This is a genomic window from Desulfovibrio sp. JC022 (assembly GCF_010470665.1).
Classification (GTDB): Bacteria; Desulfobacterota; Desulfovibrionia; order Desulfovibrionales; family Desulfovibrionaceae; genus Maridesulfovibrio.
The window spans coordinates 1-115,343 of record NZ_VOPZ01000007.1 but is presented as its reverse complement, the minus strand read 5'-3'; the positions used below and the strand labels follow the sequence as shown (position 1 = coordinate 115,343).

Below are 115,343 nucleotides of genomic sequence, written 5' to 3'. Positions count from 1 at the left end.
GTATCGCTGAAAAAGCGATACCCTTTTTCTTTTTTTGAAAGTCATTCCGCTAAGGAGTTAAGTTTACCGGGTGAGGGGGTATGGGTGTGAAGATTGTTGAGAGAATAGATTCTGATATTCAAGGGCTTATTCCCGGATTTATGGAGATAACCCATAATGAAATTAAAGAGCTCGAAGACGCATTGAATTCCGGGGATATGACTGTTGCGACCCGTATCGGACATAATCTTAAAGGTTCAGCCTTGAACTATGGATTTTTGCAGCTTGGCAGCATTGGACGCAGGATAGAAACCTGCGCAGCATTGAATCAGCCGAAGCAGCTTCTGGCTGAATTGCAAGTCCTTAAGGATTACGTGGAGCGGGTTGAAGTGGAATACGTGTAACTGCGATTACCAGAGAAATCTGTCCAGTTCCAGTTTGAATGTTTTCGGGTGAATACATTCAACAATTTCTAAGTTATTTCCCTGTGTCTGATCAGATCTTTTGGACAGGTCCACGAATTCCGGGTGAATAGCCCTGAATCTGCTGTTGAATACGATCTTTACCTGCGGCAGTAGCGGGGCTTTGGGGGTATTGGTGACTACAACTCCGTAGCGTCCGTCTGAAAGTTTGACAAAGCAGCCCACAGGATAAATTCCCACACATTTGATGAAGCTTTCCAGGTATCTGGGATGAAATGATGAATTGGCCATGGAATAAAGGTGTTTAATGGCCGAATTAGGGGTCATTGCTTCACGGTAGGGACGGTCTGAGGTTAAGGCATCATATGAATCGCAGATGGAAATAATGCGTGCATATTGCGGGATATCGTTCCCGGACAGTCCTTGCGGGTATCCGGTTCCATCATATTTTTCGTGATGGGATTTTACCGAGTTGATAATGCCTTGCGGTGAGTCGTGGTCGGCAAGATATTTATATCCTTTTAAGGTGTGGATCTTAATTTGCTTGAATTCGTCTCTGGAGAGTTTGCCTTTCTTATTCATCAATTGTTTCGGCAGCCAGAGTTGTCCAATATTCATCAGCATTGCCGTGATGGAAAGCTCTTCAACGGCTTCCCTTGAAAGTCCTATGTATCGACCGAGAATGGCACTGAGGATTGCTGTGTTCAGGCTGTGCGTGTGCAGGTATCTGTCTGCACGGGCTAATACGGTCAGGCTTGCCGCTGCGCTGTTGTTTCTGTCTATCGAGTCGATAAGGGGGCTGATGTCTTTTTTGTATTCGGAGATTTCAAGTGATCCTTCCTGCTCAATTGTATGAAATATTTTTTGCACGCAGCTAAGGGCATTATTGTACGCCTCGCGGGCAAAGAGAATCTCTTCTGAATAAGTCGTCTGGGGGAATGAGTTTAGTACGGCACTTTTTTCGGAATCTATCAAAACTTCATTGATATTGAGTTGAAGTATGGCAGAGATGTCTGCTTTGTTGGAAATAGGGGTGTTGGATAATTCCGTGGGCAGACTGCTGAAGCCGTTGGCGGAACAAACAACAAACATCCCTTCCTGAAGATTCGTAGTTTTGATCTTTTCTAACATCGTTGGTGCGTATTCTTCCAGGTCAGGCCTTGACCCTTTTCTCCTTGCTTCTGATTACACTTTATGTACTGCACAGGGCAAGAGAAAAGTGCGCTTGCCACGCTACGTGGCTGTGGGATGTTACTCCGTCACTATACGCACTCAAATTTTTTAAGCAGGCGACTCAATTCGCATAATGTGAGTTTTTTTGATCCTATTTCCACATACCCTCCGTCGATGTTTTTCCCATCTGTTTAAAGAATAAGCACTATTAACTGCTTGTCCACTGGTGAGTAGTTTTAGTTATTGGTTGTTCAATTGAACAAAATGGCGAGTTGTTTGGTCAATATGTTGTTCAATTTGTGTTGACTTGCTCGTTTTAAGGGTTTATTGTTTGTTTAAGTTTGATAATGAACAACAAGTGAGCAGGGGTATGTCGAATCAGTACTTAAGTTTGAGAGAGGTTGGCAGGAGGCTGGATATTCCTCCTTCAACAGTGGTGTACTATAAGGATAAGTACTCAAAATTCCTGCCTTCAGCTGGCGGGAGTGGTCGCAGGCAGAAGTATTCTGTAGAAGTCGTTGAAATTTTCAGGAGGATACGTGAAATGTATGGAATGAATTGGACAACTGAACAAATTGAAACTGAATTGAGTCTTAAGTTCGGTATGTTGGTTAATAGTATTAAAAATGATCAACAGTTGATCAATGGTGCCGGTCTGGAGTCCGGTTCAGATATGGAGACCGTAATCAAAGGGTTGTCTTCGGTCCTAGGCAAGGTTTCCGATATGCTGTCCAGTCAGGCCCTCTTTCAGACTGAATTGCGTGATTTAAGAGAAGAAGTCTCAACGCTCAGAAGCGAAAAACGCAAGCTCTCCGCTGATACCAATGAAAGAATTATGGACATGGCCATGGAGATTGGACGTTTAAAGCGCGACCGGGCAGAGCTTTTCAGGATTTTGAGGGCTGGCGGCGATTCCGGTCCGGATGAGTCCTCTTTTCCTTCTTCCGGGTATCTTGAACGTCCTCTGGTAATCCGTAATTCAGAAGGTGAGTATCTTGGTGTTGCCGGAAAGGGACGCAAGCATTTTTCATTGGAAGATTTTGTCACTCTGCTTGAGAATAGTATAAATTCACATAGAAGTGTTGATCTTGATTGGAAGCAAAAGGGTGGTCAGTGGGTCCTTGTTATTGATGCCAGTGAAGGGCAATCTGCGTCTCAGAAAAAAATTGTACTTGTAACCGAAGAAAATGTTACACCTAACAATAATACTGTAGTGCGTATTGATAGTATGGAAATTAACGGCAAGGCTGTTCCCGGAGCTCTTTTGTTTAGTCTTTTTAAGCAGATACGTGAGAGCTTTGATCGTTAAATAGTTTTGGTGATTTTCTAGAAAAAGTCTTGATATATTTGGTAAATGTGGTTATTAAGTTGATGATATCACTAGAGGAGTAGCCTTAGGAGGAAGACATGCCGCAGGTTGCAGCCAGGATTACGCACGATCACGAACAGTGGCTTAAGAATTATTTCAAGACCAAAAGTGCAGGCGCAGAGTTTATTCTGCCCTGGGCTGTGGATATGTTTTTTAAATCCATGCGTGCTGTTGCACAGGAATTGAATGTTGCTGAGCTGAAGACTGTTTTGGAATCATATCGGGGTGTGAAGATTTTACCCAACCAGTGCAAGGGAGCGTATCTTTTTTTGCAGGTTGAGGAAGCTTGTGAAACAGAGAATGTACACAGTGCTCACGGTGTCAGCTGGCCAAATCTTGAAGCCAAGCTGAAACGTCTTTCTGATGTGCACTCAACTGCACTCATGATCTGGGCATCCGCTTATTGGGTGAGCAAGGTCTGGAACGGTGTCAGTTTTGAAGAATACATCAAACTGACCTGTGGGTAATGGTCCAGATTAAAACTTTACTCTTTCCGGGCAAAGCTATTTTGTGCCGGTGTTTTTGTTGCTGAAAGCTATGAGTCCTCTTTTCCCCAGATCTCTAAGAAATGAAGCTGTTGCCACTTCTGCTTCACGGGGCAGGACCTGATATTTTTTTGCAAATCCCGCAGCTATTGCGCGGACGCTGTTTTTTCCGTCAATCATATCCCAGACAAGGGAGCCCATCTCATCTAGTTCAAGTTCTTTTATGGGTGGGTTACCGTCCTTCCACATGCCGAACCTTTTAGCCACGTCAGCGAAAAGCGGTTTAAGCCGCAATGGATAAGACAGCATTACCAGTCCGTTATCCATGCGGGTTTCTTTTATATCCCTATTTTTCAGAGGGGTGCAGGCCATTGCTTCACCCCTGGTCATTTCCGGGATAACAGGCTTTTTCTTACTGAATAATTTCATATTTTTTGAAGATATTTTTTGCCCTGTCTTCAGGAATTTGCTGGCGTGACTTTACCATCACAGCCAAGATACGGTTGCTTTCCCGTGTGTAGCGGATTTCAATTTGTCCGTAAGGACGACGTTTGGGATTGAATTTAGAAAGAGCAAGTTTTGCAGTGGATGGGCTTTTTACCTGACCGTACATGCAGGTGGAGCCTTTATCGTATTCCAGTTCTGCTATGGAAAGTCCCAGCTTTTTGATTTCATCTTTGAAGAGTTCTTTGGAGAATTCTCTCAGCGTACAGTCTTTGAGAATTACATCCGCAGGGCTGAAACGGTATAGATCTATCATTTCAGTCTGGTCTGCCAGGCATATATTGAATCTTCCCGGTTTGAATTCAAACGATTCCAGAGCCATGGTGGCAGGGAGAGTGGCTTTCATATCATAGATATGCCAGAGCTGGTCCTCATCAGGGGTATTGAATTTCAGGCTGCTAAATAATGTAACCGCTGCATTGTCAATCTGGTTATCACACTTGCCAATGAATTGAACCAGCATGACTTTAGCGGCGTTCTTACAATAAAACATCACTCCGCGTCCGGTGGCGAGGTCGGATTGCCAGTAGAATGCCGTGGTATTGTATTTTTTCAGCGGTGCTTTCCATGAAGCGGGAAGGACAGTTGATTCTATTTTAAGTCCTGAAGAAGATTCAATCTTTTTGGCAAGCTGCCTGAAATAGGTTTTTTCCTTGTAGGTCCTGCCGGCATCATACCAGCGAAGTTCGATACAGGGATGTTCTCCATTATCGAGTTGCAGGAATCTTTTATCGATTCCGCTGACCTCGAAATCAGACGGTACATCAAAACTGATGCCGTCCCACGCTATATTCTTAAGATCCATTCTCTGTTCCTTATGGAAAAGCGGTTTTTTCCTGAATTAAAAGGGAAAACCGAATAATCATATTGATGCAAATACACAACGGATAATCAAACCGAAGCTAGGTTACCTAAAACATTTTCTACTCATCCGCAAAGTATTAATTCTTATCCTGATTTGTTTTAAACATAGTTTTTCGTCAGGATCAGTAGGCCATTTTACCTAATGATTTCAGGATCAGGGTACAACCCATGGCGAACATACCTGTCAAACCCATGCCGCAGGAGAATCCCGCCAGCAGGACCGGGGCATACTGACGCCACATAGCTCCGTATTTTTTCTGGAAAAAATAGCGGCCTATTAGTGCCCCGGCAACTTCCAGAATAAAACCGTGGGGCGTACTTTGTCCGAGCCCTCTAACTACACCGTAAACCAGCAAAATCGGTAGACCCAAGGTGTTGAGTACGGCGTAAAGGACAAGTCCCAGACTGATCCCTCCCATTACGACCGGACCGCTCAGTGCTTGAAAGAACAGCGAGTTACCTTCAAGTGTCGAAGTCTGCATGAGCAGGGTATTTAGAGCCTGCAAATGCCAGAGTTCCTGTGCGTAAGGATAGTTCGAAGATGGAATGGGCGCAAGCTGCCAGATGAACTGTGAGAAGAGCAGGCTGGCAATCATGACTACCGGAAAAACAACCAGCTCCGCTTTGATGATGCCCCGGATGGATGTTCCGGTCAGTTCGATCTCGCGGAAATGGACTGTCGCTTCCCCGTAGTTATGGATCGGGATCGGTGCATACCAGATTTCAATTCCCTGATAACCGAAGAATTTCGCCCCGGCAATAAAGCTTGCCTCTCGCACAAGCGGCAAACTGACAAACTGTCCGGCTATACCTTCCATTCGTGCGGTGATGTAGGAGATCACCGGGGTGTAGATGAAGCCGTAGAGCAGGAAGAAAATCCACGGAAAATTGGGCACCAGCAGTAGACTCATACCCACGTAGGCAAGAGTTGAGAAAACATAAATGGCAATGGATACCCAGAAGTTGATATCTCCGCGTCCTTCCGGTGGTTCGAAAAGTTTACTCCATGATTCACGGCTCTTGGCATGTTCACCGCGGAAAGATTTTACAACGTACCAGATCCCGATCAGCCCGATAGCCAGACCGAGTCCGATAGAAAAACTCATGTAAAAGTCAAAGTTATTGGCAAAAACCGTTTCAACTGTCTCCATGCCCGGATGCCAGCGATGCAGGATGCCGTGTTCATATAGAACCGGGTTGGCGACAAAAGTGATGATGATCCCGATCAGCCCGCCGATAACAGCCCAGAAGGGCAGGACCATACCGATGAAGAACAGCCCGAGGTCAAACTGGATACCCGTGGCAACTGCCGGGAGAATTTTTTCCGTATACGGCGTCAGCTCCACCCATGGAATGGGGATAATCCTGATTGGTTCGGTAAATAGCAGCCCTGAAACCGCTGGAAGCAGCACATAAACCGCTCCGAAGGCAAGTCCGATAACRCCTCCCACCGAGAATACCCGCCATTTCCAGCTAGCCTGTTTTTCTTCGGTAGATTCTGCTAAAGCCATGGTACCCAGCGCGCCGACAGGGGCCATGGGGAAGGGCAGTTTTTCCACATCAGATGTGATGCGGTAAAGAGCGTATCCCAGCCCGAAATGGTCTATTCGCTGGACAATCTGCGCCCCCACCAGCAGCAAAATCGGTATGAGCCAGTCACGGTGGAAGAAGGTTCGTTCAAGGAGCGAGTCCGATCCCGGCTGCGGGGCAACCCACGTGGGAATGAATTCTGTCAGACCCAGCATACGTGCAGCGTCCGATTGCACTAAATATTGTTGCCATAGCAAACCTGAGAACGGCGAGGCCAGTGCTGCCCCGGCCATGTAGTAGAGGAGGAAAATTTCTTGCTGTTTCAGCTCGGTGTACGATCTTTTGGCAATCTCTGCGAAAAGGATAATGGTAACCCAGCGCGCAGCAGGACCAATACCCTGACCGATGACCAATTGCAGGTACATACTTCCCGGCATCATCAGGAAGCCGATGAAGATGGCACCGACTACTGTTTTCCAGTCAAAGCCCTCTTCAAAATGGGTCGGGGTTTTTAGCAGGTCTCGATATTCTTGTAGCTCTTTATCGTTGTGCATATTGTATATCTCAGTATGTAGTTAACTTACTCTTATTAGCCCGGCAGGACCTGATAACTCTGCCCTGCGTACAGTCCATACAAGGCCCACATGCCGCCCATGAGAAAATCTCCCATGATCAGGCCGAAGAACAGATACCGGACACGTTTGAACAGTCCGACTCCGCCGTAGCGCAGGGTGAGCTGGTTGCAAATCCAGCCGAGGAAAAAGCTGAACCAGAGAATTTTCATGGCTGAGCTGTAGGCGGTCAGATATCCGATGGGATGCAGCGGCCACCAAGGTAGTCTGTTGTAGGCCAGTATGAGCATGAACATGACCACTGCGCCTATTGTGGCGAAAGTGGTTACCCAATGCGACGCTGCCGCAGGTTCTTGAATGATGCGCACTACGTTGTCGTAGACGTTCATTGAAGTGCGGGTTGCCCAGTCCAGCTGCAATTCACGGATACCGTATTTATAGCAGACCATAAGCATGGCCCCGAAAGATACAATTACACCCAGCAGTAGAATGCTGGTGATTCCGAACAGGAACAGCCTTTTATTCTTGATCCATTCGTTGATCTTGGAACCGTGTACCAGCGAGGGCATGAGTGATTCCCTGAGATCGACAAAAAGAATTTTTTGGCACATGGCGGTGATGGCAATGCCCATGGATCCGAAGAATTTAGAGCCGAAAATAGTGGTTACGCAATCGATGGGCGCGGCGGTCAGGGTGAAGTAGGCGATACCTCCCTGACAAATCGCCTTGGAAGCCACCAGTGTGAAGACAAAGAATGCGAGCAGGACTACCACGGCCACCAGCAGAGGGATGCCGAAATATACACACCATGCGGTGAGCAGCAGACCGGAAACAGCCAGTCCCCAGAAGGAAAATCTAAGGGACATCCATTCTGCGTCGCCGCGTGTGGATTCTGCGCCGAAAGCTTCTTTAATCACCTGTTTTAGGTGCTGGCGGGCCAGCCAGACAATGAAGCAGAAAAAAACGAGGTATGCCCCGATCATTTGAGTTTCTTCAGGCCGGGTCAGGGTTGGGCCGAAGGTTACGCCAAGTGCAGAGGCGGGGATGTTCAGTCCTGATGCGCTCAGGATTCCGTAGAACAGTCCTCCGAGTAGGAAAAAGAACCAGAAGCTGAAGGAAATCTGCCTTGAAGCCAGAAAGGCGAAACCAACGAAGGCCGGGTAAAAATAGATTTTTAACTTGTGAAACCCGGAAAAAAGTCCGGTTTTGGCAAAGTATTTACCAGCCAGAATGAGGGTCGGCATTTCCGGCACTGAAGGGATGTAAAAATGAAGTCCGTTGATCAAATGCAAACAGACGCAGAAGATCAGCCCGATCAGGAAAAATTTGTTTCCAAGGAATGATCCGTACAAGCCCTGATCCATTGCTTCTTCCATGAAGCGGGGAAGCTGTAACAGTGGGAAGTTCAACCGTTCGTTTTCCACCCATTGCCTGCTGAAAATATTGGTCAGGCAGAGCATCATGAAATAGCAAAGCAGGATGAAAGCTCCCCACCACATGAGCGGGGTCAGCCATGAACCCCATGGGATGGTATTGAATATTTCAAGGTTGTCCATGAAAGGACCGCCTTTGATGCCGTTATAGAGCTGTTCCACTGCTTTGGGGTCAGTGGGGTGCAGAGACTCAGGCAACAGCGGCTGGAGCACTTCCTTCCACCTGTTGCCGATGGTGGCAAAATGAAACGGGGCAGTCAGGTTAATGAAAAAGGTTCGGGCCAGTCCGGTGTAGGAAATACCGGATACAATGACCATAAGAATCCACATGGTCATCAGGTCCAGCCCGGTCAGCAGCGGATGTGAACGCAGGAGCTTACGATGCAGTGCGCAGATTGCGGTCAGCCAGGCCAGTATGAAGAACGGGGCCAGCGGAAAATGTCCCCCGGCCAGCGGAGTCGCATTCAAGTAGGTGTTGTTGAAAGGTGTGAAAGCGCAGATAAGCAGCCCGAAGAGGGTGCCCAGCAGAATCGCTCTTTTCCTTATTTTACCATGCATCTGTGGAATCCTTATCTTTAAAGGTCAGCAAGTTTTTTGCTTGTATTCAGCCCGGTAAAACCAAAGGCCATCATTTCCGGTACTTTTTCGCGGAAGCTCTTCTGTTTTTCCGGTTCGAGTGAACGCCAGACAAGGAATTGCTTCCTGATGGCATTGATAAAGTCTTTATTCAATCGTTTCCAAGCCCCTATTTCGCCGGACTCGCGGGTGATGAACAGGGCAGCTTCGAGGAATTGCGGATGCGCTTTGGCTGGTCTGAAACGGAGTTCGACCATCTGTTTAACCCCGAAATCAAAGGGAGCCAGCCAGACCCGCACATTGAAACGGAAACAGGTGATGTGATCCGGGCAACCATCCAGCAGATCGCAGACAGATTCCGGTAAGGGTTCCTGACTGAAATTTACTTCGATCTCTGAAGTGGAGAACAGTCCGTGGGAAACTTCGGTATGTGATTCAAGGTATTCCAGTAGAAAACCGCCTGCATCCTGCTGCTCGGCATGTTTGAGCAGGAAGGGCAGGGTTGCTTCAATGGTGTTGGTGTCGGTGTCGGGCATCTTCCATGAACGGTTTACATCCGGGATGGCGATGTTTGCCGCTACCTTTGAGGGGTAGATGACAGATATAAGGGTCACGGCAATGACCAGTATCATGGCTGCAACACCTGCCATGGATGAATAGTTGGCAGTCATGCCCGCCCAGAGCGGGGTTCCGGCTAATAGACCGGATGCTGTCTGTGCTATTAAGTAGCCGACCACCACACTGATTACTGCGAAGGCGATAGCTTCGGCAATGAACAGGAAAGATACGTGGGTCGGAGCCATACCGATGGAAGTATAGACTGCAATTTCCTTCTTACGCTCGTAAACACTGGTAATCATGGTGTTAAGAACGATCAGTGCTGAAATAATCAGCGGGATCATTATATTGCCCATACCTGAATAGTTCATGGTGTCCGAGGACTGGCAGATATACGTTCCGCTCTTGTCGCATGAGAAAATGGGCAGGCCGTAACGGTTTATAAGGCTGTTGACTGTTTCTTTGGAGAATTCGCCGGAAACGGGCGCGATTGCCACTGCCTTAAGGTGTCCGCCCATAGCCATGAGGGTATCGTAGGGAATGATGGCGGTAACCTCTCCGGGCACATGGGTGTAGCGTCCCTGAAAAGTGTCAATATCTTCCCCTGATTCAATGGCTTCCGCTTCAACTTCACTGAGTTCTTGCGCTGCGGCAGAAGGGAAGATGACCGGAGTCATGGGTTCACCGTCAAGATCGGTATGCTCACTGAATTTTTTACCGTCGAAGATACCAGTGAGTATGAATTTGCTGCCCCAGACATCAACTTCATCTCCGGCAACAGCACCGAGGCGTGAGGCCATTTCCTGCGAAAGCAGGATCTGGTTTGTCTTACCGGGAGCGAGCCATGTGCCTCCCTCAAGAATATTCTCAATGTTGCTGACTTGAGGCTCTATGGAACTGAGTCCCACGAGACCTTTCACTTCTTCCTGTTTGCCCTCAAAGCTGACCGGGGTGACTGCGGAAGTTGTTTTATCTTTCAGCTCCATCCAGCCGCGCGGGGCAACGATACCGCTTTGGTCAAAGTCGTTGCTGACAATGCCGAGGGTTTCGCGGGGCAGGTCGTGCCAGCCGAGATTCTTCATGAACAGGCCGTAGTAGGGCTTGGCGTCATTGAATTTCACATATGTGTGCTGGCGCAGTGATTTTACTGCGGTAAAGCTCATGATGGTAAAAGTCAGGATCGTCAGGGTCAGGCATGTCAGGAAGGTCCTGAGTTTCCTGCGGCGCAGGTTGCTGACTCCGATAACAAATGCGGAAGTGAATGCCTTCCATTTGCTGATTTCTGAAGTCTGGGTCTTGTGTGCCCGCTGCTGAAGCAGGATCATTTCTTTTTCAAAGCGGAAGAAAATAATCAGCGAAACCATGACCGAAAGTCCGAGAATAAAAAAGGCCAGAATTACAACCATGGGGCTGTAAGTCAGCTTAAAGGCCGGATGCACGGAATAGATGACCGCGATAACCGCCGAAAGAATAGCTAGAAAACCGATGATTCTTTTGTGGATATCCGCGAAAGAAAAAATCAATCGTTCCATGCAATAGGCAAAGGGAATGAACAGGGCGATGTAAAAAAGCACACCGACCAGCACGTCTTTCTGGGTCTGGTCCACATCAAGGTAGACCTTGGAGGCCAGTGCCCATGCGCTGCGGGCATTGGTCATGAAATCGTCGTAGCGTCGTTCTTTCCATGCGGTTTCCGCATCAGCCAGAGCCTTGGTTCCTTTTTGTTCCAGATTTCTGATCTGTTGGTTAACAATGCCGTGCGATTCAAGGTTTTTGATGCGCGGAGCAAGCAGGGTCCACATATCTTGAGCAGCGCGATAGTCCGTTGCCGGAATAATGGGCCATTTCTTGAGGTAATACCCCTTACCCGCCGGATCGTCCGGTTTGGATTGGATGAGAATCATCTTCCGGTTCAGGACTGAATCTGAAAGGGTCATCTTAAGCGGAACGTCCGGCTCAAGGAATATACTGGCAATGGTTGAGGAACGGGTATCAATGCGGCTGTACCAATAATGCATGGGAGTCGCGTCACGGGTTCCGTCCAGTACTTCCACTTTGGTCATGTAGCGGAAGGTACGCGGGGTGAGCAGGTCGAACAGAGTAGTTTGACGGCAACCGAACATGACCAGTTTGGTCTCCATATCCAGCCTGCGCATTTTTACCCTGTACGCGCTTTTTCCGGTTTTCTGTTTGTCGATGGCCCAGACAATACGTCCGTCATCATTATATTTGTAGCCTTCGATGATCAGTTTGGACTGAACCAGCTTTTTAGAGGCTACGCCTTTGTACTTGAAATCCCCTTCGGAATCGGAAAGGGCGTAAAATCTGGTTTTGCCCTGAAAGCCCATGAAGATGGCTCCGGGCGCGGGTTGGTCCGCGAAAAGTTCACCCTGACGGATGAAGCGGGCCTTGCCGTTGACCATGGCGTAACCTTTTCGCGGCAACTTGGTGGTCAGCGGGCCTTCGCTATTGGAAATTTTACGGATCAGACCTTCAGTCAATTCAGCCTGTTTGCCGATATTGTCCCAATTAACATTTTCAACGGTATCAAAAGGGGTTCCCCAAAATTCGCGACCATCATTAACTGTGGCAAATGTGAAACCCAGCTTGCCGGACATGGTGGCGACTTCGCTGCTGAATTGCGGTTTGTCGAGCAGCCAGGTCTGCCATGGGCGCGTGCGGTCCGGGCGCAGGGTGTCCTTGTACATGCCGTCCGTGCCGGTCAGTTTTTCCACCTCAGGCACAGCATCTTCAAGGATATCATTGATGCGTGAAAAAGTTCTAGAAAGGTTTACTCGCGGGCGGAGTTCATAAAACCAGCCTTCACCAAAGGCTCCGACCCCCTCTCCGTGACTGGAAAGATGCAGTGAAACGGCGCAGACCAGCTCTTTTGCCCGTACAATCTTGCGCAGCTTGCGGGCACTTTTGATTGCGGTAAGCTGATGCTTAATGTCTTTCTTGGTTTTTAGTACTTGCTCTTTTACATGCGGGAAGAGGTCTTTTACTGCTGCCATTTCTTCGGAGGGCAGGGTGGAAAAATCTGGTTTCCATGAAATGCGGCGCAGAAGTTTGCGCTTTTCATCCAGCTTGGTGATGGCATCCTGATCAGCGTTTTCCTGCAATCTAAGTTGCATGAGTTTTTTGCTGATAATGTCTACTTCGTCTTTGATCTGGTTTTTCAGGGTCTCGTAAAGCAGGGAAAATAGTCGGGGATTTTCAACAGCGAGTTCTGTTGCCAGCGGATTGTCAAGCTCAAGGCCGTCAAGGATTCTGGATGCGTCATTTTTTTTGTTACGCAGTTCCACCTTGATTTTCTTGAGTGTCTTACTCTTGCCGGAAACAGCGGAAGCAAATTCCCGTATACCGCGCAGGGATTGCCCATGTCCGGTGGTTGCCAGCAGCAGGACCGAACGCTTAGGCGGATTAACAGCCATCTTTTTGCCGATCTCAAGGAGTGATGCAATGGAGAGGGCTTCGTCCGCACCGGGGGAGTTGCCCATTATGTATGCTGAGCTGTCGTAAAAAGCTTCGATTACGATCAGGTCTTCGCTCATTTCCGGGTCGCTGCCCTGAATCATACAATAGACGTTTTCCGCTTCGATACGTTCCCATTTACTTCGGGAATTAAGCTTGCCGGATTCGGCAATAAGTTTACTCCCGATTCCGGCATCCAGCCCCATCTCATTGCGTGCATCTTCGGCACTCATGTAGTAGCGGGGAAAATCCAGTGGTGAAAGTTCAAGTTTTTCTTCGAAAAAGCCTTTCAAGGTCGGGCCGTTGTCTATGTAGATGAGAGCCGAGGCACCCAGACTGGCCGCATTGAGCCAGTTTTTGCCGGAATTCATATCCATGAGTACAATGGAATCTTTAACCGGAAGTCCGTTAAAGTCGTCAAGACTGCCTTTGCCCACGTAAATGACCGGACCGTTTACTCCCCCTATCGGTGTTGCAGGAGGAGAAATGGCGTTGAATTTAGCAGGTTTGATGCTGATTTGTTTTCCGCTGGCGATACTGAAAAAGGTCTCCGAGACGGTCATGGCCGGAGCAAGGAAAAGGTGTTTCCCGGTTTTGAAATCACCAAGTTCCTCGAATTTCATTTCAATATAGTCGGCGGTCCTTTGGGCTCCCTCGGAGCCGAATGAGCGGTCTCCGAAAGACGAAAGATCAGAAATAGTCTGCTTGATGGAGTCCGCTGAACTGTATGCCTTGGCGGGTATTCCTGCGGTCATAACCAGCAGCATAGCTAACAGGATGGTAATAATTCTGTTGCGTTGCTGTGGAAATATGTTCTCAGATGTCATTATGGACATTAAGCTGTGCCTCCGGTGATCAGGCCATGCGAATGCAGCCCACATCGATATTGAGCTGGTCGCGGTGTTCGATTTTTTTGATCAGTCCGTCTTCAATCCAGACAACCCGGTCGGAGGCGTTGAGCATTTTGTAATCGTGGGTAGCGGTGATGATAGTCACCCCGCGTTCCTTGCTCAGTTCGTTCATCAGTTTGATGATTTCCTCCCCGGTGGAGAGGTCAAGGTTTCCGGTGGGTTCGTCCGCGAGAATAATGGCCGGGTCGTTAGCCAGCGATCTTGCGATGGCCACGCGCTGCTGCTGACCGCCGGAAAGTTCCTGCGGCTTATGGTTATAGCGTTTGTTCAGCCCTACAAGGTCGAGCAGTTCGATGCCTTTGGCAACTGCTGCGTCGTTGTGGACCCCGGCGAAGATCATAGGCAGGGTGATGTTTTCCAGCGCGGTCATGACCTGAATCAGGTTGAAGGTCTGGAAAATATAACCGATTTTGCGGTTACGCAGCCACGCAAGTTCAAAGGCATCCAGCTGGGCAATGTCCACTTCATCGATGTAGACCTTACCTTCTGAAGGTTTATCCAGCCCGCCGATCATGTTGAAGAGGGTGGATTTACCGGAACCTGAAGGCCCCATGATGGAAAGGTATTCTCCGGCATAGATTTCAAGGTCCACGCCTTTGAGAGCCTGAACATCAGTGCTGCCGAGTTTGAAATTACGTTTTACCCCGGTTACCCGGACGATGGTGTGCTGGTCGGCCATATCTCTCGCCTTTTATCTTATTAAGTTATTGTTCCGTTTGAAATTTATTCGTCTGTCTTGAAGCTACTCTTCGGTCCGCATGGCCTCAATGGGGCGCATGCGTGCTGCAATGAAAGCCGGGTAAAGTACCCCCAGCAGGCTCAGTCCAAATCCCACCCCGATGGAATAGAGAAGTGACATGCCTACTTCATCAAAGGGCAGCATGGTCAGTGCATCGAATCCAAAGCGGAGCATGCCCACAAGGATGGCGATTATGGCCCCGAAGATTGAACCGAGCAGTGCTCCGGTAGTCCCCTGCATGGATGCTTCCAGCAAGAACAATCGCAATACAAAGCTGTCCAGCGCACCGAGGCATTTCATGGTCCCGATTTCGCGGAAACGCTCGGTAACCGCCATGAGCTGGGCATTGATGATCCCCACTGTGCAGACCAGCAGGGAAAGGATGACAATCCAGCGTTCTTTGGCACTTCCGCCCGGTTCATATCCTGTTTTTTCAAGGGCTTTGATTAGATCAAGGTCGCCTGAATGGTACAGTCCGCTGGAGATATCTGCTCCTACAAGAACATAAGCCAGAAAGGATACCGCCAGAATAAGGCTGGTTACTGTAACCATGTTGCGCAGGAAGCGTGACTTTAAGCTTTTTATACTGATTTCTAAGGATTTTTTAAAGGGCAGGACTACTTGAGCCGCAATGTCCGGCTGTGCGTCCTGATTTTGAAATGGAATTTTATTCTTAGACATGTCTTGCTCGGTAGATATAAATGTATCTGTACCCCGTGGTTCGACCCCGTGAACCATGGGTGAATAATTAGCGATTAGCTATTTATAAGTAACTGAAATGTCCTGAAATGCAAAGGAAAAATGCAAATTTTGGCACTACTTTGCCTGTGTAAGCCCTAATTTTGACGGATATACAGGGAATTGTGATTTTAGTGCATTGCAATCAGGCTAATTTGATTACAAATATGTAATTAAATCATGTCCTGAATGTCTTTCACTCTCAGTCCGGGAGTGTTGCTTATTTTATCGAGCAGGTAGTGGAGGAAAATTTGGGATGTCTTGTTCATCCGTTGATGGTGAAGCATGAATCCGGCATTGCCTGACTGCACTGCTTCTTCAATCTGGGATTGCAGAATTTTAATTCCCTTGGCGGGGCTGGATTCTTTTATGGTATGCAGGTCAATATTGACCGGAATATCCGGTAAATCCTGCGGCGGTTGCGGGGAAACATTGGTGCTGCGCGAAATACCGTTAAAGCCGAGTTCAACAAGGGATTGCATGGTTTCAGCAGAGCAACGGTTCCACGGCGGAGTGAAGATCGGGCAGAAATGTTGCCCTAGCAAATTGCGGAGTTTTTCTTTTCCTCGTCCCAACTCCCCGGTGACTATGGCTTTCTTGCGCGATGAGCCGAATTCAAATTTTTTGCCTTGCTGTTCGTTATTCATGTGCCGGTAGCCGTGCTGGTGCAGACACCATAAATTGAGGTCAGGTCCCAATTTTTCAAGCAGCATATCCCTGCGTTGTTCATTAAGCCATGCCGGAACCACAGCAAGGGCCAGCGGAGTGTTGTTCTTTTGAAAAGCATCAATCATGGCGGAGAACTGTTTACCCGGATAGCCGATATCATCAGCCCTGAAGAAAACATCACACCCGTCCTGCGGAATTATTTTGCTGAAGTCATCCCACCAAAGATCGAAGGATTCGGTGAGAGTGGAAATTTTGTTTTTCCAGATTGCTGATACAGGTCTGGCGGGCATTAAATTATCCTAAGTTTTCTAATCAGTTCAGCTGAATTGCGTGCGCCTTCCAGATCAATGCCGTGATCGGCTGCTGTGCGTTCTCGACTCAGCAGGGTGTGCATTGCTTTGGTCATTGCAGATTGTTCATTCGATTCAAGTATTCCCAGCGGGATGTATTTTGCTATCCGTTCCGCACGCATCCGTTGCTCATGGTTTTGGGCAAAGGGTAATACTGCTGCCGGAATTTGCGAGGTCAGGATATCCATGCAGGTGTTGTATCCGGCCATGGAAATCATTGCGTCCCCGGCTGTAAGCAGGTCCGTGAAGTCTGCGGCGAACCGCTTTATGGTGATGGAATCATGTCCGCTTGCGGTTGAGCGCAGGGTTTCGAATTTGTCATCATCCAGGAAAGGTCCGCTGAGCATGAGCAGTTTGCTGTTTTGCGGGGGCAGCTTAATAAAGGATTCAAGCACGGACTGCATCAGCGGTCCGCCTACTTTTCCGCCCCCGGCACTGGCGATGAGCAGCTTATCGTGATCGCTTACACGCAAGTCTGCACGAATTTTGTCACGCACATTTTTCGCTGGTTTGCGGGCTGCAAATCCTGTGTATTGACAGGGTATTCTGATTTGATCGAAAACCTGAAATGTTTCATCCAGTGCCGCAATTTTAGGATCGGAATGGATGAGCAGCAGGTCGAAATATTTGTTCAGGTATTTTACAACGCGGGCTTCGTGTTTGCCGCCGTCATCGCGTTCCACAAGGATATCCCGCAGGGAACAGATCACCTTCACATCTCCGAATCTGCCTTTTTTAATTGCATCTAGAATTGGTAGCAGTTCAAAACGGAAAGCCTTGCGCCCGAAGGGAAAAAGCTCAATAAGAAATACATCCGGCTTTTCCTCTTCAAATATCTTGAAAAGGGTAGCCGTGCGTTCTTCCTTGACTTCTCCAAGTTCGCGGTCAGCATCAGTGGGCATAATTCCGCCGAAATTCTCATTCATACACAGACCGGGCAACTGGCGGTATTCCACATTGGGCGGCAGAGGTTGATCCGGGCGTTCGCCCCCGGCAACAAAAATGACTTCTTCACGGTCCAGTGCCCGTGCGATTTCAAGGCTGCGGAAAAAATGGCCCATGCCCAGCACGTGCTGGCAGTAATGAATTACTTTCATAACTCTTCGTTCAACCTTTCAATGGACAGTTCGCCGTTCCAGTTCAGCCAGTGCAGTCTCCGTTTTTTGAGCAGTTTTCGTTCTTCAGGCATGAAGTCATGGTCCAGCAACTTGTAGATTACAGATTTTATGACCCCTTCGTGCGCTACGGTCAGAATCTTAATTTCATCTTTATCCACAGTACGGATGATCTCACTGATTCCATCCTCAAGTGCTTTGGTTCCGCGTGTGGCACATTCTATGCGGTTTTCGCCCTTGTTCGGGGTGAATTCCCAGCCCTTGGCAACTTCCTCGTCAAGTTTGCCGGGAAATTTAGCGTGCAATTCATCCATGGTCAGGCCCGACCATTCGCCCCAATCCTGTTCGCGTAATCCCTTAAGTCGTAAAGTCGGGAGTGTTAGCCCTTCGGTGATGATGTCTGCTGTTTCGATTGTCCGGCCCAGATCACTGGTCAGCACAGCGTCGAAGGTTTGCGGTTGAAGTTTTTCTATCCATCCGGCTGCCAGTTCTCGCCCATCTTTTGTCAGCGGGGAATCAAAATGGCCCTGAATGCGTCCTTCCGCATTCCATTCGGTGACCGAGTGGCGGATAAATGCGATTTTTACGGATTTCATTAATATCTCCTACTGCCGATGTTGGTGAGTTTCATCTCAACATCCTGAAGGTTTTTGCTCAGGTCGAATTTATTCATTACGTGTTCTGGAGCGGCTTTTGCCATTTGCTTCCGTTGATTTTCATCTGTCAGAAGGCTGTTCAGGTTGGCGGACAGGGCAGCAATGTTCCCTTCTGGAGAAAGCAAGCCTGTTTCTCCGTTGGCTACAGCTTCTTTAGGGCCATTTGTGGAGTAGGCCACAACCGGAAGTCCGCAGCACTGAGCTTCAAGATAGACCATGCCCAGTGCTTCGTTTTTTCCCGGATAAGCGAAAAAATCAGCTGCGCTGTAGTATTTGTATAGTTCTTCCCGCTTGATCTGACCTAGGAAAATAATTTTGTCTCCAGCTTTTTCAGCAGTGAAGTTTTCCAGACGTGCACGTGCTTCACCATCCCCGGCAATAAGCAGTTTTGCGTCGGGAACTTCTTTAGCTACCGGGGCAAAAGCTTTTATCAGGTCAGTGATGCTTTCGGCTTTCACGTCTTCGCGGAGCATGGCTGCGCTCAGGATTACTTTTTTCCCGTTTAGGTCGAGTTTGTTGCGTATTTCTTTTGCTCCCACCGGGCAGTGTTTGAATTTGTCGGGTTCAATGCCGGGGTAGGTGCGCGAAAGTTTTTCCGGGAGAATGATCCGCGAGAGGTTGTGGAAATCAATATCCTTGTTAGCAAAAACATGATCGGCGTAGAGCAGGGCGTGTTTGTTCGCCATGTAACCTACCCACGTTTTGTGATTGCGGCGGTACTTGGTGGCGAAGACACCCTGATAGATAACGTAGGGAATGCCAAGTTTTGCAGAAATATACGGTCCCAGCAGGTCCGGGGATTTGTAGTAGCTGTGGTAGGTCAGCCATAGGTCGGGTTTGAATTGATGCACTCGCTTCAGAGTACGTTTAAATTCAATGTAGAGAGAGGGCCACTTAAGTGGCTTCTGGGTGATATGACGAAGCCGATAGCGGCTTGCAATCATAAGCTTATGTCCTTGGGAATGTAGAAAGTCATGCAGGGTTCTCCCTATGATCAAATCCCCGGATGGCTGGGGATGATCAATGGGTTTGTGGGGTGCGAAAAAAGCAATTCGCATTTACATGACTCCTATTTTTTATACCGCTCCGATTTGTGATAATTATCAGCGAAGCTTAATAAAAGTTTTAGGAGAGTCCAGAGAACCCTTTTTCAAAAGGGTTCTTTGGTCCCCGAAGGGCCGCCGGAGGCATCAACTATGCCTTAATACCGTACTGTTCGTATACATCCGCCAGCTTGTTGATCCAGTAGCGGTTGTCAAAAATCTCGTGAACCCTTTCTTTTGCTGCCGGGATCAGGGTTTTGCGTAGTTCCTGATCGGTGAGCATGCGCTCCATAGCATCAGCCATTGATTCTGCATCACCCGGTTCAACCAGCAGGCCGGTTTTGCCGTTCTCGATGAGTTCGGGAATACCGGAAACTGTTGTGACAACAACAGGAACAGACATGGCCATGCTTTCTGCAAGTACGTTGGGTATGCCGTCGCGGTCACCGTTTGGTGCTATTTCACAGCCGAGAACGAAGAGATCTGCCGTGCGGTAATGCTCAAGCACTTCTTCGTGAGGCTTGGTGCCCAGCCAGTTGCATCTGCCGTTCAGCTCCAGTTCGTCCAGCAGCTTAAGGGTCTCTTCACGCTCATCGCCGTCCCCGACGATATTGTAATTGAAGTCGATTCCTTTTTCTTCAAGCTTTTTAAGGGCTTTGAAAACTGTGGGCAGACCTTTTTTGGTGGTGAAGCGGGCAACGGTGAAAATTTCGTAGGGACCGGAGCAAGTGAATTCTTTATCGGAGCTGAACAGGTTCAGGTCAATTCCGTGGTAAACCTTGTGGATCGGTTTGCCTTCCGGGGCAATGGATTGCAGGTAATCGCAATTGTATCCGGTGCAGGTTACTGCAAACTTAGCTTCGGAGATCTTGGCGGTGATCTTTTCCGGTTTCTGGGTGTAAATATCCTTGGCGTGCGCGGTAAAGCTGAAGGGCAACCCGGAAAGACGGCTTGCGTTTCTGGCTACAGAGCAGGGTGAATGCGCGAAATGAGCATGGAAATGAAAAATATCTGATCCGGGCAGGATTTTTTCCACAATGTATTCGCCTTGAAGCATATGTTTGAAGGATGCTTCACTTCCGGTCTCGCGATAGACATTCCAGATTTTATCAATGCGTGCCGTGAATTCATCATCCTTGCCGTAACGTTCATCTTTAAGTCCGGCATCCATGTCCGTAGAGCCGAAAAGCTCTTCAAGGCAGCCTTCAACCGTGGATGGCAGGTATGAAACTTCGGCCTTGATTTCAGAGATGGACTTGTGGGTGAAGCTTTCACGCGGCTTGCGCATGGAAATAATATGAATCTTGACGCCTCTCTGTTCGAGGAGTCTGATTTCATTGGAAATAAAAGTCTCGGAAATACGTGGATAGCCCTTGAGAATCATCGCAAGGACAGGCTGGGTAGAATTTGTCATTAGCAGTTATCTTTAAAGTAGCCCACGCGGTCATGCATGACCTCAAGGCCCGTGAAGTTGAAGTTTTTGATGGCTTCCCGGATTGAGCTGGAATTGTTGAGCAGGTGATTGACCTTCTCCATTATTGTGTCAGGTCCAAGATCGTGCCACGGGAGAAAATCAGCAAGGTTCTGTTCTTTCAGGACATTGGCCCGGATAGTCTGCTCAAGGCGCGGAGTCTCGCGGGGAATAATTAAACTTACCTGCTGGTGTGAAAGAATTTCGCAGATGGTATTGTAACCGCCCATGCTGACTACGAGGTCGGCATTGCTGAACAGTTTTTCCATCCTTCTGTAAAAATGGTAAAAGGTCACCGAAAGGTTTTTGGCTCTTCTGGAAAGGTCCAGACGCTGTTCCTTGGACATGAAAGGTCCGGTAACCATTACAGTCCTGAAATCCTGTGGATTGTATTTCTCAAGGGCTTTCAGGTAGGCATCCATCATGAGGTAGCCGTCACCGCCGCCTCCGGCAGTGATCACAACCAGTTTCTTACCGTTCTTTCTTTTTTCCGGGCAGGAGCGGCTGTGGACTTTACGGGGAATATATCCGGTAAAGACCATCTTTTTACTGATTGATTCCGGGATGGCGTATTCCTTGATGGGATCGTAATATTCCTGATGCCCGTAAACCCATATTTCGGAATACAGATTTTCCAGCACATCGTAGATACCTTTATCTGTCCAATCCTTAATGGTGCTTTCCGAGTCATCCATGATGTCGCGCAGTCCGAGGATGGTACGAGTCTGACCGATCTGTTTCATCCACTCAAGGGTAGGCATGATCTCATGCTTCATTCCTTTCGGGGCTTTGTCCACAATGAACAGATCCGGGCGAAAGCTTTTGGCAGTAGCATCAATGATAGACTGACGGATGGACATGGCGTGAACAGGTTCTATCTTGATTGAGTGCGGAACATAGAGGTCATTAGACTTTTTGATCATTCCGGGCACGCGCACAAAATCAATCTGTTCGGGAAATTCAAAGCGTCCCACAATGGGGGAGCCTGTAAGGATGAGTATATTTACCCCTTTGCATTTCAGCTGAGATGCAATCGCCATTGTACGACGGATATGCCCAAGACCGTAGGTGTCGTGGGAGTACATTAAGATGTTGTAAGTCTTGTCCATTTATCGTACCGATTCTCAGGGGTTAAATCGTTTCCGCTAAAGGCGGATTTCTGTTGCATCGCTGTAGCCGTTGGCATATCTAGCGGAAAGGATAATTTATGTAAATCCTTAAACGCGACGAATGCATGCGTGCTAATTTCTATTATTTTTTTTGATCAGAAGCAATCCCTTTTCTGAATTTTTGTTGATATGAGAAATAGTTTTTATTTGCTTGAAATTATTGTGATTAATAAACAATAAGGTTGTTTGATGGATTCAAAGTTGGATGTTTTGATTTATGCTCACGATGGCAGGGGGCTTGGACACGTGAGCCGCAGCGTCGGAATCGGGCTTGCTTTGCGTCGTTTATTTCCGGGGTTATCAGTGCTTCTGGTGACCGGATGCAAAACTACTGCGGAACTTATTGGTGATGGTTCTTTAGACTGGATTAAGTTGCCGTCATATAAAACAAACGTCAGTGGCGGAAAATCTTCCGGCGTGAAGGGTGATTCTAATATTGACGACAAGCTGCTGGGTGGACTTCGCGCACGTAACATTCGTGATATTGTAGATACATACAGGCCGAAAGTTTTTCTTGCCGACCACACACCGCAGGGCAAACATAAAGAATTACTGCCGTCCCATGATGTCTCTCCGGAAACTGTCCGTGTCTTGGGCATCCGTGCTGTTGTCGGCGAAGTGGGCAAGGTCTGGTCGGAATTTTCCGCAGATGTTTTTTCTTCCGCTTATTCCAATATTCTCTGGTACGGTGATTCTTCCGTTGCAGGAATCGGAGAACTTGAGAGGCTGTCCGGTCATTACGGCGTAACTCCTCATGATGCCGGATATGTTTCGCGTTTGTCCGAGTTGCAGTTCTTGGATCAGAATCAAGAAGAACGGGAAAAAGTGGCCGGAGTGATCTCTGTTCCGTGGGCCGGTGAAGGCACGGCAGTGCTGCTGAAAAAATTGGCGCAGACTCTTTCAGGGATTGATGTTTCTTACGGGGATTGGAAAATTTACATGAACCTGCGTGAGCCCGGATCAGGAACGGTCGTTGAAAAGTTTAACGGACTGGGCCATGTCTCTTTTGAACAGGTTGGGCCGCAATTTTTGCGCGATCTACGCAATTCCCGCAGCGCGGTTATTTACGGTGGCTACAACAGTTTGACTGATGTGATGGTTTGCGGAGTGCCGTCGCTGGTTTTATTGCGCGGTATGAAAGATGGCGAACAGGAAGAGCACGCTGCTGTCTTGGCCCGTAAGTCTTCCGCTGTTCAGGAAGTTTTTGCAGATCACTCCGTAACTGTCGGTGAATTACGGGAAGGTCTTGTGAAATGTCTTGAAGTTGAAGTTGATGAGCATTCCATAAATCTGAATGGTGCGGAAAACGCTGCCCGTTATCTGGCTGCACTGGCAGGAGGATCTGATGCTGACCGCTAGTCCTGAGTTGAGAAAGAAATTGCGTGATTTAACTAAAGAATTTTCCCGACATGAAATGATGCAATGGGATAAAATTCTCGCACCCCTTGACCGTAATCTGCGCATCCTTGAGGTCGGTTGCGGCCGGGGCGGTAAAACGGATTTTTTGCGGGCGCAGGGGTTCAATAATATTCTCGGTGTTGAGAAAAATGAATTTCAGGTCCGGGAATGCTGCAAGCGTGGCCTGAATGTGGTTAGCCTTGATGAATTTTCAGAAAAATATGGTGCTGAAAAATTTGATTTTATCATACTCTCTCACATAATTGAGCATTTTGATTTTGAAGCACTGGTGGAGTTTATTGACGGTTATCTGGATCATCTCAAGCCGGGCGGCCTGCTGCTGATAGCCACACCCATGTTGCATCCCCATTTCTGGCTCGATTTGGATCATCAGAAGCCGTATTACCCGCAGGGTATTAAGAATTTTTATAGCGGAGCGGATGAGCAGGTCGGTTTTACATCAAAGTATCGTCTCAAGCTTAAAGATATCCGCTTTCGTAAAAGTCCGTTCAGGGTAAAAAATGATCGTAATCTGCTGTTGAAGAATAATGATCTGCCCATGCTTTTCTTTAATATGTTAAGTGCGGCTCTTTTCAAGGTCAGTTTTTCCATTTTGGGATACAAAAGTGGGTGGGTCGGACTCTACAAAATGCGCTCTTAGTTAGTATTTATAAAAAAAGTACTTGCGTATGAATCTGAGTTAGACTACTTATCTCTGAACGTTTTAAAAATGTTACGGATTTTTTTAGAGAAAAACTGAAATGCTACTATCTACCCTCGATCACATGAATGCAGTCGTTGCAACCGTCACCAACGTGGTGATGGTCGTGATTTCTGTCGTGGTCGTGCGAGGCTTAATCGAGCCGGAGGGAAGGTTGTAAGCAACAGTTTACATTCACAAAATGTAGTTGTAACCCCCCGCCGGCTTAGCCAGCGGGGGGTTTTTTATTATCATCAGGAAATTGTGAGGGTGCGAAAATGGAAATCAGCGGTGCTAAATTGGTTATTAAGCTTTTGGAACAACAGGGGATCGACATTGTCTGCGGTATCCCCGGCGGTTCCAACCTGCCCATCTACGATGCCTTAAGAGACAGCTCTATCAAGCATATCCTTGCCCGCCATGAACAGGGCGCGGGGTTTATGGCGCAGGGCATGGCCCGAACCACCGGGAAAGCTGCCGTCTGTATGGGCACATCCGGTCCCGGCGTAACCAATCTACTCACCGCCATTGCTGATGCACGGCTTGATTCCATTCCTGTTGTTGCCATTACCGGACAGGTCACCAGCACTCTTATCGGCACTGACGCTTTTCAGGAAGTAGATACTTACGGGCTGACCATTCCTATTACCAAACATAATTTTCTGGTTCAGTCCGCAGCCGATCTGCTGGATATAATCCCCGAAGCATTCAGGTTGGCCGAATCCGGCAGACCCGGACCCGTAGTTGTGGATATCCCGAAGGATGTTCAGAAAGAGATTATTGAAATTTCTGAAATCCCTGATTCTTCTCGTCAGATTTCGTCTGTTGAGTGTGATCGTGAACTTCTTGGTAAAGCAGTAAAGATGATCAATACAGCCCGCAGGCCAATCATCTATGCCGGGGGCGGGGTTGTAGCTGCGGATGCTTCAGCGGATCTGCTCAAGTTTGCCCGCAGGAATTCCATTCCGGTGGTAACAACTCTCATGGGCCTCGGCGCATTTCCCCATGGTGATCCCAATTATCTGGGCATGCTCGGCATGCATGGGGCACGTTCCACCAATATGGTCATGGAAGAGGCCGACCTGATTATCGCGCTGGGGGTACGTTTTGATGACCGTGCCGTTGGTAAAGCCTGCGAATTCTGCAAGCATGCCGATATCCTGCACATTGATATCGACCGTTCTGAGATCGGCAAGATCAAACCTTCAAACCTCTCCATTGTTGGTGATGTCGGGCAGGTTTTGCATGAACTGGTTGAAAAGGTTGAAGTTTCCATCAGGATTGGCTGGAGTGCGCGTATTGCATCTATCCGTATGCTGTTCCCTGATGTTCGCCCGGATGAAGAGGATACCTTTCATCCCCTCAACCTGATCCGGGTAATGGGCGAAACATTGCCAGATGATGCCATCATCACCACCGACGTAGGTCAACACCAGATGTGGGTTGCCCAAGGCTATCCTTTCCGCAAGCCCCGGACTCTGCTTACTTCCGGTGGCCTCGGCACTATGGGCTTCGGACTGCCTAATGCCATTGGTGCGGCATTGGCAAAGCCGGATAAAAAGGTTGTATGTGTAAGTGGTGACGGTTCTTTTCTGATGAATATTCAGGAACTTGCCACGCTTGCTGAGCAGCGGTTGAACGTTAAGGTCCTGATTATGAATAACAATAGGCTTGGGCTGGTTCGTCAGCAGCAGGAGCTTTTTTTCGAGGAACGTTTTTTTGCATCAAGCTTTGAAAGCAATCCCGATTTCGCATCCATTGCCAGAGGGTTCGGGCTTCCGTCATTTGACCTTGGTGAGCAGGAGAATCCTGAGTTGTTTCTGCGCAAGGTGCTGGGGCAGGACGGTCCATGTGTAATAAACATTCCCATCAATTTTGAAAATAAGGTTTTTCCCATGGTTCCGCCTGAGTGTGCCAACCGGGAAATGATCGGAGGTTAGCCATGTGTAAGCATAATTTCGTAATTGATCTGCTGGTTCGCAACCATGCCGGGGTGATGAGCCAGATTACCGGGCTTTTTTCCCGTCGCAATTTCAACCTTGAAGGGATTGTCTGTGGTCCTGTGGGGGATGGAGGGCAGAGCCGCATGATTCTTACTGTTGCCGAAGACAGCAAGCTTGAGCAGATCATGTTGCAACTTGAAAAGTTGTACGATGTCTTGGAAGTGAAGCAGGTGGAGGATCTCCAGCTTATTGAAGTTTTTAATCGCCTTTAAAGAGGTAAAAAACGAGGTCGGATTCTATCCGGCCTCGTTTAATTTTTGACTAACGCTTCTTTGCTGTTGAGTATTTTCCAGTCTCTGGTTGTTTTGCAGTAATAGCCGCCTTGAGTCAGCAGCTTTTTTATTAACCCCTTACTGCGCATTTGTTTTATTCCTTCCTGTAGGGCCTTGAAAATTTTCTCACCATCCGGATGGTCTTTTGATACCAGAAAGTGTCTACTTTCATTTAACGTGAATTTGAGTCCCTTTACAGGAACAAGAGTAATTCCGCTACGTTTGACACTAAGATCTTTAGAGTTGTGAAACCCAAACGGAATCCAGTCAGCACGACCGGCTTTGATCATTCTGAAAAGAGAGTCTGTAGTCGGACCTTTTTCAATTTTTTTAATGCCCAGTTCATTTAAAATTTCGCATTCATTGGTCCAATGTATCCCGATAAGTGGTTTGCCTGCTTTTCTGAGTTCTTCAATCGTACGGACATTTCTTATTTTGTGATTGCCGGGCAGACAGAAGATACCTTTCTCAAATTCTCCGTCCTTAATGACCGGATCGCTTACATATATTTTGTCTTTGTACTTAGGCTGGTCGATGGTGCTTTTGCTGAATAGGTGTGAACTTATGACAGCATATCCTTTTACAATTTCATCTTCTTCGCGTCTCACATTTGGTGTTTCCAGAAAATTTAGCTGGGCATTAATTCCACCTAGTTTCAACGCATTTTTTAAAATCATTAGACTGGCAATACATCTGGATTTTATTTCTGAGGGCAGGTTCTTATTACAGAGAGGAACTGTTTTGGCTGATTCGGGCAAATTATCATATTTTTTAATTGCGTTTTTCGTTGTGGCAACAGCAACGATCATCTTTTCTGCGGCCGAAGCAGGAAAAGAGTATATGGATGTAAGTATCAAGACAGCAATGAAGCTGATGATTTGAAGTTGAATGTACATTTATTTTAAGTTGTTATGCGTTGACGGCCTTTGTTTTTGCCGTGTTTAATTTTGAAATAACCTTACTGGCTTTGTTTCTGCACTAAACAGATGGGATAATCAAGTGTTAAATATATAAAAACATACACGAATGTTATTTTATTTAATTAAAACAGGGTTTAGCTTAAACTTGCAAATATGTCCTAATTGACACAATAAGAGTGCCGTTAAATTTCTGAATTACTATTTTGAAATAATTTTTACGTTGTCCAAAGCCCAGTATTCGGTTTTACGCCCGGTCAGGAATCCCTTGAATTTAATTTTAATTGAGCCGTCAGTGATCGTTGAGGCAGGAATTTTTATATTCATAGGTTTGATCCAGAAAGCCCGGTCCTTGGGGCCCACTTTTACAACCCCGTTGTTTCCCACAGGGCGCGAATCATCATTATCTATTAATGTGCATGGGAATTCAGTCATGTTCAGCAGTTCCGGACCATCAACGATAGAAATAGTAAATTTGTCAGCAAGTTTACCTTCATTGTCCCAACTTCCAACGAAAACCATGTCGAAGGTCAATTCAAGGTCCCGTCCAGCTGGCAGGTCTGTGACGGTCAGGGTTGCGGTTGAAGGAAAGCGTTTGTTACGGTCATTGAAAAGCCCTAACCTTCTATTCTCGCCCACAATAAAAGTTTTGCGGGGAGACCAGTCTTTGGATGCTTTTTTCTTTTCAAAAGAATAGTTTTTTATGGTCATTTGCGCAGCAGACACCGGCAGGCAGTATAAAAGGGCGCAACTGAAGATTGTCAGCAGGACAATAGTTTTTTTCATGGAATTATTCCTCAATCCAGCTTTCGAAAGTGGGAGGGGTGCTTACGCAGGCAAAAAGCTGTTTCCATTCACAAATGGCGGTCAGCTCCACTCCCCGTTGAATTATTGATACTGGTTTGTCCGCAGAAACTACGATCACGATCAGGTTGTCATGCTTGGCAGTGAAACGCAGGGCGGAGTTGAAGCGGGCACCACGGGCACGGTTTTCTCCGGAAACTGATTTTCCGTCCAGCAGGCAGGCAAAGCCATGTAGTTTCAGATCCTTACAGATGTGGACTGCTCCGTCCAGTTTAGTCAATGAGCGGGCAAGGCCCCTTATTTCCGGTTCACGCAGGTCGAGCGGTTCTTCTAGGGTCTGTCCGGCAATGGCGACCGGTTCGTCGTTGAAATCGAGTACCAGCGTACAGCCGTGGCTGCGGTGATTGGCAGTGGAGATCATTTGGATAACCAACTGGAAAAGGCTGTGCCGGGTATCCGCGCTGAGATCCAGTTCCAGAAGATATTCTTCAAGATGAACAAGGTTCGGCTTGTAGTTGGTGGAAGAAAATTTGGCATCCGCGAAGCTGCATACCGCTTCCGTGCCGAGATAAACCAATCCCCAGTCCCCTTTGAACTGGACGGAAATGGAATTGTTCGTAGGCTTAATGGAGGCAATCCCGACCACGCATTTGCCATCGGAAACAAGCTTGCGGCTGGAACTTTCCACTGATTGGAGCAGTTTGCGCACATGTTTATGATTTTTCAGGGAAGGTCGTTCATTTTTTGGGAACTTGGCCATATACGTTATGGAGTCCAGCTCTGACGGTTCGATATATATCAGTTCCCCGCGCGCCCATGCTCCTTCCTCGCGGGTTTTGGATATACCCAGTACAGAGTCAAGAATAGGGTAGACCCGCAACTGGGTATCCCAGCCCATAATGCGGTTGCGCTGGTCAACAATGTAATCGCGCACCGCGTGGGTGGAGTATTCGCGCAGGAGGTGACCGGAACTGTCAATGCGCAGGATATTCTGGGTGGCAAAATCCTGTGAAAGCAATAGTGCTGCGTATTCCATCCAGCTTTCAGTGGGACCGATGGAACACATATCCGGGTGCTGTTCTGTGAACCAGCATTGGTAGAAGATACTGCTGGAGCGGGCACTGCAAGTGATTAATCCCGCAAGGGCGAGATCTTTGGAGCGGACAACTTCTATGAGTCTGGTGTTGTCATCGTGATTGCCGCCTTTGCGCCAGTCCTCTGAATCAAGGTAATATTCCTTGAGTTTGGGTTGATGCTCCCGGAGCAGGTCCTGCGGATCGTAAATGCGTAGCGGATCATCAGGCGTTACCGCGTAGATCAGGGCAGTCCGGCTGTTGGACGAAAAGTGGGAAAGCCCATCCCGCAGTCCGTCCATGATGTGAAAGATACACAGGTTGGCAAAGGATTCAGAGCTCATAGAATAATCCGCTGTTGAAGTTCAGGTTAAGGCGTATGTTATATTAATTGCCTTATCTTTCCAACAGGAATTACTTCATTTTTTTCTTCTTTGTGAACCTTTTGGGCTTGTCCTTACGCTTAAAGTTTTTGGCTGCATCAGGGCCTTTAGATCCGTTATTGTCGCGCTCAGGTCTTTTGCCTTTTTTGCCGCCTTTTTTGCCTTTATGTTCAGAAGCAGGACGGCTGTCGGTGGTGGGCTTTCTGCCCGGCCTACCATTTTGCTTCCCGGCCCGCGGATCACGGCCCGGATCAGGGATGAGGATGCGATGCTGTTTTAAGCGCTGAGCATCTGTTTTAGCTACGTAAATATTATTGCCTGAAGGGTCGGTCTCGCAATAAAACATGGCAGTGGCAACAGTTCCCGGTGTGGGGATGAAGCACTGGACCTGTCGTGGTTTCCAGCCTCTTGTTGCCAGCCATGAGGCCAGATGGCGCATGTCGCTATCTGTACAGCCGGGGAAGGCACTCATCAGGTAAGGAATGACATATTGTTCCTTGCCTGCTTTTTTGGATTCAGCAGCAAACATTTCCAGAAAGCTTTCAAATATGGGCAGGTCCGGCTTGCGCATATGTTTAAGTACTGAAGGGGCAATATGCTCCGGGGCCACTTTCAGCTGTCCACCGACAAATTCCTTGAAAATATCTTTCAGGCTGGTCCGGTCCTTCTGGCCTAGGTCATAGCGCACTCCACTGGCAACCCGCACGTGTTTGATGCCGTCCATTTTCTGTGCATCCCTGAAAAGTTTCAGGTTGGCCTTCTGGTCATATTTGAAATTGGGGCAGACCTTGGGTACGAGGCAGCTTTTGCGTTTGCATTTGCCCCGTTCAAGTGAACAGTTGGCATTCCACATGTTTGCGCTGGGGCCGCCTATATCGGAAACAGACCCTCTGAAGTCCGGGTGTTCCTGCATGCGTTTGAGTTCGCCGAGTATGGATTTCCTGCTTCGTGAGCGGATGTGCCTACCCTGATGCATGGCGATGGAACAAAAGGAGCAGCCCCCGCCGCAACCCCGGTGGGAAGTGACGCTGAATTCAATCATATCAGCTGCCGGAATTCGTCCTTTGTTTTTGTAGATAGGATGGGGCAACCGGGCATAAGGCAGGCTGTAAAGCCAGTCCAGTTCCTCGGTGGAAAGGTATGTAGAAGGAGGAGTCAGCACCACATGGCGTTTATCAACCGGCTGGATTGCCCATGAATCTCCAAAATGGACCTGCTCTTCAAGGGCCAATGTTGCTTTCATCAATTGTTTTGAGTCGTCAACAATTTCCTGATGGGATGGGAGTTCGATTCTCTCCGCCTCGGTTTCAATATCATCGGGGCCACCCATGAAAGCTGTGCCGGGAATGCCTTTCAATACAGAAGAAGATTGCTCTTCTGCTTTAGAAAGGCGGAATGCCGCTTCAAGCATGGCCCGTTCACCCATGCCGTAAACCAGCAGGTCGGCCTTGCTGTCCATGAGAATGGGTTTGCGGATCTTATCGGTCCAGAAATCATAATGGGAAATGCGGCGCAGGGATGCTTCAATTCCCCCGATGATAACCGGGAGTCCTTTAAAGGCCTTTTTGATCAGGTTTGTATAGATGATACAGGCCCTGTTGGGACGTGCTCCGGCTTTGCCTCCGGGAGTGTAGGCATCATCGCTTCTTTTTTTGCGGAAAGATGTGTAGTGGGCGACCATGGAATCAAGTGCCCCGGCAGAGACTCCGGCATAAAGGCGGGGTCGTCCCAGCTCTTCAAGCGGTTTGGGGTCGTTCCAGTCCGGCTGGCAGGCTATTGCCACTTTGAATCCGTGTGCGGAAAGGACTCTCCCCAGCAGGGGGATTCCGAAGCTGGGGTGGTCGATATAACTGTCGCCGGAAACAAGAATAATGTCCGGTCTGTCCCAACCTAGTTTATCCATTTCCTTTTTGGTCATGGGCAGGAACTTAGGCTGGGGCCGCTTTTTGGCGATGATGCTTTTTGTCATGGCGCATACATATAGCTGAACCCCGCGGCTGGCAAGGAACTATATGCTTTATTTAAAGGGCAGCTTGATGATGAATTTGGTCCATTCACCCGGAATGGACTTAACATCCATAAAACCATTGTGTTGGTCGCTGACAATGAAATAAGATACAGACAGGCCCAATCCGGTTCCTTTTCCCACTTCCTTGGTTGTAAAGAATGGTTCAAAAATACGTTTGCGCACATCTTCGGGCATGCCTGGACCGTTGTCGGCTATTTCCACTACAGCTCTATTCTCTTCTTTGTACACTTTGCAGGTAAAGCGTGAAGCTTTTTGCATCTCAGCCATGGCTTCAGCTCCATTTCTCAGAATATTCAGAAAAACCTGTTGAATTTCATTTCCTTCGCAGAGCACGGTGGGCAGGTTCTCGTCGTATTCCCGTTCTATTTCAATTTGTTTAAAGTCAAATTCCTTTTTCAGATCGTAATCGCTGGAAGCAAGCTCTATGGTCCTGTCCAGTAGTTGCGGCAAGTTTTGCGGGGTGAAATTCTGTTCACTTTTACGGCTGAAGGCGAGCATGTTGCGGACGATTGTGGCGGCCCGTTCTCCGGCTTCGCTGATTCCGTCAAGCATGCGGGGAATTCCTCTTTCGTTCAGGTAATTGCGCATATTTTCAAGGGAGAGGTCGCAATCTTCAGCTGTGGAGATATTCTTGTTTATATCATGGTAAATACGTTTTCTTATGTTTGTTGCATGCCCCATTATGCCGGAAAGGGGGTTGTTTATTTCATGGGCCATGCCCGCTGCGAGTCCGCCCACTGACATCATTTTTTCAGATTGCAGCATCATACGCTCTAGGTTTACCCGGTCTGTAACATCATCAATACGGATGACCGCCCCGCGCACTCCGTTGGCAATAAGTGGGTAGATCGTAATATCTTCGCAGGCTGTTTTGTTGTCTTCAGGATTTGGTCTGTTGATATATGCCTGTTTACGGCGGGTGGTTATGGCTGTGCGGATACGGTCCATTTCTGACCCAAGAGTGGGCATGGAGTCTTGCAGTTGAGTTCCGATCGCTTTGTCCTGTCCTATGCCGGAAACGGATTCCGCTTCTTTATTCCACTGGGTTATTTGACCGTCCGGGTCAACCCCGATCAGGATTGAAGGCATGGAGTCGATGATATTGGCAAGGTAGTTACGTAGGCTTTTTATTTCAGCTTCAGCCTCACGGCGTTGTTCAATTTCATAAAAATTGCGCATGCTTTTGGATGCGGAGTCCGAAAGGAAAGCCGAAAGAGCTATGTTGTGTTTTAGGATTTGCTCAACACGTTCACGATCAAATCTGGGGACTTCATCAAGAGCGGCAAGATATTCTTTTTGGCCAAAGCCGTATTGTTCGGCCTGATTGATAAAAAAATGGCGGTCAGGTTCTTCGTCTTCATAAAAAAACTGACCCAGGAAAAATGTTGCAATGTGCTGCTCCATGCACATGATGGGCACACCGATATCCCAGATGCCGTTGGAACATTTGTAACCGTGATGATGCCCTGTTTTAATTTTGTCGGTAATGGCAGTGTCATTGGCAACGCATTTTGCACAGGTCTCAGGATGGACCCTATGAAAATTGACACATATCTTCTGCCACCCCGCACCTGCGTATACTTCTCCGGTAAATGCATCGATTATCCCTGAAGGCATTCCAGTGGCAGTATAGCTGGCATCGAGCATGTTTTGCAGTTCATCCAGTTCCACCAGATCTTTGAGCAGCAGACCTGACAGTTTTTCTTTTATGGCTTTGGAAGAACAATCATCTAAAAGCGATATTTTCATAATTTGCCTTGCAGGTATTTAAGAGAGTGAGATCTTTTTAAATTAGTAACATATTAAATAAAGCATAGCCGGAAATTTCTGTCCAGATTGTATGCTGAATTCAATTATAAATATGGCAGATGTTGACCCGGAGCATACCCATGGGTAAAATTCATCAATTAAAAATAAATAATTGCCCAAGGAGGCATGATGAAACCGCTTCCATGCGTTTTGACTATTGCAGGTTCTGATTCCGGTGGAGGGGCTGGAATTCAGGCCGATCTTAAAGCTATTTCCATGGCCGGATGTTATGGGGCCAGTGCCATCACCGCACTTACCGCCCAGAATACAACCGGGGTAGCCGGGATTGAGGCTGTTTCTCCTGAGTTTGTAGCCCTCCAGATAGAAACGGTTTGTAAAGATATTAATGTCCGGGCCGCTAAAACCGGAATGCTTTTTTCTGCCCCTATCATTAGAGCGGTTGGTGAAAGCTTGAAAGACAAGGATATTCCGCTGGTAATTGATCCCGTTTGTGTGGCAACCAGTGGAGCCAAGTTGCTCAAGGATGATGCAGTGCAGGCTATGAAGGAAATTTTTCCGCTGGCAGATTTGCTGACTCCTAACGTGCCGGAAGCCGAGCTTTTTACCGATATGGAGATCAAAAGCCGCGATGATATTTTCAAGGCTATTGAAATTTTGCTGGAGATGGGGCCTAAAGCCGTACTCGTAAAAGGCGGTCATTTTGATTCCGTAGCTGCAACTGATTGGCTGGGCATCAAAGGACAGCAGCCCATTCCGCTTATGCAGCAAAGAGTGAAGACCAAGAATAGCCATGGAACAGGTTGTACTCTGTCCGCCACCATTGCTTCAGGGTTGGCGAAAGGTTATGATATGGTTACGGCTGTGCGCAAGGCGCAGGAGTATTTGAATTTGGCTCTGCGTGCCGGGTTTGACCTCGGTGAGGGCAGCGGGCCTCCCAACCATCTTGCGCCCATGCTTCTTGAACAGATGAAACAGGGTATTTTAGCTGATTTGCATGAGTTCGGGTTGCGTCTTGAATGCATGGCCGGACTGAATGAGTTAATCCCTGAAGTTCGTATGAATGTTGCTGCGGCCCTGCCATATGCCGGAGACATTGATGATGTGGCAGCCTTCAGCGGAAGGGTTTCTTGTACCCGTAAGGGTGAGGTCATGGTTTGCGGACATCCTGAATTCGGAGCTTCCACTCATATTGCCAAGGTGCTGCTCTGCGCTAGAAAATCCAATCCGGAAGTCGGCTGTGCAGCTGGTTTACGGCTTAATGAACGGATAATGGCGTCGGTTGCGGAATGCGGATTTGTAGAAGCGTGGTTTGATCGTGCTGACGAACCGGGCGAGGTTCCGGGTACCGAGGAAAATACCCTTGAGTGGGGCACCTGCAAAGCCATGTCTGAGCATCCCGATCCTGACATGATTGATGTTGTCTGTGATTCCGGGGCAAAAGGGGTAGAGCCGTGTCTGCGCTTGCTGGCAAATGACTTTGAAGATTTGGAAGCAAAGCTTGAAAAGCTGCTTGCTGCAATGTCCGGCTGATCGAAGTTACCGTTTATATAGATTTTTAAACGATTTTTGTTGACAAGCTGTGACACTGCTTATATTAACGCAACGGCTGCACGGGACAGTGCCCTTGTTTGGTTTAATCCATAAGGAGCAATGCCCAATAAATAGCCCATAATATTTGGTTGCGAGAGTGGCGGAATTGGTAGACGCACTAGATTTAGGATCTAGCGGTTAACCCCGTGAGAGTTCGAGTCTCTCCTTTCGCACCAACTGTAATATAAACACCCCCTTACTAGGACTACCGCATGGTCCGTGTAAGGGGGTGTTTTTGTGGGGTTGTGATCGTCTCTTTTTAAGGTTATTGACGCTAGTGCACGCCTCGGCTATATTCTTCAGGATTTGAAATGACTGTTATGATATGTGCTTGTTTTTATTAAATAAACGTGTGTTTTCTCTTTTGTTGAGATCGTCGTGGAATGTTCGCCGCGGGTTTGATGCAATTTTGTTCGGAAAATGTGACACGAAGTTTTTTATATTAAAGTATAGGTTTTTTTCTGTGCTTTTTGTTTAGGTTTACTATTTGGAATCCGGTGATTAATTGCCTTAAAAGACAGGCATTGTACCGTGTGGTTGAGTGAAAAATAAATTAGGATGGTTATATGAAAGTTTTGGGACTTAGCGTAGGGGAACAGTCAACTGTTGCTCTTATGGTAGATGGCGAAATTGTCGCAGCTGTATCTGAAGAAAGATTTTCCCGTCTGAAAAATGATGAGCGTTTTCCCCTGACAGCAATTGACTATTGTTTGAAAAAGGCTGGTATTTCCGGGGCCGAACTCGACCGTGTTGCATTTGCCGGTTCCAGTCTTGCTTTTGGTCCTTGGGTTGTTCGCGCTTATTCTACTTTTTCAATTGCTGACCATATCAAGGCCCAGCGCGAGTATTGGAAACCAAGATTATATGAAAACAAAGATGTTTCCTGGATCGATGTTTTTAAAGAGAAAATTGATACAGACCAGTTTCCTTATAATTTTGAAGAGCTTCTTTCCGAAAAAAATGTTTATTACAGCGAGGAAATCTGGCCTAAGCTGAAAGAGTCCATTGAGACTGAACTGTGCAAATTTTTGGGTATTGAGAAAGAAAAGATTGTTTATGTTGATCATCACACCTGTCATGCTGCATATGCATACTGGGGCAGTCCTTTTAGAGATGAAAAGACTCTCGTCCTGACTGCGGATGCATATGGTGATGGCAATAGCGCAACTATCAGCATTGCTGAAGGTGGGGAAATCAAACGGATTCATAAAGTTGCTGATTCAGAATTCAAGCTTGCCCGTCTGTATCGCTACATTACTTTGCTTCTCGGTATGAAGCCCAATGAGCATGAGTACAAGGTGATGGGAATGGCTCCTTACGCTAAAGATCCTGTCCTCAAGGGGCCCTACGAAGTATTTAAAGAGACTATGTACGTTGATGGTTTGAATTTCGCTTGGAAAGAAGAACCTAAAGACATGTATTACTATTTCAAAGATAAGCTTGAAGGCTACCGTTTTGACGGTATTGCCGGAGGTTTGCAAAAGTACACTGAAGAAATTATCACTGAATGGGTTAGAAACGCGGTTGAGCACACTGGAATCAAGAGAATTGTATTTTCCGGTGGTATTGCCATGAACGTTAAGACCAATATGCTCATGCATGGCATGGACGAAGTTGATGACATGTTTGTCTGCGGTAGTGGCAGTGACGAATCCCTGTCTCTCGGTGTCTGCTATCATGTGATGGAAAAGCACTGCGCAGAGAAAGATCTTTCTGCCGAAACCATTAAGCCTCATTCCATGTATCTGGGACCTGAGTTCAGCAACGAAGAAGTTGAGAAGTGGGTTGCAGCTAACGGTTTGGATAAAGAATACGAAGTTGAATATAATGTTGATGCTGATACCGTAGCTGAATATTTGGCTAACGGTCAGGTTATCGGCAGACTTGCCGGGCGTATGGAGTTCGGACAGCGTTCACTTGGTAACCGTTCTCTCATTGCAGACCCCAGAGGCGGAAGCGTGATGGTTGATAAGATCAATCACAAGATTAAAAACAGGGATTTCTGGATGCCGTTTGCACCTTCTATTTTGAATGAATACGCAGACGAGTACATTGAGAACCCTAAAAAGATCAAAGCCCCCCATATGTCTGTCGGATTTGAATCCACCAAGAAAGGGCAGGATGAGCTTTCCGCAACCATGCACCCCTCTGATAAAACTTTGCGTCCGCAGTTGGTTGAGGAGAGCAAGAACGCAAAATACCATGAACTGCTCAGCGCATTCAGAAGTAAGACCGGTGTTGGCGGTGTGTTGAATACTTCTTTCAACCTGCACGGTTCCCCCATTGTTTGCTCTCCTGATGACGCTCTTTACGTTTTCCGTAATTCAGAGATCGATATGATTCTCTTGGAAGACACTCTTATCAAGAAGAAATAAGTATTCTTATAAATATGAATTGTAAAAGCCAGCCTCATTTGGGGCTGGCTTTCTTATGCGGCACGTTGTCAAGCACTCCGCCAGTTCTAATTCTAAGTTTTCATAGGCCGTAGCACACCCTCACCTAGCGGCGTAAGTTATTGATACTCCTTTTCTTATTCGTGCTCAGCGGCACCAAGTACCGATTCGGTACCAAATCAATTTAGGATCGCCATTTTTTGTCCGTTGTCGATGCAACCAAAGGCAGCCCGCGACCCATTATGCTGTTTCAGCTGGAAGACTTAGTTTCCAGAGCAAAGCAGCAAGTTTTCGAGCAAGCGCAGCAATAGCCTTCTGTGGCACTCCATGCTTACCCAAAATTCTGTTGTAAAATTCACGCGCCCATCCATCTCTTTGTTTCCACATCCACGCAGCTTCGATAAGCAAACTCCGAAGTCTTCGTTGACCAACTGGGCGAAGAGTTGCTCTGCCCTTACTGCCTCCGCTTTGCCTGATTACAGGAGCAAGTCCTAGATAAGATGTGATTTCTTTGCTGTGGTTGAAACGTTTAGGATTATAGATTTCTGCCGCAAAAGTTGTTGCTACGACTCTTCCGACTCCAGGAACGGACCTCATTGCAGCAATGCGTTTTGCTTCGTCTTGTTCCAGAGTTAGTCGTTCAAGTTTAGTATCAACCTCTTTTTGAGCAAGAATGAGATATCTTAATTCTGAAAGAAGGCTGTCGCGAGTTTCGGCTGCTCCTGCCGGAAGCGATTGATGTTCAAGAGCAGAAATTGCTGATTTACTCCAGCTATCTATGCCCGCCGGTTCAGCGATGCCTAATGCCAAAAACAAAGATCTGATGCGCTGCTTAACTCGGCGCAATGAATCTGTGATCTGGTGGCGTCTTCTCGATAAAGCACGGAATGCTTCTTCCTTTTCAGTAGGAATAGCGATTGATCGAACCAATTTTGATGCTGCAAGCTCTGTAAGCTTTATGCAGTCGAGACTGTCAGTTTTGTTGGTAGCAGCAACAGGACGGGGAATACGGCTCGGAGCGGCAACAATGACTTTGATACCTGCAGAACGCAGGCTACGTGCTAGACCAAAACCTGTCGGTCCGGCCTCATAGCACACAGCAGAAATGTATATCGGAAGTGAAGCAAGTCTATTGGTTATGGCTTCCACGTCGGCGGGAGTTGTCCAGCTTTTAACCATTCCGTCTGGTCTAAGCAAAGCCACACTAAAACTGCGCTTATGGACGTCGATACCTACGGAAAAACGTTGCCCCTGAAAGCCTTCCACAAACCTGCCAATTGATGATATTGTTAGCTTAGCCATGTCAGCCCTCCTTGTGAGTTTCACGTTCACTGGTATTCTACCAGATTAAACCCGGGAGTGCTGACATGGTATTTTTTGTACATCTCATACCCTCCGCCGAATCATAACAACCGGCGCAATCAAACTGATCTCGCTGACAAGCTGCTGAATACAAAATTCTGTCTGCGGCTTTTCTCCTTGTTTGTTCAGCCATCCCTGCAAGTATATCCATTTTTCATCCTGGCCGTTGTAGATTTTTACTCCGGCTGATTCTTCCTGCTGGGCGTCCCTCCGCATGACAAAAACAGGTTCTCCGATGGAAGGTTGGAGGCGTGGATCGCAATAGACGATATTTCCGGGCAGTATTCCAGCCGGGACCATGGAGTCCCCAATGGTCAGTGCGGCTATGTAATCCTTGTGGAACTCCGGCACTGAACTGTTGATGGCGATAGGCATGGTCTGGGACCAGCCGTCGATCCCGCATTGGGCAAGGCCGATCAGGTTTATGTTTTCGCCGGTGTTCAGCAGGTTAGGATCAGCAGGACGCGGAGGTGTCGTGGATTCATCCATGAAGACTTCGCCTTCCCCTGTGAGCAGCCAGTGCCCGTTGATGCAGAATTCTTCACAGACTTTACAAAGAAACGGGGCCTTGGGTGTGCCTTTGCCTTTCTGGTAATTATCGTGGGTTGTGGCCGAGACCCCGACCCTTTTGCAGAATTCGTTGCGCTTGATGCCCACCAGATTTTTTATGCTCAGGAATCTTTCAACAATATCGGACATGGGAAGTGTATCACTTTTTTTATAAAATAGTTCTTGAATTAGGTAAAAAGTTTGTCTATAAATCAAAACAAGGCGACAAAGAAAACTTTTTACCTAGTTTTGTGTTTGTAAGTTTGTAAAACAGGGTAAAAGTTATTTTAAAAAACAGATAAGCACAAGTCTTGGTAAGGCTTTGGTGCTGATTGTTTTTCAGGAGAGACTTTTATGACTGATGTATTTGATTTTAGCGGGGCGTTATCCCGGTTGGGTGATGTGCTTGTATATGATGGCAAGGTTACGCAGGTCAAACTCGCTGAGGCTTTGGGGATCAGGCAGTCTTCCATTTCCGATGCAAAGCGCAGGAACTCTATTCCCGCAGACTGGTTCCTCAAGGCCCTTGAGACTGCCGGAGTTGATCCTAATTGGATACGTACCGGGACAGGGCCGAAGTATCGGGTTCTATCCGATGAACCGTCCGGTGCTTTAACTTATGTGGAGATAGAGAAGCGGATCACTTGTGAGCAACAGCGAGAACTGACTGTAAGTGAACTTATGGAAGCGTTGACGGATAAATTGCCGGAGGGTGCTTCATTGAGTATCCAATATGGAGGCTAGTTCGCATTCGGGGGTATATACAGCTTTAGGCTTGAATTTTGCCGTAGCTTATGTATCGATAGGTGTATGAATAATTTAAAAAAATATGCAGATCAGGTGCAATATATTTCAGGTGAAATGAAGGCCGGACAGATGACTCCGACTCAGGGGGCTATTCAATTGCAGGCAGTGGCAACGCTTGCCGAGCAGGACGCTGAAGTTGCAGAAAATGAAGAGTATGGTGCAAAGCTGCGTAAGTTTGCGGAAATGATTTACGATGTGATTGATAAATTGAATCCAGAACAGCGGGTGGTTCAGTAGTCTGGTTTAGTGGTGGAGATATTTCAGGTTATTGAGACAGTGCCAGATGTAAGACGTTCTAAAGGTGCTGTAACGATTTGTAACTGCTGAATTATAGGTGGTTTTTATAGAGATTTCGCAGCGGGTGTTTTGTGTAAAATTAGCCCCTGCCTTGATGATTCAAGGCAGGGGCTTTGATTTATTCTTTGGTCTGGTTCGATTGTTCTATGACGGTCTGGTTGGCTGCGGTCCCATTCTGGTCCGGGGGCGCAATTTTATTTATGTGAATGGAAAGGGATATCCCGAGAATTATGAGGCCGGGCAGGGCGTAGAGAAATTTTTTGGCCCCTTTGGCGTGGGCAATGATTATGCCGATGGAAGTGACCATTACACCGATTTGACCGAGGATATCCACCAGCATGAATGGTTTCCCTTCCGGCAGGGTAACAATATAAACTATGATTGAGATGATGCAGTAAAGCAGAAAGAAGACGCCGAGTCCGCTATGGCCTTTCTTTTTGGCGTAAAATGATATTCCGATGATGGTCAGCAGGGCGATGCCTGCAATTACTAATGTGGGCAAGGGGAACCTCTTTTTTGGGCTGATTTAGTAGTGGGTTCTTTTTGTTTCAACTGGCAGATACTGTCAAGTTGTATGCCTCAAATAGGCGGGGAGGCTTAATAGTGCCTATGAGGAAAACGGTATGGTTTAAATCTTCGTTCATTAATTGCTGCTAATGAAAATAATGAACTTTTTGAATGAAAAACTGAATAATTTAATGCGTAATGATTAGATCGCCGTACAATATGCGCTGAAAAAAAATACCTTGTACATAAGTCTCATGGTGGTTAAATAGTATCCCCTTTTTACGTTTTAGGTTGTTTTTGTTTTCTTTACTTGTTCAAAAAGGATTTATTGTGATTCAAACTGAGACTTTACTTACTTTTGGTGTTTATCTGGTCTTCCTGCTGGCGGTGGGGTGGTATTTTTACAAACGTACTTCTAATATTGAAGGCTATATCCTTGGCGGGCGCGGACTCGGCGGCTGGGTTACCGCTCTTTCCGCACAGGCCAGTGATATGTCCGGTTGGCTGCTTATGGGGCTGCCCGGCGCGGTTTATCTCGGCGGTATGACCGAGGCATGGATCGCAATAGGTCTTTTTCTCGGTACTGCCTTGAACTGGATTTTTGTTTCCGCCCGTCTGCGCGTCTACACCCAGATGACTGACACCCTCACAATTTCATCCTTTTTTGAAAAACGGTTTAAAGATCCGACCAGCCTGCTGCGTGTAGGTTCAGCTGTTATTATCCTGATGTTTTTTACTATTTATTCTTCGTCCGGTCTGGTGGCGGCGGGTAAGCTTTTTGAATCTATGTTCAATATTGATTATTCCGTGGCCGTAATTACCGGGGCGGTGGTTATTGTTTCCTATACTTTCTTGGGTGGATTCATGGCTGTCTGTTGGACTGACTTTTTTCAGGGCGGATTGATGTTCTTCGCCATTGTTCTTGTGCCTATTTTGGGAACAATCGATAATGGCGGAATATCCGTAATCGAGGCGGAGATGGCAGCTAAGCACATTTCCACCAGTCTTTTCCATAACGGGGCCGGAGTTCCTCTTTCCATAGTTGCTATAATTTCTACCATGGCCTGGGGGCTTGGTTATTTCGGTCAGCCGCATATCCTGACCCGTTTTATGGGTATCAGTTCCATTAAAGAACTTCCTAAAGCCACAGCGGTTGCCCTTATCTGGGTAATTATCTCTCTTGCCGGGGCGGTTGTTGTTGGTATGGTTGCAATTCCCATGTTTGACGGTCTTCATGGCGGTGAGCAGGAAAAAGTATTCATTTACATGATTTCCAAGCTATTTAACCCTTGGGTTGGCGGCGTGTTGCTGGCGGCGATTCTTTCTGCGATCATGTCCACCATCGATTCTCAGCTGCTGGTTTCCTCTTCCGCACTGACTGAGGACTTTTATAAAAAGATTCTGCGCCGTGAAGCTTCTGAAAAAGAGCTTATGCTCGTTGGTCGCCTTTGTGTTCTGGTTATTTCCATCATTGCCATGAGCATGGCCCTGACTCCGGGCAACACTGTTCTTGGACTTGTTTCCTATGCTTGGGGCGGATTCGGTGCTGCGTTTGGTCCGGTCATCCTGTTTTCTCTGTTCAGTAGAAAAACAACTTGGATTTCCGCACTTTTCGGTATGGTTGTTGGTACTCTGGTGCTTATTTTCTGGAAAGATGCCGGACTTGGCGCAACCATGTACGAAATCGTCCCTGGTTTTGTGGCTAACTTCCTGACCATTATGGTTGTGAATATGTTTGCCCCTCAGAAAGATGAGCAGATTCTGGCTGATTTTAATGAAATGGAGGCAGCCCTTAAGAAATAGGGTTGTTGTTTATAAATTATATGTATATAAGGCTCTGCCCGCTCTATGGCAGGGCCTTTTTTTATTGAATCAAAGAGTGTAGGCTGAATTCTACTTGTCTGCATAAAATATATTTCGGGGCAGTCGATTGCCCGGTGAGGTTGATATGATGGATTTCGAACGTAAAAGTGTTGTGCTGGTTACTTGTCCCAAGGGCTTCAGCCCATATCTTGCTGAAGAGATGGGGCGGCTGGGATTCAAAATCCGGGCTGAGCTATATGCCGGAGTGGAAACCAAAGCATCCCTTAACGATTGCATGCGCCTCAATCTTTGGGTCCGCTGCGGGCACCGGGTAATGTATCAGCTGAAAAAATTCAAAGCCGACACCCCGGACGAGATGTATAATCAGGTTAAGGATATGGTCTGGGAAAATATTCTTGGACCGGATGACTATTTGACCGTGACTTCATCTGTTCGTACCGAGACAGTTAATGATTCCCGTTTTGCCAATGTGAAGGTTAAGGATGCCATTGTTGACCGTATCCGTGAAAAGTGCGGACGTCGTCCTTCTTCCGGTCCTGAGATGTCCGGCATTGTCGTGTTTCTACATTGGAAAGATGATGAATGTACAGTTTACCTCGATACTTCCGGCGTGCCTCTTTCTCGTCGCGGTTATCGTAAATTCCCGCATAAGGCTCCTTTGCAGGAAACTCTGGCAGCAACGTTGATCAGAGCTGCGCAGTGGTACGGGCGTGGTAATTTTGTTTCCCCCATGTGCGGTAGCGGTACACTTGCCATTGAAGCTGCATTGGTTGCGCTTAATGGTGCGCCGGGACTTATGCGTGAATATTATTCTTTTATGAAGCTTCCCGGATACAATCCTGAATATTGGGATAATCTCTGTATTGATGCAGAGGACAGGGAACGTGATTCTTTTGAAGGAAAGATCATAGCTACAGATCTCGATCCGGAAGCTGTTGAAGCTGCCAAAAAGAACGCCCGTGCTGCCGGGGTTGAGCATCACATTGAATTTGATGTTTGTGATTTCCGGGATACGCAAGTTCCTGACGGGAGCGGGGTGGTCATGATGAACCCTGAATACGGAGAGCGTCTCGGTAGTCGGACTAAGCTGGAAAAAATATACTCTGCAATCGGTGATTTTTTGAAAAATAAATGTCAGGGCTACAAGGGTTTGGTCTTTACCGGAAATCTTGAATTGGCAAAATTTATAGGCCTTAAAGCTTCCAAGCGTTTGATTTTTTATAATGCCAAAATTGAATGCAGGTTGTTGGAATACGAGATTTTTAAGGGCAGCCGCAAATCGCGTTATTAAGTTTTTTTCCTTAAAGGCTTGAAAATATTTTTTTTAGAAGTTAATTCCTAGCGTGACAGTTGCGTATTGAGAATAATGCCAATTGTCGGTCCATTGTCTGAGTAATTATTTTGGGAAGTTAAGGAGATTTTTATGCCCCGGATTCTCGTCGTAGATGATGATCCAATTTCACGTCAGGTTCTTAAAGCAATGCTTGAGAAAGAAGGGCACCTTGTTACGGAAGCCGAGGATGGAGTTAAGGCTGTAAAGGGGTACGACCGTAATCTGATCGATTTGGTTATCACAGATATTTTCATGCCGGAAAAAGAGGGTGTGCAGACTGTCAGGGAATTAATGAAAGAAAACCCGGATGTAAAAATTATCGCAGTGTCCGGCGGCAGTTCCTCTGCAAACTATGATTCGCTTGATTGGATTAAAATGTTCGGAGTTAAATACACTTTTACTAAACCTTTTGATGCCAAGGCTATACTTGCTGCTGTGGATGACCTTCTTGGATCATAATTTTCAATTCGTTTTAATTAGTTGCAACTTCGCTCATCCTGCCGTATTCCATCTTCCAAAAAAGAACGGGAAATAATTAATGGCAGATAAAGAAAAGTTTCGTGTTAAGCTTGAGTTTGATAATGTGGGACTGGCCAGCGTACTGTTCGGTGCCCAGAATGCAAATCTTGATCTTATTTCACGCCAATCCGGTGTCAGGATAGAGAGCAGGGGTAATTCCCTGCAACTTATATCTGAGAATGAAGAGCTTATCGATCCGGTGGCGAAAGCATTTACTCAGCTCTATAAGCTGCTTAAGTCCGGTAAAGAGGTTTTTCCGCAGGATGTGGAGGCCGCTTACCGCATTCTCTGCCGTGATCCGCAGGCCGACCTGATCAAAATTTTCCGGGATGAGCTTTTTGCTGTTTCTCCCAAGAAAACCCTTACTCCACGTACTTTGACCCAGCGGGCTTATTTTTCCGCCATTCGCGAGAATGATATGGTTTTCTCGGTTGGTCCTGCCGGAACCGGTAAGACTTATCTTGCTGTTGCCATGGCGGTTTATGCCTTGCAGCGTAAGGAAGTTAACAGGATTATCCTGACCCGTCCTGCTGTTGAGGCCGGAGAAAAACTCGGTTTTCTGCCCGGTGATCTGGTGGATAAAGTCAATCCTTATATGCGCCCTCTCTACGACGCCCTGTACGATATGCTTGATATGGGCAAGGTGCAGGATATGATTGAGGAAAATATTATTGAGATTGCGCCGCTGGCCTTCATGCGCGGACGGACGCTTTCCAATGCCTTTGTCATTCTCGATGAGGCGCAGAACACTACGCCTGAGCAGATGAAGATGTTCATCACCCGTCTCGGTTTCGGCTCCAAAGCTGTTGTTACCGGGGATATCACCCAGATTGACCTGCCTAACCGTGATCCTTCCGGGCTGGTGGAAGCCGTTAATATTTTGCGTGATGTGCGGGGTATAAGCTTTATAAAATTTGAAGATTCCGATGTTATCCGCCATCCGCTGGTGGCCCGGATTGTCAAGGCTTACGATTCTTATGAGTGCCGGGGCGGTAAGTAGTGGGGGTGAACCTGAGCATAGAATGTACGCCTGATGCGAATTTTCCTCTGACAAAGAGGGAGTTGCTCTGCATGGCTGACATGCTGCTTGAGGTTCTGGGAGCGGCAGGCTTTGACTTTGATCTCAAAATAGTCAATGATGCCGCCATTGCTGAGGTTAATGAAGAATTTCTGGGCTGTGTCGGCCCGACTAATGTGCTCAGCTTTCCTTTTTCTGAGACTCCCGATCTGGAAGAGAACAGCTTTTTAGGAGAGATAGTTTTGTCTGTGGATACCCTTGTCCGTGAAACCCGACTCTACGGCCAGCAGCCGGAAGAGCATACCGTAAGACTGCTTGCGCATGCAATGCTGCACCTTGCCGGGTATGATCACGGTCCTGAAATGTATTCACTTACCGACTCTGCTGTTGAATCTGTTGCGCCTGTTTTCCGACAGCGAATTTTGGGTTGGCAATAGTTAAAAAGCCAACCCGGTTCCTTGCAGCACGGTCCCGTCCGGGGCTGTCCATGTGCTGTTCTAGAGAAAATCCCGTTTTTTGTCCTTTTTTTGAATAAAGACCATGTATTTATGGTTTACAATGGCGGGGCTTATAGGCAATAATTCCCGATTGCTATTTTTTATTGTCAGTTAAGGCTCACCTCAAATATATCTGGAGTTTTACGATGATCAGACATCTCCTTAAAATTAATGATGTTCCCCGTTCAGAACTCGGTCAGCTCCTGCTGCGCGCAAAAGAACTTAAGGATAATAAAATCAGGAATAACGCCCTTGAAGGGAAGACCGTTATTATGGTTTTTGAAAAAGCTTCCACCCGTACACGGGTTTCTTTTGACGTTGCCATTGAGCAGCTCGGCGGTCATTCAATTTTCATGACTCCGGCGGAATCGCAGCTCGGCAGAAGTGAACCGCTGGAAGATACCGCACAGGTTCTTTCCCGCTACGCAGATGCCATTGTTGTCCGTACGTTCGGGCAGCAGAAGGTTCGCACCCTTGCTGAGAACAGTTCTGTGCCGGTCATTAACGCCCTGACAGACAGGTATCATCCCTGTCAGGTCTTAAGCGATATGCTGACCATCTATGAAAGAACTCCTGATCTTGCGAATGTACACGTTGCATGGGTCGGCGACGGCAATAACATGGCCCATTCATGGATCAATGCCGCTATTTATTTTCCCTTCTATCTGACCCTGGCTTTCCCCAAAGGATATGAGCCGGATCATGACATTCTTTCCCGTGCACTTGCCATGGGTGCGAAGATCAACCTCAGCTACGATCCTGCCGAAGCAGTTAAAGGTGCTCATTACGTGAACACTGACGTTTTCGCTTCCATGGGACAGGAAGAAGAGCAGAAGAAGCGTGAAATGGCTTTTGCAGCCTATCAGGTAAATGATAAGCTTCTTGAAAATGCTGATCCTGACTGCAAGGTCATGCATTGCCTGCCCGCACACCGTGGCGAAGAAGTTACTGCTGAAGTTCTGGACGGCCCCAGATCAATCATTTTTGATCAGGCTGAAAACAGACTGCACATGCAGAAAGCCATCCTTGAATGGTCTGTAAACGGTTTCGAAGTGGATTTTGATGCTGTTGAAAAACTGCTCGGACCTGCACAGGCAGTTCCGCACATGCATACTATTGAATAATATTTATTAAATAAAAGACAATTTAGCGCTGACAGCGGCGAAGCCTTAATAAAAGGTTTTGGGATTCTTAAACCCTTTTGCAAAAGGGTTTAAGCCGCCGGAGGCAAAGGATTTATAAGATGAGTAAAATTGAAAAAGTGGTATTGGCATATTCCGGTGGTCTGGATACCTCAATCATCCTTAAATGGATCAAGAAGGAATACAACTGCGAAGTTATCACCCTTACTGCCGACCTCGGACAGGGTGAAGAACTTGACGGTATTGATGAAAAAGCCCTTAAGACCGGCGCAACCAAAGCGTATGTTGAAGACCTGCGTGAAGAGTTCGCCCGTGATTTTATTTTTCCCGCTTTTCGTGCCGGTGTGATCTACGAAGGTCGTTACCTGCTTGGAACTTCCATTGCTCGTCCTCTCATCGCCAAAAGAATGGTTGAGATTGCTGAAATGGAAGGCGCACAGGCTGTTGCCCACGGCGCAACCGGTAAAGGTAACGATCAGGTCCGCTTTGAACTGGGCGCAATGGGCATGAACCCCAAGCTCAAGAATATCGCTCCCTGGCGTGAATGGGATCTAAAGTCCCGTACCGATCTTATGAGATTTGCAGAAGAGAATGATATTGAGATTCCCAACACCCGTAAGAAGCCGTGGTCTATGGATGCCAACCTGCTGCACGTAAGTTTTGAAGGTGCAGAGCTTGAAGATCCCTGGAATGCTCCTTCTCCTGAATCTTACCGTTACTGCCGTCCCATTGAGGAAGCACCGGATGAGCCTGAAATCATCACTATTGATTTTGAAAAAGGTGATCCTATCGCAATTAACGGCACCAAATATTCTCCGGCAGCCCTCATTGAAAAGCTCAATGAACTTGGCGGCAAGCATGGTGTAGGTCGTGTGGATATGGTTGAGAACCGTTTTGTGGGCATGAAGTCCCGCGGTGTGTACGAAACTCCCGGCGGAACCATCATGCACGTTGCTCATCGCGACCTTGAAGGACTTTGCATGGACCGTGAAGTCATGCACCTTCGTGACAGCCTGATTCCCAAGTACGCTGAAATGCTTTACAACGGATTCTGGTATGCTCCCGAACGTGTTGCTCTTCAGGCAATGATCGATGAAACCCAGAAGACCATCACCGGTACTGTTCGTGTGAAACTCTACAAGGGTAACGTCATTCCCGAAGGCCGTAAGTCTCCTTACTCCCTGTATCGCGAAGATCTCGCTACTTTCGAAGAAGACGAAGTATACGACCAGAAAGATGCCGAAGGTTTCATCAAGCTGGTGGGGCTGCGTCTCAAAGGCAAGACTTCTTCAGGCTCCGAATGGATCAAAGAAGGCGACGTCGAAGACGTAGATTAGCAATGTCTTTAATTGCCCGGACGGACAAGAGTTCGTCCGGGATTTCATATTTTAGCCTGTTTCGATCAATCGCTGACGACAGGCTTTTTCTTTGTTAAATTAAATTTCGCAACAACAAATATCTCTAGCGGCGGAGCCCTATCAAAACGTCTTTGAAAGAGAGGGGATGGGGTCTGGGGAAGGGGAGAGAAAATCTTTGGGCGTTAGCAAAGTTTTCTCTCCCCTTCCCCAGCCGCCGGAGGCATTCAAGGATCAAAAAAATGGCAGATAATAAATTATGGGGCGGCAGATTTGCTGCCAAGACCGCACAGTCCGTAGAAGATTACACTGAATCCGTAAGCTACGACCAGAACCTGTACCGCGAAGATATTTCCGGCTCTCAGGCTCACGCCAAAATGCTGGCAGAGCAGGGCGTGCTTACCGTAGAAGAGGCCGAGATTCTGGTCAAAGGTCTTGATCAGGTGCTGGAAGAAATCGAATCCGGTAAATTTGAATGGAAAAAGGAGATGGAAGATCTCCATATGAATATCGAAAGCAGGCTGACCGAGATTGTCGGTGCTGTGGGCGGTAAACTGCATACCGGACGCAGCCGTAACGATCAGGTCGCAACTGATTTTCGTCTGCACGTACTCCGTTCCCTTGAAGCATGGAAGACTGCGCTGGAAAAGTTGATCGCATCTTTTACAGCTAAAGCAGATGAGAACAGGGAGGTGCTGCTGCCCGGTTACACCCATCTTCAGCCTGCGCAGCCTGTCAGTCTTGCCCATCACATGCTGGCTTATGCTTGGATGTTTAAACGCGATCACAGCAGGGTAGTTGATTGCATCAAAAGAGCAAATGTCTGCCCGCTGGGTGCTGCTGCTCTGGCCGGAACCACCTATCCGCTTAAGCCCGCAACTTCCGCAAAACACCTCGGCATGGAAGATACTTTCCGTAACAGCCTTGATGCTGTTTCCGACCGTGATTTCGTTATGGAAGCCATGTTCGCCGGAAGTCTGGTGATGACCCATTTGAGCCGTATCTGTGAAGAACTGATCATCTGGGCCAACCCCTGCTTCGGCTTTATCAAGCTGCCTGATGAATTTTCCACCGGATCATCCATCATGCCTCAAAAGAAAAACCCGGACGTTTGCGAACTCATGCGCGGTAAGACCGGACGTGTCTACGGTGATCTTTTTTCACTGATGACCACCTGCAAAGGACTTCCGCTGGCTTATAACCGCGACATGCAGGAAGACAAAGAGCCTTTCTTTGATTGCGACAAAACTGTGCATGCTTCAGTGGTTATCATGGCTGATATGATGGATGCCATGGGCTTCAATCCTGAAAATATGGAATCCGCTCTCAAGAAGGGCTTTCTCAACGCCACCGAGCTGGCAGATTATCTTGTGGGCAAGGGCATTCCCTTCCGCGAAGCGCACCACATCACCGGATCTGCTGTTGCCAAGGCAGAAGCAGAGAGCAGGGGACTTGAGGATATGACTCTTGAAGAACTCAAGACTTTTTCAGATAAAATTGAAGAAGATGTTTTTGAGGTCCTTTCTTACGAAGCAGCGGTAAGACGCAGGGTTTCCCCCGGCAGCACCGGACCTGAATCCGTGGATGCTCAGATTGCTGAACTTAAGGCTTGGCTGAATAAATAAAAGACATCCACAGCATGATTTAAATATCAGGCCGGGACCTATGGCATAGCTATTCGGGTTCCGGCCTTTATCTTATTGCCATGAAGCCGTCTGAGCGATTATCATTTGAGATATGAGGAAAGAGGGATATATTTTAAAAAAGAAATGGCGGAAGTGTATAGGAGTCGAACCTACCGACGAGGGTTAACCCGTCCACTGGATTTGAAGTCCAGGCGCAACACCGGTTACGATACACTTCCGCTTCGAAGAAAAAAGGGCTAACAATTTTGCAGACAAAGGGCAAGCATTAATAATATTTTTGAATATGCCTTGCCTTTTCCCGAATTAGTCTTATTAATAGCTGATTGATACTGAAGAAAAAATGTAAATACAGTCCGGTGCTTGCCGCATATTGACAGGCTTTGGCAGTCCGGACGCATATCCAAGGAGATAGACTTTGAATAGTTTTGCCAAGAATCTCTTGGTCTGGGTAACCATCATGTTGGTGATGATTGTATTGTTCAATCTGTTTAACCAGCCGCAGACTTCCCAGCTCAAACTTTCCTACACCGACTTTTTAAGCAGGGTCGATGAAGGAGAGGTCCTTCAAGTTAAGATTCAGGGGCAGAAAATCAGCGGGGTAATGGTCGGTGACAAGCGTTTTGTCACTTACAACCCTGAAGATCCGGCCCTTGTTCAGAATCTGATCAAAAACAAAATTGAAGTTGTGGCTGAACCGGAAGAAGAGGCCCCATGGTATATGACATTGTTCATATCATGGTTCCCCATGTTGCTTCTGGTCGGTGTCTGGATCTTTTTCATGCGCCAGATGCAAGGCGGCGGTGGAGGAAAGGGCGGTGCCATGTCCTTCGGTCGTTCCAAAGCGCGAATGATTAATGAAGAGACCGCACGCGTAACGTTTGAGGACGTTGCCGGAGTTGATGAAGCCAAAGATGAACTTGCCGAGGTTGTGCAGTTCCTCAGCGAGCCTAAAAAATTCACCCGCCTCGGCGGACGCATCCCCAAGGGTGTGCTGCTGGTGGGCCCTCCCGGTACCGGTAAAACCCTGCTTGCCCGCGCTGTAGCCGGTGAAGCTGGTGTGCCTTTCTTTTCCATTTCCGGTTCCGACTTTGTTGAAATGTTTGTCGGTGTCGGTGCTTCCCGTGTGCGTGACCTTTTCGCACAGGGTAAGAAAAACGCACCCTGCCTGATTTTTATTGATGAAATTGATGCTGTGGGCCGTCAGCGTGGCGCAGGCCTCGGCGGCGGGCATGATGAGCGTGAACAGACCTTGAACCAGTTGCTGGTTGAAATGGACGGATTCGAGTCCAACGAAGGTGTTATCCTCATTGCCGCAACCAATAGACCTGATGTCCTTGACCCCGCGCTTCTGCGTCCCGGTCGTTTCGACAGACAGGTTGTTGTGCCTACTCCTGACGTTCAGGGCCGTGCGCATATCCTTAAGGTTCATACCCGCAAGACACCTCTTGCCGGTGAAATCGACCTTGATGTTATCGCTCGCGGTACTCCCGGTTTTTCCGGTGCGGACCTTGAAAACCTCGTTAACGAGGCTGCTCTGTACGCTGCAAAGAATAATCAGGACTACGTCAAGATGGTTGATTTCGAAGAAGCCAAAGACAAAGTCCTCATGGGCCGTGAACGCCGCAGCCTGATTCTTACTGATGAAGAGAAAAAGACCACAGCCTATCATGAGGCCGGTCATGCTCTCATCGCCAAGCTGCTTGAGAATTGCGACCCCGTACATAAAGTTACCATTATTCCTCGTGGCCGCGCTTTGGGTGTAACCCAGCAGTTGCCCGTGGATGACCGTCATAACTATAACAAAGGTTATCTTGAAGATACCCTTGTTATGCTGCTCGGCGGACGTGTGGCTGAAGAAATTATCCTTAATCAGGTTACCACCGGGGCCAGTAACGATATTGAGCGTGCTACCAAAATGGCCCGTTCCATGGTCTGCCAGTGGGGCATGAGTGAGAAACTCGGTCCCATGACTTTCGGTGAAAGTCAGGATCAGGTTTTCCTCGGTAAAGAGCTTGTTCAGCATAAGGATTTCAGTGAAGATACCTCCCGCCTTATTGACTCTGAGGTCAGAAGGATCATCGACACTGCTTATGAAACAGCCAACAAACTGCTCAGCGAAAATGAGGACACCCTGCATCTGCTTTCCGATGCTCTTCTGGATCGTGAAACCATTAGTGGTGACGATATAGATACCCTCATGGAAGGCGGCGAGCTTGCTCCGGTTGAGACTGTTACCCAGGTGAAGCCTGCTACGGCTGCAAGGGCTTACGGTTCTACTGCCAAGTCCGGTTACACACCTGTTTCTGAATCTGAAAAAGAAGAGGAAGCAGACAAGGGAGATTTCTCCTTTGAAGAGCAGCCGGAAGAAAAGGATGATGAATTCAAACTCTCAGAAGAATCTAATGAATCTGATGAGGCTGAAGTAAAAGAAGAGAAAGCTGAAGAAGTTAAAGCTTCTGAAGATAAAAAGAGTTCCGAATAAGGATTCAGGATTTATGTCCCGTAATTATTCATGGACCGTCAAGGGGGGCAGGGCGTTAGGCCCTGCCCCCTTTTTTATTGCCGGTATTGTTAATGTCACCCCGGATTCATTTTATGACGGGGGGAAAAATTATGATCCGCAGCAGGCCGTAGAGCATGGCCGTTTGCTCGCAGCTCAAGGGGCCGATATCCTCGATGTGGGCGGTGAGAGTACAAGGCCTTTTGCTGATCCGGTCTCCCTTGAAGATGAGCTTGCCCGCGTAGTTCCGGTCATCAGCGAACTCAGTCGCGATCATGTTGTTTCCATTGATACGGTGAAGAGTGAAGTCGCCCGTGTTTCAGTTGAGGCCGGAGCTGCTATTGTTAATGATGTTTCAGCTTTTACGCAGGACCCGGTTCTTCTTGATGTTGTGGCTGATCTTAAGCCCGGATATGTACTTATGCATAGTCAGGGAACACCGGAAGAGATGCAATTGTCGCCGAGTTATGATAATGTCATAGAAGATATTTTGACATTTTTTGAAAAAAGTCTTGAAAGACTCGTGAAGTCGGGTTTACCTGAAAATCGTATAGTGCTTGATCCCGGCATAGGCTTTGGAAAGACTCTTGAGCATAATCTCGTAATCCTGCGCAGGATTGACCGATTCATGGAACTGGGGTTTCCCATTTATATGGGGCTTTCCAACAAGTCTCTCTGGGGTAAGCTTCTGGGACTGGAAGCCGATGAGCGGCAGAATGCTACTCAGGCCGCAACAGCAGTTCTTGCTGCCCGTGGGGTGCCTATCCACCGGGTGCATGAAGTCGGTCTGACCAGTCAGACATTGAAAATAGTGAAGGAGATCGGCGGAGATTATTGATGTTTGAATTTCTGGGCTTTCAAATTTCCTGGAAAGAACTGCTGGACATCGGTCTGGTGGCGATTGTCTATTTTTACATCATTCTGCTGGTGCGTGGTACCCGTGCGGCTGCCGTTATCTGGGGGCTGCTGCTGGTCCTACTGGTCTATTATATCTCCGATGTTTTCGGTCTTTATACCCTTAACTGGCTGCTGACCAACTTCCTGAGTTCAATTTTTCTTGTAATTATTGTCCTTTTTCAGCGGGACATCCGTAAAGGTCTGGCCCAGATGGGCGCAGGCCGTTTATGGCGTAAGAAGGATTTCGAAATAGCTGTCATTGATGAAATCTGTTCAGCTATGGATTCCATGGCCCGTCAGAAGATCGGGGCATTGCTTGTTATCCAGAAAAACGTTCCCTTGGGGGATATCCTTGAAAAAGGGGTTGAAGTTAATGGTCAGGTCAGCAAGCAGCTATTGATCAATATTTTTTGGCCGGATACCCCGTTGCATGACGGGGCGGTGGTCATCAATTCAAATAAGATAGTTGCAGCTTCCTGTATTCTCCCTCTGGCACAGGTTTCAACACGTCAGAGTGCCATCGGAACCCGGCATAGAGCTGCTTTGGGCATCAGTGAGGAAACCGACGCTATTGCCCTTGTTGTTTCTGAGGAAAGAGGGACCATGTCTGCGGCTATTGGTGGAAAACTTACCACCAGTCTTGATATTATCCGCCTTAAACGTGTTTTGAAAAACGTTTTGACTTGATGCTTATGAAAATACAGCACTGGAAAATAGCCGCCATAGCACTCATGATGTCAGTTTTGACCTGGTATCTGGTTACCGGGCGAGACCTGGTTGAGACATGGGTAGAATTTCCGCTGGAGATTATTAATCCTCCGCAGGGAATGATCATTCGTGACGGCATGATTAGCAAGGTCTCAGTGCGTTTGCGTGGCCCTAAAGGGTTGATCCGTAATCTGGACACCAAGAAAATAGCTTATTCGCTTGATACCGGACATCTTGTTGTGGGTAACAACCCGATCAATATAGTACCGGAAAATCTGGGACTCGGCAGCGCGCTTGAGGTTGTGGAGCTTAATCCTTCCAATATCAATTTGGTGATGGATATGTTTGTGAAAAAGCGGGTCCGGGTTATTCCTACGTGGGATGGGGACTTGCATCGCGATTATACTTTGAAGAAAAAGTATAGCGAACCTGACGAAGTAACCTTGCGCGGTCCTGCTTCTGTTTTGAAAAAAATTGCTCAGGTCAGAACCCAGCCCATCATGCTTGATACTGATTCTCCCGGTAACTGGCACGGCGAACTTCCCCTGCAATTACCGGAGACTGTGGAATCTAATCCGGGGCTGGTAAGTGTTTCTCTTGATTTTGCGGTCCGTTCAGGAAAAATGTGGGTCAAGGTACCTCTTTACATTTTAAGCCCGGATGATATTGACTTTGCGGCCAGCCAGAATTACGTCAGGCTGCTTGTGGAAGGTCCAAAACCCTTCTTCAGGAAAAAAGGATTCAGAGATGAGATTACTGCTTCAATAGATTTGAGCGCGACAATTCAAGATGGTGATAATGTCGTACCTTATGAGGTTACCCTGCCCAAAGGGTGCTCTGTTAAAAAGAGAAAGCCTGAAGCAATAACCGTAACTATATCGAGGCAGGAGCCGTAAGTTTTTTGAACGGCCTGCATATTTTTGGAGAGATGGATGAATAAACGTTTGTTCGGAACTGACGGTCTGCGCGGCCAGGTAAATATTTTTCCCATGACCGCAGAGGTTGCTCTGCGTATGGGCCTTGCCGCAGGTTCTTACTTCAGGAACGGAAAACAGCGTCATAAAGTTATTATCGGTAAAGATACCCGCCTTTCCGGGTATGTGTTCGAATCCGCACTTACTGCGGGGCTTTGCGCTATGGGTATGGATGTTTTTCAGGTTGGTCCCATGCCTACCCCGGCAGTGTCCTTCCTGACCCGCAACATGCGTGCGGATCTCGGTATTGTCATTTCCGCCTCTCACAATCCGTTTATGGATAACGGGATTAAATTCTTCGATTCATGCGGTTACAAACTTCCCGATGCGGTTGAAGACGAAATTGCTGATATGGTCCTTTCGCAGGATACCCAGTGGGATTATCCCCAGTCGGAAAAAGTGGGCCGTGCTTACAAGATTGAAGATGCTCGCGGGCGCTACATTGTTTATCTTAAGTACAGCTTTCCGCAGGATATGACCCTGAATGGGGTTAAACTTGTTCTGGATTGCGCCAACGGTGCAGCCTACAGTCTCGGACATATGTTTGAAGAGCTGGGGGCGGAAGTTGTGCGTATCGGCGACAAGCCTGATGGACTTAATATTAACGATAAATGCGGCTCTCTCTACCCCGAGATTCTTGGACAGAGGGTTGTTGAAGAGCATGCTGACATCGGACTGGCTCTTGATGGTGACGCCGACCGGCTGATCGTTGTTGATGAAAAGGGTCAGGTCCTTGATGGTGATGTGATTATGGCCATGTGTGCAGCAGATCTCATGGAGCGCGATAAGCTTGCTCATAATATGCTGGTTTCAACGGTCATGAGTAATATGGCTCTTGAAAATTTCATGAAGGAAAATGGCGGAACACTGCTGCGTACTCCGGTGGGTGACCGTTATGTAGTGGAGGCCATGCGCCGCGAGGGAGCAATCCTCGGCGGAGAGCAGTCCGGCCATCTTATTTTTAAAGAATTCAGTACCACAGGTGATGGTCTGCTTGCAGCCTTACAGTTATTGCGTATACTGTGTGCGAAGAACAGACCGCTTTCCGAACTTTCCGGACTGCTTGAACTTTATCCGCAAAAATTACAGAATGTTCACGTTAAGCGGAAAAGGCCTTTTGAAGAGGTTCCGGCTGTGCAGGATGCTCTCAAGCAGGTCGAGCAGGAATTGGCCGGAAAAGGGCGTGTGCTGTTGCGTTATTCAGGAACTGAATCCGTAGCCAGAGTAATGGTGGAAGCGGAAGACAGTTCCAAGGTTGAACTTTATACTTCCGAGCTTGCAGGAGTTCTGGAAGAACATTTACGTTGATAATTCCTTCGGTCGCAAGATAAGACCGAATCTTTTCAAGGAGATATGATCAATGGTCATCAAAAAAGTTATTGTTCCGGTTGCTGGATGGGGTACAAGATCATTGCCTGCCACCAAGAACATTCCCAAGGAAATGCTGCCGATTTTCAAAAAGCCCGTTGTGCAGCACGTGGTTGAAGAGGCCATGTCCAGCGGACTGACCGATGTTGTTTTTATTAACAACCAGAACAAAAAGATCATTGAAGACCACTTTGATTACAACCTCTCCCTTGAGGATGTACTTGAGCGCGGCGGAAAGACCGAGGCCCTTGAAGAAGTGAGAAAGGTGGCGGAGATGGTTAATATCATTTCCGTGCGTCAGAAAAAACAGCTTGGCTTGGGTCATGCTGTTCTCTGTGCCAAGGAAGTCTGCAAGAACGATCCCTTTGCTGTAATGGTCGGTGATGACCTTATGTTCGGCCTTGAGCCGGGTATCAAGCAGCTGATTGATGCTGCCCGTACCGAAAATATGGCTGTTGTCGGCGTTATTGAAGTGCCTGACAACAAGGTGGATCGTTACGGAATTATTCAGGGTGAGGAATTTGCGCCGGGCATGTACAGAGTCCGTTCTCTGGTGGAAAAACCCCCTATCGGTCAGGCTCCTTCGAGGCTGGCAATTGTAGGGCGTTATGTTCTGCTGCCTGAGATTTTTGATCATCTGGAAAGACTTGAGCCGGGTGTGGGTGGAGAAATTCAGCTCACCGACGCTTTGCAGGGTCTGGCTCAGGATAACAAACTGCTGGCCGTGAAACTTCGCGGACAAAGGTTTGACGCCGGGGACTGGGTAGATTATCTTACCGCAAATGTTTACTTCGCCCTTCAGGACGAGGGGCTGCGTGATGACGTTGTAGCCAGATTGCGGGAGCTTTTGTCTTGTTCGTAAAGAATTTAAATACTTATGTGATACTTTCAGTCCTTGCCGTGAGTCTGTTTTGCAGCAGCCCGGCAAGGGCTTTTTTTCCGTCTGACGAGGAAATCGATGAGACAATGTACCAGAAATACGGTGCATTGACTTCATATGAAGCTGAATTGACCTTTCCTTCAGAACCGGGAACAACCCTTGTCATTAAGCGCGGGCATGATCATTGGCAGCAGACATTTTCCGAAGCGGGCAGCAATGCTACTGTTGAGGCAAAATCTGTAGGACAGTATTTTAAGACCATTGCCCAATGTCCTGCTGACGCTGGGATGCCCCCGTCTATGCTTCAATTTTGGGCCCCGGATGATCCGGTTTCGGACTGGATGTCCATCGGGGTGACCAATGCAACCAAGAGTTACGGGTTTTACGATAATACCCCGGCTTTTGTTTTCGGCGCGGAGCAGGGGGATGAAACCTCTCCTCAAATCTGGTTTAATAATGAAAATTTTTCACCGCTTAAGATTGTACTGGGTCCGCAGCAGGAAATAAGTTTCGGTACTTTTTCCAAATTTGCCGGATTCATGCTGCCTCACACCGGGACTTTGAAAATGGGTGATGATATCCTTGATTTCAATATCCAGTGGAAGAGTATTCGCAAGAAGATTTCGCCTGTGGTCTTTTCTCCGGTTGCGGTTAAAAAGTCCAAGGGATGCGGAGTTCCTTCCGGTCAGGTTTACGAATTTTTGAAAAAATGTCTCAGACTCAATAAATCGGAATAAAAATGACAACTCTCTGGCAGGCCTGTCTCGCCAGCCCACCATATTCAATTTACACATACGAAGCACCCGCCGACCTTCCCGAACTCATGGAAGGACAGCGGGTTCTCGTGCCTTTGGGGCGTTCCGTGCGGGTGGCTTTTCTTATTGAGACTGTGGATAATCTGCCGGAAAATGTGGAACTCAAATCCGTTATCTGGCCTCTTGAGCGAGAACCGCTTTTAAATTCCAATCACTTCAAGCTCTACCGCAACATCGGTGCCCGCCAGATGCAGCCCTTGGGTAAGGTGCTGGAGAATGTTGTTCCCAAGCGGTTTCGCAGTGCCAAGGTCTCTTTTAAAGTTGCAGACCGTTCTTTCCCTGCAAGGCTTAAGGCTCTGGATATTGCCCGTCTTCCTTCGGAGCGGCGTATGGAACTGGTCAAAATTTATGATGAAGGGCGGATGAATGTAAGTCTGCCTGCTTCCATTGAAAAGGAAGAATATGTCAGCCTGACTTCCGATCCTCCGTGGCCTGTGCGTCCCAATGCTGCCCGTCAGTTGCAGATTCTGGAATTTATTTTTGAGAACGGTCCCCGTGAAAAAGGATTTTTGAAAAATATCATGGGGGACTGGACCAACGGAGTGATTAAAAAGCTTCATTCCGATTCGCTGGTCAAGATCGGTCCGCCTCCTGAAGAAGAGCGTAATCCGTCAGAAAAGTGTGCTGCAACCGGACCTAAGTGGGACTTTACCCCTTCGGAACAACAGCAGCTTGCCATTGATGAACTGCTTGCGGCTCTTGATGAACCTAAAAGTGCGGTTAAGCTGCTGCACGGGATCACCGGGAGTGGTAAGACTCTCGTCTACATGACTGCGGCCCGCAAATGCATGGAGCAGGGCAAGTCTGTAATTGTGCTGGTTCCGGAGATTGCTCTTGCCTACGCTTTGTGGAACGGCATCTGCCCGCTGTTTCCGGAAACACGTAAATATCTTTATCACGGTTACCAGACCCCGGTACGCAAGGAAGCTATTTTCCGCGCACTTGCCGAGGATGACAGCCCGGCCCTGATCGTCGGCACCCGCTCGGCTCTCTTTCTTCCGGTGCGTAATCCCGGCCTGATAATTATTGATGAGGAGCATGACGAATCCTACAAGCAGGAAGAGCGATTGCCTTATCAAGCTAAGGAAGTGGCCTATGTGCTGGCCCATATGACCGGAAGTCTGCTGGTTCTCGGTTCGGCAACCCCTGACATTAAGACTTTTCACGCAGCGCAGCAGGGTGCTTTTGAAGTTATTTCCATGGAAAAACGGGTCGGCAAATCCGTACTTCCTGCGGTCAAGGTGGTCGATACCAGTGCCATCAAGAACCCGGAAGAGCCTTTTGCCCCGGAAACAGAAGCCCGTTTGAAAGAGGTGGTGGAGAGGGGAGAGCAGGCCGTGGTCATGCTTAACCGCCGTGGTTTTTCTCCGCTCATTTACTGCACAGATTGCGAAGAACCGTTTAAGTGTCCGCATTGCAATGTGAGTATGACCTACCACAAAGGACGGGAGCGGGTAATCTGCCACTATTGCGGCAATGCCTATCATTTCCCTTTGCCGTGCGCTACTTGCGGTGGGAGCAATCTCATGCCCTTGGGGGGCGGTACGGAGCGGCTTGAAGAGCAGGTTGCCAAGGCTCTGCCGCCGGAAACGAAAATTTTGCGCATGGACCGCGATTCGACCCGCAGGCAGGAACGGTTGGATGAAATTTTGAAGAGTTTTGCCAGAGGTGATGCGCAGGTACTGGTCGGTACTCAGATGCTTTCCAAGGGGCACAACTTTCCCGGCGTAACGCTGGTAGTTGTTTCCGAGGGTGATCTGGGGCTTAACCTGCCTGATTACCGTTCAGCCGAGCGAACATTTCAGCTTCTGGTGCAGGTTTCCGGGCGTGCGGGCAGGGGCGAGAAGCCCGGAGAGGTCATTATCCAGACCCGCAACCCGCAGAATCCTATCTGGGGGGCGGTAACTTCTGCCGATTACAAAACATTTTTTGAGAAGGAAATTGAGAAGCGGCGCAGGTTTCGTTATCCGCCGTTCACCAAGTTGACTCTGATCCGCATCAGCCATCCCATGGGCTGGGAGGGGGAGCATCTCTGTCCTCAATTTTTCAGTATGATTCGCGATGCGGCAAAAGAGGCCGGAATTATGGCCATGGGACCTGTTCCCGCTCCGTTGGCCCAGTTGCGCGGACGCAAGCGGTTTAACTGTCTGCTTAAGTCTGATGATTGGATGAAGACCCGCGAGCTTTACGCTCAAATATCGCGCCGTAATCCTGACAAAAAACAGATTCGCATCACCATGGATCTTGACCCGGTGAATATGCTTTAAGATGTATCCGACGGCTGGGGAAGGGGAACTTTTGGTTATAAATCGTCCAGAATGCCGGGATAATCAACAAAGTAAGATAGTACGCCTGAACTATGCAGGGTATTTTGCAGTTCATCTGAAATTTCGGATATGCGAAGTTTTTTTCCGGCATCACGGAATTTACGGCTCAGGAAGCACAGGGCTTCCATCCCTTTGACTGAAGTCGCATGGGTTGCGGATAAATCCAGTGCCGGGGAAAAATTGCGTTTCAGCATACGGGTTCCGGTGCGAATCAAATCAGGGGTTATCCCCGCATCAAGGGTGCCGGAGATTGTAATTGTCGGCGGAATGCTACTTTCGTCAAATCTCACAGAAGATGGCAGGGCCATTGAAGCCTTGCGTTTGATTTCGTCCAGAAAATTAATCTCTTCGCGTAGAAGCAGCAGCGGGATAAAGATGTTATCCAGCTTGTCCGCAACTTTATTTTTGTCCATATCCTGCGGGACGCAAATCAGCACACAGTTGTGGAGCTGTTCATAGATTTTAGGTACACAACTGCTGATGGATTCGGGCGGGGCTGAGATAAGTACAATGTCCGGGCGTAGATTATTAGCACTGCCGACAATTGATTGTATATCAATTTCATCCAGATCGCCCGTGGTCTTAAAATTAGTGAATAAGTCCCACGACAGGGGTACGTAGCCGTCACGGATAAGGATATCAGTTTTCAGTGCCGATTCAGAAACATGGAGCAGGCTGAATCCGTAGTGGGCGCAGATGCGGGCGATTTGTTCCGGGATTTCAAAATATTCCAAAGGCATTTTCAGCTTGATTTCAGCTTTTTCGGCTAAGCTGACCATTTCCGAATCTGTAGGAAGAATGAAGTCTGCACAATCCGGGCATAAATTGGGATACTTGGCATAATCCATAAGCCACGGGAAAGAGGGCGCGAAAATCATAGTCTTTTCTTTCGCGCCGGCACGTTCTCCCACGGTCAGCATCAGCTCATTGAAATCCATATTAAAAAACGGAATTCCAAAAGCCAGCTTAATACGATCAGGATTATCAAAAATTTCCACGAAGAATCCTTTTAAAATAACACCCGGCGAAGCCGTAATAAAAGTTTTTGAAGAGTCCAGAGAAACTTCTTCCACAAATCCGCAGGAAAGCGGATTTGGACGTTTTCTGAAAGGCAACGCCCCGAAGGGGTGAGCCACAGGAGGTGGCGAATCAAAAAGTTTCTCTGGCCGCCGGAGGCAAATCTATTCATCAAAAAGCGCGAAGCGCATCAACCAATTCTTAAAATTCTTTTCCCCAATTAATGCCTTTATCCCATTTGACCTTGCCTTGCACTTTCTTCTGCTTGCGCAGCAGGATGTATAAAGCTCCGGCGCCGCCGTCTTTGGGCTGGGCAGTACAAAAAGCCAGCACCACGCGGCGGAAGGGATCGCGGGTCAGCCAGTCCTGAATTTCCCGCTTGAGTACGGAATGTCCACCCGGTGAGTTCTTACCGCGTCCGGTCACAGCCAGCACACAACGGTTGCCCTGTAAAAAAGATTCGCGAATGAAAAAGAGCAGGTTGTCAAAAGCCTGTTCGGAATTCATACCGTGCAGGTCAATGTGCGATTCATAACTGAAGGCTCCGGCCTTGAGCTTTTGAAATACCTTGGAATCGGTTCCGCGTACATAGCCGAACATGAATTCATCGGAATATTCCAGTTCAAATTCTATTTTACCGGACACAAGGCTGCTCAGGTATTCCTTGCCTTCCTCATCTTCCGATATTTTAGGGGGCGGGGTCGGCTTCGGTTTCTGGGGGGCAACGGTAGAGCGATCCATGCGCTTAACTCCGTTCATGGCATCCATGAATGCCTGATCATCGTCCACTTCAATTTCCTTTTCTTCCGGCTCTATGGGGGCGGGCTTCTTCTTAACAGCTTCAAGAGCCTTTCGGACCGCCTTGGGTACATGTTCTTCTTTCTTGTCTTCTTTGAATTTGAGCCCCTTGAGGTCTGACAGGGAACTCATTTTTTTCTTAGCCATAAAAATTTCTCCTGAAAAAATGAGCTATCAAATTAGTCATTATCCGGCGCGAAGTAAATCTTTCTATTCAGGAAATTTGAGTTTTTCTATTTTGTACCTTGACTTTTTCAGAGTCGTCACCATTTTTCATAACGTGCGTTTGGGCATTAAATCTGGATATTGTGAAATTAATCATTATTTATTCTGGACTTGAAAAGTGAATTTTATTAGCTCTTCAAAGCGTACTTAATTCGACTAAATAACTCCATTTTTGGCTTTTCGCTTATAAAGTGAGGAATTTCAATGCTTAAAATAGAAGATTTGCACGTCAGTATCGGCGACAAGGAGGTCATCAAAGGCCTCAACCTGCATATAAAAGAAGGGGAGACTTTCATCCTTTTCGGGCCCAACGGTTCCGGTAAGACCTCCCTGCTCATGACCCTTATGGGCTTCAGTAACTATGAGATTACCCAGGGCAAGATTACTTTTAAAGGTGAAGATATCACCTACGCCCCCATTTATGAACGTGCCCGTCTCGGCATAGGCATGTCTTTTCAGCGTCCCCCGACCATCCACGGTCTGAAAACACGTCATCTGGTAAAGATGTGCGGTAACGGTTCCAATGTGGATGTAGAGATGCTGGCCCAGCGCGTTAATATGACCAACTTTCTTGACCGCGATATCAACTCCGGTTTTTCCGGTGGTGAAATCAAGCGTTCGGAGCTGCTTCAGCTCATGGCCCAGAATCCCGGCCTGCTGCTTTTCGATGAGCCTGAATCCGGCGTTGACCTCGAAAACATGCACCTGATCGGTAAAATGGTCCGCACCCTGCTTGATGGTGAAATCAAGCCCAATCTTGATCTGAGCATGAAAGAGCAGAAGATGAAGAAGGGCACAAATACCTGTGGACTGATCATCACCCATACCGGACACATTCTGGATTACATCAATGCTGACCGTGGACAGGTCCTTTTTAACGGACATCTCTGCTGTGAAGCCAGACCCCGCGATATTCTGGAGCATATCCGTAAGTACGGATACAAAGAATGCGTGAAATGCCTGAACTAGCAGTGTAAATCCACGGAGAAATATCATGAAAAAAATTGATCTTAACGATTTTAAATTTGATGGTCTGGAACACGCAGTAATTGAAGATCTTTCCTCAATTGAAGCTGAAGAAAAAGAGCAGTTGATCATGGCCGGTGTTGACGTTGATGCTACAGACGTCAGTGCTACCTTTATGCAGGTTGACCACTCCAACGTACACTGCGGCACTAATGATAAAGATGTTGAAGTCATGGATATCAAAAAGGCCCTTGATAAATACGACGGCCTGCCTGATTACTACTTCAAGCTCATTGATAAAGACAAGGACGAGTTCACCCGCAACGCAGCAGATAATCTGCATGGCGGTTACTTTGTACGTACCAAGAAAGGTGCCAAGATTGAAAAGCCCGTCCAGTCCTGTCTCTTCCTCAAATCCGAGAATTCCGGTCAGAACATCCACAACATCGTGGTTGTAGAGGAAGATTCCGAACTGCACATTATTACCGGTTGTGCTGCTGCGCACGACAAGTTTTCCGGTGGACATTTCGGTCTGTCCGAATTTTACGTTAAAAAGGGCGGTAAACTCACTTTCACCATGGTTCATAACTGGGGTGAAAATACTGTTGTCCGTCCCAGCACCATGGGTGTTGTTGAAGAGGGCGGAACACTCATCAACAACTACGTGCTGATGAAAAGGGTTAAGGATCTCAAGTCATATCCGACTATTTTCCTTAACGGTGAAGGTTCTGTTGCCCGTTTCAATTCAGTTTTGGTTGCCCCTGAAGGTTCCCATGTCGATACTGGAACCCGGATCATTCAGAATGCACCCAACACCAAAGCGGAAACCATTTCCCGCACTATCACCACTGGCGGTACCATTATTTCCCGTGGCCATATTCAGGGTAACAATGTTCCCGCACGCGGACATATCGAGTGTCAGGGACTTATTCTCGGCGGCGGACGTATTCACGCTGTTCCTGAGTTGGAAGCTACCGTGGAAGGTGTTGAGCTTTCCCATGAAGCCGCAGTCGGTAAAATTGCGCAGGAAGAGATTGAATATCTCATGGCCCGCGGTATGGATGAGGACGAAGCAACCTCAACCATCGTGCGCGGCTTCCTGAATGTTGACATTATGGGCCTGCCCGCAAAGCTGCAAAAGGAAATCGACAAACAGATCGAGGAACTTGACGCCAGCGACGCCATGTAGGCATTTGCAAATATGCACTCGAAGAGTGTCTTTCCTTGCGGAAAGGCACTCTTTTTTTATGTCTTCGGCGCAGAGGGGAAAATTGTTTTAGTCTGATTCGTTTACAGCTCGTAAAGGCAATTTGGGTGTTGGACAACTAAGTAGTAATGCCATATACGCAGAAACAGAAAGTTTAGGTTTTGCTTTAAGTTTATTTCTTTTAAAATAAGTGGTTATGATATGCCGGGATATAAGGTTCATGTTAGTGGCTCCGTTGTTGCAGGAGCTTTGGTTCTTCTGGGGCTGGTGAATATCGGCCTGTACGTCATCGATCCTGAGCAGGTGATTTCATTGTTCGTACTTTGCGTGCTGGGAGCTCTTTTTCCGGATATTGATACGGATTCAAAAGGTAAGAGGATTTTTTATTCAGGCATGCTTCTTTTGGCTTTGTCTCTGATTTATCTGGAGAGGTTTAAATGGGCTGCTTATCTTGGGGTGCTGGCCATGCTGCCCGGCATCAGTGCTCATCGTGGCTGGACCCATACCTGGTGGGCTATGTTGTTGGTGCCTATGCCTATGTTGATTTTGCCCTACTATTTGTACGGGCAGCCTTTTCCAACTTTATTGCCTTACTATGTGGCTTTTGCCACCGGGTACTTTTCGCATCTTTTGTTGGACCGAAAGTTTATATAAAAAAAGAAGGAATTGAGATTATCTCAATTCCTTCTTTTTTTATTTAGTATATGGAGGATTGCGGTCTAATCGTCGTTTTTTTCAAGAGCTTCCATGAGGCTGATGGTCAGCTTCAGGAAGTCTGCTTCGGTCAAGATTCCAACCAGTCCGTTCTTTTTGTTGACTACCGGGAAACAACCGTATTTGTGATTCAGAAGCATTGTTGCAGCTTCTTTCAGGGAAGTTTCGGCGGTGATGGTTTTGATGTCGGTCCGCATGATTTCCCCTACAGGGATACCGGAATCAATCTCGCCTTGCGTGGCAGGGTCAATGTCCGCCAGTTGAGAAATTGTGGCACGCAGGATATCACGGTGGGTTACAAGCCCGATGAATTCCCGGTCGTCGTTTACTATGGGGATATGTCTGATACGTTGCAGGTCCATTAGAGACCTTGCCATTTTTAAATTATCAGATTCGCTAAGGGTGAACAGTTCCTTTGTCATGAGATCGTCGACTTTCAGCATGTGGTCCTCCTTTTGTCCTTACTATAATCTCTCTTTATGTCGCTTTAGTGTCAAGATGTATGTGGAAAAAACGGCTTTAAATATCAATTTGGGCCATTCTGGTTGACTTGACCGCTAAAATCTGATTTTCAACTGCAAACAATGAATTAATCTGGATGTTATTATCGGTCCGGGAATTCATAGTTAAAAATAAATTTTCAGGCCTTGCTGTTATCGGCTATGCCTGACGGGGGATAAGTGCGTATAGACCCAAAGCGTTCCAGATTGAAGATGGTGGACGAACAGATTGTAGCCCGTGGTGTGGCTGATAATAATGTTCTGGATGCCATGCGTAAGGTTCAAAGGCATCTGTTTGTGCAGGATGCCCTGGCTTCACGTGCATATTCTGACAGTGCCCTGCCCATCGGCGAAGGGCAGACCATCTCCCAGCCCTATATTGTAGCTGTAATGTCCGAATTGCTTAAAATCGAACCGGGGCATAAGGTGCTGGAGATCGGGACCGGTTCCGGTTATCAGGCTGCGGTACTTGCAGAGATGGGTGCGGATGTTTTTACTGTGGAAAGGATACGCAAACTTTTCATTTCTGCGCGCAAGCTTCTTTTTGACCTGAGATATTTCAATATTCAGGTTAAACTGGATGACGGCACTATGGGGTGGCCTGACAATGCTCCCTATGACCGTATAATTGTCACCGCTGGTGGACCTGAGATTCCTCAATACCTCATAGATCAACTGGCTGATCCCGGAATTCTGGTTATCCCTGTCGGTGGACAGAGACGGGTGCAGCGGTTGATGCTGGTTACAAAAACAGATGGAAAAATTGAAACCACCGACATGGGCGGATGCGCCTTTGTTGATCTGGTTGGTAAACAGGGCTGGTAGGTCATAATGAATTTCATCCAAGCTTGGAAAAAAGGTCCGGGGCCTGAATCCTTACGTGATTACCTTGTGCTTATACTTAAAGGTATCTGCATGGGGGTGGCTGATATTATTCCCGGTGTTTCCGGCGGGACCATGGCTTTTATCACGGGAATCTATGATAATCTCATTGATTCAATCCGTTCCTTTAACGGAAAATTCATAAAAAGCCTTTTCAAGTTTGATCTGACCGGGGCTGTTGCCGAAGCCCATTTAAAATTTTTGCTGCCCCTGCTGTTCGGGATTGTGATGGCTATGGTCTCCATGGCCCAGATTATTCATGTTCTGCTGGGAACACATCCGGTACAGGTCTGGTCCCTTTTCTTCGGACTTATTGCCGCGTCCATTCTGGTTGTCGGCAGAAGGGTCGGGGAATTCTCTGTTAAGAATGTTATTTCTGGTGTCGTGGGCGCGGTGTTCAGTTTTTTTCTTGTGGGACTTATTCCCGTCACCACCCCGGATACACTCTGGTTTGTTTTTCTCTGCGCATCAATTTCCATTTGCGCCATGATTCTGCCCGGTATCAGCGGGGCGTTTATTTTGCTGCTTCTGGGTAAGTATGAATTTATCACCGGAGCTATCCGCAATCCAACCACTCTTGATAATGGAGCCATCCTGTTGGCTTTTGTTTGCGGCTGTGCACTCGGTATCTCTCTTTTTTCCCGTGTGTTGCATTTTCTGCTGGAAAAGCATCATGCATTGACCGTGAGCCTGCTGACTGGATTCATGGCTGGAGCCATGCGTAAAATCTGGCCTTGGAAAGAGGTTCTTGATTCGGTGGTGATACGGGGTAAAACTCATGTCCTGAGCGAGGCCAATGTTCTGCCTCCCGCTTATGACGGTGAATTTGCGAGTGCCGTGCTCCTGATGGTTGCCGGATTCGCAGCAGTGATTATCTTGGAATGGGTATCTTCAGCCAAGGACAGCTGAAGCTGACAGGGGAGAAGGCTTCCCTGAATTTTTAATATACAACAAAGGCATGGATATGAGTTCATCATGTAGTTCCTGTTCTTCTGCTCCCCAGAAGGGTGGTGACAAAAAAGCGAGTGCTGCTCAGGCTCTGCAAAATGAGTTGATTTCTTCAACTTTGCAGAAGATCAAATACAAAATTTTTGTAATGAGCGGCAAAGGCGGCGTCGGTAAAAGTTCTGTGGCGGTCAACATTGCCGCAGCTCTTGCTGATAAAGGTTTCAAGGTCGGTATTCTTGATGTTGACATCCACGGCCCCAGTGTTCCCCATCTGCTTGGAATTACCGGGCAGCTTGATGTTGAGCGCGGTAATCTCGTGGTTCCCAAAAAGGTAAATGACAACCTGCACGTTGTTTCCATGGAATCCCTGCTCAAAGACCCGGATCAGGCCGTTCTCTGGCGTGGTCCCATGAAAACTTCCGCTATCAGGCAGTTTATTTCCGACGTTCAGTGGGGCGAACTTGATTTTCTCGTAGTCGACTCCCCTCCGGGTACCGGCGATGAGCCCATGACCGTGCTGAAAACCATTCCCGAATCCCTTGCCGTGGTTGTTACCACTCCGCAGGAAATCTCTCTTGCAGACGTAAGAAAGGCTATTAACTTCCTGCAATACGCAAAGGCCAACATTATGGGCGTGGTCGAGAACATGAGCGGACTTGTCTGCCCCCATTGCCACGAGAACATCGACCTTTTCAAAAAGGGCGGTGGTGAAGAGCTTGCTGAAAAATATGGCTTGCCTTTCCTCGGTGCTGTTCCCCTTGATCCTACTACTGTTGTCGCTGCTGATCTTGGCAAGCCCGTGGTTCTTCTTGAAGAAGATTCCCCGGCCAAGCTTGCTTTCCGTAAGGTTGCTGACGAGATCGCTGAAGCGGCTGAAAGCAGTTTTGAGGTTGCTTCCAGCACTCATACCTAAGAAAAGACGCTTTTTTCAGGCGTAAACTGATTGCCGGGTTGACATACAGTCCTCCTCGGCACAGAATCATGCAGTTCATGCGGGGGGCCGTTTTTTCGGTTCCCTGCATTTCACAAAGGCTTGCAGGCTTCAGGGCAGCTGCCCTGACTAAATGAATTTCACGACCCGGGACTCTTTATGTTCAATCTTGCCAATTCCCTGACTCTTGGACGCATTCTTGCTGTACCTTTAATCGTTGTTCTGCTTTATTATCCGAGCAAGCTGACCATGTTTCTGGCAGCCTTTGTTTTTTTTCTGGCCTCGCTGACCGACTTCTTTGACGGGTACATTGCCCGCCGCAGCAATCAGGTTACCAATCTCGGTAAATTTCTTGATCCGCTGGCTGATAAATTGCTCATCTGTTCAACCTTGATCATGCTGACCCATATGGGGTATGTAAGCGGTTGGATTACTGTGGTTATTGTCTGTCGCGAACTGGCTGTTACCGGACTCCGCGCCATTGCCGTGGATATGGGGCTGGTGCTTGCTGCCGACAAATTCGGAAAACTCAAGACCGTTACTCAGAGTTTTGCACTCGGTCCCTTGCTCCTGCATTATCCCTACTTCGGGATCGATATGCATCAGCTGGGAATGTGGATTCTCTACGCGGCTCTTTTCTTAACTGTGTTTTCCGGAGCTAATTATATGTACAATTTGCATAAAGTCTGGTTAACTAGCGAATAATAAAATTTTATTAGAAAAACGTCACAGACAGGACTATCAATGAACGTCAATGACCGACAAAACCTTGTGCTAAGGCTCAATAATTGTCTTGAAACAATTCTTGAGATGGAGCAAGAGCTTGAAAAGCTTGACTTGAACAGCAGGTTTATTGAAGAGCTTGAAGTGCTTAAAGGGTTTATGAGTAAAATGGAAAAAATCAGGGTGAGCGAAGCCGAAGTTGAACGGATTGAATCGGCCACTGATAACTTTTTGCTCGAACTCAGAGTTCCGCTTGGTCAGGTTGAGTCGCCTAGAAAAATGTTTACCCGGTTGCAGTAGGAGCTTCGTTAATGCTGCGACGTAGAGTCTTGTTGGGTTTACTGGTTATTATCAACCTTGTGCTGCTTATACGGCTTGGGCTTAGTGAGCAGGGTTTTTTCGGCTACGTAGAGCTGGATGATAAGGTTCAGGAGCTTGAGCAGAAGATCGATGCTGCTGATAACCGGACACTTGAACTCAGCAGGGAAATCAGACGGTTGAAGACTGATCAGGCGTATCAGGAAAAGGTCATCCGCAGCAGGATGAATTACGTGAAGGAAAATGAAGTGTTATATCTTTTCCCCAAATCAGGGAAAGTAAAGACTCAGGGAGCAGGTGCAGATGCAAAGCAAGATTGAGTGGTATCAGGAAGTTCTGGCACTGGAGCCCAGCTCGAAAGTTTTTTTCCCTCTGGCCCGCCTTTATGTTGAAATGGGTAGCCATGAAAAAGCTGTAACCACTCTCAGGATGGGGCTTGACCGTCATCCCGACTATCTTGAGGCCCGTCTGCTGCTGGTGGAAACCCTTGCCAAGCTCGGCCGGGATTCTGAAGCAAAAGCGGCAGTTGCTCCGTTGACCAGACTTTTTTCTTCATACCCCTCATTCTGGAAGATGTGGGGTGCTTCCGTTTCTGAAGGTAATGATGATATTGCCGGAGCCATGGCCTTTCTTTTTTCCGCGCTCCATGGTTCGCCCATGTCATGGTCTGATGTCATGGCTGAAGGTATCAAGCAGCTTACCGGAGTCTCTGTTGCAGAGCGTCCTCAGAAGGCCGATTCTGCTGTTTGCAAAGAAGGTTACGAGGCTCCCGGCGACTTTACCCGTCCGGACCCTGAAGAGAGTGAGTTGCTGGTAGATGAGATATCCGAAGCCGCTGCTCTTGTTGATTCCGATGGTGAATCTCCTGAAGCCTTGACCAGTGCAATTGTCATGGACAGTCTTAAGACCAAGACCATGGCGGAAGTTCTGGCTTCACAGGGGGACCTTGAAGGTGCTCTGGAAATATATCGTGAACTGCTTTGTAAGGCTTCCGATGAGGAAAAAGAGGAATTGATGTCCTTTATGGCCGATATTTCAAGTCGCATCAGTAAGACACCTGTTGATGATATTGCTGGTGATGACGCAAGTAAAGATCCTTATTTTAAACACGCCAAAAGTAAATTGATGGGTACCCTTGAGCTCCTTGCCGAAAGGCTTGAAGCAAGGGCTTCCAGATAAGAATTATCCCGTTTTTCGGCTTTATTTAAAGATATAACTTAATAATATACAGAAGGATTCGTGCTTACTATGCACGGAGTCCGGGTATGAGATATGGAATTTAAAAATTCAGTGCGTCCTGTCGCACTTTTTGCTTTTTTGGTGATTTTGCTGTGCGCCGGTGGTTGCGAATACGGCAGTAAGGTCTGGCATGATGCTCAGCAAACTGTTGACCCCAACCCTCAAATCAATCTCAAGCACGGCGGGATTGAAAATCCCAACGATAATAAACTGGCTCTTCTTTTTACACCTGTGGACGCTAAGATTCTTTCTCTTTGCGAGATTCTTTCCACGGTGGATTCCCATCCCGATGAAAACTGGTTCAAGCTTCTTTTTATGCGTTTTCCGTGGATCAGCGGTGTTCTGACTGTTGATGATGAAGCGAGCGTGCTTGTGAAGCTGCCTGAAGCGGAAATCAAGCCGTTTAAGCCCGGACCGCTCATTGAGTATGAAGGGGACTGGAATGAGATCAATCTGAAATCATTTGTCAGTTATTCTGAATTCGGTCCTGAAATGTATCTGGCAACTCCTTTTTTCAAGGATGCCGAATTCAAGGGGCTTGTCGTAGTTCATTTTGATCCCCGTATCCTATTGAACTTTTGCCCGGACCCTAAAAAACTGGTCATTATGCAGCCTGATGGAGGCGGTGTCTGGACCGGTGCTGAAGATCTGGATAAAGAAGCACTTCTTAAGATCGACTGGGATGAACTCCTTGATAGCAAAGTAAGGGGAACAGTCACAGTTGCCGGGGTTGGATATGTCTGGCTGGCACGCTATGTGGGTGACACTCAGATTGTTTATTTGACCAAGGCCGTTTCCAAGGAAGAAGAGGACGACGGTATACTCTTTTTTTAATTTTATAGGTCTTATGCGAAAAATCTGGTATTAAAGCTTAATTCTTTCTGAAAATCGCGCAGCAGGGACATTCCTAAGGAGGATAAATGACCCAGCAGATTACTGTTACCGAGCACCTGTTACTGCACCAGAAACAAATACCCGGAGCTACCGGGCAGTTCACCCATCTTTTTAATGAGCTTGTCCTTTCGGCCAAGATTATTTCAAGGGAAGTAAACAAAGCCGGACTCGTAGATGTTCTGGGCTTTACAGGTGAAGTCAATGTTCAGGGTGAGGAAGTAAAGAAGCTTGACGAATATGCAAACAGGATTCTGATCCACCGCATGGCCCGCTCCGGCGTACTTTGCGCTATGGCTTCTGAAGAAAATGCTGATATCATCGAGATTCCCCACGGCCTGCCGCAGGGGAACTATATAATTATTTTCGATCCTCTGGACGGTTCTTCCAATATCGATGTTAATGTCAATATCGGAACTATTTTTTCAATCTTTCGCCGTAAAAGTAAGCTTGGTACTCCAGTGCAGTCTACGGACGTATTGCAGCCCGGAGATGAACAAGTGGCAGCCGGATATATTCTGTACGGCTCTTCCACTATGTTGGTTTTTACTACCGGGGACGGTGTTCACGGTTTTACTCTTGATCCGGGTGTAGGTGAATTTCTTCTTTCCCATCCGAGCATTAAGATCCCGGATACCGGAAAAATTTATTCCGTTAACGAAGGGTATTGGCCATTCTGGTCCGAAGCTACCAAGAAGGTCATCGGTCATTTCAAATCAAAAGAGAATATCCACGGTAAGCCGTACAGCTTACGCTACATAGGCTCTCTTGTGGCCGATTTTCACCGTAACCTTATTTACGGTGGGGTTTTTATGTACCCGGCGGATCATCGTGATCCTGCTAAACCGCGTGGTAAACTGCGGCTCCTTTGCGAAGCTTCGCCCATGGCTATGCTTATTGAGCAGGCCGGAGGCCGGGCCACAGACGGAACTCAGCGTATCCTTGATATTGTCCCGGATGACCTGCATCAACGTGTTCCTTTGTTTATCGGTTCCCGTCATGAGGTTGAGACTATCAGTGCCATTTACAAGGAGCATGACGGATAATGCTCTGTCTTGGTATTGAAAGCTCCTGTGATGAAACAGGGCTTGCCCTTGTGCGTGATGGAAAACTGATAGCTGAAAAACTTGCTTCTCAGGTCGATGTGCATGCTGTGTTCGGCGGTGTTGTGCCGGAAATCGCATCCCGTGAACATCTGCGCGTTCTTCCCGTGCTTCTGCGCGAATTGCTGAAGGAGCAAGAGCTGACCGTTGATGATATTGATGTTGTTTCCGTAGCCAGAGGTCCGGGCTTGCAGGGCTGTTTGCTTATGGGCTTAAGTTTTGCCAAGGGACTGGTGCTTTCCAGCCGTGCGAAACTTATCGGGGTTAACCATCTCTGGGCGCATCTTACTGCGGCCGGACTGGAGCAGGAACTGCAATTTCCTTCACTGGGATTGCTGGTTTCCGGCGGGCACACCCATATTTATCTGATTGAAAGCCCTATACAATTTACTTTACTCGGCAGAACTCTTGATGATGCTGCCGGGGAGGCTTTTGATAAGACTGCAAGATCTCTGAATCTTCCCTATCCGGGAGGCAGGCTGGTTGATGAACTGGGCAAGCAGGGCATCGTGGATAAAAAGCTTTTTCCCGTACCCTACATAAATAACGATAATCTTGATTTCAGTTTCAGCGGTTTGAAAACCAGAGTGGCGAATTATGTGAATCAGCATACTGAGCTGCGCCTTGACGCCATGGGTGTACCGGAAGAAGGCAGCGAAGACGCTGTGATTTCAGAGCAGCGTAAAAATATGCTGGCTTCATTCAATTACACAGTTGGCCGGAAACTTGAGGTTAAGGTTGCAAGGGCACTTGAGCGGAACAGGGGCGTTAAGTCATTGGTCGTAGCCGGTGGGGTAGCCGCAAATTCCGTTGTACGGTCCGTGATGGCTGATGTTGCCGCTAAATATTCCATTCCGCTTGTTTTGCCGTCCATGCATCTTTGTACCGATAATGGAGCCATGATTGCCTATGCCGGGTATCTCATGGCCAGTGCCGGGTGTAGGCATGATCTAGACCTTGAAGCGATCCCCCGTGGCAGGGTAGTTCCTTCGGATTGGATCTGCGAAGCTTAATTTCGCTAAGTGGGTGTTGCCTTTGCCTTTAAGGGTAGGTAGTATCTTTATGAACGTTGATAACCTATTGTGTCTGTTCATCTTGACACTTGAGTCAACGGGAATTAAATTTTGATAATTGAATATCACCCTCACGGGTGAAATCAGGAAGAAGAAAATTTGATGCGCCTTGGTTAGGCGCAGCAACCTGAATACTGTAACAAGGAGAAAATCATGGCTTTGCAGGTAACCGATTCCAATTTTCAAGAAGAAGTTCTCAATAGTGATAAGCCTGTTCTGGTTGACTTCTGGGCTCCGTGGTGCGGACCCTGTCGTGCAATGGGCCCTGTGATTGACGAGCTTGCTGAAGAATTCTCCGGTCAGGTGAAAATCTGCAAGATGAATGTAGATGATAACCCTGCTTCTCCCGGAAAGTACGGCATTCGTGCTATCCCGACCCTCATCCTTTTCAAGGATGGCGAAGTTGTAGACCAGACCACTGGTGCAGTTTCCAAAAGCAGCATTAAGGAAATGATCAGCAGCAAGGCTCTGTAAATAATGAAGTCTTATGACGCCGTTGTTATCGGGGGCGGCCCTGCCGGAATGGCGGCCGCCCTTTATCTTGCGAGGGCAGGAGTTAATTTTCTTGCCGTCGAAAAGATGTCCCATGGCGGACAGATGCTCTTGACGGATGAGCTGGAGAATTTCCCCGGATTTCCTGATGGAATTAAGGGGTACGAGCTGGCCGACAGAATGGACAGGCACGTTAAACATTATAAGTTTGACCATGTCTATGATGAAGTGCTGGAGCTTATTCCCGGTGAAGAGTATCATGAAGTTGTGGTTGCGAGCGGTGATCATGTTAAAACCCAGGTAGTTATAATTACATCTGGGGTGACTTTTAGAAAATTAAAGGTTCCCAACGAGGAAAAGCTGCTTGGGCGCGGGGTTTCTTACTGTGCCCTGTGTGACGGTCATTTTTATCGTGATAAGGTTGTGGCTGTTATTGGTGGCGGTAATTCCGCGCTTGAGGAAGCTATCTATCTTTCCAAGCTGGTAAAGAAGCTTTACCTTGTGCATCGCAGGGATGAATTCAGGGCGGACATGGTTTATCAGAACAAATGTCTGGCCAACCCGGTAATTGAGCCGGTTCTAAATTCAGTTGTTTCAAAGATTGTAGGAGATGCGGAAGTGGCCGGTCTTGAGGTCAGGGACGTTGGCTCCGGAGATTATTCCGTTCTAGATGTGGACGGAGTCTTTATTTTTGTCGGCTTTGATGCCGTGTGCAGTTTTTTTCCCAAGGAACTGGCACTTGATAAGTATGGATTTATAAAAACAACCTGCGAAATGGAATCAAGTATTCCCGGAATATATGCAGCAGGTGACATCCGCTCGAAGAAATGCAGGCAGGTTGTCACTGCCGTTGGCGATGGAGCAACTGCCGCCACGGCTGCGTATGCGTATCTGGAACATAAATAATGCGAAATAAATTTCTTTCTATTGTTTTAGCTTCTTTTCTACTCATCAGCCTTACCGGCTGTGGAATTATTGACTATTACTTTCTTCCCAAGCCTGAAGATACCGCACAGGAACTTTATGAAGCCGGTGTGGAGGCTATGACGGAAAAAGAGTATTACGATGCCGCGGAATATTTTTCTAAATTGAAAGACCGTTATCCGTTCAGCCCGTATACTTTAAAAGCAGAAATCAGCCTCGGAGATGCATATTTTCTTGATAAGAAATATTTTGATGCTTCCGAAGCATATAAAGAATTTTCAGCACTTCATCCCGGTAACGACGAAATTCCTTATGTCCTGTTTCAGATCGGGCTGAGTAACTTCAATCTGTTCAGTTCAATTGACCGGCCGCAGAATAACATTACCGAAGCCCTTGAATATTTCTACAGGGTTGAAGAAGCATATCCGGACAGTCAGTATGCTAAGGCCTCCAAGGAATATATTGTAAAATGCCGCCGGGCTCTGGCCGACCATGAATTGTATGTGGCGGATTTTTTCTGGAGATCTGCGAAATTCGGTTCCGCATGGAAGCGTTACGCTTATGTGGTCAGGAACTTTAAAGACCTGCCGGAAGTACGTAAGTACGCCATGAAACAGGCTGAAATGTCTTATTATGAGTACCAGAAGACTCTTTCTCAGGAAGAGCGCGAGCGTCTTCAGGGAAGCTGGAAAGAGCTGGTTGATTGGCTCTAGTACCTGCAATTTAAGTTTAAAATTAAGCCCGGCAGATGTGTGTCTGCCGGGCTTTTATTTAATTAGAATTTAATAGCTGTTTTGGCGTTACCCCGGCGAAGCCTAGTAAAAGTTTTTGAAGTGTCCAGAGAAACTTTTTGTAAAAAGTTTCTTTGGCCGCCGGAGGCGAAATCTTTTTTTAAAAACGCGGAGCGCATCCCATCCAAAATCGCCGGAGGCATAGATGTTTGAATTTCCACTTTGGTTGCAGGATTATCAGATAGAAGATGAAGTTTTCGGAGAAGCTTACGAAGCAACTTTGCCGCCGCAGCGCGCATGGTTGAAAAAGACCATTGCCCAAGTTTACGGAATTAATTCCCCCGATGCACCGAGCAGAACATGGAATGTGAATACATGGCGCGGAGGTTTTGAAACGGAAGTTTCCAGCGTACCGCTTGAGTGGACTGTGCTTCTTCTGGATGCTGAGTCCGTTTCCCCGGTGCGGATTCTGGCTGCTTTGGTTCCGGCTCTTGCAGCCGGGGTAAAGAATGTACTGGCAGTTTTTTGCGGAGAAGGTGATCTTTCCCAATCTGTACTGGCTGGTTTTGAGCTGGCCGGGCTGGAGGATGTGGTCAAACTTCCACAGGATAAAGTAGAGGAACTGCTGGCCCCGCTTATGGCCGGAGGCGAGGAGGGAGCTGTTCTTGATCTGCGCGGTACTCCCGATTTTGTACTTCACGGACCATGTTTACGTTACTGGCGCGCACCGGAAATTTCCAGTATATCAGTCTGTAAGGAAGAAGATTCTCCTGATATGGATGTGCTTGCTTTTGTTCATCCTGATGTTGAATTTGTTGAAGTGGATGAGGATTCCTTTGATGATGTTGAAGCTGATGCCGCAGTGGTTCCTGCTGAAATTGTCGGTGATGCGTTGATGAATTTCAATGTTGTGCTGGCGCATGGACAGGAAGGTTGCTGGCTCTGGAACGGTTTTAACAGTTCCTTTTTCAAGCGTGAATCCGTAGCTCTAGCTGTGGCTGAATAAGTTTTTACCGGGAAGGTGATCTGTGAACGCAAAGCCTGATTTTTCTGTGAAAGGTATTGGAAAGATACGCAATATTGGAGTTATTGCCCATATTGACGCCGGTAAGACCACGGTAACTGAACGCATGCTCTATTTTTCAGGTCGTATTCACAGGCTGGGTGAGGTTCATGAAGGAACCGCTACCATGGATTACATGCCTGAAGAGCAGGAGCGCGGTATTACTATTACTTCAGCCGTGACCACCTGTTACTGGGAAGATAAAACGGTAAATATTATTGATACACCCGGCCATGTTGATTTCACCATTGAGGTCGAGCGTTCTTTGCGGGTTCTGGACAGTGCCGTTGGTGTTTTTTGTGCTGTGGGCGGGGTAGAGCCCCAGTCTGAAACTGTCTGGCGTCAGAGTGAAGCTTACGGGGTTCCGAAGCTGGTGTTCATTAATAAAATGGATCGTCTGGGTGCTGATTTTGAGGCTGTGCTTGAATCCATGACTGACAAATTGGGCATTAAAAGTCTGCCGGTGCAGATTCCGGATGGTGCCGGTGATGAATTTTCCGCAGTATACGATCTTATCCGCATGAAGAAGCTGGTTTTTGATCAGGATAGTAACGGTGAAGAATTTGATGTGCTTGATCTGGATGCACAGGATGAGGAATTTGTGGCACCATGGCGCGAAAACATGTGTGAAACACTTTCCGAAGTAGATGATGAATTTATGGAAAGGTATCTGGAAGATGATATTGATCCAAAGTATATCGATGAAGTTATCCGCAGGGCGACCCTCGCTTTAAAACTGGTTCCCGTCTTTTCCGGTTCGGCACTTAAAAATGTCGGAATCCAGCCGCTGATGGACGGCGTCGGTAAATTTCTGCCCAGCCCGCTGGAAGCACATAAAGTTACCGGGATCAACCCACGTACCGGAGTTGAATCGGAAGTTGAGCCTACCGTCAATGGTCCGTTTCAGGCCCTTGCATTTAAAGTGGTTATGGACTCCGGGCGCAAAATGGTGCTCATGCGTATTTATTCCGGCAAGATAGAAACCGGAGATATTGTAAAAAATTTCACTCAGGGTAAGGATGAACGTGTGGCCCGGCTTTTCAAGATGCACGCCGGGCGTAAGGAACGTCTTGATGTAGCCGGAATCGGCGATATTGTGGGGGCTGCCGGATTGAAGGATACCCGTACCGGTGATACTCTTTCCACTGGCGAAACCCCGCTTGTGCTGGAACAGATTGAAATGTACAAGCCGGTTATTTCCATGGCTATCGAGCCGCGTAATGTGGACGAATCTGAAAAGCTGGAAGAAGTTCTGGATAAATATTTACAGGAAGACCCGACCCTTGCCTTGAAGACTGACGAGGATACCGGGCAGATTATTCTTTCCGGCATGGGGGAGCTTCATCTTGAGGTTGTACTGGACCGAATGCGCAGGGAGTACAAACTCGATCCCAGATCAGGCAAGCCGCAGGTTGTTTATCAGGAAGTTCCCGGTGGAAATGCCGAGGCTGAAGAAGAGTTCGACAAGCTTCTTGGCGAGGATAAACATTACGGGTATGTACGTCTGGCGGTTGAACCGCAGGAGCGAGGTGCAGGCCGGGATGTTGTTTTTGAGATTGATACTGGTGAGTGGTCTTCTGATTGGATGGATGCTGTTGCCGAAGGGGTTGATGACGGCTTGCAGAGTGGAGTAATCAGGGGATTTCCGGTTCAGGATGTGAAAGTGCGCATCCTTGAGCTGCGTAAACGCGATGGGGAATCCAGTGTGCCCGGATATCATATGGCGGCTGGCAAGGCTTTGAAAGCTGCTCTGTCTGCATCTTCACCCAAATTAATGGAGCCGATTATGGCTGTGGAAGTTTCGGTTCCTGAAGAGTTTGTCGGAGACGTAATCGGACTTCTCGGAGCCAAGGGCGCGCGTATTGAAAATATGCTTGACCGTAACAGTCAGAAGATAGTTCAGGCATTATCACCGCTGCGGAACATGTTTGGTTTTTCTACCGATCTTAGGTCGTCCACTCAGGGAAGGGCTGGATTTGCCATGAAGTTTCACAGTTTTGATGTTCTGGACTAAATCAGGCCGAAATTAGTGTTTTTAGGTATTAATTCAACAAAGGGAAGTTGATGCAGAGGAATTTCAGCAGATGGGAGAAATTTAAAAGATTTCTCAAGCTACATTATCTTAGGTTGATGCGTATTGACGCTTCTCCGCATAATATTGCCATGGGGGTTGCCTGTGGTGTTTTTGGCGGATGTTTTCCGGTTATTCCGGGGCTGCCGTTGCAAACAGTCATTGCGGTTGTAATGGCTTTTATTACCCGTAGCAGCAAAATTGCCGCAGCTGTTGCCACATGGATTTCAAATCCCTTTAATTGGCTGCTCTTTTACTATGTTCAGTTTAAAATCGGGACTTTCCTGCTGCCCATCGATGTCCAGTTCGATCCGGCTAAGTGGCAGGTTTCTGATTTTATGGATATCGGTTGGCAGGGGCTGACCATCCTGATTTTCGGTGGTCTCGTCCTCGGTGTTCCGTTGGGCATAGCTTCTTATTTTATAGCTCTCTACTTTGTACGCCGATATCGCAGGCGTAAGACTTTGCGGATGCTTGCCCGTAGGAAGAAGTTGTAATTACTTTTATTCCAGTGCGTTGGCATGACAAAAGTAATATCTTTTGCCGACATTTTATTAATTTCCAGCAAGGCTCTTTGGTTTCAAAGAGCCTTTTTTCGTTTTTTTACACGTTTGATAATTATACTGCTTGATTGAAATTGATTAAATGTTTAAAAATAGTAGTGTTTATCAGCCTATTCAAATGATTTGGAGAAAATTTATGTCTGACGATATGACTACTCAAGTATTCAAGGAAGAAGCATACGAACTGCTGGGCGAACTTGAAACCTCTCTGCTTGAGCTTGAGGATGTTCCTGATGATATGGATATCATTAATCGTGTCTTCAGGGCCCTGCATACGATTAAAGGGTCCGGCTCCATGTTCGGCTTTGAAGCCATTGCTGAATTTACCCATGAAGTTGAGACCGTATTCGACAAGGTCAGGAACGGGGAACTTGCCATATCTAAAAATTTGCTTACCCTCTCCCTTTCTGCGCGTGACCATATATATTCCATGCTTGAATCTCCATCCGGGGAAGGGGATAAGGGGATCGGGAATGGCATTCTTGATGGATTAAAGGATGTTGCTGCCCAAGGTGGCGGGGTTGATGAAACTGTTGAAGACGCAGTTGAAGAGCCGGTGATCTCTACCGCCGAAACTGCCGAAGCAAATGCGGGCCCGGTCGAACCTGTTGCGCAACTTCCTGATGAGCAGCCTTTGAAGAGCCTTTATCAGATCATAATCAAAGTCGCTCCCGGAAATGAAGTTGAGGAAGAAAGTCTCGATCCTCTGTTGGAGGATCTCGGAAAGATGGGATTAATCCGTTCTAATACTCTCCATAAGGAAACTGAAATATGGTGGGACGTCGTTTTCGAGAGTGATGCGGACTCGATGTCCATTGAAGAAATTTTCTTTTTTACCGATATTCCGGTTACGGTTAGTGTCCGTGAAGTTGCTCGGGAAGATATCGCTGATGTTCTCGATCTCACGCCCGATGATGAGGAAGAGGATTCTATTTCCGTATCTGCTAAACCGCCCAAGAAGCTTGGTGAAATTCTCGTGGAACGGGGAGATGTCCCTTCCGAAGCCATTGAGGCTGTGCTGGCTGACCAGAAACCCCTTGGCGAATTGCTGACTGAGAAAGGTGTTGTTAGTAAGGAAAAAGTTGAAAGTGCTCTTGCAGAACAGAATGCGGCCAAAGAATTCAAGACTGCGGCCAAGAAGTCCCGCAAAAAAATTGATACAGCATCTTCCATCAGGGTGTCGGCAGAGAAGCTTGATTATCTGGTTGACCTTGTTGGCGAGCTGGTCATTGTTCAGGCCCAGATAAGTCAGGTGGTCAGTTCCAAGGCCGACCCTTCTCTGACTGCACTTTCCGAGGAACTTGAACGTCTTTCCGATGAACTCAGGGACAGCACCCTTGGAATCAGAATGCTGCCCATCGGGACAACCTTCAGTAAGTTCAGGCGTCTTGTTCGCGATCTTTCTGAAGAGCTGGGTAAGGAAATTGATCTCAATACCAACGGTGCTGAAACCGAACTGGATAAGACGGTCATCGAGCGTCTCGGCGATCCTCTTGTCCATTTGCTGCGTAACTCTATTGATCACGGTATTGAAGTTCCTGAAACCCGTGCAGCCAAAGGTAAATCGCGCCGGGGAACCATCACTCTTACCGCTGAACACTCCGGCGGCGATGTAATGATTCTTATTGAAGACGACGGTAAGGGGATGTCCAAGGAGGTAATCAAGGCTAAAGCTGTTGAAAAAGGTCTCATTTCCGCAGATCAGGACCTTTCGGACAAAGAGATTTTTAATCTTATTTTTGAGCCCGGATTCTCCACTGCCCAGAGCGTTACCAATGTTTCCGGGCGCGGAGTCGGGATGGATGTTGTAAAACGGGCCATTGATTCCCTGCGTGGCAGCATCGATATTATGAGCGAAGAGGGCAAGGGTACGGTTATTACCATAAGACTGCCGCTGACTCTTGCAATTATCGATGGTTTGCAGGTCCGGGTGAGCGATGATTATTTTGTTATTCCGCTTTCGCTTGTTGAGGAGTGCGTAGAACTTACCCGTCAGGACGTGGAAGAGTCCAACGGTCAGCAATTTGTGAATCTGCGTGGGGAGATTGTCCCCTATATCAGAATTCGTGAATGGTTTGAGGTTGAGGGAGAATCCCCGCCCATTGAGCAGATCGTCATCACCGGGCTTGAGGGAAGTAGAATCGGAGTTGTTGTTGATACGGTCATCGGTGAACACCAGACAGTTATTAAGAGTCTGGGACGTGTCTACAGGGATGTGGAAGGTATTTCCGGGGCTACCATCAAGGGTGACGGAACTCTTGCTTTGATCCTTGATATACCGAAGTTATTCCGGACAGTTCTGGCAGAAGTAAAGGCGGCGGGTTGATGGTTTTCAAAAAAAACAAAAAAGACAAAAAAAAGCCAAAGAGTGATGAGTGCAGCACAGCATCGCTTACTCCGAAAATGACTGAAGCTGATTTCGGGAAGTTCAGTACATTGATCAAGGAGGAGTTTGGAATCAAGATGCCGCCCTCCAAGAAAACCATGCTGGAGGCCCGGCTTCAGAAAAGGTTGCGTGCTCTTGGTTTTTCCAGTCATTCCCAGTATTGCGACTTTCTGTTCAGTCCTGGAGGTTTTGAAAAAGAATTGACCCAGCTTATTGATGTGGTGACCACTAACACCACAGATTTTTTTAGAGAACCCAAGCATTTTGAACTCTTGCTTAGTACCGTATTGCCGGATTTATGTCATCGAAACGGCAGGCCTGTTAAGCTCTGGTCTGCCGGATGCTCCAGTGGTGAGGAGCCGTATACCTTGTGCATGGTGCTGAATGAGTTTGCTGAAAAGAATCCCAGTTTTAAATATTCCCTGATGGCCACGGATATTTCTACAGACATTTTACGCAAGGCGATAAACGCAGTTTATCCCATGAGTAAGGTGGATGTGGTGCCCATGGCTTTGAAGAAAAAATACTTGCTAAAGAGTAAGGATAAAGCCAAGCCTCTGGTGAGAGTTGCCCCGCATTTGCGTAGCAAGGTAGATTTCAGGCGGCTCAATTTTATGGAGCCTTTTCCGTTCAAAGATCAAAAAGATATAATTTTCTGCCGTAACGTTGTCATATATTTTGACAGGGAAACCCAATACACTTTGTTTAAGAAATTCTGTTCTACATTGTCCAAAGGCGGCTACCTGTTCATCGGTCATTCTGAAAGCATTTCTGGAATGGAACTTCCGGTCAGGCAGATTGCTCCCACCGTTTATCAAAAGGTTTAGGTATGAAGAAGAAAACCAAGGTTCTGATCGTTGATGATTCCGCTCTGGTCCGTCAGGCATTGCAGCAGCTTTTTGCCACTGATTCCAGTATAGAGGTTGTCGGTAGTGCGGGTGATCCTTTTGCCGCAGCCGAAGTTATGAAAAAGATTGTGCCTGATGTTATCACTCTTGATATTGAAATGCCCAAAATGGATGGGCTTACTTTTTTGCGTAAATTGATGACCCAGCATCCTATTCCGGTGGTTATTTGTTCTACTCTTACAGAGCAGGGGTCTGATGCTTATATGAAAGCTTTGGAATTCGGAGCAGTTGAAGTTATAACCAAGCCGAAAGTCGGGACCAAACAATTTTTCGAAGAATCCAGCATCCGGGTCTGTGATGTTGTCAAAGCTGCGGCCATGACCAAGCCCCGTAAGCTCTCAGCGCGTCCCATGGCAGTTCAACCCAAGCTTTCCGCAGATGCGGTTTTGCCAAAGTCGCGTCCTAGGACCACAACTTTACAGACTACTGAAAAGGTCATCCTCGTGGGTGCTTCCACCGGGGGAACCGAGGCTATTCAGAGTTTTCTGCAAAGCATGCCTCTTGACTGTCCGGGGATCGCCATTGTCCAGCACATGCCGGAAAAATTTACTGCCGCCTTTGCTTCAAGGTTGAACACTATCTGCCGCATTACGGTTAAAGAAGCCAGAGATGGCGACAGTATTTTAAGAGGGCAGGCCCTGATTGCTCCCGGTAACAAGCATATGCTGCTTAAGCGTTCCGGTGCCAGATATTATGTTGAGATAAAAGACGGACCTCTGGTCAGTCGTCATAGGCCTTCCGTCGATGTGCTTTTCCGTTCCGGTGCTTCAAGTGCAGGTAAGAATGCCGTGGGCGTAATTATGACCGGCATGGGTGATGACGGGGCTAAAGGCATGCGAGAAATGCATGATGCGGGAACCCATTGTATTGCTCAGGACGAAGCTTCCTGCGTTGTGTTCGGAATGCCGCAGGAAGCCATTAAACTTGGTGGAGTGGATAAGGTCATGCCGCTCAAGAATATTCCCGGAGCAGTGGTTAACTTTTGTAATCGCTAGTTATTTTTCACCCTTATTGTGCTTGTGGATGACTATGTTCACCTCTTCGGAGGTGACCAATCCTTCAGTCATGTTTTCGCTTAAAAATTCAGTGAATTTTTCAATTTTACCCGGTTGATCAATAATTTCGATGATCAGAGGCAGGTCCGCAGAGAGTCTGAGGATGGAGGTGGTGCGGACCTGACTGTTGGCTCCGTATCCCATTACACCCCTGTAAACCGATGCTCCTGCGAGTCCTTGATTGCGTGCTTCTTCGACAATTACTTCGTAGAGGGGGCGGTGCCTGAGCCTGTTTTCCTCTCCGGTGAATATTTTGAGTCTTACTGCTTTTTCAGTTAAAGTCATGACAGGTACTCCGTATTAAATGGTTGTTTGTACTCAGGAAACAATCAGTCTGCCCAGTGCCAATCCGCCGATAATGCAGGCAAAACCCAGCACACTCTGCCCGCCGATGTTCAATGCGGTCATGGCCCATTGCCCTGATTTGATCAGGTTTGTGGATTCGAACATATAGGTGGAAAAAGTGGTAAATGCGCCCATGAATCCGGTCAGGATCAGGAGCCGCATTTCCGGTGGAAAGCCGAGACGGTCTTCAAACATCCCGGTGACCAGTCCGAAAAACAGGCAACCGAGCATATTCACCATAAATGTTCCTATGGGAAAGGACGTATCGAACATCCGCTGGGTAAAACCGGAAGCAAGGTAACGACAGAGGCTTCCGGCTGCCCCGCCTGCCGCGATGTATAAATATTTATGCATATAAAAATCCTTCAGTGGCTTTCATTTATTAATATTTTGTAGCACTTCAAGTTAAGAGAGAAAAGGAAAATGGCTTTAGAAATCGAATTGAAATACCTGAATGCCGATCACGACAAAGCTCGGATGATTATGAAAGAACAGGGTGCTAAATTTTTGACCCGGCACTATGAACGTAATGTCGTGCTCGATGATCCGGGCCGGACACTTTATAAAAGATCGGCCTTGCTACGGGTCAGGCAGGCTGAAAAGGTGACCATGACCGTCAAGCGGATTCCTGCCGGGCCGGTTTCTGGTGAAGCCAAGGTTTATATAGAGCATGAAACAGAGGTTTCAAATTTTGATGAAACCGTTTCCGCCTTGCAGGTGCTGGGTTATTCGCCTGTGTTTTGTTATGAGAAAATCCGGGAAGAGTGGGAATTTGCAGGCTGTCATATTTGTCTGGATTTACTTCCATTTGGCTCGTTTATTGAAATAGAAGGAACAGAAGACGGAATTCTGGCCTGTGCAGGGAAGCTTAAACTCAGCTCTGCTGATGCTTGCAAAATGACTTATCATGAGCTGAATCGTGATTATAGAAAAGGGGCCGGCCTGGAGCCGGATGAAAATTTTGTTTTTACCCCTGAAGAAGTTAAAGAATTGCTTTAAGATTTTGTTTTATAGTTATTTAGGTTTTTTATAGCACAAAAATACATAAATCTTCCTCGACAGGTGGGGAAATTGTTCTTATTGTTAACTATAGTCTAACAAAAAAATATTTGAAGAATAAAAAAATGGCTGATTATAAAGAAAATTTCGAGTCAGATGTACTGCTTGAGGACGAACTCAAGGAACCGCGGAAGTTCCGGGTGCTGCTGCATAATGATGATTACACTTCCATGGAATTCGTTGTGGCCGTGCTTATGCAGATTTTCAGGAAAACAGAAGAGGAATCCACGAAAATAATGCTCAAGGTCCACAATGACGGGGTCGGGGTATGTGGAGTTTACACGGCAGAAGTTGCTGAAACACGCGTTGAAATGGTCAGACAGCTTGCGCAGCAGGCAGGCTATCCGCTGAAATGCACAATCGAAGAGGTCTAGTATGCTCAGTAAGGCATTAGAACAGGCACTGACTTCTGCGGTTAATGAAGTCAGGCTCAGAAATCACGAATTCCTCACTCTTGAACATCTGTTGTACGCGATAATTCAGGAGGAGGTTGGTGCTGACGTTATTGCCGGGTGCGGGGCAGAGCTTCCGAAGCTTCGCAGTCAGCTTGAACGTTTTTTCGATGAAAACCTTGAACCGCTTCCTACTGGTGTGGATACCGAAGTTGTCCAGACACTGGGAGTAAGGCGTGTCCTGCAACGGGCCATCTGGCAGAAGAAGGCCGCAGGCAAGGACTCTGTGGAAGTCGGCGATGTTGTCGCTGCCATGTTTGAGGAAGAAGACTCTTACGCTGTTTATTTTCTGAAGACACATGATATCTCACGTCTTGATATCCTTGAATATATTTCACATTCTATGAGTGAAGGCGATTGGAGTGAAGGGCTGGATATCAGTCCCAATCCCCAGCATGGCGGAAGCGGTCCCTCACCGGATGGTAAGCCTTCCGGAGGCAAGGACGATAAGAAGTCTCCGCTGGAAGAATTCACCACCAATCTTACCCAGCGTGCCCGGGACGGAAAGATTGATCCTCTTATCGGGCGCGATAATGAGGTTGAGCGAACTTTGCAGGTTCTTTCCCGCAGGCGCAAGAACAACCCCATTTTCGTGGGTGATCCCGGCGTTGGTAAGACTGCCATGGCTGAAGGGCTGGCGCTTGCCATTGCAAAGGGCAACATTCCGGCATCCTTTGAGGATACTGATGTTTTTGCCCTTGATATGGGCGCACTTCTGGCCGGAACCAAGTATCGCGGTGATTTTGAGTCCCGCCTCAAGGGCGTGCTGGCTCAGCTTAAGCATAAGGAAGGGGCAATCCTTTTCGTGGATGAGATTCATACCATCGTAGGTGCCGGGGCTGTAAGCGGCGGTTCCATGGATGCGTCCAATATTCTTAAGCCGTTCCTTGCTTCCGGTGAAATACGGTGCATCGGGGCCACCACTTATGAGGAATACAAGAACCATTTTGAAAAGGACCGTGCGCTTTCCCGCAGGTTCCAGAAGATCGACATCAGTGAACCAAGTGTTGAAGAAACCATAGAAATCCTCAAGGGTTTGAAGCCCTACTATGAGGAACATCACAATGTGCTTTACGCTCCTTCGGCAATCAAGGCCGCTTCGGAGCTTTCCGCAAGGCATATCAATGAGCGTTTTCTGCCGGATAAGGCCATTGACGTTATTGATGAGGCCGGGGCGTTTTATAACCTCAGCCAGCGCAAGCGCAAGGACAATCGTATTGTGGTTGCCGATGTGGAAAAGGTTATCTCCAAGATGGCCCGCATTCCCACACGGCGTATCACCATGTCCGACCGTTCCCGTTTGCAGGAACTGGATGTTAATCTCAAGTCCGTTGTCTTCGGGCAGGACGAAGCTGTGGACCAGATCTCCAAGGCTATCCTGCGTTCTCGCGCAGGCATGAAGCAGATCGGCAGACCTACCGGGTCCTTCCTGCTCACCGGGCCTACCGGGGTAGGTAAGACCGAGCTGGCCCGCCAGTTGGCATCCACCATGGGCGTTCACTTTATGCGTTTTGATATGAGTGAGTACATGGAGAAGCATGCGGTGGCCCGTCTCATCGGTGCGCCTCCGGGTTATGTGGGATTTGATCAGGGCGGACTGCTCACCGAAGGCGTGCGCAAGAATCCGCATTGCGTGATCCTTTTTGATGAAATCGAGAAGGCCCACCCGGATGTATTCAATATTCTCTTACAGGTGATGGATTACGCCACCCTGACCGACAACAATGGTCGTAAGGCTGATTTCAGGCACGTTGTCCTGCTCATGACCTCCAATGCCGGAGCGCGTGAAATGGCCAAGGGCGGAATCGGATTCGGTGCCAGCGTGAAGGGCGGCGAAGACAAGGGCCGCGGACTTAAGGCGGTTGAAAAGATTTTCAGCCCCGAATTCCGTAACAGGCTTGACTCCATCGTATCGTTCAATTCCTTGCAGATTGATGTAATGGAACTCATTGTTGAGAAGTTCGTCAAGGAACTCAACGGGCAGTTGCTCGATAACAAGGTCGCCATTGAAGTGGACAAGAAGTCCCGCCGCTGGCTGGCAGAAAAGGGCCACGATCCGGCATACGGTGCAAGGCCTATGGCTCGCCTGATTCAGACTTCCATTAAGGATGAAATTGCTGATGAAATCCTCTTCGGCAAGCTGGTCAAGGGCGGAACCGTTCAGGTTACCACCAAGGGCAAGGGTGAGGATGAGAAGCTCAGCTTCAAGTTCAAGCCTGTGGGTAAGAAGTAAGGCGGCTTAGCTGAATAAACAAGTTAAATTAGAGAGGAAGCTTCTGTTGGTAGCTTCCTCTTTTTTTTGTTTTATTGAAGATTATAAAATTTTCATTCAATATAATGATTCAATCTCTATTGCCAAATCATAATAATCGTTTATTATTAAGTATAGTTGGAAAACCAAAGGATTATTATGGTTGTTTACAGATTAATAGAAGACCCCATTTTTCCCCATCCTGATGAAGCGGAACCGGATGGTCTGCTGGCGGTGGGAGGAGATCTCAGCCCGGAAAGGTTGATCTCTGCGTACGCTTCAGGGATTTTCCCGTGGTACGATGAGCGTTCGCCGATATTGTGGTGGTCCCTTGATCCCCGTTTGATACTAAATTTTGATAAGTTGCATGTTTCCCGCCGGGTTAAGCGTAAGGTCAGACAAAAGGAATATACGGTTACTTTAGATCATGCTTTTGAAAGTGTGATCGCCAATTGCGCCCGCAAGTTTCGTCCGGGACAGGCCGGGACGTGGATTTTGCCCGAAATGGTGGAAGCTTATGTGAAGCTGCATAAACTTGGCTTTGCGCACAGTGTGGAAGTCTGGAACAGCAAGGGGAGTCTTGTCGGGGGGCTTTACGGGGTTTCATTGGGGAAAGTCTTTTCCGGGGAATCCATGTTTTTCCTTGAACCTGATGCTTCAAAAGTGGGTTTCTCCTACCTTGTACAATGGCTTAAAAACCGCGAATTTCATTTTGTAGATTGCCAGCAGCCAACCGACCATCTTAAATCGCTTGGTGCCGAAGAAGTCAGCCGCGAATATTTTTTGGAAAAGCTTGATGAGGCCCTTGAGCATCCGGCCCTGCGGGGGCAGTGGGAGTTCATGGAAGGGGAGTATGAGATGATAACGGAAGTGTTAAGCTAGAAATATCAAAGCGGAGGATTTGTAAAAAATCCTCCGCTTTTTAAATTTAAACAAAATTTTTAATTATCATCCCCCTCACGGGTTTCAACCAGCGGGCGGTGTGCGCCGAGATTGTAGAGGCCGCGCAGGGCGAAGGGCAGGTCGAAATGGGGTACTTTTTCAAATTTGATCAGCCCGATATCCTTTCCTTCAGTGATGGAAGAAAGTGGCGGCAATCCTGCGGGCACGGGAAATTCCATGGGTGTTGAGAAGATGGATTCCAGTCTTGAGGAGTAATGCTCTTTGAGATAATCAATGACCTGATCGCGTTCGTCTTTAGTGAAAGCTTCAAGGACTATCTTGCGGTCTTTTTTAGGGTCGGGAATAGCATCAAGAGTGGCGGGTGCACCGAAAATATTATCCCACTTGATTTCACCTTCGTCCGCTTCATTCCATTCGGGACGGAAAAGATGCACTTCTACATCGCGGCGACCTTTGAAGCTCTTGATAACCATGGATACAGCGTAACCGCGCTGGATGGGGATATCCCCGTTTTCAATCTGGATTATAGGAATCATTGCTACCTCGCAAAATGAATGTTTTAATGAGCTTGTCAGCTTGTTTATCAACTTAACATAACTATTTTAATTTAACAGCACAAGTCGGGAAACCAGTATAATGGCGAACAATTTTGAGCTTGTCAGCGACTATACCCTTAAGGGCGATCAGCCCGAAGCGGTTAAGCAGATGGTCGAAAATATTAAGCACGGCGTGCAGGATCAGATTCTGCTCGGAGCCACGGGTACTGGTAAAACATTTGCCATGGCCAACGTGATCAAGGAATTGAACCGTCCCACGCTGGTTATGGCTCCCAACAAGACTCTTGCGGCTCAGCTTTTCAATGAATTCAAGGCCCTGTTCCCGAATAATGCTGTTGAATATTTTGTCAGTTATTACGACTATTATCAGCCGGAAGCATACCTTCCGCATTCCGACACTTATATTGAAAAGGATTCGTCCATTAATGACGACATCGATAAACTCCGCCATTCAGCAACCCATGCTCTGCTGACCCGGCGTGACGTGCTTATCGTGGCCTCTGTCTCTTGCATCTACGGTCTCGGTTCGCCCGAATTCTACGCCAAGATGATCATTCCGGTGGAAGAGGGGCAGGAAATGTCCATGGAAGCACTTATGGATAAGCTTGTGGAAGTGCAGTACGAGCGCAATGATTATGATTTCCATCGCGGTACATTTAGGGTGCGCGGGGATGTGATCGAAATCATCCCGGCCTACGCCCGCGAACAGGCTTTGCGCATTGAATTTTTCGGTGATGAGATTGATTCCATCCTTGAAACCGACCCCTTGACCGGTGAGGTTACCGGGCGCAGGCGCAAAACGGTCATCTATCCGGCCAGTCACTTTGTATCCGATCAGGATAACCTTGAGCGTGCGCGTGAAGAGATTCGCAACGAACTCACCGATACCTTGGTCAGCTATAAGAATGACAACAAATTGGTGGAAGCGCAGCGCATTGAACAGCGCACCATGTATGATCTGGAGATGATCGAGGAGATCGGTTACTGTAATGGAATCGAAAACTATTCCCGACATTTGGACGGGCGTAAGGAGGGTGATCCTCCGGCAACTCTGATTCATTACTTTCCGGATGATTTTCTTCTTTTCATGGATGAATCACATATCGCCGTGCCGCAGGTCGGAGCCATGTATAACGGTGACCGCTCGCGTAAAACCACGTTGGTAAATTTCGGCTTCAGGTTGCCTTCTGCTCTTGATAACCGTCCGTTATGCTTTGATGAATTTCTCGACAAAATTGGGCAAACCGTTTATGTTTCCGCAACTCCCGGACCTTGGGAAATGGAACGGGCAGAAGGGCTGGTGGTGGAACAGATCATTCGTCCCACCGGGCTGCTTGATCCTGAGATCGAGGTCCGTCCGGTCAAGGGACAGATGGACGATCTGCTGGCTGAATGCAAGGAACGCGAGAAGCGTGGTGAGCGGGTTTTGATCACTACCCTGACCAAGCGTATGTCCGAAGATCTGACTGATTATTTCAACCAGATGGGTGTGGAAGCCAAGTATCTGCACTCGGATATCGACACCATGGAGCGTATGGCGATTATCCAGTCTTTACGTGCAGGAGAATTTGTTGCTCTTGTGGGGATTAACCTGCTGCGCGAAGGACTTGATATCCCTGAAGTTTCCCTTGTTGCCATACTGGATGCAGACAAGGAAGGATTTCTGCGTTCCACCCGTTCCCTGATTCAGACCTTTGGTCGCGCGGCCCGTAACTCCGAAGGGCGGGTCATTCTTTATGCGGATAATGTTACCAAATCCATGCGCACGGCTATGGATGAAACCTACCGCCGCCGCGCCAAACAGGTCGAGTACAACGAGGCTCACGGTATCGTGCCCCAGACCATTGCTAAATCACTGGATAATATGCTGGGAACATTGTACTCTGACAACTGGTCGGGCGGTGAGGTCAAGATTGCAGCTGAAGAAGCTGCCGAGTATGGACTTGATCCCGCAAAAATGGAAAAAGAAGTTCGTAAGCTTGAAAGGGATATGCGCAAATATGCGGCAGAACTTGAATTTGAGAAGGCTGCCGAACTGCGTGACCGTATTCAGGTCTTGCGGGAGAAGATTCTAAGTCTCGGATAAAATCTGTAGGTTAACAATCAACCTGGACTGTCAGGAATGAAATCCAAATCCATATTCGTGAAGCTGCTCCGCTTAAGGCGTGATTTTGGGATGTTCTGGGGACTTATCTCCGGTTTCATTTACATGACGCTCGTCTTTATCAGCGGAATTGTCGGTTACATGTGGCTTGAGGGGTGGAATTTACTGAACAGCTTCTACATGGTTGTTATCACCCTTTCCACTGTAGGGTTCATGGAAGTATTACCCCTGTCCGATCAGGGCAGGCTGTTTACCTCCATTCTTATTCTCGGCGGTGTGGGTGGTTTTGCATATTTGATCGGTGCTTTTTCCCAGTTGTTGGTGGAAGGGCGTTTGCAGGCAATTTTAGGGAGACGCAGGATGCAGAAGACAATCGGAAAACTCAGGGATCATATCATTGTCTGCGGATACGGCAGGATCGGTGCCATTGTGACCAAAGAGGTCATGGATGAAGGTTTGGAAATTGTTGTAATTGAAAATAATCCCGATCTGATTGCCCAGATGGAAGCTGCCGGAATAGCCTGTATTGAAGGTGATGCAACAAGTGATGAAATTCTTAAGCTGGCTGGGTTGGATAATGCCAAAACTCTGATCGCCGCTCTTTCTGATGAAGCTGCCAACGTTTACGTTACCCTGATTGCCCGGCAGTCAAATATCAATGTGAATATCATTGCCCGTGGTAATGATACCACCAGTATTTCCAGACTCGAATTTGCCGGGGCCGACCGTGTCGTGCTACCGCACACCATCGGCGGAATCCGCATGGCCCAGTCCGTATTGCGGCCCACAGTGACAAACTTTCTCGATATTGCCATGCGCGGTAAAATCGACTTGCAGATGGAAGAGCTTTTCGTTACCGATACTTCCGAACTTGTGGGTCTTGATCTGATCGAATCCAAGATTCGGCCACGTTTCAATCTGATTATTATCGCCATCCGTAAAGGCAACGGTGAAATGGTTTTCAATCCCGGTCCCAAGGAAGTCATCGAAGCAGGCGATACCCTGCTCACAGTCGGCAAGCTAACCGACCTTTCCGCTATCAGTAAAATTTTGTAAGAATTTTTGCCTCCGGCGGCCCTTCGGGGACCAAAGAAACTTTTTGGAAAAAGTTTCTCTGGACTCTTCCAAAACTTTTATTAGGGCTTCGCCTTTTGTTTTATTCGAAGGGCGTTTTAGTGCGCTATATGCGAAGCTTATTAAAAGGTTTTGAAAGGATGGGGTCTGGGGAAGGAAAACTTTTGCAAAAGTTTTCCTTCCCCAGTTGCCGGAGGCTTACTCCTTCCATAAAAAGCGCGTAGCGCATCAAAATAAAGATAATTGTGAAAAATAAAAATAAAGAAATCAAAAACTTGGTTGCGCTTCTCGAGAAGCATAACGAAGCATACCGCCGTGGTATGCCGACCATCAGCGATGCTCGTTATGATGAACTGACTGAGCAACTGCGTGACCTTGATCCTGAGAACCGGTTCTTGACTAACGTTGAGCCTGAAAATTTCAGCGAAAAGGTTGAGGTGCGCCATCCGCGGCCTATGCTATCTACCGAGAAAGCGTATACGACCGAAGAGCTTGAGCGATTTGTTTCCCGTGTGGAAAAGGAAGCAAAAGCTATGGGTATCAAGGAAGTTACTTACCGGATTACTCCCAAACTGGACGGTCTGGCCGCCCGTGATGATGGGAAAGTCTTTGCCACCCGTGGTAACGGTGAGGTGGGTTATGAAATTTCCAGTGCTTTTGCTAAAGGCGTTATCGCTGTTGGCGGACGTGGTCAGGGCGTGGGCGAGATTGTTTGCAGCCTTGATTATTTTGCTGAACACCTTGTTGATTCCTTTGAACATCCGCGTAACATGGTTGTGGGTATCATCACTTCGGACAAAGTGAATGAAGCTTCCAAACAGGCTTTGCAGGATGAGGCTGTACGTTTTGTTCCTTACAGCACTTTGCCTAAGAAAGTTGTGGATGGAGAGGAACTGGTCAGTCGGGTTTGGGAAATTACCGATGAACTCTGGGAATCTGCTGATTACCCGCTGGATGGCATGGTTGCTGAGGTGATGAACACCGATTTGCAGGAACGTCTTGGAGCTACAGCCCATCACTACCGCTGGCAGATCGCCATTAAGAAGAAGGGCGAATCTGCGGTTACTGAGGTTGAAGGCATCCGCTGGCAGGTGGGCCGCATGGGCGCGGTTACTCCGGTCATGGAAGTTAAACCTGTCTCCGTTTCCGGGGCCACTATCCGTAATGTTACCGCACATAATGCTGGAATGTTGCGAGACCAGTCTATCGGCATCGGCGCGACTATTCGGATTATCCGCAGTGGCGAGGTTATTCCCAAGCTGGAAGAGGTAATTAAGCCTGCGCAGGATGTGGAATTACCCGCTGAATGTCCTTCATGCGGTGCAGAACTTTTCTGGCAGAACGATTTTTTGAAATGTCCTGATTTCAGCTGTCCGGCTCGAGTGGAACAGCGGTTGGAATACTGGTTCAAGACTCTCGGCAATGCTGATTGGTTTGGTAAGAAAACTATCGCCAAGCTGGTCAAAGCCGGGAATAATTCTCTTGAATCCGTTTATACCATGGCCGAAGATGATTTCCAGAAACTGGGTTTCGGCCCGGTGCAGTCCACCAACCTTGCGGAAGCACTTTACATCAGCAAGACCAAGGAAACGGACGATTGGCGTTTTCTTGCAGCATTCGGGATTCCCGATTTGGGTAAGGCTGATAGTCGTAAACTGCTGGGTCATTTCAAGTTGGAAGATGTGGTAAGCGTCAAGCAGGAGCAGCTTATCGAGCTGCACGGTTTTGGTGATCTCACTAGTCATTCAGTTACCAAAGGCATCGCAGCGATTAAAGAAACCATCTTGCACATGCTTGAGTTTGATTTCAATCTGCGGCGTACCCCGCTGGTTGCCGAGACCGAATCCATGGAAAGTCCCATTACCGGGAAAGGTATCGTTTTTACCGGAAAAATGGAGCAGGGCTCCAGAGAAGAGATGCAGGCTATGGCTAGACGGCTTGGTGCAAAAGTACAGACTTCTGTTACCGGCAAAACCGATTTTCTAGTCTGTGGCAGCAGGGTTGGAGCCAAGAAGATTGAGGGTGCTAAGGCCAAGGGCGTTGAGATTATGCCTGAAGCAGATTTTATGGATATAGTAAAAGCTGACTAACGCAAAATTTAAGCCCCCCCAGCGGCGAAGCCGAACTAAAAGTTTTTGGGATTCTTAAACCCTTTTTCCAAAAAGGGTTTAAGCCGCCGGAGGCAAAATCATATCAATAAAAGCGCGAAGCGCATCAAATTTTATAGGAGCTAACTATGACTGACGTAGTAATTATTGGCGCGAAGGGTCGCATGGGCGACACACTTGTCCGCTGCATACAGCAGAGCGATGATTTGAAACTTGCAGCAGTCATGGAACGTTCCGGCTGCGAAGAGGGGCTTGAATCTCTGGGCTGCGTCTGCGGTACCGATGCACAGGAAGTACTGACCAAGGTTCCCGGTGCAGTAATTGTGGATTTTACCGCTCCGGCAGCGACTTTGAAACTTCTGGAAACCGCTGCTGTTACCGGCAATCCGGTTGTTATCGGTACTACCGGTATGACCAATGAAGAGATTGCGCAGGTGGAAGAATTTGCCAAGAAAGTTCCGGTTTTTCTCGCTCCGAATATGAGTGTGGGCGTGAACGTGCTGCTTAAAATCCTGCCCGAACTGGTACGTATGCTCGGACCCGCTTATGATATGGAAATGACCGAAATTCATCATAATAAAAAAGTGGATTCCCCCAGCGGAACCGCGCTTAAGCTGGCTGAATGCATGGCTGAAGCTCGCGGCCTTGTTTACGATGAAGTGAAGAAGCATTCCCGTGACGGCATCATCGGCGCAAGAACCAAGGATGAACTTGGCGTAATGGCTGTTCGCGGCGGTGACGTTGTGGGCGACCATACCGCATACTTCCTCGGACCCGGTGAACGCATCGAGGTTACCCACCGTGCTCATTCCCGTGAAACTTTTGCACAGGGTGCACTGCGTGCCGCACGCTGGCTCAAGGATCAGAAGCCCGGCAAGCTCTACGACATGGCTGACGTGCTGGATGTTTAGTAGGCCAGACTATCGATAAAGCACCATCTAGTGTGTATTTAACGAAAGGCTGTACCGTTTGGGTGCAGCCTTTTTTATTTGAATACGAGCAAAGTCTGATGTTTTTACAGCGGCCCCTGCTTAGTATAATGTCGGTTTAGTCTAACATTAAAATAAAAAACATCAGGCGGAATATGTCTTTTTATGTAAGAGCCACACTTACTTATATTGCTTTTTATCTGTATATCCGGCTCTGGATATGCAGGTTGTTGGTTGATAACCCGAAGATTAAGCGCGGAGTGCTCATCGCTACTGATGTGATGACTCTTGTCCTGCCGATTACTATTTTTTCCCCGGATTACCTGCCGTATCTGCTCAAGATTTTGATGCAGGGAGCTGGCTACAGCTGGGCGGCTATTATTGCTTGTATGGTTCCGGTTGGGCTGTGCTTTGAGCCGATCCGCTGGGGTATGAAAATTTTGGGCAATGGGATTAAGGTTCCCAGGCTGAAAATATTTGCCGCGCTTTGTCTGATTTCCATTGTGATGACCGTGGGGGGATTTATTAATGCCACTTCCCCAGTGGTTAAGGAAGTTGATTACGATCTTTCCAAAGGCGGCAATGATGCAAAAGAGTATCGTATTGTTATGTTCTCAGATCTGCATGCCGGAAAGCTCATGACTCGTGATCGCGTGGGGGCGGTTGTTAATCTGGTTAATTCCCTGAACCCGGACATAGTGCTTATGGTCGGTGACGTCTTGGATGATCATGATTGTGAATTTACCGGGGCGGCTGAAGAGCTGGCTCGCATCAAAGCACCGCTGGGCAAGTTTGCTGTGCTGGGCAATCATGAATATTATTTAGGTAACGGCTGGTCCCGGCGTATGCTGGAAGCTCAGGGCGTACAGATTCTAGGGGATAGTTCTACGGTGGTGGATGGTCGTTTTTTGCTGGTGGGACGTAATGATTTCGCTAACCTACGTAGTCATGGCATACGTTACGCACTAAAGAATGTGATTCCCAAGGACAATGAGTTGCCGATTCTTTTAATGGACCATACTCCACATCATCTTGAAGAAGCTGAGCAGAGCAACGTGGCTTTGCAGGTCTCCGGACATACTCATAACGGGCAGCTCTTTCCATTCAATCTGGTTGTGAAGCGTATTTATGAAGAGGAATACGGGGCTTATCGAAAGGGCAATACTCATTATTATGTGAGTTGCGGTGTCGGCTTCTGGGGGCCGCCGTTGCGTACCACTGCCAGACCTGAAGTGGTGCTGATGAAGGTCAGGATTTAAATCAAGTGAGTCCGGGGAAATTTTAAGATTTCCCCGGATTTTAAGTTATCTGGGAAAGGAACCGTTGTTGATGTCGATGCAGGTGCCGTTGATGTATTCCGGGCAGTCAGTAGCCAGCCAATGCATGGCAGAAGCCACTTCTTCAGGTTTACCGAAGCGGCCTGTGTAAACCGCAGCTTTGATTGCATCCCGGCGTGCTTGGGGAATTGAATCGAGCATGTCTGTCTCAATAGGACCGGGAGCAACCGCATTAACAACGATTCCGTGCGGGCCGAGGATTTTGGCAAAGCTCTTGGTCATGTTGATGACTCCGGCTTTGGTGATACCGTACCAGACATCAGGGTGCCCGATTTGACCGGCAATGGATGCATTGTTAACAATTCGTCCGTACTTATTCTCTTTCATTGATTTAGACACGGCAGTAATCAAGGCTACCGGAGCCTCAATATTGATCTTGAGGACTTTTTCAACATCTTCAGCTGTGTATTCATCATAGGCGGTCGCATACATGACTCCGGCATTATTGATGAGTACGTCGATTGCCGGCAGGCTGTTAATGAATTCCGGGATACCGGCTACGTTTGTAAAATCGTAGGTTTCCGTTCTTACCTGCGGGTGGTCATTGTGTTTGAAGTTTGAGAAATCGCGGGCTGCTACGATTACATCGGCTCCGTCTGCTATGAAAACATCAGTTAGTTCAAGGCCGATCCCTTTGTTGCCGCCGGTTATCAGGACAGTTTTATTTTTCATTACAATTTCCTTGTGCTTTTGAAGTAAGGCTTTAAGTTTTGGCGGCTTAGTAAAGCCTAAAGAAAGGCGGAAATCAAGTTACAACTGGTGGCGGGACAAGGAAATAAGTTTTCATCCTTTTATCTGATTACCCCATACTTTGACTGTGCTAGAAGATGACTTAAGAATTGAATTTCAGGGCTGGACCGTGTGAGCGGAGTTGGCCGGAGATTAACTATGAAGAATGATAAATTAAAAGAGATCGGCGAATTCCTGCTTAACGACATGGATAGTGTTTCCGAGAATTTTGTAGCACTGTTGCTGAAGCATCAGCCCCGCTGGTATGGCAATGTAGATCATGATGAGCGTAAGCGTATGGCCGGATCCGGGGCATTCATGACTCTTGAGTGCTTTACCCGTGGTGATCTGGGGCCTATGAAGAGTTATTTCAATAGCTGCGCCAGCATCAAACTTGACCGGGGAATGGGGATTCGCGACGTTGTTGAAGGAACCATGCTCGGTAAGCGGACTTTTATTTCTGCCGGACGTAGTTTTTATACTGATCATGATGAATACATTGCTTTTCTTGAAGAGCTGGAAGCATTTTATGTTGAGGTGATAATCCTGACCACCGACCGTTATTCCGGCATGCTTCTTTCACGGCTTAATGCAGAGCATGTGCGCAATAAACTTTTGCTGGAAGCATCACGAACCGTCACCAGTGCCCTTGATCCGGATGAGGTTTTAAGCAAATTGGCTGAGGTTCTGGCGGGGACTGTTGCGGGTGGCTGTTGCACTATTTTTCTGGTCAACCCGGAAAGTGGCGGACTCGCTCCCTGTGCCGGATTCGGTTATGGATCTAAGGAATGCCAAAGTGCTTTGCAGGGCTTAAGGCTTTGCCCCTCCGGTAGTACTCTCAGCAGTGTTGATGGCAAAAGTTACGGATTTTGTTCCTCAAACCGGGCCAGCTCTTCTTTTGCGGATATCCTGCCCGAAGCAGTGCGTTCCGGTAGTGCTTCGTTATTTCATATTACTAACAGTGACCGCATGGTCGGGGTGGCCCTTGTCTCATCCGATCAGCCGGGATTCACATTTGATGAAGCCACAACTGAGCTTATCGGTGGAATTTTGAATACTGTGGCTGTTGCCATTGAAAGTGCCGCAGCTGCACGTCAGACAAAACGCCAGCTCATGGAAAGTGAAAGTCTGCGCCGGGTGGCCAATGTGCTTTTGCAGAGTCCCGAGGGCAAAAATGGTAGTGTACTCAGCCTTATTACTGACGAAGCCCGGGCCATTGTTAACGGTATGGGCAGTGCTTTAATGTTGTTGGAGGGAGATTCCCTGCATTGTGTATGCAGCTCCGGTTCGCCAAAATGTCCCATGGAATATTACCCGGTGGAGACAACTTATTACGGGAGTGCTTTTCAGGCAGGCGAAACCACAATTGTGCGCGATGCCCAGAGTGAAATTCCCGAAGCTGAGCGCAGTGACGAAGTGCATACCCTGATGATTGTTCCTTTATTGGAAGGTAATAAAAAGCTGGGATTGCTTATGATTTCCAACAAGAGCGGTGGGTTTGATCATGCGGATATGCGCATTATGGAAATGTTTGCTGCTCAGGCGGTTTTAGCCCTGCGTAATCGCCGCATGTTTGAGCAGAGCGAAAAATTGGTCGTCCAGGGTGAACGCCAGAGGCTGGCCCGCGAGCTGCACGATTCTGTGACTCAGGCACTTTATGCCATTACTTTTTGTTCTGATGCCGCAGCGCGTTCCTTGGAATCCGGTAAAGAATCTTCAGCTATTGAGCAACTTAAGGCTTTACAGGGAATGGCTCAGCAGGGCATGCGGGATATGCGTTCTCTTATTTTTGACCTGCATCCGCCGGAACTTGAAAGCGAGGGGCTGGTGGGAGCCATTCAGGCTCGTTTGAATTCTGTTGAAATTCGTTCCGGTTTGGGAGCCGATCTTTTTGTGGAGGGTGATGAAAGGCGTCTGCCCCTGCGGGTGGAAGAAGAGCTTTTCCGCATCGCCATTGAGGCCCTGAACAATTCCACCAAGCATTCCAAAGCTGAATCTGTTACTGTGAAGGTCGATTTTGCTGAGGGCGAGACAATCGTTCAGATTATTGATGACGGTCAGGGGTTCGATCTCGCAACTCTGCCCACTGGCGGTATGGGCTTGCGTGGTATTCGTGAGAGGGCTGAGCGGATCAGTGCTGATCTTGATATAAGCAGTGAACCAGAAAATGGCACTGTGCTGACTGTGAAAGTTTTTGATGAAGGACATGGAGGCGGAGATGAGTGATGTGATTAAAGTTCTGCTGGTTGATGACCACGATATAGTACGTATCGGCGTGCGCAGTTTTCTGGGTGGTTTTGATGATATTGAAGTTGTCGGCGAGGCTGCCAACGGTCAGGAGGCTGTTGAGCTTACAGCTGAACTTGCCCCTGATATTGTTCTCATGGATATGCTTATGCCGGTCATGGATGGTATTCAGGCCATCCGCGAGATCAGGGATCGTAAACTTCCGGGCCGGATTATCGCCCTGACCAGCTTTGCCACTGATGATAAGCTTTTCCCGGCAATCAAGGCCGGGGCTATGGGCTATCTGCTTAAGGATTCCACCCCGGATGAATTGCTTGAAGCCATCCGCCGGGTGCATCGCGGTGAACCTTCTCTAGCTCCGGACATTGCCCGTAAGGTGCTTTCCGAACTTTCCCAGCCCGGTGAAGAGGCTGATACACCGACACCTGATCCGCTTACCCCGCGTGAGCTCGATACCCTCAAGCTGGTAGCCAAGGGTAAGAGTAACAAGATTATTGCTGCGGATATGTTTGTCAGTGAAGCTACTGTACGTACCCACATGACCAGCATTCTTTCCAAGCTGCATCTGGCTAACCGCGTGGAGGCTACGCTATATGCTTTGCGTGAGGGTATTGCTTCTCTTTAGACAGGAGAGTTTAAGGCTTTTCGTGCAGGGCTAATGCTCTCGCATATTTTGCTGAGTGTATTTTTGGATAATGTGTTCTATTGTTCCGTCTGCAATCATTTTTTGAATAATTTCATCGAATTCGGGCAGTGTGCTTAAATACTTGCTCTTTTTGCTGATCAGCAGGTGAAACGGCATTGATGTCATTGTCCCATTTGTAAGTAAAATCTCTTTTGATAGATTTTGTTTTTTGATTTCGGACAATGCCGCCAGAGGCCATTCAATTACAATATCCCCTCGTTTATGAGCCAGCATGGGCCATATATTATCAGCTTTATAGGCTTCATGCGTTGTTATGCCTAGTGGCTTAATATTGTTTTCGTTCCACCCGTTTCCAAGGTATGTAATTACTGTCAGACCAGCATTTTTAATATCTTCCGGGTTTTTAATGCTATCCATAATCTGCTTTTTAGGGTGTCCCTTATAAGTGAATATTTGGGTGTACGAATGATAAAACGGAGTTGGGTGGGTCTCTGTATACGTGCTTCTTTCATCGGTAGGAACAGTCATAATTCCATCAGCCATGCCTGATTTTACATAGCTTTGACATCTGGTCCATGGATAAGATTCCCATTTGATCTTAATGTTTAGCTGGTTCATGGCTTCAGACACAATTTCATAGAAAATTCCGGATCTGGTTCCGTTCTCTTCCGTCCAGAAAAGTGGCCAGAAATCATTATATGTAATGACTATGGTATCTTTTTTTGCGTGTGCTGGATGCGTGTAAAAAGTAGAAACAGCACAGAGTAAAAAAATAATTTTTAATACGTTTTTGAAGCTAATTTTCATCTCTTTATGCTCAATACAAATTCAATATTAATTTACTTAAATGAAATACTAGCAAGTCAAACAATAGATGTCCAAATCTATTGAAGATATTGTGTCTTTCCTTCATTTCTCCTTTTTTAATTCTTAATATCTACGACAAAAGTCGTGGATGTTACAGTGTTATGTTCATCTTTCCTGTGGATGTGGTTTTGAGGATGGTTCAATTATAAAATCAGGAATGGGCAGATGAGTGCGCAATCCATCATTTTCTGTCCAACAAATAGATAGTATAGAAAAATAAAGGTTAGTGTTATGCTTTGGAGGGATAATTTTATTCTGACTGCCCGTATCAAGTCTAAACCCGAATCTGAGAATGAGTTAAAGAAAGTGCTTGAGAGGGGGGTGTGCGAATGTTCCGGGCAGGAAGGTCTACTCATCTATCATCTGCATCAGGATAAAGATGATCCTGCCATGTTTATGCTTTATGGACATTTTACTTCAGAGGCATCATACAGGATGCATATGGATAGTGAACCTATGCGCAAGGTTCATGATGCTGTTGCAGGATTAGCTGAAGAGTGTCCGCAATTAAAATTTTGGACTATGCTTGAAAAAATAGGAGAATGAAATGAAACAATCAATCAAACCTAACACTCTTGCCATGCCGACCCCGGTCTGGTGCGTTGGAAGCTACGATAAAAACGGCAAGCCCAATGTTATGACCATTGCCTGGGGTGGTATCTGTTGTTCTGCCCCTCCCATGCTGACTGTTTCATTGCGTAAGGCCACTTACACCTATGGCTCCATCATGGAACGCGGCGCGTATACTGTTTCTATTCCTTCCGCCAAGCATGCTGCGGAAGCAGATTATTTCGGGATTGCCAGTGGAAAAAATAGCGACAAGTTTGCTGTTTCCGGACTGACTCCGGTCCGTTCCGATGTTGTGGATGCTCCGTATGTGGAAGAATTTCCGCTCATTTTTGAGTGCAAGGTTGTTGAGACTGTTGAACTGGGATTACATACCCAGTTTGTGGGTGAAATTGTCGGCATCAAGGCTGATGAGGATATTCTTAATGAGAAAGGTATGCCCATGATGGGCGCGGTTAATCCCATTGTTTTTGCGCACGCTACCCGTGAGTACAGGGGGATTGGTGGTGTGGTCGGCAGTGGATTTAAAATTGGCAAAAAGTTTATGGAATAAGTAGGAATATAGAATGGGAATTTCTCATACTTTGCTGGGCGGTCATGTGGATGGTCGTCCTGATTACCTCCCCTTGGCAGCAGAGCCGCGTATTAACGGCAAGCTTTCCCTTGCTGCAATCGAAATTGAAAAAGGCAGTGAGCTGCATGCCCGGATTATGGAAGAAGGAAGCTTTAGCCTGAATTTGTTTTCCGGTAAGATTTTGAATTGTCTCGGACTTGGTAACTCATTGTCTGAAAATAATAAGTGTTGTGACAGCCGATGTGTTAGCTTTCATGGGAAGCTTGGAAATGTTCCCATGCTTGAAGCCGCGCCGTTGTCTCTTGAGTGCAGGATTTATGAGGTTGTTGATCTTGGCAAGTCATCTTTTGTCATGGCAGAGATCGCAGGAAGTTGGAGTAAGGGGAGATGTTTTAGAAATGATTATCAGTTGGATTTTGAAACACAATCGATTCCATTGTCTGATATGAAAGGGCAGGGTCATTCAGTTTCTGTGGTTTGAATTAAGAGTTAAATCTGTGGGGTAGATATGTTGGATTTTTCAGTAAATGAAGAGCTCTGCGTTCTTTGCGGGCTGTGTGCCCAGGATTGTTTCCATGGAATCATCGAACTTGATGAGTACCCGAAAATTGTGGATGAGCAACGCTGTTTTGAGTGTCTGCACTGTCTTGCGGTTTGTCCCGCAGGTGCCATCTCCATTCTCGGACATTCCCCGGAAGGATCTAGCCCGCTAAAAGGCAATCTTCCGGGTGAAGACATGATGGCAACTCTCATCAAGGGGCGTCGTTCAATCCGTTCGTACAAGCCGGAACCTCTTGAGCCGGAAAGGATTCAGAAATTGCTCGATACTGCATGGCATGCCCCCACAGGAGTAAATTCTCGCAGTGTACATATTACCCTCATGGATGACCCGGATTCAGTAAAGAAATTCAGAGATGAAATCTATGATCGGCTTGAAGATGCCCTTAAAGATGAAATTTCTGAAATTCCATATGTGGTGAATCTATTCAAGATGGTCTGCCAGCAGATGAAGGAAAACAGTGTGGATATCCTTTTACGTGATGCACCGCATTTTATAATTGTTTCGGCTCCGCAGAGTGCCCCCAGCCGGACTGCGGATATGACAATTTTTCTTTCCTACTTCGAGCTTATGGCCCAGTCCATGAAGATCGGCACTCTCTGGAACGGGCTGCTACGGCGCGTAGTCGAATCCGTCCTCCCGGACCTGAAAGAAAAGCTCGGCATCCCCGAAGATCACGAAATCGGTTACGCCATGCTTTTCGGCAAGCCCGCTGTAAAATATCAGCGTACGGTTGAGCGTGGCGAGGCGCGGGTGAGACGGGTTGAGTGGGGGTAGGGTTGTTGTTTGAATTTTAATTTGGAGTTCTAGATATCATCAAATAATCCCCGCCTTTCTATACGAAGGGCGGGGATTTTCGGTATTAGCCTGAGACTCTTTTTTCTAGGCTGGCTAAGCAGAGGGTTATGGCTGTGTCGAACCATTCTTTGTATTTGGTTTTAATCTCTTCGAAGTTGTGATCGGCTAAGTAAATAAATGGGCTAAAAGTTATAAGTTGAATGTCTGAATAATACGGATAGTTTTTATCAGATAAGTCTTCAATTAAAAAAGCAATTGTTGCAAATTTTTTTGTTTCAGTAGCTAGAGGAAATGCAACAAAGAGTATCCAATTCTTATTATGCTCATCAATAAGTAATCCGCTCATTATCATTTCTTCGCACTCTGTTTTTAAATCCGGCCTGTGTGCGAAGGCTTGTTTGATTTGAACGATAAACTCGTCTTCAGCATATGGTATATTTATTTGTGCATTATAGTCTGTATGTATTTTTTTTAATTGATCAGAAAGTTCTTTCGCATATGGCTTTAACAGTGAGTCTGTGTATTGTTTTATTTTAGAAGCAATTGTGTTTAATACATTGGCCCTTCCCGCTATAAATTCTTTTTCTTTCAATTTATGAGCAAAAATCTCAGTAGCGATATTGGGTGATGTACTTGCCGCCCTAGCCAAATCAATAGCCCTGTAAACAATACTACTTTGCAATTCAGCAAAAAAATCACTTAATGGCTTCAGTTCTCCGGCATCTGCTTTTTTCAAAGCATCGATATACTGCTTGCGTTGTTCTCCCCGCTCAACAATCAGAGGGAATAAACCTGCTTTAATAAATACCAGTGATGCCAACGCACGGGCAACACGACCATTTCCATCCTGAAAAGGGTGAATAAGCACAAAGCGGTGATGCAGCCATGCGGCTAATACTTCCGGAGGGATGTCGGAATTGCTGTATTCTTCGTACCACTCAACGAGGTTGTCCATTTCCTGCGCTACTTGTTCAGGGGGGCAATAGTGAAAAACAGTACCATCAGGTTGTTGCGGGTTGTTGGGCTGGGTTTTCCAAGTTCCTTTTTGTTCGAAAGCTCTTTTTTCGCTTTTCCCGTCAGGAGTGACCACGGTCAAGCTGTGCTGACTGTTAGTCAAAAGGGCGTGAAGTTCTTTGATGTATGAAGTCGTTAATTTTCTTTCTTCTTTTACAAAATCAAAAACCCAATCCAACGCTTCTTTTTGGTCATTAAGTATTTCGTAAAGTTCTTTTTCGTCTAGGTTACTGGCATCGTGAGCAACCAGACCGCTGGCAAAGCCGTGTTCGATAAGGGTAACTGTGGTGCCTTGGTCAAGGGTGTATATCCCTTCGATCACGCCAGTTTCAATGCTCCAACTGCGAGCGAGCTTTTCGTTAAAATCTTTCAGGGTGTCGAGGTCTTGGGAAATATTACTTTTGATATCTGTCCATGAAGTGAGAATGGAATTCAGGCTTTCTGAACCATTTGATTTATCTTCGTCTGTAAGTGCTGAGATGTGTTTATATTGTGTAATCATGGATTATTTTTGTAGCTAGAAGGTTGGTAATTCCGAAGGGATAAATTAAGTTATCATATACCAAAATGCAACGTTAAAGATGTTCTATATTTAACGTCACGTATGTTGGCTGTGAAAGGCTGGGATTTTTTATTGCCCTCCACCTTCAATCACGTACAATAAAAGTATGGAAAACCCTCACAAGTATACACAAGCCGCGCGTTATCTGGGCATATCCGTTGCGACCATTATGGTCCTGCAATCCTGCATGGTTGTGGTACATGAATTTACGCATAGCACCATGGCTTCTCTGCTGGGTGAGATGAAAAGTCCGCTGGATATTGTCTGGGGTAATCCGATCATGATGACCGGCTGGGACGAGGGTGTTGATTATACACGTATTTTTGCGCAGGGGCACGATTTGCATGGCGCATTTATCGGGTTCAGCCCGTTGATTATGCATTCCATTGTGACCGTAATCTGTTTGTTTCTGATGATTTCGGGCAGGCTGCGGAGAAGATGGTTATTTCACGGTGCTTACTGGATGGCAGTGGTCAATCTCATGGAACTTGTTGCATACATCTATATGCGTGCTTTTGCTGATCATGGCGATGTGGGGCGGTTTAATCAAGGCATGTATCTTTCTCCATGGTGGGCTTTTTTGATCGGGGGAACGTTTGTAACATGGTTGATATGGCTGCTTTTGCATAACGCATTGCCGCGATTGCGCGAACTCTTTGCTGCCCGCAACCATGTATGTGCATGGTCTATGCTTATTTTAAGCTCATTCACGATTTTCCTGTGGGGTAGCGGAATTAGAGTTATGGCTTATGTCAGCGGACCGCAAAGCTTATTTGGAGTCGCCGGGATCTTTCTTTTTATGCTTACCCTGTACTTGTTCAGAGCAGAGGACTGAGTGATTTCGGCTGCTGAGCGGAGAGCTGGACATTGTCAAGCTGTGTTCGGTCCGCCTTCTTTTTAAAGATAAAGTTAGGCTAGGGAATGATTGCAATTGATTGCTTAACTTTAAAAAGAAGGTTTGCGTATGAGAAAAGTAGAATTAATACGTGTTGAATCAGGGGATGAAGCAACTCTGGGAGGGCTGCTTGTAGATGGTAAATCCATTTGCTGGACCCTTGAGGAGCCTTGGCGCGGGAACAGGCAGGATGTTTCATGTATTCCCGAAGGGCGGTATCCATTAAAGCTTGAATTTTCCCCTTCCAAGGGGCGGAAGTTGTGGACGATTAAAGGCGTCCCGAATCGATCTTATGTGCGTATCCATACAGGAAACACGGTGGATGACACTGAAGGATGTCCGCTTACAGGATCAAAGCCCGGATATTTGAAGGGGAAACGGGCTGTGCTGGGTAGCAGGGCAGCTTTTGCTGAATTTATGTCCGCAATGTCCGGGAGCAGTGAAGCGGAGATTAATGTTGTTTCTACTTAAGTGAAAATAGAAAAAGCCCCTTGCTGTTACATGGCAGCAAGGGGCTTAGTTTTTCATGATATCGTTTGTGTTATGCAGGACATTTGCAGCACACTTGCTCTGCTAAATTTGAACGGCTACGGGGTGCGTTCCGTCAGACCTAAGACTTCCTGTATTTTTGGTTGTAATAGATTGTCCTTTGTTACTAAATATACTTTAGTTGTGGTTTCTGTTGGTATTTTTTGTCCTCTTGCAGCCATTGCAGCTTGGGTAACAGCGATTCGTCCTATTTCATACGGGTCCTGCGCTATTCCGGCGGAAATTGTACCTTGGTTAATCTCGCTGATCATTTGCGGGTCCGGATTGAAGGCCACAAAAGCCATTCCTTTACGTTTATTCAATTGATCAAGAGTCTTAAGAAGGATTTCACTGCTGCTTTCATTAAAGCCGATTACGGCATTGATTTTCTTTTTCCTGCTTGGATTGTCGTTACCATACATGGCTACACGAATCTTGGAGGAGTCTTTGTCCAGTTGTTTGCCTACATAAATGGCCTTGGCTACTTTCAGCTTGGAACCGGACTCTTTTAATTGATGTTTAAAGCCCTCAATTCGTCTATTCACCGGGGAATTACCTTTGGTGAACATGCCCAGCACCACAGCCCCGGAACCGTTTAATTTTTTATGCAGGTATTCTGCGGCCAGTGCCCCGCCTTTGAAATTATCGGAATGTACGTAACCAGTTTTTATTTTGTTGGATATCCGTGAGACCATCTGAATTACCGGTATCCCTTTACGTATAGTCCTTTTCAATGAATTCTTCATTCTTAAACCATGCACCGGGGAAATTACAACAGCATCCACGTTGTTTTGAATACACCATTCAAGTTTCTTTTTCTGCTCTTTGAAGCTTCCGTAACCGGCCGGACTAATCCAGAGCACTTTGATGTTGCCATCGTCCGTGGCGGCTTTGATCGCTCCTTTTTTCAGTAAATGCCAGAAGTCCAGATCTCCGCGCTCAGGGATTACCGCGATGTTAAGTTTATTGGACGCGGTGGAATCAATTGCTTTTGCCGGGTTCGCAACGAGCAGGGTAGTAAAAAGCAAGATGAATATAGCGATGAACTTAATTCGAAACATGGAGTTGAGTGGTTTCATCCGATCTCCTTGAAGAACTGGCGGGTTGGGTGTTTAACTAAATAGTGTGAATTAATTAATGACCAAAAATATTACTATTTGTTTTGTCTAAAAAAAAACATACAGGGTTGTTTTGTTATATTAGGTATTATATAGAAGAGGGCGATGATTGGACAGTTAATTTTATTTGAAATTGATTTTGTAGGTGTCTTTGAGGATACAAAAAATGAAATATATAACGATTTGGTTTGTCTTTGTGTTTTCGATTATAACACCGTATTTCGCTAAAGATTGTGCTGCTGAGACTTACCGTGTTATGCGCTATATTGAATCCTTTCCTCCTTACTATTTTCCAAAGAGTAGTTTTCAGAGTGGAATAGTTAAAGATATTTTTGCTGCGCTTTCTAAAGAGACCGGGGATACATTTGAATTTGTCAGCCTTCCATATAAGCGTGCTTTATACCAATTCGTAACGGGCAAAATTGACATTGAACCCATGGCCAATCCCGCATGGAGGAGTCATTCTTCTGTGCCGGGGATTTATAGTATCCCGTTCGGTGTATCTGAACAGATTGTTTTATATAATGCCAAGTATGCGCAGCCAGCTTACTTGCCTGAAGATTTTGCAGGGGAAACCGTGGGGACTGTAGCGGGCTACACATATCCTGTCTTTGGTGTCTATTTTGCGGATGGACGTATTAAAGAACATCAACTTAAAAGTGAAAATAAGCTCATTCAGATGCTGATCGCCGACCGTTTGCATCAGGCAATCATGAATAAAGATTTCGCTTTGTACAGAATCAAGACCGAGCAGCTCAAAGATCAGTTGGTCGTAAGTAAGCCGTGTAATTCAGTACCGATGATGATTCGTGTTCATCCCAGCAGGAAAGACGCACTTCCCAAGTTCAATAAAGCTATCAAGAAACTTTTGGAAGATGGTACTATTTCAAAGATTTATGGTCAGTATCGGTAGGGCTGTTACTTTTTTCTCCAGCCCCTTGATCTCATGCATTTATCAAACTCATTAGTCCTGATGTAGTTGCCGGAGAATCTGGCGCTATTGGTTGTCATGGTTCTTGAACGATCCTCTTTACCTATCTGGAGCTTTTCTTCTATCCGCTTTTCACATTTCTTTCTGTCTTTTTTAAATTCTGCTTTAGCCACTGCCGGGTCAGGGTAATTATCATTATGCCATGAGGAGCAGCCACCAATAATTAGCAATAAGGAAGCGAGGGTAATGAACTTTTTCATTTTGAATCTCCATGAGAAAACTGCCGGTAATGTAGATTGAAAGGGAGTCCGGTTGTAATGCAAGTCTTGCGGACTAGTTAACCGCAGGAGCAAAGCGTTTACGCAGGAAATCGGTCAAACCTTGGTTCACGCCCTGTCCGCATTTGGCAAAAGGACAACCTAATTCGTAGGGAACTTCAATGGGATCTGGGGAGCCGGAATATATTACAGTTTGTCCCTGTTCGTTACTTTCTTCCACCAGTAATTCTACTACCAGAAAGCATGTGTTCGGTCCGGTTTTAGCGCGTTCAATTCCGGGTGACCATGTATTTACGACCACCGGGTAGCTTCTAAATGTACGACCATATGGTAAGGAGTCGGAAAATCCTACTTGTTGCTGCGCGCCATGAGCCATTGCTTTAGGGGAAATAGACCCCACGCGGGCTTCAATAAGGTAATCCACTTCGCCGTCCGGCTGATATTTATATCCCAGTCCTGCCAGTGTTTTAATTGCACTTTGCGCAATAGGAAGTGCGCCGGTCTCAACACGTTCAGGAATGCCGTTTCCTTTCAGCTGGAAAAGCACAATACGTACATTAAATGAGCCAAGAGCAGGGTTAAAGGCAGATAACGGAGTCGGCGGGGTCACGTTGCGGGTTGAGCAACCGCCCATGCTAAGGATGGAAAAGACAACAATTGAAAGTAGAATTAGCTTCTTATGCATAACGACTCCACGGTTTATTTGGATTTAAAATAATCAATTATGGAATCTGTTAATAAGGTGTTTTTGTCAATGGGGGTATTATAGATTTGGGAAAAGTCGGTTGTTGTTTCTTAAAGATAAATAATCGGCAGAACAATTGATAATGTTATCCACATGATTATTACCAGCGGGGTTCCAACTTTTAAGAAATCCGAAAATGAATATTCACCTGCGTTCATTACCAGTAGATTGGTCTTGTAAGCCATGGGAGTGGCAAAACTCATGTTAGCTCCGAACAGGACCGCCAATACGAACGGTTCCGGATCAAGGTCTAATTGGCGGGCAATGGACAGGGCTATGGGGGTGCCGATTACGGCCGTCGCATTATTGGAGATGACGTTGGTGAAAACGGCCATCAGCAGCATTAGGCCGCTGATGATTATGGCTGCCGGAGCATCTCCGCTTAATGCAACAAAGAGTTTGCCCAGAAAGTCCGCACCGCCTGTTATAAGCATGGCTTTGCCAAGAGCAAGACTGGTCACAACAATCAGAATTACCTGCACGTTCAGGGCTCTTGTGGCGTCTCTCCAAGTGATACATCCGGTCAGAATCATTAATAGTGCCCCGCATGGTGCACTGATGGCTATGGGGAGTATTCCGAAAGCAGCAGTCAGTACTATTCCCAGCATGATGCTCATCGCAAGGTGGGTCTTTCGAGAATATGGAAGATCCATTGTGGAATCCAAGACCAATACCTTGGTATTCTTTTTGAGTTCAGATATTTTTTGCCTTGGTCCCTGAATCAGCAGAATATCACCGAGTTCCAGTTTTATGTCACTGATCTTGTCTAAGTACCGTTTAAGTTTTTTGCCGGAACGGTGAATTGCCAGAGGTGTCATGCCGGTCCGTTCTGCAAAATGATACTTTTTTAATGTCGTCCCGTTTAGCGGTGACCCTTGATAGATGACAATTTCAGCGATTTGCTGGTCAGCAGCCCTAAAAGGGTGCTCGGCATCATAGGGGACTACTGAGCCAACAGGGTACAAAGTTCCGTGCAGGATTTTTTCAAATTCTTTCAATTGTTCCGGGGTGTCGTTTATGACCAGATGGTCACCGGCTTGCAGAATGGCCCCCGGATGCAGATATATCGGTTTTCCCTCGCCGCGTTCAATGGTGGAAACCTTCATGGCGTTGTCGGTCAGTTTAAATGCCTTTGAAAGGGGGCTTCCTTCCAGAGGACTGCCCTCGGTAACTTCCAGGTGGGCGGTAAACATGCGTGGGGAACGGTCAGTCAGAGTGATCTCAATTCTTGGAATGATGCGCGGGGCGATCAGCCAAAGGTACAAAATTCCGATGCTCCCGGCGATTATTGCCGGCAAGACGAAATCAAACATTTCTATGCGTTTCAGCCCCATATCCGCTGCGACCGAGACAACCAGCAGGTTGGTCGAGGTCCCGATGGTTGTAGCTGTTCCGCCAAGTAAAGTGGAAAAGCCCATGGGCATGAGTACAGATGAAGCCGGAGATCCTGTTTTCAGGGATACGCTTATGAGGACAGGCAGTAGCAAAACCACCACAGGAACATTATTGATGAAGGCACTGATGAATGCCCCCAGCAGCAGGGTCAGTAAAAATGAAATGGTAGGACTTTTCTTCCAAGCCCGGGCCAGCAGGCGGCCCATAGGGTCTAACGAGCCTGTGCGTAAAATTCCTTGTCCGGCAATCATGAGCGCACATACCGCAATCAGGGCTTCGTTGCCGAATCCGTAAAAGAAATTTACGGCGTGGAAGGTTTTGCCATCCGATTTATAAGGGAAAATTTCGAATCCAACCGTCAGGATCAGGAGTATGAGCAGACTTGAGGTTTCAAGCGGAATTTTCTTTTTGCTGAACAAGAGCAATGCAACAGCCGTCAAGGCCAATACTGCCAGTGCGTGTAGGTTCGGTAGTGGAGGTAGGGTCATGGAAATTCTCCATTATCAGGATGAATATGGTTCACATGGTTACATCATAGTAATGGAAAATTGTGGGTGTGGATAGGGGGAGGGGAAATGTATTTGCTGGTAGGGCAATTGAAAAATCCCAGCCTTTTATGTGAAAGGCTGGGATTTTTTGGGTGAAATAATGGTGGAGGCGGGGAGAATCGACAAAAAATCGAATGATCCAAGACCCATGGCTGGTTACCCCTGAAATCGTGTACCAGAGGATGTACCAACGCATGTACCACGTCAACCCCTGATGTTTGAATTCGGTTCCTGAAATGGGAACCGAACTGAGGTCCGACTATTGTTAAAATAATTTCCAAAATAGAGGTGCTGTGCAGTACTTTTTTTATAAATAAGGATGTGGATGAAGTTTATTAGGTTCATCCGGTTAAAGCATCCGCCCGTTCGCTCCGATGATGCGCCCTTAAGTTGGATGAGCCTTTAAGAAGTACATTTTTACGAAACCCGACCGGGATATCCAGAATGAAGGTATCCCGTTTTACGACAGTAAGAATATGACGTACAAATGAAACTACAACGAACTGTGGGCCAAGCCGTTCAATTGGTCCACACCGATAAGACGATTCAATTACAAGCCGACAAATTGAGCGGGTGTCACACTAGCCCACCACCTCATGAAGTACAAACACAGGAGATTTGAGGAATGGACACAGCCATCAAGAATATCACGACAAATGACGCGAAATCTTTCTTTCATGCGCATGAAGTGGGTAGTTACCAACTGTTGGACGTGCGACAGGAACGGGAATACGAAGAAGGCCACCTGCCCGGCGCGAGGCTTGTGCCCCTAGACCAGTTGGCCGACAGGCTTGATGAGGTTTCTGAAAACGGCCCTGTGATCGTCTATTGTCGTAGTGGCAACCGTAGCATGGTTGCTTCCTCAATTTTGTTAAACAACGGCAAGTCCGACGTTTTCAACATGCTAGGAGGTATCACTGCTTGGAACGGTGAAAAGGCTGTGGGCCTGCCAACCCAAGGTATGCACCTAGGAACCGCAGCCAAGACTCCTTTGGACATCCTGCGCATGGCTTACGCCATGGAGCTTTCACTGGGGGGCTACTACAGCCGCCGGGCCAAGGCGATGGATCAGCCGGAACTGATTGGTGCATTCAAGACTCTTGCAGGTCTGGAACAGACCCATCTCGACCTCATTCTAAGACGAATTCGCGAAATCGCCCCCGCAGCGGATCACGAGGACCTCCAACATTCCCCTGCCATCATTCTCTTCGAAGGTGGCGTGGACGAGGACGGATTCGAGACTCTTTTCGGGACAACCATGGACACCCCTTTAGGTGCCCTCGAAACCGCCTTGATGTTCGAGGCGCAAGCCTTTGACCTTTATATCCGCCTTGCGCGGGACACCGGGGACCCAGCGGCAGAGGCCTTGTTCAACAGTCTCGCAAACGAGGAAAAGAAGCACCTGAAAACCGTTGGCAATTTGCTATCTAAGCACATGTCCAACGGACAATGACAGGCATGAAAAGCGGTGCTGTAACATGTGGTTTTACAGATAAGGCCTGCGGAAAGTTTATGAAAAAAGTGCTGTGTCTGTGTTTTCAAACTCAGGATTATGGTGATTCATGAGACGAAGTACGCTTTAACCGGATGAATTGTTATTATGGTAATCATAAGAAGTAATATGGAGGAAAAAACATGAAGAAAAGTAAGGTAATTAACACCTATGTTGATGATGAAATGTACAAGGTCTTGAAAGGTCTATCTTTTTGTGAAAATCGTTCTCTTAGCTGATATACTAATGAGATTCTAAAAATATGAATACTAGAAGTGTATGCAGGAGAACGTAATCCTAACCCCGCAAGGTATTACCCTGAGGGGTATGGTATACCAAGAACACCAGAGCAGCTATCAGCTGTACTATCAATGCTTGATGATGGCCTTGAGGTCATAGAGGATATCTAGGTGTGTATATGTGGTTACAACGTCATATAAGGATATGTTGATATAGGTATGTGGTGGGTGTGTATATGCGACTGGTTATATATCAGTGATATCTATTGTTAGCGTGCATGGCTGTCTAACATGTCAGCTTATCGTTTAAGTATAGGTATATGATATATACCTTATGCGCCCCCTTATAGGTCTCATATATGTCATATCTATGCTATATGAGACAGTTCTCACTTGACTCTAAGCTCTTATGAGAATATTCTGAATTCGACCAGAACATGAAGGGGGTCACGATGGGAAAAATATTTCTGTATAGCCGAGTTTCAACATTGGATCAAAATTTAACGGCGCAGACTGAAGCGTTGACTGCTGCCTACCCTGAAGGGTTACTCTATCAAGAAAAGGCTTCTGGCACGTCCCGAAAGAACCGCCCGGAACTGGCTGCTATTCTTAAGGCCATTGGTGAAGGTGACACACTGGTTGTTTTCAAGCTGGATAGGCTCGCACGATCGGTGAAAGATTTACTGGATATCGTTGACCAACTGGAAGGTGTGGGTGCCAGCATCAAGGTTCTGGATCAGAGTGTTGATACCTCTACCGCTTCAGGGCGCGCATTCGTCCAGATGCTGGCGGTTTTCAGCGAGTTTGAAACGAATCTCCGAAGAGAACGTCAGAAGATCGGAATTGACAAGGCCAAAGCAGAAGGTCGGTTCAGAGGTAAGCAGATTGATCAAAAAAAGCACGATAAGGCCCTTGAATTCTTGAAAAAAGGTGAGTCCATCAAGGACGTTATGGCAGTTTCCGGTCTCAGTCGGGCTACCGTTTATCGGGTCAAAAGGAAAATGGCGTTGTGAGCCATTTAGAGGCGTCTGAGAGTGGCGTGGTTGATAGAGTGGAATGCGCCATAGGTTTTATAATGAGAGGCCTGTTACTGATATCAATAAAACGTTGATAACCGTGTTTGAATTAATCGACAACTCACGGAGGCTGCATGTCAAAGTGTAAACCTCCCCAAGTTAGTGCCATCCATAAGTAGAGTTCTCTTGGGGTGAATGTTTTTGGACATACTCGACTGGGGTCATGTCTCCGAGCGATTCATGTGGCCGCTCTTCGTTGTATTGACGAATCCAGTATTCGGTTATGTCCTT

At 47.3% G+C, this 115,343-nt stretch carries 104 protein-coding genes, 2 tRNA genes and 1 pseudogene; 70 read left to right on the top strand and 37 right to left on the bottom strand.

Features of this window, described 5'->3' with window-relative positions:
* The first annotated feature begins 80 nt into the window (after positions 1-80).
* Positions 81-383 carry an Hpt domain-containing protein gene (locus FMS18_RS12445; RefSeq protein ID WP_163295000.1) on the top strand — a complete coding sequence of 101 codons (303 nt, stop codon included), beginning with the start codon at positions 81-83 and terminating at the stop codon, positions 381-383.
* A 6-nt stretch (positions 384-389) separates the two neighbouring features.
* On the opposite strand, the gene FMS18_RS12440 is transcribed toward FMS18_RS12445, so the two are convergent.
* Positions 390-1,532 carry an HD-GYP domain-containing protein gene (locus FMS18_RS12440; RefSeq protein ID WP_163294999.1) on the bottom strand — a complete coding sequence of 381 codons (1,143 nt, stop codon included), beginning with the start codon at positions 1,530-1,532 and terminating at the stop codon, positions 390-392.
* Positions 1,533-1,944: 412 nt separating this feature from the next.
* Here FMS18_RS12440 and FMS18_RS12435 point away from each other — a divergent pair, with 412 nt between their 5' ends.
* Both FMS18_RS12435 and FMS18_RS12430 read left to right on the top strand, forming a co-directional pair.
* Positions 1,945-2,883 carry a MerR family transcriptional regulator gene (locus FMS18_RS12435; protein WP_163294998.1) on the top strand — a complete coding sequence of 313 codons (939 nt, stop codon included), beginning with the start codon at positions 1,945-1,947 and terminating at the stop codon, positions 2,881-2,883.
* A 98-nt stretch (positions 2,884-2,981) separates the two neighbouring features.
* On the top strand, positions 2,982-3,410 hold the full coding sequence (locus tag FMS18_RS12430) for a hypothetical protein (RefSeq protein ID WP_163294997.1): 429 nt from the start codon (positions 2,982-2,984) through the stop codon (positions 3,408-3,410).
* Positions 3,411-3,446: 36 nt separating this feature from the next.
* Here FMS18_RS12430 and FMS18_RS12425 read toward each other — a convergent pair whose 3' ends face one another.
* From FMS18_RS12425 to FMS18_RS12365, 13 genes are all read right to left on the bottom strand, one after another.
* Positions 3,447-3,857, bottom strand: coding sequence for a PqqD family protein (locus tag FMS18_RS12425; RefSeq protein WP_163294996.1), 411 nt, complete (start codon positions 3,855-3,857; stop codon positions 3,447-3,449).
* Positions 3,841-4,737 carry a hypothetical protein gene (locus tag FMS18_RS12420; protein WP_163294995.1) on the bottom strand — a complete coding sequence of 299 codons (897 nt, stop codon included), beginning with the start codon at positions 4,735-4,737 and terminating at the stop codon, positions 3,841-3,843. The genes FMS18_RS12425 and FMS18_RS12420 overlap by 17 nt, the downstream gene beginning before the upstream one ends.
* A 181-nt stretch (positions 4,738-4,918) precedes the next feature.
* Positions 4,919-6,880 (bottom strand): peptide transporter, encoded by a 1,962-nt coding sequence (locus FMS18_RS12415; RefSeq protein ID WP_163294994.1) that lies wholly within the window; start codon positions 6,878-6,880, stop codon positions 4,919-4,921.
* A gap of 35 nt (positions 6,881-6,915) precedes the next feature.
* A complete protein-coding gene (locus tag FMS18_RS12410) occupies positions 6,916-8,889 on the bottom strand; it encodes a DUF6785 family protein (RefSeq protein WP_163294993.1) in 1,974 nt (657 codons plus the stop codon).
* Positions 8,890-8,906: 17 nt separating this feature from the next.
* Entirely contained in the window at positions 8,907-13,775 is a 4,869-nt protein-coding gene (locus tag FMS18_RS12405; protein ID WP_163294992.1) for an FtsX-like permease family protein, read from the bottom strand.
* 19 nt (positions 13,776-13,794) lie between these two features.
* Entirely contained in the window at positions 13,795-14,529 is a 735-nt protein-coding gene (locus FMS18_RS12400; RefSeq protein WP_163294991.1) for an ABC transporter ATP-binding protein, read from the bottom strand.
* A 63-nt stretch (positions 14,530-14,592) separates the two neighbouring features.
* Positions 14,593-15,270, bottom strand: coding sequence for an ABC transporter permease (locus tag FMS18_RS12395; protein ID WP_163294990.1), 678 nt, complete (start codon positions 15,268-15,270; stop codon positions 14,593-14,595).
* 230 nt (positions 15,271-15,500) lie between these two features.
* Positions 15,501-16,286, bottom strand: coding sequence for a polysaccharide deacetylase family protein (locus tag FMS18_RS12390; RefSeq protein ID WP_163294989.1), 786 nt, complete (start codon positions 16,284-16,286; stop codon positions 15,501-15,503).
* Positions 16,286-17,443 carry a glycosyltransferase family protein gene (locus FMS18_RS12385; protein ID WP_163294988.1) on the bottom strand — a complete coding sequence of 386 codons (1,158 nt, stop codon included), beginning with the start codon at positions 17,441-17,443 and terminating at the stop codon, positions 16,286-16,288. Before FMS18_RS12385 ends, FMS18_RS12390 begins: the two co-directional genes overlap by 1 nt.
* Positions 17,440-18,057 carry a histidine phosphatase family protein gene (locus FMS18_RS12380; protein WP_163294986.1) on the bottom strand — a complete coding sequence of 206 codons (618 nt, stop codon included), beginning with the start codon at positions 18,055-18,057 and terminating at the stop codon, positions 17,440-17,442. Before FMS18_RS12380 ends, FMS18_RS12385 begins: the two co-directional genes overlap by 4 nt.
* Positions 18,057-19,175 carry a glycosyltransferase family 4 protein gene (locus tag FMS18_RS12375; protein ID WP_163294984.1) on the bottom strand — a complete coding sequence of 373 codons (1,119 nt, stop codon included), beginning with the start codon at positions 19,173-19,175 and terminating at the stop codon, positions 18,057-18,059. The genes FMS18_RS12380 and FMS18_RS12375 overlap by 1 nt, the downstream gene beginning before the upstream one ends.
* Positions 19,176-19,311: 136 nt before the next feature.
* Positions 19,312-20,574, bottom strand: a complete 1,263-nt coding sequence (locus FMS18_RS12370) for a glycosyltransferase family 4 protein (protein ID WP_163294982.1) — start codon at positions 20,572-20,574, stop codon at positions 19,312-19,314.
* Positions 20,574-21,740 (bottom strand): glycosyltransferase family protein, encoded by a 1,167-nt coding sequence (locus FMS18_RS12365; RefSeq protein WP_163294980.1) that lies wholly within the window; start codon positions 21,738-21,740, stop codon positions 20,574-20,576. The genes FMS18_RS12370 and FMS18_RS12365 overlap by 1 nt, the downstream gene beginning before the upstream one ends.
* Positions 21,741-21,989: 249 nt before the next feature.
* On the opposite strand from FMS18_RS12365, the gene FMS18_RS12360 reads away from it, so the two are divergent.
* The 4 genes from FMS18_RS12360 (at position 21,990) to ilvN (ending at position 26,113) form a co-directional block, all read left to right on the top strand.
* Positions 21,990-23,159, top strand: coding sequence for a hypothetical protein (locus FMS18_RS12360; RefSeq protein ID WP_163294978.1), 1,170 nt, complete (start codon positions 21,990-21,992; stop codon positions 23,157-23,159).
* Positions 23,146-23,859 carry a class I SAM-dependent methyltransferase gene (locus tag FMS18_RS12355; RefSeq protein ID WP_163294976.1) on the top strand — a complete coding sequence of 238 codons (714 nt, stop codon included), beginning with the start codon at positions 23,146-23,148 and terminating at the stop codon, positions 23,857-23,859. The genes FMS18_RS12360 and FMS18_RS12355 overlap by 14 nt, the downstream gene beginning before the upstream one ends.
* A gap of 317 nt (positions 23,860-24,176) precedes the next feature.
* A complete protein-coding gene (gene ilvB / locus FMS18_RS12350; protein WP_163294974.1) occupies positions 24,177-25,838 on the top strand; it encodes a biosynthetic-type acetolactate synthase large subunit in 1,662 nt (553 codons plus the stop codon).
* Positions 25,839-25,840: 2 nt separating this feature from the next.
* On the top strand, positions 25,841-26,113 hold the full coding sequence (gene ilvN, locus FMS18_RS12345; RefSeq protein WP_163294972.1) for an acetolactate synthase small subunit: 273 nt from the start codon (positions 25,841-25,843) through the stop codon (positions 26,111-26,113).
* Between the two features lie 38 nt (positions 26,114-26,151).
* Here ilvN and FMS18_RS12340 read toward each other — a convergent pair whose 3' ends face one another.
* The 5 genes from FMS18_RS12340 to FMS18_RS12320 all read right to left on the bottom strand — a co-directional run bounded on the left by FMS18_RS12340 (position 26,152) and on the right by FMS18_RS12320 (position 33,128).
* Positions 26,152-26,982 carry a hypothetical protein gene (locus FMS18_RS12340; protein ID WP_163294970.1) on the bottom strand — a complete coding sequence of 277 codons (831 nt, stop codon included), beginning with the start codon at positions 26,980-26,982 and terminating at the stop codon, positions 26,152-26,154.
* Positions 26,983-27,291: 309 nt separating this feature from the next.
* Positions 27,292-27,876, bottom strand: a complete 585-nt coding sequence (locus FMS18_RS12335) for a hypothetical protein (RefSeq protein WP_163294968.1) — start codon at positions 27,874-27,876, stop codon at positions 27,292-27,294.
* 4 nt (positions 27,877-27,880) lie between these two features.
* Positions 27,881-29,311 carry a DNA integrity scanning protein DisA nucleotide-binding domain protein gene (locus FMS18_RS12330; protein WP_163294966.1) on the bottom strand — a complete coding sequence of 477 codons (1,431 nt, stop codon included), beginning with the start codon at positions 29,309-29,311 and terminating at the stop codon, positions 27,881-27,883.
* 70 nt (positions 29,312-29,381) lie between these two features.
* On the bottom strand, positions 29,382-31,319 hold the full coding sequence (locus FMS18_RS12325) for a YgiQ family radical SAM protein (protein WP_163294964.1): 1,938 nt from the start codon (positions 31,317-31,319) through the stop codon (positions 29,382-29,384).
* A gap of 48 nt (positions 31,320-31,367) precedes the next feature.
* Positions 31,368-33,128: a PocR ligand-binding domain-containing protein gene (locus tag FMS18_RS12320; protein ID WP_163294962.1), complete on the bottom strand. Its 1,761-nt coding sequence runs from the start codon at positions 33,126-33,128 to the stop codon at positions 31,368-31,370.
* A 189-nt stretch (positions 33,129-33,317) separates the two neighbouring features.
* Between FMS18_RS12320 and thiD the strand changes: the two genes are divergently transcribed.
* From thiD to FMS18_RS12305, 3 genes are all read left to right on the top strand, one after another.
* Positions 33,318-34,679: a bifunctional hydroxymethylpyrimidine kinase/phosphomethylpyrimidine kinase gene (thiD, locus tag FMS18_RS12315; RefSeq protein WP_163294960.1), complete on the top strand. Its 1,362-nt coding sequence runs from the start codon at positions 33,318-33,320 to the stop codon at positions 34,677-34,679.
* A gap of 151 nt (positions 34,680-34,830) precedes the next feature.
* Positions 34,831-34,915: transfer RNA gene (locus tag FMS18_RS12310), tRNA-Leu, on the top strand.
* 390 nt (positions 34,916-35,305) lie between these two features.
* Positions 35,306-37,114, top strand: a complete 1,809-nt coding sequence (locus FMS18_RS12305; RefSeq protein WP_163294958.1) for a carbamoyltransferase C-terminal domain-containing protein — start codon at positions 35,306-35,308, stop codon at positions 37,112-37,114.
* A gap of 258 nt (positions 37,115-37,372) precedes the next feature.
* Here the strand turns inward: FMS18_RS12305 and FMS18_RS12300 are convergent, their stop codons facing one another.
* Complete coding sequence (locus tag FMS18_RS12300) at positions 37,373-38,434, bottom strand: IS110 family transposase (protein ID WP_163294956.1); 1,062 nt, start codon at positions 38,432-38,434, stop codon at positions 37,373-37,375.
* Positions 38,435-38,518: 84 nt separating this feature from the next.
* A complete protein-coding gene (locus FMS18_RS12295) occupies positions 38,519-39,193 on the bottom strand; it encodes a helix-turn-helix transcriptional regulator (RefSeq protein ID WP_163294954.1) in 675 nt (224 codons plus the stop codon).
* A gap of 243 nt (positions 39,194-39,436) precedes the next feature.
* Here FMS18_RS12295 and FMS18_RS20710 point away from each other — a divergent pair.
* A pseudogene (locus tag FMS18_RS20710) lies at positions 39,437-39,625 on the top strand (helix-turn-helix domain-containing protein); the annotation flags it as partial.
* Between the two features lie 228 nt (positions 39,626-39,853).
* The gene (locus FMS18_RS12285) at positions 39,854-40,087 is read left to right on the top strand and encodes a hypothetical protein (protein ID WP_163294808.1); all 234 of its coding nucleotides are present in this window, start codon (positions 39,854-39,856) and stop codon (positions 40,085-40,087) included.
* A 178-nt stretch (positions 40,088-40,265) separates the two neighbouring features.
* Here FMS18_RS12285 and FMS18_RS12280 read toward each other — a convergent pair whose 3' ends face one another.
* Entirely contained in the window at positions 40,266-40,649 is a 384-nt protein-coding gene (locus FMS18_RS12280; protein ID WP_163294950.1) for a hypothetical protein, read from the bottom strand.
* Positions 40,650-40,984: 335 nt separating this feature from the next.
* On the opposite strand from FMS18_RS12280, the gene putP reads away from it, so the two are divergent.
* From putP to argH, 8 genes are all read left to right on the top strand, one after another.
* On the top strand, positions 40,985-42,457 hold the full coding sequence (gene putP / locus FMS18_RS12275) for a sodium/proline symporter PutP (RefSeq protein ID WP_163294948.1): 1,473 nt from the start codon (positions 40,985-40,987) through the stop codon (positions 42,455-42,457).
* 145 nt (positions 42,458-42,602) lie between these two features.
* Positions 42,603-43,769, top strand: a complete 1,167-nt coding sequence (locus FMS18_RS12270; protein ID WP_163294946.1) for a class I SAM-dependent RNA methyltransferase — start codon at positions 42,603-42,605, stop codon at positions 43,767-43,769.
* 132 nt (positions 43,770-43,901) lie between these two features.
* On the top strand, positions 43,902-44,270 hold the full coding sequence (locus FMS18_RS12265; RefSeq protein ID WP_163294944.1) for a response regulator: 369 nt from the start codon (positions 43,902-43,904) through the stop codon (positions 44,268-44,270).
* A gap of 79 nt (positions 44,271-44,349) precedes the next feature.
* The gene (locus tag FMS18_RS12260) at positions 44,350-45,330 is read left to right on the top strand and encodes a PhoH family protein (protein ID WP_163294942.1); all 981 of its coding nucleotides are present in this window, start codon (positions 44,350-44,352) and stop codon (positions 45,328-45,330) included.
* 71 nt (positions 45,331-45,401) lie between these two features.
* A complete protein-coding gene (gene ybeY, locus FMS18_RS12255; RefSeq protein ID WP_239061032.1) occupies positions 45,402-45,785 on the top strand; it encodes an rRNA maturation RNase YbeY in 384 nt (127 codons plus the stop codon).
* Positions 45,786-45,991: 206 nt separating this feature from the next.
* Positions 45,992-46,969 (top strand): ornithine carbamoyltransferase, encoded by a 978-nt coding sequence (gene argF / locus FMS18_RS12250; protein WP_163294938.1) that lies wholly within the window; start codon positions 45,992-45,994, stop codon positions 46,967-46,969.
* 119 nt (positions 46,970-47,088) lie between these two features.
* Positions 47,089-48,324, top strand: a complete 1,236-nt coding sequence (locus tag FMS18_RS12245; protein WP_163294936.1) for an argininosuccinate synthase — start codon at positions 47,089-47,091, stop codon at positions 48,322-48,324.
* A gap of 260 nt (positions 48,325-48,584) precedes the next feature.
* Positions 48,585-49,967 carry an argininosuccinate lyase gene (argH, locus tag FMS18_RS12240; RefSeq protein WP_163294934.1) on the top strand — a complete coding sequence of 461 codons (1,383 nt, stop codon included), beginning with the start codon at positions 48,585-48,587 and terminating at the stop codon, positions 49,965-49,967.
* 145 nt (positions 49,968-50,112) lie between these two features.
* Here argH and FMS18_RS12235 read toward each other — a convergent pair.
* A tRNA-Sec gene (locus tag FMS18_RS12235) sits at positions 50,113-50,206 on the bottom strand.
* Positions 50,207-50,403: 197 nt separating this feature from the next.
* Here FMS18_RS12235 and ftsH point away from each other — a divergent pair.
* From ftsH to priA, 8 genes are read left to right on the top strand one after another with little or no spacing between them, the layout of a single operon-like run.
* Positions 50,404-52,470: an ATP-dependent zinc metalloprotease FtsH gene (gene ftsH, locus FMS18_RS12230; RefSeq protein ID WP_163294932.1), complete on the top strand. Its 2,067-nt coding sequence runs from the start codon at positions 50,404-50,406 to the stop codon at positions 52,468-52,470.
* Between the two features lie 13 nt (positions 52,471-52,483).
* Positions 52,484-53,326: a dihydropteroate synthase gene (folP, locus tag FMS18_RS12225; protein WP_163294930.1), complete on the top strand. Its 843-nt coding sequence runs from the start codon at positions 52,484-52,486 to the stop codon at positions 53,324-53,326.
* A complete protein-coding gene (gene cdaA / locus FMS18_RS12220) occupies positions 53,326-54,072 on the top strand; it encodes a diadenylate cyclase CdaA (protein WP_163294928.1) in 747 nt (248 codons plus the stop codon). Before folP ends, cdaA begins: the two co-directional genes overlap by 1 nt.
* The gene (locus FMS18_RS12215) at positions 54,072-54,989 is read left to right on the top strand and encodes a CdaR family protein (RefSeq protein ID WP_239061031.1); all 918 of its coding nucleotides are present in this window, start codon (positions 54,072-54,074) and stop codon (positions 54,987-54,989) included. The genes cdaA and FMS18_RS12215 overlap by 1 nt, the downstream gene beginning before the upstream one ends.
* 36 nt (positions 54,990-55,025) lie before the next feature.
* Positions 55,026-56,375, top strand: a complete 1,350-nt coding sequence (glmM, locus tag FMS18_RS12210) for a phosphoglucosamine mutase (protein ID WP_163294926.1) — start codon at positions 55,026-55,028, stop codon at positions 56,373-56,375.
* 52 nt (positions 56,376-56,427) lie between these two features.
* Complete coding sequence (galU, locus tag FMS18_RS12205; RefSeq protein WP_163294923.1) at positions 56,428-57,297, top strand: UTP--glucose-1-phosphate uridylyltransferase GalU; 870 nt, start codon at positions 56,428-56,430, stop codon at positions 57,295-57,297.
* Positions 57,288-58,052, top strand: a complete 765-nt coding sequence (locus tag FMS18_RS12200) for a hypothetical protein (RefSeq protein WP_163294921.1) — start codon at positions 57,288-57,290, stop codon at positions 58,050-58,052. The genes galU and FMS18_RS12200 overlap by 10 nt, the downstream gene beginning before the upstream one ends.
* Before the next feature lie 2 nt (positions 58,053-58,054).
* Positions 58,055-60,397 carry a primosomal protein N' gene (gene priA, locus FMS18_RS12195; RefSeq protein WP_163294919.1) on the top strand — a complete coding sequence of 781 codons (2,343 nt, stop codon included), beginning with the start codon at positions 58,055-58,057 and terminating at the stop codon, positions 60,395-60,397.
* 35 nt (positions 60,398-60,432) lie between these two features.
* On the opposite strand, the gene FMS18_RS12190 is transcribed toward priA, so the two are convergent.
* A complete protein-coding gene (locus FMS18_RS12190) occupies positions 60,433-61,455 on the bottom strand; it encodes an anti-sigma factor antagonist (protein WP_163294917.1) in 1,023 nt (340 codons plus the stop codon).
* A gap of 220 nt (positions 61,456-61,675) precedes the next feature.
* On the bottom strand, positions 61,676-62,419 hold the full coding sequence (locus tag FMS18_RS12185; protein WP_163294915.1) for a Smr/MutS family protein: 744 nt from the start codon (positions 62,417-62,419) through the stop codon (positions 61,676-61,678).
* 282 nt (positions 62,420-62,701) lie between these two features.
* Between FMS18_RS12185 and FMS18_RS12180 the strand changes: the two genes are divergently transcribed.
* The 3 genes from FMS18_RS12180 (at position 62,702) to FMS18_RS12170 (ending at position 65,324) form a co-directional block, all read left to right on the top strand.
* On the top strand, positions 62,702-63,466 hold the full coding sequence (locus FMS18_RS12180) for an ABC transporter ATP-binding protein (protein WP_163294913.1): 765 nt from the start codon (positions 62,702-62,704) through the stop codon (positions 63,464-63,466).
* A gap of 25 nt (positions 63,467-63,491) precedes the next feature.
* Positions 63,492-64,652 (top strand): SufD family Fe-S cluster assembly protein, encoded by a 1,161-nt coding sequence (locus tag FMS18_RS12175; RefSeq protein ID WP_163294911.1) that lies wholly within the window; start codon positions 63,492-63,494, stop codon positions 64,650-64,652.
* A gap of 219 nt (positions 64,653-64,871) precedes the next feature.
* Positions 64,872-65,324, top strand: a complete 453-nt coding sequence (locus FMS18_RS12170) for a metal-dependent hydrolase (RefSeq protein ID WP_163294909.1) — start codon at positions 64,872-64,874, stop codon at positions 65,322-65,324.
* Positions 65,325-65,389: 65 nt separating this feature from the next.
* On the opposite strand, the gene FMS18_RS12165 is transcribed toward FMS18_RS12170, so the two are convergent.
* Positions 65,390-65,827, bottom strand: coding sequence for a CBS domain-containing protein (locus tag FMS18_RS12165; RefSeq protein ID WP_163294907.1), 438 nt, complete (start codon positions 65,825-65,827; stop codon positions 65,390-65,392).
* 237 nt (positions 65,828-66,064) lie between these two features.
* Here FMS18_RS12165 and FMS18_RS12160 point away from each other — a divergent pair, with 237 nt between their 5' ends.
* From FMS18_RS12160 to FMS18_RS12070, 19 genes are all read left to right on the top strand, one after another.
* Positions 66,065-66,709 (top strand): protein-L-isoaspartate(D-aspartate) O-methyltransferase, encoded by a 645-nt coding sequence (locus tag FMS18_RS12160; protein WP_163294905.1) that lies wholly within the window; start codon positions 66,065-66,067, stop codon positions 66,707-66,709.
* 6 nt (positions 66,710-66,715) lie between these two features.
* Positions 66,716-67,675: a DUF368 domain-containing protein gene (locus tag FMS18_RS12155; RefSeq protein WP_163294903.1), complete on the top strand. Its 960-nt coding sequence runs from the start codon at positions 66,716-66,718 to the stop codon at positions 67,673-67,675.
* A 55-nt stretch (positions 67,676-67,730) separates the two neighbouring features.
* Complete coding sequence (locus FMS18_RS12150; RefSeq protein ID WP_163294901.1) at positions 67,731-68,627, top strand: Mrp/NBP35 family ATP-binding protein; 897 nt, start codon at positions 67,731-67,733, stop codon at positions 68,625-68,627.
* A 177-nt stretch (positions 68,628-68,804) separates the two neighbouring features.
* Positions 68,805-69,350 carry a CDP-diacylglycerol--glycerol-3-phosphate 3-phosphatidyltransferase gene (pgsA, locus tag FMS18_RS12145; RefSeq protein WP_163294899.1) on the top strand — a complete coding sequence of 182 codons (546 nt, stop codon included), beginning with the start codon at positions 68,805-68,807 and terminating at the stop codon, positions 69,348-69,350.
* Between the two features lie 39 nt (positions 69,351-69,389).
* Positions 69,390-69,668: a hypothetical protein gene (locus FMS18_RS12140; RefSeq protein ID WP_163294897.1), complete on the top strand. Its 279-nt coding sequence runs from the start codon at positions 69,390-69,392 to the stop codon at positions 69,666-69,668.
* A gap of 11 nt (positions 69,669-69,679) precedes the next feature.
* A complete protein-coding gene (locus FMS18_RS12135; RefSeq protein ID WP_163294895.1) occupies positions 69,680-70,006 on the top strand; it encodes a septum formation initiator family protein in 327 nt (108 codons plus the stop codon).
* Positions 69,990-70,865 carry a tetratricopeptide repeat protein gene (locus FMS18_RS12130; protein ID WP_163294893.1) on the top strand — a complete coding sequence of 292 codons (876 nt, stop codon included), beginning with the start codon at positions 69,990-69,992 and terminating at the stop codon, positions 70,863-70,865. The genes FMS18_RS12135 and FMS18_RS12130 overlap by 17 nt, the downstream gene beginning before the upstream one ends.
* 93 nt (positions 70,866-70,958) lie before the next feature.
* Positions 70,959-71,759, top strand: coding sequence for a hypothetical protein (locus FMS18_RS12125; RefSeq protein WP_163294891.1), 801 nt, complete (start codon positions 70,959-70,961; stop codon positions 71,757-71,759).
* Positions 71,760-71,845: 86 nt separating this feature from the next.
* A complete protein-coding gene (gene fbp / locus FMS18_RS12120; protein WP_163294889.1) occupies positions 71,846-72,862 on the top strand; it encodes a class 1 fructose-bisphosphatase in 1,017 nt (338 codons plus the stop codon).
* Positions 72,862-73,932 (top strand): tRNA (adenosine(37)-N6)-threonylcarbamoyltransferase complex transferase subunit TsaD, encoded by a 1,071-nt coding sequence (gene tsaD, locus FMS18_RS12115; protein WP_163294887.1) that lies wholly within the window; start codon positions 72,862-72,864, stop codon positions 73,930-73,932. Before fbp ends, tsaD begins: the two co-directional genes overlap by 1 nt.
* 213 nt (positions 73,933-74,145) lie before the next feature.
* Positions 74,146-74,466, top strand: coding sequence for a thioredoxin (gene trxA, locus FMS18_RS12110; protein WP_136672129.1), 321 nt, complete (start codon positions 74,146-74,148; stop codon positions 74,464-74,466).
* 3 nt (positions 74,467-74,469) lie between these two features.
* Entirely contained in the window at positions 74,470-75,390 is a 921-nt protein-coding gene (trxB, locus tag FMS18_RS12105; RefSeq protein WP_163294885.1) for a thioredoxin-disulfide reductase, read from the top strand.
* Complete coding sequence (locus FMS18_RS12100) at positions 75,390-76,121, top strand: outer membrane protein assembly factor BamD (protein ID WP_163294883.1); 732 nt, start codon at positions 75,390-75,392, stop codon at positions 76,119-76,121. The genes trxB and FMS18_RS12100 overlap by 1 nt, the downstream gene beginning before the upstream one ends.
* 223 nt (positions 76,122-76,344) lie before the next feature.
* Positions 76,345-77,145 (top strand): histidinol dehydrogenase, encoded by an 801-nt coding sequence (locus tag FMS18_RS12095; protein ID WP_163294881.1) that lies wholly within the window; start codon positions 76,345-76,347, stop codon positions 77,143-77,145.
* 22 nt (positions 77,146-77,167) lie between these two features.
* On the top strand, positions 77,168-79,216 hold the full coding sequence (gene fusA, locus FMS18_RS12090; protein WP_163294879.1) for an elongation factor G: 2,049 nt from the start codon (positions 77,168-77,170) through the stop codon (positions 79,214-79,216).
* 50 nt (positions 79,217-79,266) lie between these two features.
* Positions 79,267-79,770: a DUF2062 domain-containing protein gene (locus FMS18_RS12085; protein ID WP_163294877.1), complete on the top strand. Its 504-nt coding sequence runs from the start codon at positions 79,267-79,269 to the stop codon at positions 79,768-79,770.
* A 202-nt stretch (positions 79,771-79,972) separates the two neighbouring features.
* Positions 79,973-82,162 (top strand): chemotaxis protein CheA, encoded by a 2,190-nt coding sequence (locus FMS18_RS12080; RefSeq protein ID WP_163294875.1) that lies wholly within the window; start codon positions 79,973-79,975, stop codon positions 82,160-82,162.
* Complete coding sequence (locus FMS18_RS12075) at positions 82,162-83,049, top strand: CheR family methyltransferase (RefSeq protein ID WP_203544624.1); 888 nt, start codon at positions 82,162-82,164, stop codon at positions 83,047-83,049. Before FMS18_RS12080 ends, FMS18_RS12075 begins: the two co-directional genes overlap by 1 nt.
* 2 nt (positions 83,050-83,051) lie before the next feature.
* Complete coding sequence (locus tag FMS18_RS12070; protein WP_163294872.1) at positions 83,052-84,125, top strand: chemotaxis response regulator protein-glutamate methylesterase; 1,074 nt, start codon at positions 83,052-83,054, stop codon at positions 84,123-84,125.
* Here FMS18_RS12070 and FMS18_RS12065 read toward each other — a convergent pair whose 3' ends face one another.
* Together FMS18_RS12065 and crcB are read right to left on the bottom strand one after the other, a co-directional pair.
* Positions 84,126-84,470 carry a DUF190 domain-containing protein gene (locus FMS18_RS12065; protein WP_163294870.1) on the bottom strand — a complete coding sequence of 115 codons (345 nt, stop codon included), beginning with the start codon at positions 84,468-84,470 and terminating at the stop codon, positions 84,126-84,128. It abuts the gene before it with no gap.
* Between the two features lie 33 nt (positions 84,471-84,503).
* Complete coding sequence (gene crcB / locus FMS18_RS12060) at positions 84,504-84,884, bottom strand: fluoride efflux transporter CrcB (RefSeq protein ID WP_163294868.1); 381 nt, start codon at positions 84,882-84,884, stop codon at positions 84,504-84,506.
* A gap of 69 nt (positions 84,885-84,953) precedes the next feature.
* Here crcB and FMS18_RS12055 point away from each other — a divergent pair, with 69 nt between their 5' ends.
* From FMS18_RS12055 to aat, 4 genes are all read left to right on the top strand, one after another.
* Complete coding sequence (locus FMS18_RS12055; RefSeq protein ID WP_163294866.1) at positions 84,954-85,529, top strand: class IV adenylate cyclase; 576 nt, start codon at positions 84,954-84,956, stop codon at positions 85,527-85,529.
* A 125-nt stretch (positions 85,530-85,654) separates the two neighbouring features.
* Positions 85,655-85,963 carry an ATP-dependent Clp protease adapter ClpS gene (gene clpS / locus FMS18_RS12050; protein ID WP_163294864.1) on the top strand — a complete coding sequence of 103 codons (309 nt, stop codon included), beginning with the start codon at positions 85,655-85,657 and terminating at the stop codon, positions 85,961-85,963.
* A gap of 1 nt (position 85,964) precedes the next feature.
* Positions 85,965-88,274, top strand: coding sequence for an ATP-dependent Clp protease ATP-binding subunit ClpA (gene clpA / locus FMS18_RS12045; protein ID WP_163294862.1), 2,310 nt, complete (start codon positions 85,965-85,967; stop codon positions 88,272-88,274).
* Between the two features lie 177 nt (positions 88,275-88,451).
* Entirely contained in the window at positions 88,452-89,174 is a 723-nt protein-coding gene (gene aat / locus FMS18_RS12040; protein ID WP_163294860.1) for a leucyl/phenylalanyl-tRNA--protein transferase, read from the top strand.
* 59 nt (positions 89,175-89,233) lie between these two features.
* Here the strand turns inward: aat and FMS18_RS12035 are convergent, their stop codons facing one another.
* The gene (locus FMS18_RS12035; protein WP_163294858.1) at positions 89,234-89,731 is read right to left on the bottom strand and encodes a hypothetical protein; all 498 of its coding nucleotides are present in this window, start codon (positions 89,729-89,731) and stop codon (positions 89,234-89,236) included.
* A 100-nt stretch (positions 89,732-89,831) separates the two neighbouring features.
* Between FMS18_RS12035 and uvrB the strand changes: the two genes are divergently transcribed.
* The 5 genes from uvrB to FMS18_RS12010 all read left to right on the top strand — a co-directional run bounded on the left by uvrB (position 89,832) and on the right by FMS18_RS12010 (position 97,226).
* Positions 89,832-91,838: an excinuclease ABC subunit UvrB gene (gene uvrB / locus FMS18_RS12030; protein ID WP_163294856.1), complete on the top strand. Its 2,007-nt coding sequence runs from the start codon at positions 89,832-89,834 to the stop codon at positions 91,836-91,838.
* Positions 91,839-91,874: 36 nt separating this feature from the next.
* Positions 91,875-92,912, top strand: a complete 1,038-nt coding sequence (locus FMS18_RS12025) for a TrkA family potassium uptake protein (protein ID WP_163294854.1) — start codon at positions 91,875-91,877, stop codon at positions 92,910-92,912.
* A gap of 263 nt (positions 92,913-93,175) precedes the next feature.
* The gene (locus FMS18_RS12020; RefSeq protein WP_163294852.1) at positions 93,176-95,020 is read left to right on the top strand and encodes a BRCT domain-containing protein; all 1,845 of its coding nucleotides are present in this window, start codon (positions 93,176-93,178) and stop codon (positions 95,018-95,020) included.
* Between the two features lie 146 nt (positions 95,021-95,166).
* Positions 95,167-95,949, top strand: a complete 783-nt coding sequence (dapB, locus tag FMS18_RS12015) for a 4-hydroxy-tetrahydrodipicolinate reductase (protein WP_163294850.1) — start codon at positions 95,167-95,169, stop codon at positions 95,947-95,949.
* Between the two features lie 173 nt (positions 95,950-96,122).
* The gene (locus FMS18_RS12010) at positions 96,123-97,226 is read left to right on the top strand and encodes a metallophosphoesterase (protein WP_163294848.1); all 1,104 of its coding nucleotides are present in this window, start codon (positions 96,123-96,125) and stop codon (positions 97,224-97,226) included.
* 45 nt (positions 97,227-97,271) lie between these two features.
* Here the strand turns inward: FMS18_RS12010 and FMS18_RS12005 are convergent, their stop codons facing one another.
* Positions 97,272-97,976, bottom strand: coding sequence for an SDR family NAD(P)-dependent oxidoreductase (locus tag FMS18_RS12005; RefSeq protein WP_163294846.1), 705 nt, complete (start codon positions 97,974-97,976; stop codon positions 97,272-97,274).
* 216 nt (positions 97,977-98,192) lie between these two features.
* Here FMS18_RS12005 and FMS18_RS12000 point away from each other — a divergent pair, with 216 nt between their 5' ends.
* Entirely contained in the window at positions 98,193-100,259 is a 2,067-nt protein-coding gene (locus tag FMS18_RS12000) for a GAF domain-containing sensor histidine kinase (RefSeq protein ID WP_163294844.1), read from the top strand.
* Positions 100,252-100,905 carry a response regulator transcription factor gene (locus FMS18_RS11995; RefSeq protein ID WP_163294842.1) on the top strand — a complete coding sequence of 218 codons (654 nt, stop codon included), beginning with the start codon at positions 100,252-100,254 and terminating at the stop codon, positions 100,903-100,905. The genes FMS18_RS12000 and FMS18_RS11995 overlap by 8 nt, the downstream gene beginning before the upstream one ends.
* A gap of 30 nt (positions 100,906-100,935) precedes the next feature.
* On the opposite strand, the gene FMS18_RS11990 is transcribed toward FMS18_RS11995, so the two are convergent.
* Positions 100,936-101,733 carry an ABC transporter substrate-binding protein gene (locus FMS18_RS11990; RefSeq protein ID WP_163294840.1) on the bottom strand — a complete coding sequence of 266 codons (798 nt, stop codon included), beginning with the start codon at positions 101,731-101,733 and terminating at the stop codon, positions 100,936-100,938.
* A gap of 291 nt (positions 101,734-102,024) precedes the next feature.
* Between FMS18_RS11990 and FMS18_RS11985 the strand changes: the two genes are divergently transcribed.
* The 4 genes from FMS18_RS11985 to FMS18_RS11970 are packed head-to-tail and all read left to right on the top strand — an operon-like array spanning position 102,025 to position 104,270.
* Positions 102,025-102,339, top strand: a complete 315-nt coding sequence (locus FMS18_RS11985; protein WP_163294838.1) for a putative quinol monooxygenase — start codon at positions 102,025-102,027, stop codon at positions 102,337-102,339.
* A gap of 1 nt (position 102,340) precedes the next feature.
* Entirely contained in the window at positions 102,341-102,913 is a 573-nt protein-coding gene (locus tag FMS18_RS11980) for a flavin reductase family protein (protein WP_163294836.1), read from the top strand.
* Between the two features lie 13 nt (positions 102,914-102,926).
* Positions 102,927-103,415 carry a flavin reductase family protein gene (locus FMS18_RS11975; protein ID WP_163294834.1) on the top strand — a complete coding sequence of 163 codons (489 nt, stop codon included), beginning with the start codon at positions 102,927-102,929 and terminating at the stop codon, positions 103,413-103,415.
* A 27-nt stretch (positions 103,416-103,442) separates the two neighbouring features.
* Positions 103,443-104,270 (top strand): nitroreductase family protein, encoded by an 828-nt coding sequence (locus FMS18_RS11970; protein WP_163294832.1) that lies wholly within the window; start codon positions 103,443-103,445, stop codon positions 104,268-104,270.
* Positions 104,271-104,355: 85 nt separating this feature from the next.
* Here FMS18_RS11970 and FMS18_RS11965 read toward each other — a convergent pair whose 3' ends face one another.
* A complete protein-coding gene (locus FMS18_RS11965) occupies positions 104,356-105,807 on the bottom strand; it encodes a Fic family protein (protein WP_163294830.1) in 1,452 nt (483 codons plus the stop codon).
* Between the two features lie 166 nt (positions 105,808-105,973).
* On the opposite strand from FMS18_RS11965, the gene FMS18_RS11960 reads away from it, so the two are divergent.
* Positions 105,974-106,702, top strand: a complete 729-nt coding sequence (locus FMS18_RS11960) for a hypothetical protein (RefSeq protein WP_163294828.1) — start codon at positions 105,974-105,976, stop codon at positions 106,700-106,702.
* A gap of 129 nt (positions 106,703-106,831) precedes the next feature.
* Positions 106,832-107,233, top strand: a complete 402-nt coding sequence (locus FMS18_RS11955) for a DUF5675 family protein (protein WP_163294826.1) — start codon at positions 106,832-106,834, stop codon at positions 107,231-107,233.
* A gap of 116 nt (positions 107,234-107,349) precedes the next feature.
* Here FMS18_RS11955 and FMS18_RS11950 read toward each other — a convergent pair whose 3' ends face one another.
* The gene (locus FMS18_RS11950) at positions 107,350-108,369 is read right to left on the bottom strand and encodes a substrate-binding domain-containing protein (protein ID WP_163294824.1); all 1,020 of its coding nucleotides are present in this window, start codon (positions 108,367-108,369) and stop codon (positions 107,350-107,352) included.
* 205 nt (positions 108,370-108,574) lie between these two features.
* Here FMS18_RS11950 and FMS18_RS11945 point away from each other — a divergent pair, with 205 nt between their 5' ends.
* Entirely contained in the window at positions 108,575-109,321 is a 747-nt protein-coding gene (locus tag FMS18_RS11945) for an ABC transporter substrate-binding protein (protein ID WP_163294822.1), read from the top strand.
* Between the two features lie 5 nt (positions 109,322-109,326).
* Here the strand turns inward: FMS18_RS11945 and FMS18_RS11940 are convergent, their stop codons facing one another.
* From FMS18_RS11940 to FMS18_RS11930, 3 genes are all read right to left on the bottom strand, one after another.
* Positions 109,327-109,599, bottom strand: a complete 273-nt coding sequence (locus FMS18_RS11940; protein WP_163294820.1) for a hypothetical protein — start codon at positions 109,597-109,599, stop codon at positions 109,327-109,329.
* A gap of 73 nt (positions 109,600-109,672) precedes the next feature.
* The gene (locus tag FMS18_RS11935; RefSeq protein WP_163294818.1) at positions 109,673-110,302 is read right to left on the bottom strand and encodes a hypothetical protein; all 630 of its coding nucleotides are present in this window, start codon (positions 110,300-110,302) and stop codon (positions 109,673-109,675) included.
* A 110-nt stretch (positions 110,303-110,412) separates the two neighbouring features.
* Positions 110,413-112,245: an SLC13 family permease gene (locus FMS18_RS11930; protein WP_163294816.1), complete on the bottom strand. Its 1,833-nt coding sequence runs from the start codon at positions 112,243-112,245 to the stop codon at positions 110,413-110,415.
* A gap of 748 nt (positions 112,246-112,993) precedes the next feature.
* Here FMS18_RS11930 and FMS18_RS11925 point away from each other — a divergent pair.
* Positions 112,994-113,758: a rhodanese-like domain-containing protein gene (locus FMS18_RS11925; protein ID WP_163294814.1), complete on the top strand. Its 765-nt coding sequence runs from the start codon at positions 112,994-112,996 to the stop codon at positions 113,756-113,758.
* Positions 113,759-114,488: 730 nt separating this feature from the next.
* A complete protein-coding gene (locus tag FMS18_RS11920; protein ID WP_163294812.1) occupies positions 114,489-115,049 on the top strand; it encodes a recombinase family protein in 561 nt (186 codons plus the stop codon).
* A 162-nt stretch (positions 115,050-115,211) separates the two neighbouring features.
* On the opposite strand, the gene FMS18_RS11915 is transcribed toward FMS18_RS11920, so the two are convergent.
* Positions 115,212-115,343 (bottom strand): integrase core domain-containing protein (locus FMS18_RS11915; protein WP_163294810.1); only part of this gene is annotated, 132 nt, incomplete at its 5' end.

Coding starts and splice junctions, on each gene's coding strand:
- FMS18_RS12245 (WP_163294936.1), top strand. CDS start 47,089: ATGAGTAAAATTGAAAAAGTGGTATTGGCATATTCCGGTGGTCTGGAT.
- FMS18_RS12385 (WP_163294988.1), bottom strand. CDS start 17,443: ATGAAAGTAATTCATTACTGCCAGCACGTGCTGGGCATGGGCCATTTT.
- FMS18_RS12100 (WP_163294883.1), top strand. CDS start 75,390: ATGCGAAATAAATTTCTTTCTATTGTTTTAGCTTCTTTTCTACTCATC.
- pgsA (WP_163294899.1), top strand. CDS start 68,805: ATGTTCAATCTTGCCAATTCCCTGACTCTTGGACGCATTCTTGCTGTA.
- FMS18_RS11920 (WP_163294812.1), top strand. CDS start 114,489: ATGGGAAAAATATTTCTGTATAGCCGAGTTTCAACATTGGATCAAAAT.
- FMS18_RS12325 (WP_163294964.1), bottom strand. CDS start 31,319: ATGACAAAAAGCATCATCGCCAAAAAGCGGCCCCAGCCTAAGTTCCTG.
- FMS18_RS12025 (WP_163294854.1), top strand. CDS start 91,875: ATGAAATCCAAATCCATATTCGTGAAGCTGCTCCGCTTAAGGCGTGAT.
- FMS18_RS12175 (WP_163294911.1), top strand. CDS start 63,492: ATGAAAAAAATTGATCTTAACGATTTTAAATTTGATGGTCTGGAACAC.
- FMS18_RS12185 (WP_163294915.1), bottom strand. CDS start 62,419: ATGGCTAAGAAAAAAATGAGTTCCCTGTCAGACCTCAAGGGGCTCAAA.
- FMS18_RS12260 (WP_163294942.1), top strand. CDS start 44,350: ATGGCAGATAAAGAAAAGTTTCGTGTTAAGCTTGAGTTTGATAATGTG.
- FMS18_RS11975 (WP_163294834.1), top strand. CDS start 102,927: ATGGGAATTTCTCATACTTTGCTGGGCGGTCATGTGGATGGTCGTCCT.
- galU (WP_163294923.1), top strand. CDS start 56,428: ATGGTCATCAAAAAAGTTATTGTTCCGGTTGCTGGATGGGGTACAAGA.
- FMS18_RS11990 (WP_163294840.1), bottom strand. CDS start 101,733: ATGAAAATTAGCTTCAAAAACGTATTAAAAATTATTTTTTTACTCTGT.
- trxB (WP_163294885.1), top strand. CDS start 74,470: ATGAAGTCTTATGACGCCGTTGTTATCGGGGGCGGCCCTGCCGGAATG.
- FMS18_RS12055 (WP_163294866.1), top strand. CDS start 84,954: ATGGCTTTAGAAATCGAATTGAAATACCTGAATGCCGATCACGACAAA.
- FMS18_RS12140 (WP_163294897.1), top strand. CDS start 69,390: ATGAACGTCAATGACCGACAAAACCTTGTGCTAAGGCTCAATAATTGT.
- FMS18_RS12355 (WP_163294976.1), top strand. CDS start 23,146: ATGCTGACCGCTAGTCCTGAGTTGAGAAAGAAATTGCGTGATTTAACT.
- FMS18_RS12360 (WP_163294978.1), top strand. CDS start 21,990: ATGGATTCAAAGTTGGATGTTTTGATTTATGCTCACGATGGCAGGGGG.
- ilvB (WP_163294974.1), top strand. CDS start 24,177: ATGGAAATCAGCGGTGCTAAATTGGTTATTAAGCTTTTGGAACAACAG.
- FMS18_RS12285 (WP_163294808.1), top strand. CDS start 39,854: ATGAATAATTTAAAAAAATATGCAGATCAGGTGCAATATATTTCAGGT.
- ybeY (WP_239061032.1), top strand. CDS start 45,402: ATGGCTGACATGCTGCTTGAGGTTCTGGGAGCGGCAGGCTTTGACTTT.
- FMS18_RS12075 (WP_203544624.1), top strand. CDS start 82,162: ATGGTTTTCAAAAAAAACAAAAAAGACAAAAAAAAGCCAAAGAGTGAT.
- FMS18_RS12165 (WP_163294907.1), bottom strand. CDS start 65,827: ATGCTGAAAGTCGACGATCTCATGACAAAGGAACTGTTCACCCTTAGC.
- FMS18_RS12155 (WP_163294903.1), top strand. CDS start 66,716: ATGAATTTCATCCAAGCTTGGAAAAAAGGTCCGGGGCCTGAATCCTTA.
- FMS18_RS12380 (WP_163294986.1), bottom strand. CDS start 18,057: ATGAAATCCGTAAAAATCGCATTTATCCGCCACTCGGTCACCGAATGG.
- FMS18_RS11950 (WP_163294824.1), bottom strand. CDS start 108,369: ATGAAACCACTCAACTCCATGTTTCGAATTAAGTTCATCGCTATATTC.
- clpA (WP_163294862.1), top strand. CDS start 85,965: ATGCTCAGTAAGGCATTAGAACAGGCACTGACTTCTGCGGTTAATGAA.
- FMS18_RS12095 (WP_163294881.1), top strand. CDS start 76,345: ATGTTTGAATTTCCACTTTGGTTGCAGGATTATCAGATAGAAGATGAA.
- FMS18_RS12410 (WP_163294993.1), bottom strand. CDS start 8,889: ATGCATGGTAAAATAAGGAAAAGAGCGATTCTGCTGGGCACCCTCTTC.
- FMS18_RS12395 (WP_163294990.1), bottom strand. CDS start 15,270: ATGTCTAAGAATAAAATTCCATTTCAAAATCAGGACGCACAGCCGGAC.
- FMS18_RS12445 (WP_163295000.1), top strand. CDS start 81: ATGGGTGTGAAGATTGTTGAGAGAATAGATTCTGATATTCAAGGGCTT.
- FMS18_RS11960 (WP_163294828.1), top strand. CDS start 105,974: ATGGAAAACCCTCACAAGTATACACAAGCCGCGCGTTATCTGGGCATA.
- FMS18_RS12000 (WP_163294844.1), top strand. CDS start 98,193: ATGAAGAATGATAAATTAAAAGAGATCGGCGAATTCCTGCTTAACGAC.
- FMS18_RS12065 (WP_163294870.1), bottom strand. CDS start 84,470: ATGACTTTAACTGAAAAAGCAGTAAGACTCAAAATATTCACCGGAGAG.
- FMS18_RS12125 (WP_163294891.1), top strand. CDS start 70,959: ATGGAATTTAAAAATTCAGTGCGTCCTGTCGCACTTTTTGCTTTTTTG.
- FMS18_RS12130 (WP_163294893.1), top strand. CDS start 69,990: ATGCAAAGCAAGATTGAGTGGTATCAGGAAGTTCTGGCACTGGAGCCC.
- FMS18_RS12320 (WP_163294962.1), bottom strand. CDS start 33,128: ATGAAAATATCGCTTTTAGATGATTGTTCTTCCAAAGCCATAAAAGAA.
- argH (WP_163294934.1), top strand. CDS start 48,585: ATGGCAGATAATAAATTATGGGGCGGCAGATTTGCTGCCAAGACCGCA.
- glmM (WP_163294926.1), top strand. CDS start 55,026: ATGAATAAACGTTTGTTCGGAACTGACGGTCTGCGCGGCCAGGTAAAT.
- FMS18_RS12010 (WP_163294848.1), top strand. CDS start 96,123: ATGTCTTTTTATGTAAGAGCCACACTTACTTATATTGCTTTTTATCTG.
- FMS18_RS12390 (WP_163294989.1), bottom strand. CDS start 16,286: ATGCCCGCCAGACCTGTATCAGCAATCTGGAAAAACAAAATTTCCACT.
- aat (WP_163294860.1), top strand. CDS start 88,452: ATGGTTGTTTACAGATTAATAGAAGACCCCATTTTTCCCCATCCTGAT.
- FMS18_RS12435 (WP_163294998.1), top strand. CDS start 1,945: ATGTCGAATCAGTACTTAAGTTTGAGAGAGGTTGGCAGGAGGCTGGAT.
- FMS18_RS11995 (WP_163294842.1), top strand. CDS start 100,252: ATGAGTGATGTGATTAAAGTTCTGCTGGTTGATGACCACGATATAGTA.
- FMS18_RS12305 (WP_163294958.1), top strand. CDS start 35,306: ATGAAAGTTTTGGGACTTAGCGTAGGGGAACAGTCAACTGTTGCTCTT.
- tsaD (WP_163294887.1), top strand. CDS start 72,862: ATGCTCTGTCTTGGTATTGAAAGCTCCTGTGATGAAACAGGGCTTGCC.
- trxA (WP_136672129.1), top strand. CDS start 74,146: ATGGCTTTGCAGGTAACCGATTCCAATTTTCAAGAAGAAGTTCTCAAT.
- FMS18_RS12300 (WP_163294956.1), bottom strand. CDS start 38,434: ATGGCTAAGCTAACAATATCATCAATTGGCAGGTTTGTGGAAGGCTTT.
- dapB (WP_163294850.1), top strand. CDS start 95,167: ATGACTGACGTAGTAATTATTGGCGCGAAGGGTCGCATGGGCGACACA.
- FMS18_RS11980 (WP_163294836.1), top strand. CDS start 102,341: ATGAAACAATCAATCAAACCTAACACTCTTGCCATGCCGACCCCGGTC.
- FMS18_RS12180 (WP_163294913.1), top strand. CDS start 62,702: ATGCTTAAAATAGAAGATTTGCACGTCAGTATCGGCGACAAGGAGGTC.
- FMS18_RS12215 (WP_239061031.1), top strand. CDS start 54,072: ATGCTTATGAAAATACAGCACTGGAAAATAGCCGCCATAGCACTCATG.
- FMS18_RS12085 (WP_163294877.1), top strand. CDS start 79,267: ATGCAGAGGAATTTCAGCAGATGGGAGAAATTTAAAAGATTTCTCAAG.
- FMS18_RS12150 (WP_163294901.1), top strand. CDS start 67,731: ATGAGTTCATCATGTAGTTCCTGTTCTTCTGCTCCCCAGAAGGGTGGT.
- FMS18_RS12430 (WP_163294997.1), top strand. CDS start 2,982: ATGCCGCAGGTTGCAGCCAGGATTACGCACGATCACGAACAGTGGCTT.
- FMS18_RS12405 (WP_163294992.1), bottom strand. CDS start 13,775: ATGTCCATAATGACATCTGAGAACATATTTCCACAGCAACGCAACAGA.
- priA (WP_163294919.1), top strand. CDS start 58,055: ATGACAACTCTCTGGCAGGCCTGTCTCGCCAGCCCACCATATTCAATT.
- FMS18_RS12295 (WP_163294954.1), bottom strand. CDS start 39,193: ATGTCCGATATTGTTGAAAGATTCCTGAGCATAAAAAATCTGGTGGGC.
- FMS18_RS11965 (WP_163294830.1), bottom strand. CDS start 105,807: ATGATTACACAATATAAACACATCTCAGCACTTACAGACGAAGATAAA.
- FMS18_RS11970 (WP_163294832.1), top strand. CDS start 103,443: ATGTTGGATTTTTCAGTAAATGAAGAGCTCTGCGTTCTTTGCGGGCTG.
- FMS18_RS11930 (WP_163294816.1), bottom strand. CDS start 112,245: ATGACCCTACCTCCACTACCGAACCTACACGCACTGGCAGTATTGGCC.
- fbp (WP_163294889.1), top strand. CDS start 71,846: ATGACCCAGCAGATTACTGTTACCGAGCACCTGTTACTGCACCAGAAA.
- FMS18_RS12335 (WP_163294968.1), bottom strand. CDS start 27,876: ATGAAAAAAACTATTGTCCTGCTGACAATCTTCAGTTGCGCCCTTTTA.
- FMS18_RS12370 (WP_163294982.1), bottom strand. CDS start 20,574: ATGACAAATTCTACCCAGCCTGTCCTTGCGATGATTCTCAAGGGCTAT.
- FMS18_RS11955 (WP_163294826.1), top strand. CDS start 106,832: ATGAGAAAAGTAGAATTAATACGTGTTGAATCAGGGGATGAAGCAACT.
- uvrB (WP_163294856.1), top strand. CDS start 89,832: ATGGCGAACAATTTTGAGCTTGTCAGCGACTATACCCTTAAGGGCGAT.
- FMS18_RS12420 (WP_163294995.1), bottom strand. CDS start 4,737: ATGGATCTTAAGAATATAGCGTGGGACGGCATCAGTTTTGATGTACCG.
- argF (WP_163294938.1), top strand. CDS start 45,992: ATGATCAGACATCTCCTTAAAATTAATGATGTTCCCCGTTCAGAACTC.
- thiD (WP_163294960.1), top strand. CDS start 33,318: ATGAAACCGCTTCCATGCGTTTTGACTATTGCAGGTTCTGATTCCGGT.
- ilvN (WP_163294972.1), top strand. CDS start 25,841: ATGTGTAAGCATAATTTCGTAATTGATCTGCTGGTTCGCAACCATGCC.
- FMS18_RS12425 (WP_163294996.1), bottom strand. CDS start 3,857: ATGAAATTATTCAGTAAGAAAAAGCCTGTTATCCCGGAAATGACCAGG.
- clpS (WP_163294864.1), top strand. CDS start 85,655: ATGGCTGATTATAAAGAAAATTTCGAGTCAGATGTACTGCTTGAGGAC.
- FMS18_RS12135 (WP_163294895.1), top strand. CDS start 69,680: ATGCTGCGACGTAGAGTCTTGTTGGGTTTACTGGTTATTATCAACCTT.
- FMS18_RS12340 (WP_163294970.1), bottom strand. CDS start 26,982: ATGATCGTTGCTGTTGCCACAACGAAAAACGCAATTAAAAAATATGAT.
- cdaA (WP_163294928.1), top strand. CDS start 53,326: ATGTTTGAATTTCTGGGCTTTCAAATTTCCTGGAAAGAACTGCTGGAC.
- FMS18_RS12440 (WP_163294999.1), bottom strand. CDS start 1,532: ATGTTAGAAAAGATCAAAACTACGAATCTTCAGGAAGGGATGTTTGTT.
- FMS18_RS11985 (WP_163294838.1), top strand. CDS start 102,025: ATGCTTTGGAGGGATAATTTTATTCTGACTGCCCGTATCAAGTCTAAA.
- FMS18_RS12270 (WP_163294946.1), top strand. CDS start 42,603: ATGATGGATTTCGAACGTAAAAGTGTTGTGCTGGTTACTTGTCCCAAG.
- crcB (WP_163294868.1), bottom strand. CDS start 84,884: ATGCATAAATATTTATACATCGCGGCAGGCGGGGCAGCCGGAAGCCTC.
- FMS18_RS12400 (WP_163294991.1), bottom strand. CDS start 14,529: ATGGCCGACCAGCACACCATCGTCCGGGTAACCGGGGTAAAACGTAAT.
- FMS18_RS12070 (WP_163294872.1), top strand. CDS start 83,052: ATGAAGAAGAAAACCAAGGTTCTGATCGTTGATGATTCCGCTCTGGTC.
- FMS18_RS11945 (WP_163294822.1), top strand. CDS start 108,575: ATGAAATATATAACGATTTGGTTTGTCTTTGTGTTTTCGATTATAACA.
- FMS18_RS12365 (WP_163294980.1), bottom strand. CDS start 21,740: ATGGACAAGACTTACAACATCTTAATGTACTCCCACGACACCTACGGT.
- FMS18_RS12005 (WP_163294846.1), bottom strand. CDS start 97,976: ATGAAAAATAAAACTGTCCTGATAACCGGCGGCAACAAAGGGATCGGC.
- FMS18_RS12170 (WP_163294909.1), top strand. CDS start 64,872: ATGCCGGGATATAAGGTTCATGTTAGTGGCTCCGTTGTTGCAGGAGCT.
- FMS18_RS12265 (WP_163294944.1), top strand. CDS start 43,902: ATGCCCCGGATTCTCGTCGTAGATGATGATCCAATTTCACGTCAGGTT.
- folP (WP_163294930.1), top strand. CDS start 52,484: ATGTCCCGTAATTATTCATGGACCGTCAAGGGGGGCAGGGCGTTAGGC.
- FMS18_RS12035 (WP_163294858.1), bottom strand. CDS start 89,731: ATGATTCCTATAATCCAGATTGAAAACGGGGATATCCCCATCCAGCGC.
- FMS18_RS12375 (WP_163294984.1), bottom strand. CDS start 19,175: ATGCGAATTGCTTTTTTCGCACCCCACAAACCCATTGATCATCCCCAG.
- FMS18_RS12330 (WP_163294966.1), bottom strand. CDS start 29,311: ATGAGCTCTGAATCCTTTGCCAACCTGTGTATCTTTCACATCATGGAC.
- FMS18_RS11935 (WP_163294818.1), bottom strand. CDS start 110,302: ATGCATAAGAAGCTAATTCTACTTTCAATTGTTGTCTTTTCCATCCTT.
- FMS18_RS12080 (WP_163294875.1), top strand. CDS start 79,973: ATGTCTGACGATATGACTACTCAAGTATTCAAGGAAGAAGCATACGAA.
- FMS18_RS11940 (WP_163294820.1), bottom strand. CDS start 109,599: ATGAAAAAGTTCATTACCCTCGCTTCCTTATTGCTAATTATTGGTGGC.